At 64.2% G+C, this 111,190-nt stretch carries 112 protein-coding genes and 2 tRNA genes (2 of these 114 cut by a window edge); 52 read left to right on the top strand and 62 right to left on the bottom strand.

What is annotated here, in order from left to right:
- The 3 genes in view from ABFX23_RS13365 to ABFX23_RS13375 are tightly spaced (at most 49 nt apart) and all read right to left on the bottom strand, a layout consistent with a single transcriptional unit that may run on beyond the window.
- Positions 1-1,283, bottom strand: the 5' portion of a protein-coding gene (locus ABFX23_RS13365; RefSeq protein ID WP_346033505.1) for an O-acetylhomoserine aminocarboxypropyltransferase. Its footprint begins 7 nt before the window's first position; only the first 1,283 of its 1,290 coding nucleotides appear in the window; the start codon lies at positions 1,281-1,283; its stop codon lies off the left edge, out of view.
- 18 nt (positions 1,284-1,301) lie between these two features.
- Complete coding sequence (gene scpA, locus ABFX23_RS13370; RefSeq protein ID WP_346033506.1) at positions 1,302-3,548, bottom strand: methylmalonyl-CoA mutase; 2,247 nt, start codon at positions 3,546-3,548, stop codon at positions 1,302-1,304.
- A 49-nt stretch (positions 3,549-3,597) separates the two neighbouring features.
- Positions 3,598-4,914: a cytochrome b/b6 domain-containing protein gene (locus ABFX23_RS13375; protein ID WP_346033507.1), complete on the bottom strand. Its 1,317-nt coding sequence runs from the start codon at positions 4,912-4,914 to the stop codon at positions 3,598-3,600.
- A gap of 94 nt (positions 4,915-5,008) precedes the next feature.
- Between ABFX23_RS13375 and ABFX23_RS13380 the strand changes: the two genes are divergently transcribed.
- The 6 genes from ABFX23_RS13380 to ABFX23_RS13405 all read left to right on the top strand — a co-directional run bounded on the left by ABFX23_RS13380 (position 5,009) and on the right by ABFX23_RS13405 (position 10,872).
- Positions 5,009-5,422 (top strand): holin family protein, encoded by a 414-nt coding sequence (locus tag ABFX23_RS13380; RefSeq protein ID WP_346033508.1) that lies wholly within the window; start codon positions 5,009-5,011, stop codon positions 5,420-5,422.
- Between the two features lie 71 nt (positions 5,423-5,493).
- On the top strand, positions 5,494-5,928 hold the full coding sequence (gene aroQ / locus ABFX23_RS13385) for a type II 3-dehydroquinate dehydratase (protein WP_346033509.1): 435 nt from the start codon (positions 5,494-5,496) through the stop codon (positions 5,926-5,928).
- Between the two features lie 82 nt (positions 5,929-6,010).
- Positions 6,011-6,514 carry an acetyl-CoA carboxylase biotin carboxyl carrier protein gene (accB, locus tag ABFX23_RS13390; RefSeq protein WP_346033510.1) on the top strand — a complete coding sequence of 168 codons (504 nt, stop codon included), beginning with the start codon at positions 6,011-6,013 and terminating at the stop codon, positions 6,512-6,514.
- Between the two features lie 15 nt (positions 6,515-6,529).
- Positions 6,530-7,888, top strand: a complete 1,359-nt coding sequence (gene accC / locus ABFX23_RS13395) for an acetyl-CoA carboxylase biotin carboxylase subunit (RefSeq protein ID WP_346033511.1) — start codon at positions 6,530-6,532, stop codon at positions 7,886-7,888.
- A gap of 28 nt (positions 7,889-7,916) precedes the next feature.
- Positions 7,917-9,848: a S9 family peptidase gene (locus tag ABFX23_RS13400; protein WP_346033512.1), complete on the top strand. Its 1,932-nt coding sequence runs from the start codon at positions 7,917-7,919 to the stop codon at positions 9,846-9,848.
- A gap of 19 nt (positions 9,849-9,867) precedes the next feature.
- A complete protein-coding gene (locus tag ABFX23_RS13405; protein ID WP_346033513.1) occupies positions 9,868-10,872 on the top strand; it encodes a calcium/sodium antiporter in 1,005 nt (334 codons plus the stop codon).
- 77 nt (positions 10,873-10,949) lie between these two features.
- Here the strand turns inward: ABFX23_RS13405 and ABFX23_RS13410 are convergent, their stop codons facing one another.
- The gene (locus ABFX23_RS13410) at positions 10,950-11,417 is read right to left on the bottom strand and encodes an Lrp/AsnC family transcriptional regulator (protein WP_346033514.1); all 468 of its coding nucleotides are present in this window, start codon (positions 11,415-11,417) and stop codon (positions 10,950-10,952) included.
- 212 nt (positions 11,418-11,629) lie between these two features.
- Between ABFX23_RS13410 and ABFX23_RS13415 the strand changes: the two genes are divergently transcribed.
- Both ABFX23_RS13415 and ABFX23_RS13420 read left to right on the top strand, forming a co-directional pair.
- Positions 11,630-13,408, top strand: a complete 1,779-nt coding sequence (locus ABFX23_RS13415; RefSeq protein ID WP_346033515.1) for a sensor histidine kinase — start codon at positions 11,630-11,632, stop codon at positions 13,406-13,408.
- A 32-nt stretch (positions 13,409-13,440) separates the two neighbouring features.
- Positions 13,441-14,433 carry a polysaccharide deacetylase family protein gene (locus ABFX23_RS13420; RefSeq protein ID WP_428831671.1) on the top strand — a complete coding sequence of 331 codons (993 nt, stop codon included), beginning with the start codon at positions 13,441-13,443 and terminating at the stop codon, positions 14,431-14,433.
- 89 nt (positions 14,434-14,522) lie between these two features.
- Here ABFX23_RS13420 and ABFX23_RS13425 read toward each other — a convergent pair.
- Positions 14,523-14,599: transfer RNA gene (locus ABFX23_RS13425), tRNA-Pro, on the bottom strand.
- Between the two features lie 197 nt (positions 14,600-14,796).
- Here ABFX23_RS13425 and ABFX23_RS13430 point away from each other — a divergent pair.
- Positions 14,797-15,183, top strand: coding sequence for a thermonuclease family protein (locus ABFX23_RS13430; RefSeq protein WP_346033517.1), 387 nt, complete (start codon positions 14,797-14,799; stop codon positions 15,181-15,183).
- A 14-nt stretch (positions 15,184-15,197) separates the two neighbouring features.
- Here ABFX23_RS13430 and ABFX23_RS13435 read toward each other — a convergent pair.
- The 7 genes from ABFX23_RS13435 to ABFX23_RS13465 form a co-directional block, all read right to left on the bottom strand.
- Positions 15,198-15,273: transfer RNA gene (locus tag ABFX23_RS13435), tRNA-Ile, on the bottom strand.
- Between the two features lie 65 nt (positions 15,274-15,338).
- Entirely contained in the window at positions 15,339-16,721 is a 1,383-nt protein-coding gene (locus ABFX23_RS13440; protein WP_346033518.1) for a M28 family peptidase, read from the bottom strand.
- Positions 16,722-16,760: 39 nt separating this feature from the next.
- The gene (locus ABFX23_RS13445) at positions 16,761-17,258 is read right to left on the bottom strand and encodes a DUF427 domain-containing protein (RefSeq protein ID WP_346033519.1); all 498 of its coding nucleotides are present in this window, start codon (positions 17,256-17,258) and stop codon (positions 16,761-16,763) included.
- Positions 17,255-17,617, bottom strand: a complete 363-nt coding sequence (locus ABFX23_RS13450) for a thiol-disulfide oxidoreductase DCC family protein (protein WP_346033520.1) — start codon at positions 17,615-17,617, stop codon at positions 17,255-17,257. The genes ABFX23_RS13445 and ABFX23_RS13450 overlap by 4 nt, the downstream gene beginning before the upstream one ends.
- Positions 17,610-18,545, bottom strand: coding sequence for an NAD(P)/FAD-dependent oxidoreductase (locus tag ABFX23_RS13455; RefSeq protein WP_346033521.1), 936 nt, complete (start codon positions 18,543-18,545; stop codon positions 17,610-17,612). The genes ABFX23_RS13450 and ABFX23_RS13455 overlap by 8 nt, the downstream gene beginning before the upstream one ends.
- Before the next feature lie 49 nt (positions 18,546-18,594).
- Entirely contained in the window at positions 18,595-19,818 is a 1,224-nt protein-coding gene (locus ABFX23_RS13460) for a GGDEF domain-containing protein (RefSeq protein ID WP_346033522.1), read from the bottom strand.
- Positions 19,819-19,911: 93 nt separating this feature from the next.
- Complete coding sequence (locus tag ABFX23_RS13465) at positions 19,912-20,883, bottom strand: L,D-transpeptidase family protein (protein ID WP_346033523.1); 972 nt, start codon at positions 20,881-20,883, stop codon at positions 19,912-19,914.
- Between the two features lie 119 nt (positions 20,884-21,002).
- Here ABFX23_RS13465 and ettA point away from each other — a divergent pair, with 119 nt between their 5' ends.
- Positions 21,003-22,676 carry an energy-dependent translational throttle protein EttA gene (ettA, locus tag ABFX23_RS13470; RefSeq protein ID WP_346033524.1) on the top strand — a complete coding sequence of 558 codons (1,674 nt, stop codon included), beginning with the start codon at positions 21,003-21,005 and terminating at the stop codon, positions 22,674-22,676.
- A gap of 9 nt (positions 22,677-22,685) precedes the next feature.
- On the top strand, positions 22,686-22,952 hold the full coding sequence (locus ABFX23_RS13475; protein WP_346033525.1) for an acylphosphatase: 267 nt from the start codon (positions 22,686-22,688) through the stop codon (positions 22,950-22,952).
- Positions 22,953-22,985: 33 nt separating this feature from the next.
- On the opposite strand, the gene ABFX23_RS13480 is transcribed toward ABFX23_RS13475, so the two are convergent.
- The 3 genes from ABFX23_RS13480 to ABFX23_RS13490 form a co-directional block, all read right to left on the bottom strand.
- Positions 22,986-23,186: a hypothetical protein gene (locus tag ABFX23_RS13480; RefSeq protein WP_346033526.1), complete on the bottom strand. Its 201-nt coding sequence runs from the start codon at positions 23,184-23,186 to the stop codon at positions 22,986-22,988.
- 114 nt (positions 23,187-23,300) lie between these two features.
- Entirely contained in the window at positions 23,301-23,798 is a 498-nt protein-coding gene (locus ABFX23_RS13485; RefSeq protein WP_346033527.1) for a TonB family protein, read from the bottom strand.
- 330 nt (positions 23,799-24,128) lie between these two features.
- Positions 24,129-24,761: a flavin-binding protein gene (locus ABFX23_RS13490; protein ID WP_346033528.1), complete on the bottom strand. Its 633-nt coding sequence runs from the start codon at positions 24,759-24,761 to the stop codon at positions 24,129-24,131.
- Between the two features lie 122 nt (positions 24,762-24,883).
- On the opposite strand from ABFX23_RS13490, the gene ABFX23_RS13495 reads away from it, so the two are divergent.
- On the top strand, positions 24,884-25,885 hold the full coding sequence (locus ABFX23_RS13495) for an RcnB family protein (protein ID WP_346033529.1): 1,002 nt from the start codon (positions 24,884-24,886) through the stop codon (positions 25,883-25,885).
- 138 nt (positions 25,886-26,023) lie between these two features.
- Positions 26,024-26,707 carry a prolyl hydroxylase family protein gene (locus ABFX23_RS13500; protein ID WP_346033530.1) on the top strand — a complete coding sequence of 228 codons (684 nt, stop codon included), beginning with the start codon at positions 26,024-26,026 and terminating at the stop codon, positions 26,705-26,707.
- 4 nt (positions 26,708-26,711) lie between these two features.
- Here ABFX23_RS13500 and ABFX23_RS13505 read toward each other — a convergent pair whose 3' ends face one another.
- Positions 26,712-28,340 carry a lysine--tRNA ligase gene (locus tag ABFX23_RS13505; protein ID WP_346033531.1) on the bottom strand — a complete coding sequence of 543 codons (1,629 nt, stop codon included), beginning with the start codon at positions 28,338-28,340 and terminating at the stop codon, positions 26,712-26,714.
- A gap of 111 nt (positions 28,341-28,451) precedes the next feature.
- Between ABFX23_RS13505 and ABFX23_RS13510 the strand changes: the two genes are divergently transcribed.
- Entirely contained in the window at positions 28,452-29,327 is an 876-nt protein-coding gene (locus ABFX23_RS13510; protein WP_346033532.1) for a mechanosensitive ion channel family protein, read from the top strand.
- 148 nt (positions 29,328-29,475) lie between these two features.
- Positions 29,476-30,981: a tannase/feruloyl esterase family alpha/beta hydrolase gene (locus ABFX23_RS13515; RefSeq protein WP_346033533.1), complete on the top strand. Its 1,506-nt coding sequence runs from the start codon at positions 29,476-29,478 to the stop codon at positions 30,979-30,981.
- On the opposite strand, the gene ABFX23_RS13520 is transcribed toward ABFX23_RS13515, so the two are convergent.
- Positions 30,978-31,916 carry a hypothetical protein gene (locus ABFX23_RS13520; protein ID WP_346033534.1) on the bottom strand — a complete coding sequence of 313 codons (939 nt, stop codon included), beginning with the start codon at positions 31,914-31,916 and terminating at the stop codon, positions 30,978-30,980. The genes ABFX23_RS13515 and ABFX23_RS13520 overlap by 4 nt on opposite strands.
- A gap of 111 nt (positions 31,917-32,027) precedes the next feature.
- Positions 32,028-32,450: an SgcJ/EcaC family oxidoreductase gene (locus tag ABFX23_RS13525; RefSeq protein WP_346033535.1), complete on the bottom strand. Its 423-nt coding sequence runs from the start codon at positions 32,448-32,450 to the stop codon at positions 32,028-32,030.
- A 198-nt stretch (positions 32,451-32,648) separates the two neighbouring features.
- Here ABFX23_RS13525 and ABFX23_RS13530 point away from each other — a divergent pair, with 198 nt between their 5' ends.
- Together ABFX23_RS13530 and ABFX23_RS13535 are read left to right on the top strand one after the other, a co-directional pair.
- Positions 32,649-35,396: an ATP-dependent DNA helicase gene (locus ABFX23_RS13530; RefSeq protein ID WP_346033536.1), complete on the top strand. Its 2,748-nt coding sequence runs from the start codon at positions 32,649-32,651 to the stop codon at positions 35,394-35,396.
- Positions 35,393-35,926, top strand: coding sequence for a SixA phosphatase family protein (locus ABFX23_RS13535; RefSeq protein ID WP_346033537.1), 534 nt, complete (start codon positions 35,393-35,395; stop codon positions 35,924-35,926). Before ABFX23_RS13530 ends, ABFX23_RS13535 begins: the two co-directional genes overlap by 4 nt.
- A gap of 33 nt (positions 35,927-35,959) precedes the next feature.
- On the opposite strand, the gene ABFX23_RS13540 is transcribed toward ABFX23_RS13535, so the two are convergent.
- The 5 genes from ABFX23_RS13540 to rpmF form a co-directional block, all read right to left on the bottom strand.
- Positions 35,960-36,376, bottom strand: coding sequence for a MerR family transcriptional regulator (locus ABFX23_RS13540; protein WP_346033538.1), 417 nt, complete (start codon positions 36,374-36,376; stop codon positions 35,960-35,962).
- Positions 36,373-36,672: an integration host factor subunit alpha gene (locus tag ABFX23_RS13545; protein WP_346033820.1), complete on the bottom strand. Its 300-nt coding sequence runs from the start codon at positions 36,670-36,672 to the stop codon at positions 36,373-36,375. Before ABFX23_RS13545 ends, ABFX23_RS13540 begins: the two co-directional genes overlap by 4 nt.
- Positions 36,673-36,775: 103 nt before the next feature.
- Positions 36,776-37,741 carry a beta-ketoacyl-ACP synthase III gene (locus ABFX23_RS13550; RefSeq protein ID WP_346033539.1) on the bottom strand — a complete coding sequence of 322 codons (966 nt, stop codon included), beginning with the start codon at positions 37,739-37,741 and terminating at the stop codon, positions 36,776-36,778.
- Entirely contained in the window at positions 37,738-38,808 is a 1,071-nt protein-coding gene (gene plsX / locus ABFX23_RS13555; protein WP_346033540.1) for a phosphate acyltransferase PlsX, read from the bottom strand. The genes ABFX23_RS13550 and plsX overlap by 4 nt, the downstream gene beginning before the upstream one ends.
- Positions 38,809-38,838: 30 nt before the next feature.
- Positions 38,839-39,021 carry a 50S ribosomal protein L32 gene (gene rpmF, locus ABFX23_RS13560; RefSeq protein WP_346033541.1) on the bottom strand — a complete coding sequence of 61 codons (183 nt, stop codon included), beginning with the start codon at positions 39,019-39,021 and terminating at the stop codon, positions 38,839-38,841.
- A gap of 195 nt (positions 39,022-39,216) precedes the next feature.
- Here rpmF and ABFX23_RS13565 point away from each other — a divergent pair, with 195 nt between their 5' ends.
- Positions 39,217-39,612, top strand: coding sequence for an MAPEG family protein (locus tag ABFX23_RS13565; RefSeq protein ID WP_346033542.1), 396 nt, complete (start codon positions 39,217-39,219; stop codon positions 39,610-39,612).
- Here the strand turns inward: ABFX23_RS13565 and ABFX23_RS13570 are convergent.
- On the bottom strand, positions 39,609-40,274 hold the full coding sequence (locus tag ABFX23_RS13570; protein ID WP_346033543.1) for an MBL fold metallo-hydrolase: 666 nt from the start codon (positions 40,272-40,274) through the stop codon (positions 39,609-39,611). The genes ABFX23_RS13565 and ABFX23_RS13570 overlap by 4 nt on opposite strands.
- Positions 40,275-40,326: 52 nt before the next feature.
- On the opposite strand from ABFX23_RS13570, the gene ABFX23_RS13575 reads away from it, so the two are divergent.
- Positions 40,327-40,788: a GNAT family N-acetyltransferase gene (locus ABFX23_RS13575; protein ID WP_346033544.1), complete on the top strand. Its 462-nt coding sequence runs from the start codon at positions 40,327-40,329 to the stop codon at positions 40,786-40,788.
- 3 nt (positions 40,789-40,791) lie between these two features.
- On the opposite strand, the gene ABFX23_RS13580 is transcribed toward ABFX23_RS13575, so the two are convergent.
- The gene (locus tag ABFX23_RS13580) at positions 40,792-41,424 is read right to left on the bottom strand and encodes a S24 family peptidase (protein WP_346033545.1); all 633 of its coding nucleotides are present in this window, start codon (positions 41,422-41,424) and stop codon (positions 40,792-40,794) included.
- A 143-nt stretch (positions 41,425-41,567) separates the two neighbouring features.
- Between ABFX23_RS13580 and ABFX23_RS13585 the strand changes: the two genes are divergently transcribed.
- Both ABFX23_RS13585 and ABFX23_RS13590 read left to right on the top strand, forming a co-directional pair.
- Complete coding sequence (locus ABFX23_RS13585; protein WP_120076595.1) at positions 41,568-41,756, top strand: hypothetical protein; 189 nt, start codon at positions 41,568-41,570, stop codon at positions 41,754-41,756.
- Positions 41,746-42,102, top strand: a complete 357-nt coding sequence (locus tag ABFX23_RS13590; RefSeq protein ID WP_346033546.1) for a hypothetical protein — start codon at positions 41,746-41,748, stop codon at positions 42,100-42,102. The genes ABFX23_RS13585 and ABFX23_RS13590 overlap by 11 nt, the downstream gene beginning before the upstream one ends.
- Here ABFX23_RS13590 and ABFX23_RS13595 read toward each other — a convergent pair.
- From ABFX23_RS13595 to ABFX23_RS13630, 8 genes are all read right to left on the bottom strand, one after another.
- Positions 42,099-43,538: an aldehyde dehydrogenase family protein gene (locus tag ABFX23_RS13595; protein ID WP_346033547.1), complete on the bottom strand. Its 1,440-nt coding sequence runs from the start codon at positions 43,536-43,538 to the stop codon at positions 42,099-42,101. The two genes, ABFX23_RS13590 and ABFX23_RS13595, sit on opposite strands and share 4 nt — an antisense overlap.
- Before the next feature lie 22 nt (positions 43,539-43,560).
- Entirely contained in the window at positions 43,561-45,216 is a 1,656-nt protein-coding gene (locus tag ABFX23_RS13600; protein WP_346033548.1) for an acetolactate synthase large subunit, read from the bottom strand.
- A 127-nt stretch (positions 45,217-45,343) separates the two neighbouring features.
- Positions 45,344-46,282 carry a D-2-hydroxyacid dehydrogenase gene (locus ABFX23_RS13605; RefSeq protein ID WP_346033549.1) on the bottom strand — a complete coding sequence of 313 codons (939 nt, stop codon included), beginning with the start codon at positions 46,280-46,282 and terminating at the stop codon, positions 45,344-45,346.
- A complete protein-coding gene (gene cysS / locus ABFX23_RS13610) occupies positions 46,279-47,742 on the bottom strand; it encodes a cysteine--tRNA ligase (protein ID WP_346033550.1) in 1,464 nt (487 codons plus the stop codon). The genes ABFX23_RS13605 and cysS overlap by 4 nt, the downstream gene beginning before the upstream one ends.
- A 293-nt stretch (positions 47,743-48,035) precedes the next feature.
- Entirely contained in the window at positions 48,036-48,533 is a 498-nt protein-coding gene (locus tag ABFX23_RS13615) for a DUF2939 domain-containing protein (protein WP_346033551.1), read from the bottom strand.
- Between the two features lie 6 nt (positions 48,534-48,539).
- On the bottom strand, positions 48,540-48,887 hold the full coding sequence (locus ABFX23_RS13620) for a DUF2513 domain-containing protein (RefSeq protein ID WP_346033552.1): 348 nt from the start codon (positions 48,885-48,887) through the stop codon (positions 48,540-48,542).
- Between the two features lie 5 nt (positions 48,888-48,892).
- Positions 48,893-50,716 carry a cobaltochelatase subunit CobT gene (gene cobT / locus ABFX23_RS13625; protein WP_346033553.1) on the bottom strand — a complete coding sequence of 608 codons (1,824 nt, stop codon included), beginning with the start codon at positions 50,714-50,716 and terminating at the stop codon, positions 48,893-48,895.
- A 55-nt stretch (positions 50,717-50,771) separates the two neighbouring features.
- Positions 50,772-51,479, bottom strand: a complete 708-nt coding sequence (locus ABFX23_RS13630; RefSeq protein WP_346033554.1) for a DUF4197 domain-containing protein — start codon at positions 51,477-51,479, stop codon at positions 50,772-50,774.
- A 53-nt stretch (positions 51,480-51,532) separates the two neighbouring features.
- Between ABFX23_RS13630 and ABFX23_RS13635 the strand changes: the two genes are divergently transcribed.
- From ABFX23_RS13635 to ABFX23_RS13650, 4 genes are all read left to right on the top strand, one after another.
- Positions 51,533-53,704, top strand: coding sequence for a primosomal protein N' (locus ABFX23_RS13635; protein ID WP_346033555.1), 2,172 nt, complete (start codon positions 51,533-51,535; stop codon positions 53,702-53,704).
- A 114-nt stretch (positions 53,705-53,818) separates the two neighbouring features.
- Entirely contained in the window at positions 53,819-54,907 is a 1,089-nt protein-coding gene (locus ABFX23_RS13640; protein ID WP_346033556.1) for a PAS domain-containing protein, read from the top strand.
- A 10-nt stretch (positions 54,908-54,917) separates the two neighbouring features.
- Positions 54,918-56,477, top strand: coding sequence for a cryptochrome/photolyase family protein (locus ABFX23_RS13645; RefSeq protein WP_346033557.1), 1,560 nt, complete (start codon positions 54,918-54,920; stop codon positions 56,475-56,477).
- A gap of 92 nt (positions 56,478-56,569) precedes the next feature.
- Positions 56,570-58,165: a tetratricopeptide repeat protein gene (locus tag ABFX23_RS13650; RefSeq protein WP_346033558.1), complete on the top strand. Its 1,596-nt coding sequence runs from the start codon at positions 56,570-56,572 to the stop codon at positions 58,163-58,165.
- A gap of 18 nt (positions 58,166-58,183) precedes the next feature.
- Here ABFX23_RS13650 and ABFX23_RS13655 read toward each other — a convergent pair whose 3' ends face one another.
- On the bottom strand, positions 58,184-59,218 hold the full coding sequence (locus ABFX23_RS13655; RefSeq protein ID WP_346033559.1) for a bifunctional transcriptional activator/DNA repair enzyme AdaA: 1,035 nt from the start codon (positions 59,216-59,218) through the stop codon (positions 58,184-58,186).
- 52 nt (positions 59,219-59,270) lie between these two features.
- On the opposite strand from ABFX23_RS13655, the gene ABFX23_RS13660 reads away from it, so the two are divergent.
- The 7 genes from ABFX23_RS13660 (at position 59,271) to ABFX23_RS13690 (ending at position 66,147) form a co-directional block, all read left to right on the top strand.
- Entirely contained in the window at positions 59,271-60,875 is a 1,605-nt protein-coding gene (locus ABFX23_RS13660) for a S1 family peptidase (protein WP_346033560.1), read from the top strand.
- Between the two features lie 131 nt (positions 60,876-61,006).
- Positions 61,007-61,564 carry a F0F1 ATP synthase subunit delta gene (locus tag ABFX23_RS13665; protein WP_346033561.1) on the top strand — a complete coding sequence of 186 codons (558 nt, stop codon included), beginning with the start codon at positions 61,007-61,009 and terminating at the stop codon, positions 61,562-61,564.
- A gap of 29 nt (positions 61,565-61,593) precedes the next feature.
- Complete coding sequence (gene atpA / locus ABFX23_RS13670) at positions 61,594-63,123, top strand: F0F1 ATP synthase subunit alpha (protein ID WP_346033562.1); 1,530 nt, start codon at positions 61,594-61,596, stop codon at positions 63,121-63,123.
- Between the two features lie 31 nt (positions 63,124-63,154).
- Positions 63,155-64,024: a F0F1 ATP synthase subunit gamma gene (locus tag ABFX23_RS13675; RefSeq protein ID WP_346033563.1), complete on the top strand. Its 870-nt coding sequence runs from the start codon at positions 63,155-63,157 to the stop codon at positions 64,022-64,024.
- Positions 64,025-64,040: 16 nt separating this feature from the next.
- A complete protein-coding gene (locus ABFX23_RS13680) occupies positions 64,041-64,379 on the top strand; it encodes a hypothetical protein (protein WP_346033564.1) in 339 nt (112 codons plus the stop codon).
- A 47-nt stretch (positions 64,380-64,426) separates the two neighbouring features.
- Positions 64,427-65,884 (top strand): F0F1 ATP synthase subunit beta, encoded by a 1,458-nt coding sequence (gene atpD / locus ABFX23_RS13685; protein ID WP_346033565.1) that lies wholly within the window; start codon positions 64,427-64,429, stop codon positions 65,882-65,884.
- 5 nt (positions 65,885-65,889) lie between these two features.
- Positions 65,890-66,147, top strand: coding sequence for an ATP synthase F1 subunit epsilon (locus tag ABFX23_RS13690; protein ID WP_119585092.1), 258 nt, complete (start codon positions 65,890-65,892; stop codon positions 66,145-66,147).
- A gap of 136 nt (positions 66,148-66,283) precedes the next feature.
- Here ABFX23_RS13690 and ABFX23_RS13695 read toward each other — a convergent pair whose 3' ends face one another.
- Positions 66,284-66,565, bottom strand: a complete 282-nt coding sequence (locus ABFX23_RS13695) for an HNH endonuclease (RefSeq protein WP_346033566.1) — start codon at positions 66,563-66,565, stop codon at positions 66,284-66,286.
- A 56-nt stretch (positions 66,566-66,621) separates the two neighbouring features.
- On the opposite strand from ABFX23_RS13695, the gene ABFX23_RS13700 reads away from it, so the two are divergent.
- The gene (locus ABFX23_RS13700; protein WP_346033567.1) at positions 66,622-68,139 is read left to right on the top strand and encodes a glycosyltransferase family 39 protein; all 1,518 of its coding nucleotides are present in this window, start codon (positions 66,622-66,624) and stop codon (positions 68,137-68,139) included.
- Here the strand turns inward: ABFX23_RS13700 and ABFX23_RS13705 are convergent.
- Both ABFX23_RS13705 and ABFX23_RS13710 read right to left on the bottom strand, forming a co-directional pair.
- Positions 68,069-68,974 (bottom strand): DMT family transporter, encoded by a 906-nt coding sequence (locus ABFX23_RS13705; protein ID WP_346033568.1) that lies wholly within the window; start codon positions 68,972-68,974, stop codon positions 68,069-68,071. The two genes, ABFX23_RS13700 and ABFX23_RS13705, sit on opposite strands and share 71 nt — an antisense overlap.
- A gap of 57 nt (positions 68,975-69,031) precedes the next feature.
- Entirely contained in the window at positions 69,032-69,937 is a 906-nt protein-coding gene (locus ABFX23_RS13710; protein ID WP_346033569.1) for a DMT family transporter, read from the bottom strand.
- Positions 69,938-70,100: 163 nt separating this feature from the next.
- Here ABFX23_RS13710 and ABFX23_RS13715 point away from each other — a divergent pair, with 163 nt between their 5' ends.
- Positions 70,101-71,114: a glycosyltransferase family 2 protein gene (locus ABFX23_RS13715; RefSeq protein WP_346033570.1), complete on the top strand. Its 1,014-nt coding sequence runs from the start codon at positions 70,101-70,103 to the stop codon at positions 71,112-71,114.
- Positions 71,111-72,766, top strand: a complete 1,656-nt coding sequence (locus tag ABFX23_RS13720; protein WP_346033571.1) for a hypothetical protein — start codon at positions 71,111-71,113, stop codon at positions 72,764-72,766. Before ABFX23_RS13715 ends, ABFX23_RS13720 begins: the two co-directional genes overlap by 4 nt.
- Here the strand turns inward: ABFX23_RS13720 and ABFX23_RS13725 are convergent.
- From ABFX23_RS13725 to ABFX23_RS13735, 3 genes are read right to left on the bottom strand one after another with little or no spacing between them, the layout of a single operon-like run.
- On the bottom strand, positions 72,763-73,791 hold the full coding sequence (locus tag ABFX23_RS13725) for a DUF354 domain-containing protein (protein ID WP_346033572.1): 1,029 nt from the start codon (positions 73,789-73,791) through the stop codon (positions 72,763-72,765). The genes ABFX23_RS13720 and ABFX23_RS13725 overlap by 4 nt on opposite strands.
- Positions 73,792-74,670 (bottom strand): hypothetical protein, encoded by an 879-nt coding sequence (locus tag ABFX23_RS13730; RefSeq protein WP_346033573.1) that lies wholly within the window; start codon positions 74,668-74,670, stop codon positions 73,792-73,794.
- Between the two features lie 32 nt (positions 74,671-74,702).
- Positions 74,703-74,876 (bottom strand): hypothetical protein, encoded by a 174-nt coding sequence (locus ABFX23_RS13735; protein WP_346033574.1) that lies wholly within the window; start codon positions 74,874-74,876, stop codon positions 74,703-74,705.
- 62 nt (positions 74,877-74,938) lie between these two features.
- Here ABFX23_RS13735 and ABFX23_RS13740 point away from each other — a divergent pair, with 62 nt between their 5' ends.
- The gene (locus ABFX23_RS13740) at positions 74,939-76,468 is read left to right on the top strand and encodes a TadA family conjugal transfer-associated ATPase (protein ID WP_346033575.1); all 1,530 of its coding nucleotides are present in this window, start codon (positions 74,939-74,941) and stop codon (positions 76,466-76,468) included.
- 134 nt (positions 76,469-76,602) lie between these two features.
- On the opposite strand, the gene ABFX23_RS13745 is transcribed toward ABFX23_RS13740, so the two are convergent.
- Entirely contained in the window at positions 76,603-76,836 is a 234-nt protein-coding gene (locus ABFX23_RS13745) for a hypothetical protein (RefSeq protein WP_120076622.1), read from the bottom strand.
- Positions 76,837-76,913: 77 nt separating this feature from the next.
- On the opposite strand from ABFX23_RS13745, the gene ABFX23_RS13750 reads away from it, so the two are divergent.
- Positions 76,914-77,843, top strand: a complete 930-nt coding sequence (locus tag ABFX23_RS13750; RefSeq protein WP_346033576.1) for a DMT family transporter — start codon at positions 76,914-76,916, stop codon at positions 77,841-77,843.
- Between the two features lie 64 nt (positions 77,844-77,907).
- The gene (locus tag ABFX23_RS13755) at positions 77,908-78,033 is read left to right on the top strand and encodes an entericidin A/B family lipoprotein (protein WP_120076624.1); all 126 of its coding nucleotides are present in this window, start codon (positions 77,908-77,910) and stop codon (positions 78,031-78,033) included.
- Positions 78,034-78,091: 58 nt separating this feature from the next.
- Here ABFX23_RS13755 and ABFX23_RS13760 read toward each other — a convergent pair whose 3' ends face one another.
- The 10 genes from ABFX23_RS13760 to ABFX23_RS13805 all read right to left on the bottom strand — a co-directional run bounded on the left by ABFX23_RS13760 (position 78,092) and on the right by ABFX23_RS13805 (position 86,030).
- A complete protein-coding gene (locus ABFX23_RS13760) occupies positions 78,092-78,691 on the bottom strand; it encodes a DUF938 domain-containing protein (RefSeq protein WP_346033577.1) in 600 nt (199 codons plus the stop codon).
- Positions 78,688-79,158, bottom strand: a complete 471-nt coding sequence (locus tag ABFX23_RS13765) for an ABA4-like family protein (RefSeq protein WP_346033578.1) — start codon at positions 79,156-79,158, stop codon at positions 78,688-78,690. Before ABFX23_RS13765 ends, ABFX23_RS13760 begins: the two co-directional genes overlap by 4 nt.
- Positions 79,148-80,134, bottom strand: coding sequence for a bile acid:sodium symporter family protein (locus ABFX23_RS13770; RefSeq protein ID WP_346033579.1), 987 nt, complete (start codon positions 80,132-80,134; stop codon positions 79,148-79,150). The genes ABFX23_RS13765 and ABFX23_RS13770 overlap by 11 nt, the downstream gene beginning before the upstream one ends.
- An 18-nt stretch (positions 80,135-80,152) precedes the next feature.
- The gene (locus ABFX23_RS13775; RefSeq protein ID WP_346033580.1) at positions 80,153-80,866 is read right to left on the bottom strand and encodes an NAD(P)H-binding protein; all 714 of its coding nucleotides are present in this window, start codon (positions 80,864-80,866) and stop codon (positions 80,153-80,155) included.
- A complete protein-coding gene (locus ABFX23_RS13780) occupies positions 80,859-82,019 on the bottom strand; it encodes a deoxyguanosinetriphosphate triphosphohydrolase (protein ID WP_346033821.1) in 1,161 nt (386 codons plus the stop codon). Before ABFX23_RS13780 ends, ABFX23_RS13775 begins: the two co-directional genes overlap by 8 nt.
- Positions 82,020-82,127: 108 nt before the next feature.
- Positions 82,128-82,820, bottom strand: coding sequence for an aspartate/glutamate racemase family protein (locus ABFX23_RS13785; protein WP_346033581.1), 693 nt, complete (start codon positions 82,818-82,820; stop codon positions 82,128-82,130).
- An 88-nt stretch (positions 82,821-82,908) separates the two neighbouring features.
- Entirely contained in the window at positions 82,909-84,360 is a 1,452-nt protein-coding gene (locus ABFX23_RS13790; RefSeq protein ID WP_346033582.1) for an NAD(P)(+) transhydrogenase (Re/Si-specific) subunit beta, read from the bottom strand.
- A gap of 2 nt (positions 84,361-84,362) precedes the next feature.
- Complete coding sequence (locus tag ABFX23_RS13795; protein ID WP_120076631.1) at positions 84,363-84,644, bottom strand: NAD(P) transhydrogenase subunit alpha part 2; 282 nt, start codon at positions 84,642-84,644, stop codon at positions 84,363-84,365.
- Between the two features lie 127 nt (positions 84,645-84,771).
- Positions 84,772-85,890 carry an NAD(P) transhydrogenase subunit alpha gene (locus tag ABFX23_RS13800; protein ID WP_346033583.1) on the bottom strand — a complete coding sequence of 373 codons (1,119 nt, stop codon included), beginning with the start codon at positions 85,888-85,890 and terminating at the stop codon, positions 84,772-84,774.
- Between the two features lie 17 nt (positions 85,891-85,907).
- Positions 85,908-86,030 (bottom strand): hypothetical protein, encoded by a 123-nt coding sequence (locus ABFX23_RS13805; protein ID WP_346033584.1) that lies wholly within the window; start codon positions 86,028-86,030, stop codon positions 85,908-85,910.
- A 169-nt stretch (positions 86,031-86,199) separates the two neighbouring features.
- Between ABFX23_RS13805 and ABFX23_RS13810 the strand changes: the two genes are divergently transcribed.
- Together ABFX23_RS13810 and ABFX23_RS13815 are read left to right on the top strand one after the other, a co-directional pair.
- The gene (locus tag ABFX23_RS13810) at positions 86,200-87,624 is read left to right on the top strand and encodes a sigma-54-dependent transcriptional regulator (RefSeq protein WP_346033585.1); all 1,425 of its coding nucleotides are present in this window, start codon (positions 86,200-86,202) and stop codon (positions 87,622-87,624) included.
- 63 nt (positions 87,625-87,687) lie between these two features.
- A complete protein-coding gene (locus ABFX23_RS13815; protein ID WP_346033586.1) occupies positions 87,688-88,329 on the top strand; it encodes a hypothetical protein in 642 nt (213 codons plus the stop codon).
- 6 nt (positions 88,330-88,335) lie between these two features.
- Here the strand turns inward: ABFX23_RS13815 and folP are convergent, their stop codons facing one another.
- The 3 genes from folP to ABFX23_RS13830 form a co-directional block, all read right to left on the bottom strand.
- Positions 88,336-89,448, bottom strand: a complete 1,113-nt coding sequence (folP, locus tag ABFX23_RS13820) for a dihydropteroate synthase (RefSeq protein ID WP_346033587.1) — start codon at positions 89,446-89,448, stop codon at positions 88,336-88,338.
- Positions 89,449-89,624: 176 nt separating this feature from the next.
- Positions 89,625-90,761, bottom strand: coding sequence for a site-specific DNA-methyltransferase (locus ABFX23_RS13825; RefSeq protein WP_346033822.1), 1,137 nt, complete (start codon positions 90,759-90,761; stop codon positions 89,625-89,627).
- A gap of 210 nt (positions 90,762-90,971) precedes the next feature.
- Positions 90,972-92,336: a sulfatase-like hydrolase/transferase gene (locus ABFX23_RS13830; protein ID WP_346033588.1), complete on the bottom strand. Its 1,365-nt coding sequence runs from the start codon at positions 92,334-92,336 to the stop codon at positions 90,972-90,974.
- Between the two features lie 134 nt (positions 92,337-92,470).
- Between ABFX23_RS13830 and ABFX23_RS13835 the strand changes: the two genes are divergently transcribed.
- Positions 92,471-93,163, top strand: a complete 693-nt coding sequence (locus ABFX23_RS13835) for a sulfotransferase family protein (protein ID WP_346033589.1) — start codon at positions 92,471-92,473, stop codon at positions 93,161-93,163.
- Positions 93,164-93,175: 12 nt separating this feature from the next.
- On the opposite strand, the gene ABFX23_RS13840 is transcribed toward ABFX23_RS13835, so the two are convergent.
- Both ABFX23_RS13840 and ABFX23_RS13845 read right to left on the bottom strand, forming a co-directional pair.
- Positions 93,176-94,087 carry an oxidoreductase gene (locus ABFX23_RS13840; RefSeq protein ID WP_346033590.1) on the bottom strand — a complete coding sequence of 304 codons (912 nt, stop codon included), beginning with the start codon at positions 94,085-94,087 and terminating at the stop codon, positions 93,176-93,178.
- The gene (locus tag ABFX23_RS13845; protein ID WP_346033591.1) at positions 94,087-94,722 is read right to left on the bottom strand and encodes a ribonuclease HII; all 636 of its coding nucleotides are present in this window, start codon (positions 94,720-94,722) and stop codon (positions 94,087-94,089) included. The genes ABFX23_RS13840 and ABFX23_RS13845 overlap by 1 nt, the downstream gene beginning before the upstream one ends.
- On the opposite strand from ABFX23_RS13845, the gene ABFX23_RS13850 reads away from it, so the two are divergent.
- From ABFX23_RS13850 to ABFX23_RS13875, 6 genes are all read left to right on the top strand, one after another.
- Positions 94,721-95,923 (top strand): PQQ-dependent sugar dehydrogenase, encoded by a 1,203-nt coding sequence (locus tag ABFX23_RS13850; RefSeq protein WP_346033592.1) that lies wholly within the window; start codon positions 94,721-94,723, stop codon positions 95,921-95,923. The genes ABFX23_RS13845 and ABFX23_RS13850 overlap by 2 nt on opposite strands.
- Positions 95,924-95,986: 63 nt before the next feature.
- Positions 95,987-96,505, top strand: coding sequence for a GNAT family N-acetyltransferase (locus ABFX23_RS13855; RefSeq protein ID WP_346033593.1), 519 nt, complete (start codon positions 95,987-95,989; stop codon positions 96,503-96,505).
- 25 nt (positions 96,506-96,530) lie between these two features.
- Complete coding sequence (locus ABFX23_RS13860; RefSeq protein WP_346033594.1) at positions 96,531-97,088, top strand: DUF1285 domain-containing protein; 558 nt, start codon at positions 96,531-96,533, stop codon at positions 97,086-97,088.
- Positions 97,085-97,687, top strand: a complete 603-nt coding sequence (locus ABFX23_RS13865) for a CoA pyrophosphatase (RefSeq protein ID WP_346033595.1) — start codon at positions 97,085-97,087, stop codon at positions 97,685-97,687. The genes ABFX23_RS13860 and ABFX23_RS13865 overlap by 4 nt, the downstream gene beginning before the upstream one ends.
- A gap of 27 nt (positions 97,688-97,714) precedes the next feature.
- Positions 97,715-98,896 (top strand): CCA tRNA nucleotidyltransferase, encoded by a 1,182-nt coding sequence (locus tag ABFX23_RS13870; RefSeq protein ID WP_346033596.1) that lies wholly within the window; start codon positions 97,715-97,717, stop codon positions 98,894-98,896.
- A gap of 248 nt (positions 98,897-99,144) precedes the next feature.
- Entirely contained in the window at positions 99,145-99,648 is a 504-nt protein-coding gene (locus ABFX23_RS13875) for a hypothetical protein (RefSeq protein WP_346033597.1), read from the top strand.
- Positions 99,649-99,753: 105 nt separating this feature from the next.
- On the opposite strand, the gene parC is transcribed toward ABFX23_RS13875, so the two are convergent.
- A complete protein-coding gene (gene parC, locus ABFX23_RS13880) occupies positions 99,754-102,051 on the bottom strand; it encodes a DNA topoisomerase IV subunit A (protein ID WP_346033598.1) in 2,298 nt (765 codons plus the stop codon).
- Between the two features lie 106 nt (positions 102,052-102,157).
- Here parC and ABFX23_RS13885 point away from each other — a divergent pair, with 106 nt between their 5' ends.
- Together ABFX23_RS13885 and ABFX23_RS13890 are read left to right on the top strand one after the other, a co-directional pair.
- Positions 102,158-102,709: a type 1 glutamine amidotransferase domain-containing protein gene (locus ABFX23_RS13885; protein WP_346033599.1), complete on the top strand. Its 552-nt coding sequence runs from the start codon at positions 102,158-102,160 to the stop codon at positions 102,707-102,709.
- 148 nt (positions 102,710-102,857) lie between these two features.
- Entirely contained in the window at positions 102,858-104,567 is a 1,710-nt protein-coding gene (locus ABFX23_RS13890) for a mechanosensitive ion channel family protein (RefSeq protein ID WP_346033600.1), read from the top strand.
- Between the two features lie 2 nt (positions 104,568-104,569).
- Here the strand turns inward: ABFX23_RS13890 and ABFX23_RS13895 are convergent, their stop codons facing one another.
- The 4 genes from ABFX23_RS13895 to ABFX23_RS13910 all read right to left on the bottom strand — a co-directional run bounded on the left by ABFX23_RS13895 (position 104,570) and on the right by ABFX23_RS13910 (position 108,419).
- The gene (locus ABFX23_RS13895; protein ID WP_346033601.1) at positions 104,570-105,859 is read right to left on the bottom strand and encodes a class I SAM-dependent methyltransferase; all 1,290 of its coding nucleotides are present in this window, start codon (positions 105,857-105,859) and stop codon (positions 104,570-104,572) included.
- Positions 105,860-105,961: 102 nt separating this feature from the next.
- On the bottom strand, positions 105,962-106,291 hold the full coding sequence (locus tag ABFX23_RS13900) for a 2Fe-2S iron-sulfur cluster-binding protein (protein ID WP_346033823.1): 330 nt from the start codon (positions 106,289-106,291) through the stop codon (positions 105,962-105,964).
- 5 nt (positions 106,292-106,296) lie between these two features.
- Positions 106,297-107,370 carry a cysteine desulfurase family protein gene (locus ABFX23_RS13905; protein WP_346033602.1) on the bottom strand — a complete coding sequence of 358 codons (1,074 nt, stop codon included), beginning with the start codon at positions 107,368-107,370 and terminating at the stop codon, positions 106,297-106,299.
- Positions 107,367-108,419, bottom strand: coding sequence for a cysteine desulfurase family protein (locus ABFX23_RS13910; RefSeq protein ID WP_346033824.1), 1,053 nt, complete (start codon positions 108,417-108,419; stop codon positions 107,367-107,369). The genes ABFX23_RS13905 and ABFX23_RS13910 overlap by 4 nt, the downstream gene beginning before the upstream one ends.
- Before the next feature lie 106 nt (positions 108,420-108,525).
- Here ABFX23_RS13910 and ABFX23_RS13915 point away from each other — a divergent pair, with 106 nt between their 5' ends.
- Both ABFX23_RS13915 and ABFX23_RS13920 read left to right on the top strand, forming a co-directional pair.
- Positions 108,526-109,182: an alpha/beta hydrolase gene (locus ABFX23_RS13915; protein ID WP_120076788.1), complete on the top strand. Its 657-nt coding sequence runs from the start codon at positions 108,526-108,528 to the stop codon at positions 109,180-109,182.
- Between the two features lie 152 nt (positions 109,183-109,334).
- Entirely contained in the window at positions 109,335-110,018 is a 684-nt protein-coding gene (locus tag ABFX23_RS13920; RefSeq protein ID WP_346033603.1) for a TonB family protein, read from the top strand.
- A 23-nt stretch (positions 110,019-110,041) separates the two neighbouring features.
- Here ABFX23_RS13920 and ABFX23_RS13925 read toward each other — a convergent pair whose 3' ends face one another.
- Positions 110,042-110,269 (bottom strand): hypothetical protein, encoded by a 228-nt coding sequence (locus tag ABFX23_RS13925; RefSeq protein WP_346033604.1) that lies wholly within the window; start codon positions 110,267-110,269, stop codon positions 110,042-110,044.
- An 83-nt stretch (positions 110,270-110,352) separates the two neighbouring features.
- Here ABFX23_RS13925 and ABFX23_RS13930 point away from each other — a divergent pair, with 83 nt between their 5' ends.
- Positions 110,353-111,190: the 5' end (the start) of a DUF885 domain-containing protein gene (locus tag ABFX23_RS13930; protein ID WP_346033605.1), read on the top strand. The gene runs 1,007 nt beyond the window's last position; the window shows 838 of its 1,845 coding nt (coding positions 1-838); it begins with the start codon at positions 110,353-110,355; its stop codon lies beyond the right edge, outside the window.

Raw genomic sequence — 111,190 nt, forward strand, 5'->3', positions numbered from 1 at the left:
TTGGCCAGGCCTTTCTCGAGATCGGCGATGATATCGTCGACATGCTCGATGCCGACAGAAATGCGAACCACGTCCGGGCCGGCGCCCGCCGCCACCAGCGCATCGCCTTCCAGCTGGCTGTGCGTCGTGCTGGCCGGGTGGATGATAAGCGAACGCGTGTCGCCGATGTTCGCGAGGTGGCTGAACAGTTCGACGCCCTGCACCAGCTTCACTCCCGCTTCGTAGCCGCCCTTTACGCCGAAGGTGAACACCGCCCCGCCCTTGCCGCCGAGGTATTTGTCGGCGAGCGGCTTGTACTTGTTATCGTCCAGCCCGGCGTAGCTGACCCAGTCGATCTTCTCGTGTGCCTGCAACCACTTGGCCACCGCCAGCGCGTTGTCGCAGTGCCGTTCCATCCGCAGGGCCAGCGTTTCCATGCCGGTCAGTGCCAGCCACGCGTTCTGCGGGGCCATCGCGGGGCCAAGATCGCGCAGGCCCAGCACGCGGCAGGCGATGATGAAGGCGATGGGGCCGATCGGCTCCAGCGCATCGACCAGCACCGCGCCGTGATAGGAGCCGTTCGGCTGGGTCAGGCTGGGGAACTTGTCGCCCTGCGCTTTCCAGTCGAACTTGCCGCTATCCACGATCACGCCGCCAATGGCATTGCCGTGGCCGTTCAGGAACTTGGTGGTGGAATGCGTCACGATATCCGCGCCGTGCTCGAACGGGCGGCAGAGCGCCGGACTGGCCATGGTGTTATCCACGATCAGCGGCACGCCGCCCTCGTGAGCGATATCGGCGATGGCCTGGATATCGGTGACGACGCCGCCCGGATTGGCGAGGCTTTCGATGAACACGCAGCGAGTCTTGTCGTCCATCGCCGCGCGAACGTTCTCGACATCGTCGGTATCGACAAAGCGGGTTTCCCAGCCGAACTTGCGGAAGCTCTCGCCCATCTGGTTGAGCGAGCCGCCGTAAAGCTTCTTCGCAGCCACGATGTTGCAGCCCGGCTCCATCAGCGTGTGGAAAGCGATCAACTGCGCTGCGTGGCCCGAAGCGACCCCTAGCGCCCCCACGCCGCCCTCGAGCGCGGCAATCTTCTGCTCCAGCGCATCATTGGTGGGATTCATGATGCGGCTGTAGATGTTGCCGAATTCTTTCAGCGCGAACAGGTTCGCCGCGTGTTCGGCATCGTTGAAGACGTAGCTCGCCGTCTGGTAGATCGGCGTGATCCGCGCATTGGTAGTCGGATCGGGCTGCTGCCCGGCGTGGATCGTAAGCGTTTCGATTCTTTTGTCGGTCATGTCCTCTCCCCTCGCGGCTTATTCGGCCGCCACCATTTCATCACCCGCAGGCGGCATGTTGTGGCCCAGCAGCCTTAGCAGGTCTGCAGCTGCTTCCACCACGTTAGTGCCGGGGCCATAGATGCCCTGCACGCCCGCTTTCTTCAGGAAGTCGTAGTCCGTCTGCGGGATCACGCCGCCTGCCACCACCTTGATATCGGCGCGGCCTGCATCCTTCAGGTGTTCGATCAGTTCGGGGATCAGCGTCTTGTGACCGGCCGCGAGCGATGATGCGCCCACGGCATCGACTTCGTTCTCCAGCGCCATCTTCGCCGTTTCCTCGGGCGTCTGGAAAAGCGGGCCGCTGATCACCTCGAACCCCATGTCGGCAAAGGCACTCGCGATCACGTTCGCCCCGCGATCGTGCCCGTCCTGGCCCATCTTGGCGACGAGGATACGAGGCTTGTGATCGAGGCGGCGGGCCACGGCCTCCACCCCTTCCACCACCTGCGCGTAACGTGCGTCTCCTTCGTAGGCGCTGGAATAGATGCCCTTCACCGGTGTGGGGATCGTGTCGTAGCGACCGAAGGCCTTCTCCATCGCGGCAGAGATTTCGCCCAGCGTCGCGTCTGCACGCGCAGCTTCCACGGCGAGTGCCAGCAGGTTCGTCTCGCTGTCGGCGGCCAGCTTCTCCAGCTGCGAGGGCGGCAGCGGCACGCCCTTTTCGTCGCGGCCATCCTTCAGCAGCGCCTCGTTCTCCACCCGGTTCACCCGCGCGCCGCGCGTAAGGTTGGCGAGCGCGACCTTCACCTGCTCCTCGTCGCGGTACTGCCGCACCTTCTCGATGCGGGCAACCTGCGATGCGCGGACCTTGTGGTTGTCGATATCGAGCGTATCGATCGGGTCTTCCTCGGCCTTGCGGTACTTGTTGACGCCGACGATCACCGTCTCGCCCTTGTCGACCTTGGCCTGCTTCTCGGCAGCGGCGGATTCGATGGCCGCCTTGGGCGCGCCACTGGCAACGTAGGCGGTCATGCCGCCAGCATCGTCCACCTCGGCCAGCAGTTCGCGGGCCTTGTCGGCGATCTCCTTCGTCAGAGCCTCGATATAGTAGCTGCCGCCCAGCGGATCGGCGACGTTGCAGATGCCCGTCTCCTCCTGGATCACCAGCTGCGTGTTGCGGGCGATGCGGGCGGAAAAGTCTGTCGGCAGCGCGATGGCCTCGTCCAGCGCATTGGTGTGCAGCGACTGCGTGCCGCCCAGCACGGCAGACAGCGCCTCCAGCGTGGTGCGGATGACGTTGTTGTAGGGGTCCTGCTCCTGCAACGACACGCCAGACGTCTGGCAATGCGTGCGCAGCATCTTGGACTTTGCGTTCTTCGCGCCAAGCTCGGTCATCACCTCGTGCCACAGCAGGCGCGCGGCGCGCATCTTGGCGATCTCCATGAAGAAGTTCATGCCGATGCCCCAGAAGAACGACAGGCGCGGCGCGAAGGCATCGATATCGAGGCCCGTTTCCATCGCGCGCTTGGCGTATTCCTTGCCGTCGGCAATGGTGAAAGCGAGTTCCTGCACCGCCGTCGCGCCCGCCTCGTGCATGTGATAGCCGCTGATCGAGATCGAGTTGAAGCGCGGCATGTGCTGGCTGGTGTAGGCGATGATGTCCGACACGATCCGCATCGAGGGCGCAGGCGGGTAGATGTAGGTGTTGCGGACCATGAACTCCTTCAGGATGTCGTTCTGGATGGTGCCGCTGAGCTTTTCCTGGCTCACGCCCTGCCGCTCTGCCGCCACGATGTAGAACGCCATCACCGGGATCACCGCCCCGTTCATGGTCATCGAGACGCTCATCTCGTCCAAGGGAATCTGGTCGAACAGGATTTCCATGTCACGCACGGTGTCGATGGCCACGCCCGCCTTGCCCACGTCGCCGCGGACGCGCGGGTGGTCCGAATCGTAGCCGCGATGCGTGGCAAGGTCGAAAGCGACCGACAGGCCTTTCTGACCCATCGCCAGGTTGCGACGGTAGAACGCGTTCGATTCCTCCGCTGTCGAGAAGCCCGCATACTGCCGGATCGTCCACGGGCGGCCCGTATACATGCTGGCATAGGGCCCGCGCGTGTAGGGGGCGAAGCCGGGCAGGCCTGGATCGATGCCTTCCGCGTCCTGCGCGGTGTACAGTGGCTGCACCGCAATGCCCTCCGGCGTGTGCCACGTCAGGTCACGGCCTTTGACTTCCTTGTCGGCCTTTGCTTGCCAGTCGGCTTTGGAAATATCGTCACTCATGAAACCAGTCTCATACAGACGCGGGGCGTTGTTTCAACGCAACGCGGCATCAAGAAGTTGCATCGAACGCGAAACTGACCTCGACAGCCCCTGCAAGACCTTCCGCGCTGGAGCCGGTACCGACCGAGAATGCGTTGCGATCGATGGTCGCGCTGCCCTGCACGGAACGGCGGTTGCCGCTGCCCTGAAGCGTGAAGGTGATACGCTGCGAACGACTGACACCCTTCAGGGACAAGGTGCCGTCAGCCTCGTAGCGATTGCCCGACACCCGGCGCACGGCCGTGCTGCGCCACACGGCCTGCGGGAATGACGCGGTATCGAAGAAATCGCCGCCGCGCAGCATGTTGTCCTGCGTCGCATCGCCGAGGGTCGCGCTGGCGAGGTCGACGCGGATGGTAATCTCCGCGCTTTGCGGTGCCTCGGGGTCCATCGCGATATCGCCGGACCAGTTGGCAAAACTGCCGTTCAGCGCCGCGCCCGAATTCGTCGCGGTGAATCGCAGCGAACCGCCTGGCTGGATGGCCCAGCTTGAGGGTTCTGCCGCCGCGGTCTCCGGTTCCGCCTCTGCCTCATCGACATCTTCCGTCGGCGTCGCCTCCTCTTCGACCGGAGTTTCGACTTCGCTCTCATCATCCTTCACGTCGCCAGACGCTTCCCCCACGACTCGGGCATCGGCCAGCGCCACTTCGGCCTGCTCCGGTCGGGTGGATTCCTCGGGCGCATCCCCGCCGACCGAAAACAGAGTGATCAGGCCCACGGCAACAATAGCGCCGCCCGCGCCCAGCGCCCGGCCCGCCTTGCCGTCGAACGTCATGCGCGCGAGCAAGTTATCGTTAAGCAGGAAATGATGGCGCAAGGCCCCTGCCACATGCAGCACGAACAGCGCCACACCGCCCCAGGCGAGCCATTCGTGCGCGTTCTTCGCCAAGTTGTTCAATCCCTCGCCCAGCGGCAGATGCGGCAGGGGCACCACGCCATACAGAATGGTGGGCACGTCCAGCGGATCGGTCGATACCAGTGCCCAGCCCGTCAGCGGCATGGCGATCATGAATACATAGAAACCCAAATGGACCGCGCCCGCGAGAACGCCGGTCGCGCCGCCCTCAAGTGAGGCAGGCCGGGGATGGGTCACGCGCCAGCCAAGGCGCACCAGACTGAGCGCGAGGATGGTGATGCCGATGCTCTTGTGCAGCTGGTATTCGGCAAAGCCGCTAGCGTCTTTCGGCATGGCAAAACCAAGCGCGATCTCTCCCGCAAGGAGCAAGGCAATCAACCAGTGCAAGATGATCGCACCGGTAGAATATCGTTCAACAGCCTGCACTACAGTCTCCCATCTTGGCCGTCGCACTGTTGCCGATCCGGGCATCGCGATCAATCCACCGCAAAAGGAAGTCCTTTCCTACGCAGTTCGGAAGGGAGCAGGCCCACCTGCGACTCAAACAGCCAACGGGATCAGACACATGGCCATACTCGAATCGCTCATCGGCCCCATCGCCTCTATCATCGACAAGGTGATCCCCGACAAGGAAGCGCGCGAGCGCGCCAAGATTGAACTCATCAAGCTCGAAGGCACGCATGAAATGCAGCAGATCGAGGCGCGCCTTTCCGCCATCGTGGCAGAGGCCAGTTCCAGCGACCCGTGGACAAGCCGCGCCCGGCCGAGCTTTCTTTACGTCATGTACATCCTGCTGCTTACCGCCCTGCCGATGGGCGTGCTTTCGGCTTTCTCCCCCATCACAGCTCGGGAGATCGCGCAGGGCATGAACGCCTATCTCGGCGGTCTGCCCGAACCGCTCTATGCGCTCTTCGGCACCGGCTATCTCGGCTACACCGCCGCCCGTCAGTGGGGCAAGGTGAAAGGCGTGGAGAACTAGACCGGCTTTCCTGCCGCTTTCGTGCAATCAGCCCTTGGCCCGTCCCCGTCCTAACGTTTAAGGGCTGATGCATGACTGATACCATTTACGTACTCAACGGACCGAACCTCAATCTTCTCGGCGTGCGCGAGCCCGACATCTACGGGGCCGAAACGCTGGACGATATCGCCTCCCGCCTCGAAGATCGCGCCAAGCCGCTGGGCATCGAGATCGACATGCGCCAGTCCAACCACGAAGGCCACCTGTGCGATTGGATGCAGGAAGCCCAGACCGAAGGCGCGAAGGCCATCATCCTGAATGCAGGCGCTCTCACCCACACTTCCCTGGCGATCTACGACACGATCAAGGGCATCAAGACCCCGGTGATCGAGGTTCATATCTCCAATCCCGCCGCGCGCGAGGCCTATCGCCACAAGAGCTACGTCGGCATGGCCGCACTCGGCTCCATCGCGGGCTTCGGCGCCTATGGATACGAGCTGGCGCTGGACGCCGCTTCCAAGCTTTAACAATTCTGTCAGACTTGCCTTGCGGCGCGACTAGGGTTAGCGCCGTGGCAATCCAGACAACGGTCGCAGAAACGGGGATTACATGCCTGAACGCAAGGGCGACGCCGCCCGCAAGGGTGGACTTAACGTAGACACCGCGCTGGTGCGCGAACTGGCCGATATCCTGGCCGAAACCGGCCTTACAGAGATCGAGGTGGAAGACGACGATCGCAAGATTCGCGTCTCGCGCGCGGCAGCCGCGGCTCCCGCAGTGGCCGCACCCGCGCCGGTATCTGTTGCGGCACCCGCCCCGGCTCCTGCGGAACAACCCGAACTTGGTGCAGCTTCGGCAGAAGCCGCTCCCGTCGACATGGCCAATGCCGTGAAATCGCCGATGGTGGGCACCGCTTACCTCGCGCCCGATCCCGGCTCGGCCAATTTTGTCAGCGTCGGCGACAGCGTGAAGAAGGGCGATACCCTGCTGATCGTGGAAGCCATGAAAGTGATGAACCCGATCACCGCGCCCAAGGATGGCACGGTGAAGGACATGATGATCGGCAACGGCGAACCGGTGGAATTCGACCAGCCGCTCGTCATCGTTGCATAAGAGGGACGCTGGGCAATGGGCATTTCCCGCATCCTGATCGCCAACCGGGGCGAAATCGCGCTTCGCATCCACCGCGCTGCGCACGAAATGGGTATCGAGACAGTTGCGGTGCACTCCACTGCCGATGCCGACGCCATGCATGTGCGGCTGGCCGACCATGCCGTGTGCATCGGTCCGCCTTCCGCAACCGAAAGCTACCTCAACCACGCCGCGATCATTTCCGCCGCCGAGATCACCGGGGCGGACGCAATCCACCCCGGCTATGGATTCCTCTCCGAAAATGCCAAGTTCGCCGATATCGTCGAAGCGCATGACATCGCGTGGATTGGCCCCAAGCCCGAACATATTCGGACGATGGGCGACAAGGTGCAGGCCAAGAAAACCGCCGGAGCCCTGGGTCTGCCGCTGGTTCCCGGCAGCGATGGTGCCGTCTCCGATTTCGACGAGATGCGGCGGGTTGCCAAGGAGATCGGCTATCCCGTGCTGGCCAAGGCTGCCGCCGGTGGCGGTGGCCGCGGCATGAAGGTCGTGCCGAGCGAGGACCAGCTCGAAGGTCTGGTGAAACAGGCCATGAACGAGGCGAAGGCCGCGTTCGGCGACGATACCATGTACCTCGAGAAGTACCTCGGCAATCCGCGTCACATCGAATTCCAGGTGTTCGGCGATGGACGCGGGAATGCCATCCATCTGGGAGAGCGCGACTGCAGCCTGCAGCGCCGCCACCAGAAAGTGTTCGAGGAAGCCCCCTCCCCCGTCATCACGCAGGAAGAGCGGATGCGCATGGGCGGCATCGTTGCCAATGCCATGGCCGAAATGGGCTACCGCGGTGCAGGCACGATCGAGTTCCTGTGGGAGAACGGCGAGTTCTACTTCATCGAGATGAACACCCGCCTTCAGGTGGAGCATCCCGTCACTGAAGCGATCACGGGTGTTGACCTCGTGCGAGAGCAGATTCGCATTGCCGACGGCAAGGATCTCTCGGTAAAACAGGAAGATATCGCTTTCACCGGCCACGCGATCGAATGTCGTATCAATGCCGAGGACCCGTTCACCTTCGCGCCCAGCCCCGGCAAGATCGACTATTACCACCAGGCCGGGGGCATGCATGTGCGCGTCGATAGCGGCCTGTATGCCGGGTACACGATACCGCCCTACTACGATTCCATGATCGCCAAGTTGATCGTTTACGGTCGCACACGTGAAGGCTGTCTCATGCGCCTGCGCCGTGCGCTTGAGGAGATGGTCATCTCCGGCGTGAAAACCTCGATTCCGCTACACCAGGAACTGGTAAAGCAGCCGGACGTCATCAGCGGCGACTACACCATCAAGTGGCTCGAGGAATGGCTGGCCGAACGAGAGGCCGCCGCCGAATAGAATTGCCCTGTAAACCGGAGTGCTACTCATGCGTTGGATTTCCATTCCGCTCGCCCTTTTCACGCTCTCCGGTCCTGCGCTGGCGCAAGACGATGCAGAACAGGCGGTGGAAAAACCCGCAGCCATCATGGCTGACGGAATTCCCGCGATCCCGCAGTCGCTGGCGGACGCGACGCGTCCCTATTTCGAATATCGTACCGCCGGTTTCAGCGGATGGAATGCGTCCGATCGCTCCATGATCGTGCAGACACGCTTCGCCGACACGGCGCAGGTCCACCGTGTCGCATCGCCGGGTGCCGCACGAATGCAGATGACCTTCGAAGAAGAACCTGTCGGCGGCGCCAGCTATTCCCCCGATGGCAGCGTCCTGCTGATATCCAAGGATATCGGCGGCAATGAATTCGACCAGATTTTCCGCTACGAGGACGGGCGTCTCGTACTGCTGACCGACGGCACGAGCCGCAATGGCCTTGGTGCCTGGAGCAACGACGGATCGCTCGTCAGTTTCAGTTCCACCCGGCGTAACGGGCGCGACACCGACCTTTACGTGATGGACCCGCGCGATCCCTCGACGACGCGGATGCTGGCGGAGCGGCAGGGCGGCGGCTGGTTCGCGGTTGATTTCACGCCGGACGACAGCGCCGTTCTGGTGATCAACTACATCTCCGTGCAGAACATGGAACTGTACCTGATCGACCTTGCCACCGGCGAAGAGACCCGCATCACCGATCCCGACAATCCGATTGCCTTCAGCGGGATGCAGTATGCGCCCGATGGCCGCCTCTGGGTCTCGACGGACCAGGGCTCGGATTTCAAACGACTGGGCACACTCGATCCCGTCACCGGCGCCTTCACGCCGGTGATCGAGGAGGAGTGGGACGTTGCCGGTTTCGACATTTCCGAGGACGGCAGCTTCATAGCCTACGAGGTGAATGCGGCAGGGCGCTCGCAGATGAAAATCTACAACGTGGCGAGCGGCGAGACGCGCACCGCCGATCTCCCGCCCGGCGTTATCGGCGGGTTTGAGATCGCGCCGTGGGGCGAGATCGGCTTTACCTTCAGCTCGAATCAGGCATCTTCCGATGCCTACAGCCTCGACCCCGAAACGCTCGAACTGACCCGCTGGACAACCAGCGAAACCGGCGGGCTCGATCCCACCGAGAATGTGCTGCCCGAATTGGTCGAGATAGAAAGTTTTGATGGAGAGCCGATGTCCGGCTTTCTCTACCGCCCAGACCCTGAGCGTTTCCCCGGCCCGCGCCCGCTGATCGTCGATATTCACGGCGGCCCCGAGGGCCAGTCGACCGCCAGCTTCCAGGGCCGCGCGAATTATCTCATTAACGAGTGGGGTGTGGCCATCTTCGAGCCGAACGTGCGCGGCTCCACCGGTTACGGAAAGCGCTTCGTCAGCCTCGACAACGGCCCATTCCAGCGCGAGGATTCGGTGCTGGATATCGGCGCTTTCCTTGACGTGCTGGAAGCAGACCCTGCCATCGATGAAGCCCGCATGATGGTGACCGGTGGCAGCTACGGCGGTTACATGTGCTACGCCAGCGCGCTACGCTACGGCGACCGTTTCGATGCGGCCGCCTGCGTGGTGGCTATCTCCAGCTTCGTCACTTTCCTGGAAAATACCGAGGATTACCGGCGCGATCTGCGCCGCGTTGAGTACGGTGACGAGCGCGATCCGGAGCAGCGCGCCAAGCTGATCGAGATCAGCCCGCTCACCCGGATCGACGAACTCGACATCCCGCTGCTGGTGGCAACAGGTGCCAACGATCCGCGTGTGCCCGCCTCGGAAGCCGACCAGGTTATCGAGGCCGTTCGGGCCAACGGGCGGGAAGCATGGCACTTTTTGGCCGAAAACGAAGGCCACGGCTTTGCGCGCAAGGAAAACGCCGATTACTATTACTGGACGTTCCTCACTTTCGTGCGCGAAAATCTTCTCGGCGAAGACTAAGCTAATCTAGAAAGTCCTGATGCCCGACATTACCGATATCGGAATCCTGCTCGCAGGCCTCGTCCTGCTGATGATCGGCGGCGACGTCATGGTACGCGGGGCAGTCGGCATTGCCGAGCGCTTGCGCCTCTCGCCCATGCTGATCGGTCTCGTCGTCGTGGGGCTTGGCACGTCCAGCCCGGAACTGGCTGCCAGTGTCCAGGCTGCGCTTGCCGGATCTCCGGGCCTTGCGATCGGCAATATCGTCGGCTCCAACCTCGCCAACCTGCTGCTGGTGCTGGGTGCCGCTGCATTGATCGCACCGATGGCGGTAGACAGGTCCGCCCTGTGGCGTGACGGAGGCGTAGGACTTGCCGCGTCTTTTGCGCTGGTGGCTGCCGGCTTTACGCTGGGGCTGGACCGGATCGCAGCCTTCGCCTTCCTTATCGGGCTAACCGCCTACATCTGGTATGCATACCAGCAGGAGAGGCTCGCGCCGGTAGACCAGCCCTACGATCACACGGCCGCGTTCGACAGGGCCGCGGCTTCGGAGGGGTTTGACCCCGCCCTGCACCCGCACGACGAACCTGCGCAGAGCCTCGGCAAGGCGCTGGCTTTCTTCATCGTCGGCCTCGGCCTGATCGTGGGCGGCGGCACCCTGCTGGTGAACGGCGCGGTGTCCATCGCGTCGGCCATGGGTGTGAGCGAGGAAGTGATCGGCCTTACCATCGTCGCCATCGGCACCTCCGCGCCGGAGCTGGTGACGTCGGTCATCGCGGCATTTCGCGGGCAAAGCGATATTGCGCTGGGCAACGTTCTCGGCTCGAATATCTACAACATCTTGTTTATCGGCGGTGTGACGGGGCTGGTCGCACCCGGCCCGATCCCTGCAAAGATCATCGAATTCGACTTGCCCCTCGCGACGCTGGCAGCGTTCGTGGTGATGGTGTTCGCCTATACCGGCGGGCGCCTTTCCCGACGCGAGGGCGGCCTCTTGCTGGCGGCCTACATCGCCTACACCGTTTTTACGGCCGACCTGATCTAGGCAGGCGGAGAGCCCCGGCGCAACCGGGGGGGCATCGGCACCACCGACGAGACGACCGGCTGGCGAGTGCCGCCGCGTCAGTCTTCCAGCGGAACGCCCGGCATGTGCTTGGACGTACGGATCGTCAACGAGGTCTTGACGCTGGCCACGTTGGGAGCGGGCGTCAGCTTGCTGGTGAGGAATTCCTGGAAGCTCTGCAGGTCCCGGCTAACGATCTTCAGGATGAAATCGATCTCGCCGTTCAGCATGTGGCATTCGCGCACTTCGTCCAGCTTGGCGATGTGATCCTCGAATGCCTTGAGGTCCTCTTCCGCCTGGCTACGCAGAGAAACCATTGCAAACACGGTGATCGCGAAGCCGAGCTTCGAAGCGTCGAGATCGGCGTGGTACCCACGGATGACTCCCTCTTCTTCGAGGGTGCGTACGCGGCGCAGGCAAGGCGGCGCAGTCAAACCGACGCGGCGCGCGAGGTCGACATTCGTGACGCGTCCCTCTGCCTGCAATTCCGCCAGCAGGCGGCGGTCGATCTTGTCGAGTGTGGACATCCAAAAGCCCCCTAGCCCTCTTCCGCAATCTCTAGTGCGGAACGCGCAACATCTACCACGCCGAAACGCATCCCTGCAAAATAAAGTTCCTTATGGTGGCAATTGTCCCCTTTTGCAACGCATCGGTCCTTAACCATGCTCGCCTCTCGGGACGGCGCTATTGCGAAACTTGATGATTTCTTAACCTCGTTTCCAAAGCGGAGCCCGCCAAAGTGTTCGATGACCGCCTAGCAACCGTGCTGCGCATGCGCGCCGGCAACGAGGCGGGATTGCGCACGCAATTCAGGCAATTGCTCGACCTGCTGGGCACGCGTGAAATGGCAATATCCGGGAAAGCCATGGCGCGGCTCGCCCGGTCAGCGAATGCGCTCTCTCCCTCTGAATTGAACCGCATCTTGATCCGCCCGGCACTGGCAATCGGCGACATGAGGCTGGCCACGATTGCCGGTTTCGTCCGGCTGCACCAGTTGCAGGCGTCGATTCCACAGGAAGACCAGTCCGCTATCCTGCGTGAGCCGGGCCTGCGCCTGCGCAATCCCGAGTTCGTCGCATTCCTTGCCGAAGGAGAGCCGAAGCCCGCCGCTGCAGCCGTCGCCACGGCCCGCCTAACCGAAGACGAATGGCTGGCTCTTATTCCGCGCCTGCCGGTAACGGCACGCGGTTTCCTGAGGCACCGACGCGATCTCACTCCCGCGGTCAAGCAAATGCTCGAGCGGCTCGGTGTGCAGGACCTCGTGCTGCCGACCAGCCAGATCGCACGCAGGGAAGAAGCGGCAGCACCGCTCGCCGGGCCTGCCGCGAATGAACCCGCGCCGGGCGTCAAGCCCTCTGGTCCGCCCCCTCCCCTGGAAGGCATCGGCGAACTGCGGCGCAGGATCACCGCTTTCCAGGAGGGGCGCCGGCAGGGACGTGCCTCGCCTCGACTGCCGCTGGGCGATCGCGCTTCCCAGGAAGACCACATCTCGCGCGGCGTGATCGATCTGGTCACCGATGCCAGCGGCACCGTCGTGCGCGCAGATGGCATGGTGGGCCCGATGCTGGCGGGTTTAAAATTGGCCGCGCCCGTGCCTGGCGAACTGGTCGATTTCGGAGATGATGTCGCCGCCACCTTGCGCCGGCGGTTGCCTGTGCGGGGTGCATTGATCACCATCGCTGCTGCGCCCGAAGTGAGCGGAGAGTGGCGCATGCACGGCGCACCTTTATTTGCGCACCATACCGGTAATTTCGACGGCTATTCGCTGCGCCTCTACCGGCCCAACCGTCCACCGATCGAGGAGCAAGTGGATACGCCCGGCGACGCTATGCGGCAGGTATTGCATGAACTCCGGACACCCGTGAACGCGATCCAGGGTTTCGCCGAGATCATTCAGCAACAGATATTCGGCCCGGCGCCGCACGAATACCGCGCCCACGCCGCCAGCATCGCAGGCGACGCAGCCACGCTGCTGGCCGGGTTCGACGAGGTTGATCGGTTGGTCAAACTCGAGAGCGGGGCAATGAAACTCGAGGAAGGCGCGACCGATCTGCGCGAGGCACTTACGGACACGGTAGAGCGACTGGACCGCGTGCTGCGCGCTCGCAGCGCCGGGTTCTCGCTCAGGGTATCGGGCTCTCCATTCCACGTGGCGATGGATCGGAGCGAGGCCATGGCGCTGTGCTGGCGGCTGCTGGCAACCGCGGCGGGCGCGCTCGGACCTGGCGAGGAGGCGCAGCTAGAGCTTAACGGCGACGGCGAAAACGTTCATCTCAGCCTCGGCATCCCGGAAAGCCTGCGCAGCGCCGCTCCGGACACCTCTCGCGACAGTCAGCGCCGCCGCGCGATCAGCGCCGGAATGTTCGGACCGCGCTTCACCTTCCGTCTCGCGGAGGTAGAGGCGCGCGCAGCAGGGGGATCTCTGGAATGCGAGGAGGACCGGGTAACCCTGCACCTTCCTGCCTTGACCTCGACAGGCGCCCCCCATAGCAGCAGCGGCTACGGGACCGGGGGCTAGCTGGCCCGCAAACAGGAGAAACCAGAGTGGCGATGGGCAACCTGCTCGACCCGCCAACCGCAAGCTCCAAGGCGCGCTTTGCGGACGATGCACCGCGTTTCATCCTGACAGTCGATACCGAGGAGGACTTCGACTGGGACCAGCCTCTTTCGCGCGACAGCCATGATACTCGGCATGTCCCCAAACTGCGAAAATTCCAGCAGTTCTGCGAAAACGAAGGTGTTGTCCCGATTTACCTGGTCGACTGGCCCATCGCCACGTCGCGCACCGCGCGCGAAATCTTGCGCGAACCGGTACTGGCCGGGCGTGCGGAGATCGGTGTGCAATTGCACCCCTGGGTCAATCCGCCGTTCCAGGAAGAGGTGACGCAGCACAATTCCTTCGCCGGAAACCTTCCTCCGGAACTCGAGGAGGAAAAGCTGGTGGCACTACGCGATGCGATCGAGGAGAACTTCGGCATCGCACCCCTCATATACCGCGCGGGCCGCTACGGCCTTGGCCCGAATACGGCGCAGTTGCTGGCGATCCACGGCATCGCCATCGACACCTCGGTGCGGCCGCTGTTCGACTATTCCAGCGCGGGCGGCCCCGATTACCGCGGCCATCCGCTCCACCCGTATTGGGTGGACGAGGATAGGACGCTGCTGGAACTGCCGCTGACGAGCACGTTCTGGGGCATGCTGCGCCGACAGGGCGATCTGATCTACCCGCGCTTGTGGCGCATGCCCGCCATGCGCGGTGTCTTGGCGCGCCTGGGGCTGCTGGAACGTGTGCCCCTTACACCTGAGGGCGTCAGCGTGGAGGAAGCCATTCGCGGAATCGACATGGCCCTGGACGACGGTTTGCCGATGCTGGTGCTGTCATTCCACAGCCCTTCGCTGCGGCCCGGCTCCACGCCCTACGTGCGCGACGATGACGACCTCGATGCCCTTTACGACTGGTGGCGGCGGATCTTCGCCTATCTGGAGCAGCGCGGTGTGAAGCCCAGTTGCGTGCGCGACGTGATGGCCTCGGTGAAGAGATAGCGCCGAGGACGTTGCGGCCAAAATGGTTGGAGAGACAGGAGTGGCTTCGCCGATCCATCTCGACATTCAGAAGACTTGCTTTGCAAGAATGGTCGGGGAGACAGGATTCGAACCTGCGACCCTCTGTTCCCAAAACAGATGCGCTACCAGGCTGCGCCACTCCCCGGACCGCGAACGCCCTTAGGTTTTGCGCGGAAACGGTGCAAGCGCGAATGCGTTTGGCGGGCATGAAAAAGCGATAATGACCGAGGGTGATTGCGTCAGCTGCCTTGTTTGGTCTGCGTAATATCACCTATTCTTACGCCTCCAGAACCGAGGCGGTACAGCGAGAAACGGGGCGAAGATGCGCCCTAGGCAAGCCGAATGCTTGCACTTACGACCGCCATTGCCCTCACCCTTACCTGCTCTGTCACCGATGGGGATACCATCCGCTGCGGCGACGAGCGCATCCGCATCACCGGGATCGACGCGCCGGAAACGCGCGCCTGCAGACAAGGGCGCCAATGCGTCCCCGGCGACGGCCAGGCTTCCACACGCACTATGGAGGCGGTTGTCGAGGGCCGGGAGCTCACAATCGTCAGGCTCGGGCGGGATCGATATGGCCGAACGCTGGGCGTGGTCTATGCCGATGGCGAAAACGTTGCCTGCGCCCAGCTAGCCGCTGGCCAGGCCTATTATGTCGAGCGCTGGGACAACGTTGGCCTCGTCGCCACAGACTGTCCCGACCTCGCCGCGCGGCGCACTGTTTAGGAAAACACGCAAGGTGGTGGGCCCGGCAGGATTCGAACCCGCGACCTAGCCGTTATGAGCGGCCAGCTCTAACCGCTGAGCTACAGGCCCACATTGCCTTGCGTGCAGACGCGCCACTAACCGCCTACCCACCATCGGGCAAGCGGATAGAGAGCCTACTCGCCGGTCTGGATATCAGCGGCCTCGTTGGCGAGGATGCCCACCACCTGCGTCCACACGGCTACGTTCTGGCGCAGTTGTACCGGGTCCACCTTGTCCAGCGTATCGTCCGGCGTGTGGTGCAGTTCGAAATAGCGGGTGCCATCCTGCTGCAGGTCGATGATCGCCCCACCCTGGTCGCGCGAGATGTTGATGTCCGCGCCGCCGCTGGCGACAATGGCGGAATTGGCAACACCGAAGCGCACGACGGACTGCGCCAGACGCGCGTGAAGAGCGGGGTTGCTCTCGCGGAAATTGCTTTCGAAGCGCCACACCCTATCGGCACCGAAATCGCTTTCCAGGCCGACGGCAATCGGCTCGTCGATGTGCGCGGCGCTGAAGGCCTCGCTGCCCCAGAGACCGGTCTCTTCGGCACCTGCCATCAGCACGCGGATCGTGCGCAGCGGCTGGCCAGCTTCCGCCACGTTGAGCGCGGCGGAAGCGACGATACCGCAACCTGCTGCATCGTCGATAGCGCCCGTGCCGAGGTCCCAGCTATCGAGGTGGCAGGCCACCAGCACCGGCGGCAGCGAAGGATCGCGCCCCACGATCTCGCCCACCACGTTGCCGCTCGTGGTCTCACCCAGGAATTGCGGCGTCAGCGTCAGGTGCATCATGATCGGCTGGCCATCGGCGCGCGTGAACATGCGCTCCAGGTTGTCGGCATCGGGATTGGACAATGCGCCTGCCGGTGTCGGCTCCACGCCCTCCGGGAAGCTTGTGCCACCGGTGTGCGGCGTGCGGTGGTTCTCCGTGCCGATGGAGCGGATAACGGTCGCGACAGCGCCCTTGCCTGCGGCCACCCCCGGCCCGGTCCAGCGGGCAGGCCCGGCGAAGCCGTAGCCCGAGCCATCCTGCGTCGGGCGCATGTCGTGGCTGATGAAAGCGATCTTGCCGTCGAGGCTGCCTTCCGGCGCAGCGACCAGGTCGGCGTAACTGGGGAAGTAGACGACTTCTGCCGTGATCCCCTCAGGCCCAGTGGAGGCCGTGTTGCCCAAGGCGGTGATGTGCATCGGCTGTGCGAACGGAGCGGTGATGCGCGCCTCCTCCTCGCCGCGCACCCAGGTCTGCATGGCAAACGGTTCGTCCGCCACGTTGGCAAAGCCGCGCTCGGTCAACCAGTCCATCGCCCATGCGCGCCCGCGCGCCTCGGCCTCGGTGCCCGGCTGGCGCGGACCGACTTCGGTGGTGATACCCTCCAGGAAATTCCACGCCGCCGTATCATGCTCCAGCGCGTGATCGGCCTGCGATGCGACGGTGTTCTGGTGGTGGTCCGCCTGCGCAGCAGCGGGCAGGACAAGCGATACGGCGGCAACCGCCGCAAGGTAATGTTTTTGCATGGCAGCCGAGCTAACGCCGCGCGCGCCGCTTGCCAAGTTTTACCAGAAACGACTTCCAGGAATGCCCTTGAACGGCCCGGCCACCTTGCTGGTGATCCAGCCACCGTAGAACTCGCCGGGCTGTGGAATCACTTCCTCGCCGTCGACAAGGCAGCGATCGAACGGCGCCGCATAGAAGGCGATGAAATTGGCAAGCATCGCAAAGCCGGGCGTCGGGCTGGGATAGGACCAGCCGACGCGTTCCAGAACGTCGTCGTCCACCACCACGTCCCAATAGCGGGCCGCGCCCTTCCACTCGCAGAAGGATGTGCCGCCCGCGCGCCGCAACACGCCTTCGGCAATATCATCGGGCGGGATATAGTAGTTCGGCGGGTGGCTCGTCTCCAGCACGCGCACGGCATTGCGGGTATCGGAAATCACCCGGCCACCGTGTTCGATCACGATATGGGCACCGGTCGGTTCGGCGATGGCAGGGCGCGGATAGTCCCACACGCTTTCCTGGCCGGGCTTCACCGGATCGGGCTGGGGGTGTCTCATGCGGCATCCTTTCGGGCGAAATGACTTTGCAGGCGCGGGCGAATGCGCAGGAATCGGCGGTAGAGCCGCTCCAGCAGCCAGAGCAGCGGCGGGAAGCGCGCGGCCTCGCCCAGCGGTCTCAGCAACGGGATGGCGCGCCACATGGCGGCAAAGGCCGCGGCACCGCTGAGAGTGCGGCCATTCTCCCGCGCGTGAAACCGCGCCAGCAGTTCCTCCTGCGAAAGCGGGCAGTTTTCTGGCGCACCTTCGCTTACGTCCACGAATTCGATGGCCCCGCGCCTGTCGAGTTTGCGCATTCCGGAAATCTCGCGCCGGCACAAGGGGCAGGCACCATCGTACCAGACGACGAGATCAGGCACTATCGAGCACCCGCTGCGCCAGTTCCCAGCCGGAGAGGTAGGCGTTCTCCACGCGCGGGCCGTGCAGCCAGTCTCCGCAAGCCCCGATGTGGCGTGACGCGTCCCATAGCGCCCCCTCCCCCGCATCGCCGCACATGGCGTATCGCCAGCGGTGGGCGTCGCTATGGAGCAGTTCGGGCAAGGTTCCACCGGCGTGCTGTTTCAGTTGCTCGAGAAGCAACGTAGCCACCGCCTCTCGCTCCTCTTCCAAGTTGGTGCGAGACCATTCGGGTGAGCCCTGCACCACCCAGCACTCCGCCTCGCCACGACCCGGCTTGGAAGCGTTGCGCGCCGCCCAGCCGATTGCCCCTGCATTGCGCAGGGTATCGGGCAGGTCAGGCCGCTCGGCGAAAACCGCCATGACGGTCCAGCACGGGTCCGACACGGTTTGCTTGGCCAGAGTGGCCATTTCCGGGGCGCTGGCGGCCAGCAGGGCGGGAACCTGTTCGGCCGGGATCGCGGAGATCACGGCATCGAAGATCTCGCGCGGCGCGTCAGGTCCGCACAGCTTCCACCCGGTCCCGACAGCGCGGATACCCTCGATGCGCGCGCCGAAGGTCACATTCGCGCGCTCCGCCATCGCCTTGACGGGCGCGTTCATGGCCGGAGTGCCGACCCAGGCGCCTTCCCTTGCCGCTGGCCAAGGGGCAACGATGCCGTCCGCCTCCCATGCCTCTACCTGGCGCAGGAAGCGCTCGTCGCGGGCGGTGAAATACTGCGCGCCGTGATCGAACTGCACGGCCTTGCCGCCCAGCTCGGCGCGGCGCGACGACATGCGTCCTCCGGGACCTCGGCCCTTGTCGAAGAGGCGCACACCGTGGCCTGCGGCACTCAGCCGCTGGCCGCAGGCAAGACCGGCCATGCCGGCACCAATAATCGCGAATTCCATCAGATGCATGTGGCGACTCGTGCTTGCCGCTCCAATACCGGATTTCGGCCTATGCGTTGGCAGCCTTTTGCCCGCGCGGCAGGGGCGTGACGACTTGGTCCGCCTGCTGGGGCCGGTCCGGCTGACCTGCGGCGTCTTCGCCGGCTACGCGGTTTCGTCCGCCGTTCTTGGCGCGATAGAGCTCTGCATCGGCCCGAGCGAACATGCCATGGTAGCTTTCGCGCGCAGTACGCTCGACCACGCCGAAACTGGCGGTAAGGCAAATGCCGTCACCCAGTGCGGGATGTACGGTCAGCGAGAAGGCTACGCGAATCCGCTCTGCCAGCCGTGCAGCGGCATCACCGTGACAGTCCCATACGAAAATGCAGAACTCCTCGCCGCCCACGCGACCCGCCAAGTCATTTTCGCGGATCATGCTGCCAAGCAGCTTCCCGAATGCGGCAATTGCTTCGTCACCTGCCTGGTGCCCCCACAGGTCGTTGACCTGCTTGAAGTGATCGATATCGGCCACGACCATGCTGACAGGCAGGTTGTCTCGCGCAGCGATCGTCAGCCGGGCATTCACCTCGCGCTCGAACGCGTGGCGCATCCTGAGGCCGGTCATCGCGTCGAAGTTGCCACGGTCACGCACGTTGTTGACGAGATCCACGAAGCAGGCCCCGATCAGCACCATGGCGACGCCCAGCGCTTTCACCGTCAGGATGAGATTGATTACCGAGTAATAGATGGACTCGCGGTATTCGGCTACCGGGATCGCGCCCTCTGCCAGCAGGGTCAGGCTGGGACGCAGCAGGAAATCAGCCGCATTGATCGCCAGCGCCGCAATGATGAAGCGATCGATCCACTCCCGCTTCGCAGAACCGAGCAGCGTCACCGTCCCGATCACGAACATTACGCCGTAGCCGGTGTTGACGATCACCAGCCGCGGCCCGGCATCGCTGGACAAGAGCACCGCGACCACAAGCGCCAGAGCAGCTCCGACATAGGTCATGACGAGAGCGGGAAGACTCAACTGCACATCCGCGCGGTCGCAAACACCCCAGATCAGGCAACCGGAAGCCAGTGCATAGAATAGCTGCGAGGTGTGGAACAGGAGAGGCGAATCGGTCGGCAACAGGTGCGTGACGCCAAAGCCGAGTGCGAAGAAGCCGTATCCCACGGCAAAGGCCAGCACGTGTCGGCCCATCCGCCCGCGCTGCCACATGATCAGCAATGTCGCCATGAAGACGACCGCCGTCAGCGGCGTGATCAGCCCGAGAATCTGTTCGCGCATGTAATAAAGCCTGCTCCCTTGTGCGGGCACTAGGGAGCAAAGGTAAATGCACCGCTAAGCGGTTGCACGATCAGGCGGATTTGTTGACGAGCGCTAGACGAATACCACTTCGACACCCTGGGATACGGCGTCTGCCAATGCCTGCGCATCCCAGTTCGTCAGGCGGACGCAGCCGTGGCTGGCGGTCTTGCCGATCAGTTGCGGATCGGGGGAGCCGTGAATGCCGTAGCCGTCCTTGCCAAGGTCGATCCAGATGCCGCCGACCGGGTTGTTAGGGCCGGGCGGGATGATGAATGTCTTGTCCGGCCCCCAGCGCTGGTCTTCGGGATCGAACGTGTAATTCGCTTCCGGCGCCACCGCGCTCACGGTCATGCTGCCACTGGGGCTAGGAAATTCGCTGCTGCCGATCGTGGCAGGAAACGTCGCCAGTTCCGCCCCGGACGCGTCCAGCGCGGCAACCTCACCGCGCTCCTTGCGCACTTCGATCCGGGCAACCTCGCCCGCCAGGTTCCGCCGTCCGCGCGCAACGATGACAATCTGCTCGCCCGCGCGCGAGAAATCCGCATCGGGATTGAGCGCGGCGAGGAAGCCCTGGTCCATGTGAAAACGTTCGGCCAGCAATTCACGCGGCGTTTCGTATCCCACGCGCGCCATGTCGGCCTGCTCTGCGAAATCAGACGGGACATCGTAGAATGGTCCGTCAACGTCCTCCTGCGAAATGGTGTAGGTGCGGAACATCTCGCCCGTTTCCTGCTTCAGCAGGGCTCGCAGGAACTCGGTGTCGATCCCGCCGTCCTCGCTCATGCCATGGTTGCGGCGAAAGGCCGCGACAGCGCGCTGCGTGTTGCCGCCGTTGAAGCCGTCGATAACGCCGGGCGAATGGTTCGAACGGTCCAGCATGATCTGCACAGCCAGCACCTCCATGTCGCGCTCCCCCAGCTGGGCCTTGCTGATGCTTTCGGGCAGCGTCACCGACAGTCCCGGCCCGCCTTGTGCCACGGCAGGCACGCCCGCGCTCAGCAAGGGAAAGGAGAGGATGGCGGCAAGGATCGGGCGTTTGGTCATACCCCTGTAAACCGCTGGCGGAGCCGCACGTTCCTCTGGGTGCTTGCCCAGCGCAGGCCAAACCCCTATCTGCGCCCCAAATCCAATCCATATCCAGATTCCCGCGACAAGGACCGAAAATGGCCGCCCAATACGCATATGTCATGAAGAACATGACGAAGACCTTCCCCGGTGCGCAGAAGCCGGTGCTCTCCAACATCAACCTGCAGTTCTATCGCGGGGCGAAGATCGGCATCGTCGGGCCCAACGGCGCGGGCAAGTCCACGCTGATGAAGATCATGGCCGGCATTGATACCGACATCACCGGCGAGGCATGGCCGGGCGAGAACATCACTGTCGGCTACCTGCCGCAGGAACCGCAGCTCGACGAGAGGAAGACCGTCCTCGAAAACGTCAAGGACGGCGCCCGCGCCACGGCGGACAAGGTGGACGAATACAACGCCATCGCCGCGCAAATGGCGGAACCCGATGCCGATTTCGAGGCGCTGGGCGACAAGATGGCCGCCCTTCAGGCAGAGATCGACGCTGTCGACGGCTGGACGCTCGACAACCAGCTCGAGATCGCGATGGAAGCCCTGCGCTGCCCGCCCTCCGATGCCGAGGTGAGCAACCTTTCCGGCGGTGAGAAGCGCCGCGTCGCCCTCACCCGCCTGCTGATCCAGAAGCCGGACATCCTGCTGCTGGACGAGCCGACCAACCACCTCGACGCAGAGTCGGTGCAGTGGCTTGAAACGCACCTGAAGGAATACGCGGGCGCCGTGCTGATGATCACCCACGACCGCTACTTCCTCGATAACGTCGTGGGCTGGATTCTCGAACTCGACCGTGGTTCGTACTATCCCTACGAAGGCAACTACTCGACCTATCTCGAGAAGAAGGCCAAGCGCCTGGAGCAGGAAAGCCGCGAGGAATCGGGCAAGCAGAAGGCCCTGCAACGCGAACTGGAGTGGATTCGTCAGACCCCCGCCGCCCGCCAGACCAAGAGCAAGGCGCGTATCCGCAAGTTCGACCAGCTGCAGGACGAGATGGGCAACCGCAAGCCCGGCAAGGCGCAGATCGTCATCCAGGTGCCCGAACGTCTTGGCGGCAAGGTGATCGAGGCGAAGAACATCTCCAAGGCCTATGGCGACAAGCTGCTCTTCGAAGACCTGTCCTTCATGCTGCCGCCGGGCGGCATCGTGGGCGTGATCGGTCCGAACGGCGCGGGCAAGTCCACCTTGTTCAAGATCATCACCGGGCAGGAAGAGCCCGACAGCGGCACCATCGAGATCGGCGAGACCGTGCACCTCGGTTATGTCGATCAGAGCCGCGATGATCTCGATCCCAAGAATAACGTCTGGGAGGAAATCTCCGACGGGCTCGACTACATGAAGGTGAACGGCCACGACACCAGCACCCGTGCCTATGTCGGCGCATTCAACTTCAAGGGACAGGACCAGCAGAAGAACGTCGGCAAGCTGTCGGGCGGTGAACGCAACCGCGTCCACATGGCCAAGATGCTGAAGGAGGGCGGCAACGTGCTGCTGCTGGACGAACCGACCAACGACCTCGACGTGGAAACGCTGGGCGCGCTGGAAGAAGCCATCGAGAACTTCGCCGGCTGCGCCGTGGTGATCTCGCACGACCGCTTCTTCCTGGATCGCCTCGCCACGCACATCCTCGCTTTCGAGGGCGATAGCCACGTGGAATGGTTCGAAGGCAACTTCGAGGCTTACGAGGAAGACAAGCGTCGGCGCCTTGGCGATGCGGCTGACCGGCCTACGCGGGTGCAGTACAAGAAGCTGACGCGGTAACGCTCGGGCGTGACCGCCACCCACCTCATCATCCACGGCCGTGTGCAGGGCGTGTTCTACCGCGACTGGACCGTTTCCACTGCGCGCGAGCTTGGCGTGAATGGCTGGGTGCGCAACCTGCCCGATGGGACGGTCGAGGCGCATCTCGAGGGCGCGTCCCATGCGGTCGAGGCCATGATCGGGAAGATGCACGACGGTCCGCTCGCCGCACGCGTGGACCGGATCGAGCAAAGCGAGGCCGAAGCGCCGGGGTTCGAAGGGTTCGAGCGGCGCTGATACCGAGTGACGTGCAGCAGGCCCGCTTTGCCATCAGTTGTGATCCGCTTTCAGTTCGGACCAGTCGAAATAGGCGCTGGGATGGGAATGGATCTCGTCCAGCGCCGTGTTCATCAACTCGGCGGCGCGCTTGCAATGGCGATCGGCCTGGCACGGATCGGAGGACGCAAGAGCGCGCAGCACTTCCTTGCGCGCCTGCCTCATCTGTAGCGGGGCCTGCAGGTTTTGTATCATCACGTTCGATCCCAAAGCTTTTCGTCTGATTTCCCATAGACTTCGGCGTCACCGCCGACTGCCCGCAGCGCAGCCGGAGGGTGACGCCGAAGAACCGGTTCTTCGAATTCGAGGTCAGGATGGCGCAGATGGCGCAACCATCACCGCCAGCGTCCGCGAAGCCAGCCTCCCGGATGCTATGAGTTCCATGTTCTCCTCTGCCGCGCGGGTTCCGAGACGGTCGGCAACGCGCTGGTTGGGGGCGAAAACGATACTGAGCAACACCGGTTGATCGCCGCCCTGCGCTGCCAGGTTGTCGAGCCTGCTCACGGCATAGATGGCCGCCCTGTCCATCTGCCGCCGACCCGATCCCTCGAACAGGCTGACCTGTTCCGCACGGCCATCACCGTTGGCGACGAAATAGACTTTCACGACGCCCGATGCCCGGTTGTCCCTGGTGTCGGCGGGAAAGGGAATGCGATAGAGTTCGCGGCTGATTTCACGTTCGAGGGTCGATATCAGGTTCAGCCGCTCCGGCTGCACGACGATAGTATCACCCTGAAGGTGCTGCTTGGCGGTAACCGGTGTCCCGATTAACGCGAGACCGATAGCGGCGAAGACGAGATTTTTCATGTGATCATCCTTTCAAAAAGATGATCGGCCACAGTGTGTGCGCGCCCTACGCAACCCGAAAACTGGGCGTGTTAGACCGAAGGTCGATCAGGTTTCGGATGGCGCCTGCGGAACGCCTCCAATGCGGGAGGTCTCTTATTCAAATATGGCGGATATGGAGCAGTTGCGACATTCAATCAGATGTTGCCGGTCTTGCTTCACGACTTGCCCCTTCGGACAATCTTCCACAATCCACGCTGGGGGACAGGCAAGGCGAACTATACGGAAGAAACGCGCGCTTCTGGCCGCGAGTTGCGACTCGCCCCCCTGACCGTCAAGCAAGGTTGCAGGTCAAGGCGATACCCAGCGCCCCTCGCCGCTCGCTAGATGAATGATCGCGCGGCGGTGGCCGGTGTGGGCGAGGCTGAACCAGTCGGCCTCCTCCAGTTCCACCAGCAGCACCGCGAAGTTCTCCCGCGCCGGAACCAGTTCCTCGTCCGATGGCTCCGTCCCCTCAAACTGCGAAGGCAGGCCCGAGGTCGGCGTATCCGAAACGGCGCCCGGACCTTCGCCCAGGTAACAGCGGCGCGCGAAGTTGGTGCTCTTCGCCCAGGCTTCGTCCACCAGAGGCGTATCGCGCTCGATCCAGCCGCGACCACGACAGCGCACCTGCACCTTCGCCTCCCGATCATAGAACAGCACACCCACCGGCGCGCCGTCCCCGATCACATCGACCTTGGGAGAGCGGGCGTCAGTGTGAAACCGCAGCCGCCAGCCGACCCGGTCAAACTGGCGCAGCACCATCACCCGCGCGTCGGCATCATCCGTGACGACGACGGGCGTGTGCATAGCCGACTTGCGACGGGTTGCGCCCTCGTTCAGGCGGAATGCGATATCGTCGCGAATGTTATCAAGGGTTTCGATGGCTGCGTCCTTCTCGATGCGGCGTTCAGGAAAGAGATCGTTAACATGAACGTTAAGCAAACAAGGTGGTTCAGTTAACGCTCATGACGACTCGTTACAACTTGCGACATCGAATGAAACGTAATGACTTTTGCAGCCGCAGCACTCGGGCGGCAGTGGTCCAGTCCAAGGGAGATGTTGCGATGCAACTCACAGACCTTTTCAAATCCGTTGGCCTTGCTGCCCTCGCCGTCGCCATGGCGGTGCCGATGCTGCCCGATACCGCCGAGGCATCCGAGGAAGCACAGCGCTTCAATGATGGCCAGCAGCGCGGTGAACGCGGCAATCGTGGCGAGGCGCGGCAGGAACGTCGAGAAGCGCGCCAGGAAAGGCGCGGCAACCGTGGCGAGGCACGCACCGCTCGCCGCGAAAACAATCGCCAGTACAACCGCTCCGAAATGCGGCAGGCCCGTGAACGACGGGAAAACGTGCAGCGCCAGGCCCGCCAGGTCGACCGTCGCAGCGAGCGCCGTGCGGACCGCGTGGAACGCCGCGGAGACCGCGCCGCTGAGCAGGCGCGCCGCAACGGCGATTATCGTGCCGCGCGCCGGATAGACCGCCGCAGCGAGAACCGCGCCGACCGGATCGAGCGTCGCGGCGATCGCCGGGCGGATAACATCCGCAACGGCGACCGCTATGTAACCTCGCGCAACACGAGCTACCGCGACCGGGATCGCAATCGCAGCTACCGCGACCGTGACCAGCGCCGCTATCGCGATCGTGACCAGCGCCGCGACTATCGCGATCAGCGTCGTTACCGGGATCAGCGCAACTATCGCTACGACCGCGGCGATTATCGCCGGGACCGCCGCGAAGCGCGTCGCGACTATCGCCGCTGGAACCGTAACGCCTGGCGTAATGACCGTCGGTATAACTGGAGCCATTACCGCTCGAACAACCGCCGCCTCTATCGCCTGGGCCGCTACTACAGCCCCTATCGCAACTACAGCTACCGTCGCCTGAGCATCGGCTTCTATCTCGACAGCCTGTTCTTCGGCAGCCGCTACTGGATCAACGACCCCTGGCAGTATCGCCTGCCGGAAGTCTACGGACCCTATCGCTGGGTTCGCTATTACGACGATGTGATCCTGGTGGATGTCTACACCGGCGAAGTGGTGGACGTGATTTACGACTTCTTCTGGTAAGCCAGAACCAAGGATTGCCGGAGCGAGTGGCCGGCAATGGACCCCCCGCCCTCCCTGTGGGCGGGGGGTTTTCCATGTCCGCGATCCGACACTCCGGCCTTGCCTAAGGTGCCGAGGAATGGAAAAGCATAGGCCATCATGGCAAGCGAGACGACAAGCAAGTTCCCCCCCAACGCCGATCAGGCCCGACTTAAGTCACTCGGGGAGAAGGTGCGCAACCGGCTGGAGGCCAATCCCGCGATCTACAAGGTTCCGTCCGACGATGTGGAACTGTTCGCGCTGGGTGAATTCATGTCGCCTGCCGAATGCGGCAAGATGATGGAACTGATCGACGCGACGGCAAAACCCAGCAAGGTTTTCGACCTGAGCTACGAATCCGGATACCGCACCAGCTACTCGGGCGATGTCGATCCACAAGATCCGTTCGTGAAGAAGATCGGCCGCCGGATCGACGACCTGCTGGGCATCGAGCCGCTGTGGGGAGAGACCATTCAGGGCCAGCGGTACATGCCGGGCCAGGAATTTCAGCCGCACCACGACTGGTTCCATCCGGGAACCAGTTACTGGGATTTCGAGATGAGCCGTGGTGGGCAGCGCAGCTTCACCACCATGGTATTTCTGAACGAAGTGGAAGCGGGCGGCACAACCGATTTCGTGGACCTGGGCATATCACTGGAACCAAAGCCCGGCGTGCTCCTGATCTGGAACAACGCCAAGCCCGACGGCACGACCAACCCGATGACCATTCACGCAGGCCGCCCCGTCCAGGCGGGCGCGAAATACATCATCACGAAGTGGTATCGCACCCGGCAATGGAACTAGGCCCTCAGCGCGCCAACGCCTCGGCAATCAGTTTCCGCGTGTTCTCCACGCCGTAAAGCGCGATAAAGCTGCCCATGCGCGGGCCTTGCGACGAACCGAGCAGAGTCTCGTACAGCGCCTTGAACCAGTCGCGCAGGTTCTCGAAGCCGAAAGCCTCGTCCTTGCCGATCTCGTAGACGATCGTCTGCAGGTCTTCGGCGGCCATGTCGGCCGGCACCTCGGCCAGCTTCGCGTCCAGCGCCTTCAGCGCCTCAGCCTCGTTGGCTTCGGGCGCGCGCTTCACGAGAGTGGGGGCGATGAAATCGCGGTTGTAGGCCAACGCCTTCTCGACCAGCCGGAACAGGTCGGGATGATCGTCGGGGTCCATGTCGTGCATGTAATTGCCGAGATAGGCCCAGACCTGCTGGTGCGTCGCCTCGGCCCCTAGCACGCCGACAAGGTTCAGCAGCAGGCCATAGGTAACAGGCAGGCTGTCGCCCGCGCCGATCGGCGGCTGCGACCCGCTGGAATCCTTCACCCGCAGCAGGTTCCACGCAGGGTTGCCCAACTGCTTGTCGAGATCCTGTTCGGGGATACGTTCGCGGAACTGCCAGTAATCGTCCACCGCGCGCGGGATCACGCCGACGTGGAGCTGCTTGGCACTCTTGGGATTGGGGAAGATGTAGAAACCGAGGCTCTCTTCGGAACCATAAGTCAGCCATTCCTCAATCGTCAGGCCGTTGCCCTTCGACTTGGAAATCTTCTCGCCCTTCTCGTCCAGGAACAGCTCGTAGATCAGCCCTTCCGGCTTCTGCCCGCCCAATACGCGGGCGATCTTGCCGCTTTGCACGCCGGTATCGGTCAGATCCTTGCCGTACATCTCGTAATCGACGCCCAGCGCGACCCAGCGCATGGCGAAATCGACCTTCCATTGCAGCTTGGCCATGCCACTCAGCGCGCTCTGCTCGATCACCTCTCCGTCACTGTCGGTGAAGCGCACGATGCCCTCGTCCGCATCCACCACTTCGACAGGTACCTGCAGCACGTGGCCGGTCTTGGGCGAGATCGGCATGATCGGCGAGTAGGTCGCCGCGCGTTCAGCGCGCAACGTGGGCAGCATGATGTCGAGTATCGCCTGGTTGTTGCGCAAAACGCCGCGCAGCGCATCGTCAAATGCACCGGAGTTGTACTTGTCCGAGGCGGCGATGAACTCGTACTCGAAGTCGAAGCGGTCGAGGAATTCGCGCAGCATCGCGTTGTTGTGCGCGGCAAAGCTCTCGTACTTCTCGAACGGGTCGGGAATGCGGCTCAGCGGCTTGTGCAGGTTCTCTTCCAGCAGCGCCTTGTTGGGCACGTTGTCCGGCACCTTGCGCAGACCGTCCATGTCATCCGAGAAGGCGACCAGCCGCGTGGCTGCGGGCGTGCCGTCGTCCGACGCTGCCACGATCTCGTACGCCTTGCGCACCAGCGTGGTACGCAGCACTTCCTGAAAGGTGCCGATGTGCGGCAGGCCCGAGGGGCCGTAACCGGTTTCGAACAGCACGGGCTTTCCGCCGGGTTTACCCTGCGGGTAACGCTTTGCTAGGCGCTGGGCTTCCTGAAAGGGCCATGCCTTGGACTTGCGGGCGGCTGCGATAAGATCGGTGCTGAACATGGGCTGCGCCCATTGCCCATGCCGAGAGGTTTCGCAAGCGCGAAGTCTTCACCGGAACCTGAACGGCAACGCAACATTTGATAACGAAAGAACGAAAAACCGGGGGTTCATTTGAACTATATCGAGATTTTGCAGAACCAGGTGCTGGGCATGTGGACGGGCTTCATCGCCATCCTGCCCAACCTGGCCATTGCCCTTGTTGTCCTGATCCTGACCTGGATCGTGGCCAAATTCGCCGTGCGCGTCGCCAACAAGGCCACCGGCAAGTCCAGCATGCGCGAAGACCTGCGGCAGCTGGTGGAAACCGTGGTGCGACTGGCTATCTGGATCGCCGGCGTCATCCTCGCTCTGATCGTCGCCATTCCGGGTTTCACGCCCGCAGGACTGATCGCGGGCCTCGGCATCGGTGCCCTTGCCATCGGCTTTGCCTTCCAGGACATCTTCGAAAATTTCCTCGCAGGCGTACTCATCATGCTGCGCGAAAAGATGCGCATCGGCGACCTGATCGAGGTCGAGGGCGTTCTGGGCAAGGTTGAAAAGATCACCCTTCGCGAAACCTACGTGCGCCAGCTTTCCAACGAGCTGACGATCATGCCCAACTCGATGCTGTTCAAGAACGCGGTACAGATCCTCACAGACGACACCGTGCGCCGTAACGAGATCGTGGTGGGCGTCTCCTACGATGCGGACCTCGAGGAAGCGCAGCGGGTGATCGAGGAAGCGATGAAGACAGTCGATGCCATCGTCGAGGATCGCCCGGTCATCGTCTACGCGCAGGAATTCGGCGGTAGCTCGATCGATTTCCTAGTCCAGTGGTATGCCCAGTCCGCCGCGCGAGACCTGCGCCAGACCAAGAGCGAGGCGATCAAGGCGATCAAGAAGGGCCTCGATGCAGCGGGCATAGGCATCCCCTTCCCGATCCAGACCAACTATTTCGCAGAGCCGCTGCGGATCGAACAGGTCGGGGCCGAAAAAACGGCAGACTAAGTCAACGAAAGCAATTGGCGCGGGGCGCCTGCTGTGCCATCCTTGCCCGCAAAGGAGAGGGAAGGATGGTCATCGGCAGGCGCGCCGTCGCGCATTGTCCCGAGACCGCGCACGCTCTCCGGAGGATAAACACTTGGGGGATCAGCCTATGCGCGCTCTAGCCGTCACCACCAGCCTTGCCGTTCTTGCCGCCTGCACAACCGCCGAGACGGACGTTCCTGAAAACCCGCGCGGCGTTGCGCTTTCGGCCAACCAGTGCGAATTCCTGGCGACCGAGGAGGCAGGCGATCTTGCGCTTTCCACCATCTGGGTGCCGGGCGCCGATGGCCTGCCTTCCTACTGCGAAGTCACGGCCACGCTGAACCCTGTCGAGGGATCGAACATCGGCGTCGTCTACCGACTGCCGGAAGACTGGAACGGCAACGTGCTGGGCATCGGAGGCGGTGCCTGGCTAGGCAACACCTCGCTCGATGCGGCGCGCGACGGCCTGCTGAAGGGCTATGCCGTGATGCAGACCAACGGCGGGCACACCAGCACCAATCCCTGGGGCAACGAATGGGTTATCAACCCGGTGCAGGCCGCCGACTTCAGCTACCGCGCCATTCACGAGATGACGCAGGCGGGCAAGAACGTTGCCCAACGTTTCTACGGCCGGGCGCATGATACCGCCGTCTATTCCGGCTGCTCCACCGGGGGACGCATGGGCCTGATGGAAGCGCAGCGTTACCCGGCCGATTATGACGCCGTGATTGTCGGCGCGCCAGTCTACACGCTGCAGGTGCAGACCAGCGCGGTGTTCCGCAACCAGACCTTTGCCCAGCCGCAGGCTGCTTTCACCATGCCCGAACTCCAGATGGTGCAGGACGCCGCTATTGCCGCCTGCGATGCTAACGACGGGCTGGAAGATGGCCTCATCAACAATCCGCGAAGCTGTTCATGGCAACCGCGCACGCTGCAATGTTCGCCGGGTGAAAGCGAGGGCTGCCTCAGCCCGCAGCAGGTCGATGCGCTGAACACACTGTACAACGGTCGCAAGGCCGCTGACGGCAGCTGGATGATGCACCCGATGAGCCGCGGGGGAGAGGCCGCATGGGGCTTTTTCAACCGCGCCGACGGCAGCGGCCAGAACGCTGATCCCACGCGCGGCGGCGGACTGATGGGGCTGCAACCGGTGATCTTCGGCGCGAGGCCCGTGGACTGGGAGAACTTCTCCGAAGCCGACTACATGACCGTTCGGGGTTCGGACTTTGCCGAGATGTACGAAGCGAAGAACCCCGACCTCTCGGCCTTCTTCGAACGCGGCGGCAAGCTGATGCTGTGGCATGGCGAGAACGACGCAGGGCCGAGCCCGGTCCTCTCCAACGACTATGCCCGCGCGGTGAACGCGAAGAACCCCGAGGCCGCCAGCCAGTTCAGCTATTACCTCGTCCCCGGCATGGGCCACTGCGCCGGCGGGCCGGGGGCCGACCGGATCGACTACTTGGGCGCAATGGAAGACTGGCTGGAAAGTGGCTCCGCGCCCGATCGCCTCATCGGCACCAAGGCCGACAGCGACCTCGTGCGACCGCACTGTGCCTGGCCCGAGGTCGCCCGCTACGACGGCGCTGGCGATGCCGACGATCCGTCGAACTGGACCTGCGTGCCGCGAAGCTAGTCCCCCTCGCGGCGGTTTGGCGAGAGCGAGGTCACGATACGACCGTCAGGCGAGGTGTAGCGGCGCGGTGCCTGGGACGCCTGCGCAGGTTGGGGCTGTCGCGGCCGGGTGGAGATAGTGCTCGTCACGAATCCACCCGTGTTTGCTGGCGAGGCTGGCCGGCTTGCGTGAACGAGGCCAGGTGGATTGGGCGTTGCAGGCCGCGTCGGCGCGGTGGGCGTCCGTGCGGGTTCCGGACGCGATTGCGCAGGCTCGGGAGCAGGAGGAACCTCGGGCGGCCGGTAAGGCTCGATCTTCTCGACCGTGAAGCCGACCTCTCCCTTCCGGCGCAGCCACCACAATGCGCTCGCCGCCAATGCGGCAATCGTCAGCACACCTGCCAGAAGCCAGGCGAGCCAACCCCAGGATGGTTCAGCACTGTCTTGCGCCAAGGTCGCGGGCGCTTGAGACGGGACCGAAGCGTTCGGTAATGCGCGCTCCTCCGCGATATCCGAACCCGTCGCGACGGAAGTTTCGGGCTCTTCCAGCGGTGCCTGCTCCTCCACCGGTTCGTTCGAACGCTGCGCTGGCGAAGCTGCCTGCGGCGACGCTTCTTCCACCTGCTGCGCGGGAAGCGCGATTCGTGGCGAAGGCGTGGCAGCCGGAGTCGCCAATGTCGGCGACGGCGACGGCGTCGGGGTCGGCGCAACTTGCCGGGGAGCCGCGCTTGGTTGCGGCAGTGGCTGGATTGTCGGTTCGGTCCGGTTGCGGCGAACGGTATCGGCCTGCGGCTGCAGGGTGAAATCGTCGGGCACGCCCTGGACGCGCTCGATCGGCTGCGATGTCGGTGTGGGCGTTGGCGCGGGCGCCGCCTGCCCGCCGCCATCCTGCGCCTGCACGAAGGCAGGAGCCAGCAACAGCACGGCCGAGGTAGCAAGGAACGGTATGCGAGCCATGATCCTGAACGCCTAGGCAAAGATCACGTTTCGCTGCGCTGAACGAAGGCGAGCGGATGCGTTATTGCGGCAACACCTGCGGCGAGGTGCGCGCCACGATGCGACGGTCGCTCAGCCGGTGATGCCGCCGGTATCCACCAGGATACGGCTTATCCGGCCATCTTCCACCCAGATCGCAGTAACCGTGCAGCATATTTCCGTGCCGTCATCGAAGACATAGGATTCGCGCTGCACGATCCCTCCGCCCGAGGCCCGGCCCTGCCGCTCTATTCGCGCCCGCGGTGCGCCGGGGCCGAAATTGGGTGCATAGCTGGCGGCAATGGCCTCCCTGCCGCGGTACTCGTGTCCTTCGACGATCACGACCGCGTCCTCTGCGAAAGTTGCCAGGAACCGGTCGAAATCGCCTGCCGTGTAGGCGGCGTTGTGCTGGCGGACGACGTCCTGGCTTTCCTCGCCGAACGGTTCGGCGGAAAGCGGCATGGCTGTCATCGCGACGGCTCCGCAGGCGGCGACGACACTGATGGTCTTGCGCATGGTCGGTCTCCTTCGTCTCTCGACGTTCCAGCTTTACCCGAGCCCCTCTGAGGACGCCTTACGGCTTATACCTAAGGCCGGATTTACCCTCGTCCGCCCACGTAAATGAGAGCCGACTTCGCATTGGCCACGCTCTTCCACGGGTTCCACGCGCCCTATCCGTTTACATTTCGTTCTCATGGGCGGTAGTGGAAGGAAATGGCCGCCCCCGCCCTCCCCATCGAAGACGTGCCGCTTCCGGCCCTGCATGCCAGCCATGCGGGCAGCTGGCTGTGCGGCCCCGAGGGAGCCGTGAAGGCCGCGTCGAAGGGCGAGGCCGTGATGGCCGCGGCCGATACGCCGCACCTCATCCTCAACGCCCCGCTCGTCGCAACGCGGCTGGGCTATCCCGATCTTTCCGGCCTCGACCTGCTGGAGCTTTTTGCCTTCGTGCATCCGGCCCGGTTCTGCGTGCCGACTCCCAAGGGACTGGCACACGCGCTGGACCTGCCGGAGCCGGAGGACGGCGCCGAGGTTCCCGAAATGTTGCGCAAGGCCGCCGCGCACCTGCTGGCCAACTGCGAGAGCGAAGACTGGGCTGCGCGCGAAGGAGCGTGGAGCGCGCTGCAATCGCTGTCCCGCCTGCGCTGGCCGTGGGCGGCGGTCCTCTCTCCCCACGTGGCGCGCCCGGAAAGGGCCGAGAAGTGGCTGTTCTCCCGGCTTCCGGAGTGGGAGGATGCGGGCGAGCGACCGCAGCCCGGACAGGTCCTGCTTGGCGAAACCGCGATCCACGGCCAGCTCGAACGGCTGACAGGCGAAGGCGCGGAACAGCGCGAGGGCCAGCGCGCCTATGCAGGTCAGGTCGGAAACATCTTCGCCCCGCGCGAAAAGCGGGACAAGCCGCACGTGCTGTTGGCGCAGGCAGGCACCGGCATCGGCAAGACGTTGGGCTACCTCGCCCCCGCCTCGCTCTGGGCAGAGAAGTCGGGCGGCACCGTGTGGGTGTCCACCTATACCAAGAACCTGCAGCGGCAGCTCCGCAGCGAGGCAAGCCGCGCATGGCCCGAGCGCCGCCCCGATGGCTCACGCCCGGTGGTGGTGCGCAAGGGGCGCGAGAACTACCTTTGCCTGCTCAACCTGGAGGACGCACTGCAAGGCGGCTTCGGCGGGCGCGCGGCAGTGCTGGCGCAGCTGGTAGCGCGGTGGGCGGCCTATTCGCAGGACGGGGACATGATCGGCGGCGACCTGCCCGGCTGGCTGGGCACGTTGTTCCGCCAGCGCGCCATCCGCAGCCTGACCGACCAGCGCGGCGAATGCATCTACGCGGGGTGTCCCCACTACCGCAAATGCTTCATCGAACGCGCCGCGAGAGCCAGCGCGCAGGCAGACCTCGTGATCGCCAACCACGCGCTGGTGATGGTCAATGCCGCGCGCGGGCGCGACCATGCGCAGCGCCCCACCCGCATCGTGTTCGACGAGGGCCACCATGTTTTCGATGCCGCCGACTCCACCTTCGCCGCGGCTCTGACCGGGCAGGAGGCGATCGAACTCAAGCGCTGGATCCTCGGCCCCGAACGCGGCTCCAAGGGACGCCGCCGGGGCCTCGCCGCCCGCCTGGCGGACGTTGCCAGCTATGACGAGGCTGGCGGTGCGGCCATCGATGCAGCCTGCGAGGCGGCGCAGGCCCTGCCCGGAGAAGGCTGGATCGGGCGCCTCGCCGAAAACGAACCATCGGGCGAGATCGAGCGTCTGCTCGCCGCCGTGCGCGCCGTCACATACGCCCGCGACGAAAGCGGCGCGCTGGATGCTGGCTACGGAATCGAGACAGAGGCCGCGGGGCTGGATGGCGACTTCGTCGAGCGGGCGCAGATGGCCGCGCAGGCCTTGGCCGAAATTCGCATGCCACTCATCAAGCTTGGCGTCCGCCTGGAAGCCATGCTGGAAGACCCGCCAGACTGGCTGGATGGCCAGGGGCGTGCGCGGATCGAAGGCGCGCGCTTCTCGCTCAGCTGGCGGATCGACACCCTGGCGGCCTGGGAAGCTCTGCTGGGGCGGCTCGGCGGCCCGGCAGACCCGGAATTCGTCGACTGGATGTCAGTCGAGCGCAACGACTCCCGCGAGTTCGACATCGGCCTCCACCGCCGCTTCCTCGACCCGATGAAACCCTTCGCCCGCGTCGTGCTGGAACCGGCGCATGGCGTGATGCTGACCAGCGCTACGCTGACGGACCGGCTCGATGACGGGCCGGACTGGCCAGCTGCCGTCGCAAAATCCGGCGCGCCGCATATCGAGGTGCAGCCAAGGCTGGCCGATGCCATCAGTCCGTTCGACTATGCCGCGCGCGCGGAAGTGCTGATCGTCACCGACGTGAAAAAGGGCGACCTGGCAGGCCTTGCCGGAGCCTACGCCCGCATCATCGAGGCCAGTGGCGGCGGCGTGCTGGGCCTCTTCACCGCGATCAGGCGCCTGCGAGCAGTGCACGGCCGCATTGCAGACCGGCTTGCGCGCGAGGGCCTGGCGCTGTTCGCCCAGCATGTCGATCCGATCGACACCGGCACCCTGGTAGACATTTTCCGCGATGATCCGCGCGCCAGTCTGCTGGGCACCGACGCCCTGCGGGACGGAGTGGACGTTCCCGGCCATTCGCTGCGCTGCGTGGTGATGGAGCAGGTTCCCTGGCCCAAGCCCAGCATCCTGCACCGCGCCCGCCGTGCTGCGGGGGGCGGCAGCGCCTACGATGATTCGATCATCCGCGGACGCCTCGCCCAGGCGTTCGGGCGATTGATTCGCAGCCGGGAGGATTCGGGCCACTTCATCGTTCTGTCTCCTGCATTTCCGTCCCGCCTGCTATCCGCCTTCCCTCCCGGCGTACCCGTTACGCGATTGACACTGGACGAGGCTTTACAACGCGTCGCGGCAGGTGTTTCGTGCCCCGACACCACATTGAAAGAGGACGCGCGCGAGTGAAACGCCTGGGCCTGTTGCGCCACGCCAAGTCAGACTGGGACGATATGAGCCTGCGCGACTTCGACCGTGGGCTCAACGATCGTGGGCGCAAGGGTGCGCGACTGATGGGCGATCATATCCGTCAGCAAGGCGGCGCGTGGGACATGGTTCTCGCCAGCCCGGCAGAGCGGGTGAAGCTGACACTTGAAGCCAGCGGGCTCGATATGCCGGTCCGGTACGAAGAAAGCGCCTACCTGGCCGACAGCCCTACGCTGATGCAGCTACTGAGCACCTGTGACGACGATGCCGAGGCGGTCCTGCTGATGGGTCACAATCCCGGCCTTCAGGAGCTGGCGCTCGATCTCGTCGCACCCGATGCGGAGAATGACCTGTTCTCGGAAGTCATGCAGAAGTATCCCACGGCAGCCTACGCCGTTCTGGAACTTGGTATCGATAGCTGGGCCGATCTTCGTCAGGGATGCGGCAAGCTAGTCCATTTTGCACGCCCGAGAGACCTCGATCCCGATCTTGGCCCGGTCCGCGTCGGCTAAACGGCTTCTGCCAATGCCTTCTCTCGCAAGGATTTATTCCGAGAGCGCGCTGGCAAGCCGGTTGCGGATCGATTGCAGCCCCGCCAGCGCTTCGGAACGGCTTTCATCGCGTTCGAAAAGGGTTTGCTTAGGCAATACACCCTCGCGTGCGGTGGTTGTGCCAGCCTCGGCTCGCCCGCCTTCCTGCAACGCCTTTTTCGCACCTTTCAGCGTGTACCCCTGCTGGTTCACCAACTGGTCGATACGCTCGATCAGCGAGATATCCTCCGGGCGGTAAAGCCGCCGTCCCCCACTGCGTTTCAGCGGCTTGAGCATCGGGAACTGCTGTTCCCAATAACGCAGGACATGCGGCTTGATGCGAAAGGCAGCGGACACTTCGCCGATGGTGCGCATCGCGTCCGGTGCCTTGCCATCGTCAAAGCGCGCGTTGCTGCGCGGCTCGTCGCTCATGAAGCGTTCGCAATTCGCTCTTTCAGTTTCTGGCTTGCCCGGAAAGTCATCACCCGGCGCGGCGTGATCGGCACCTCGACACCCGTTTTCGGGTTACGGCCGATGCGTTCCTTCTTGTCACGCAGCACGAAGCTGCCGAAGCCGGAAATCTTCACATTCTCGCCGTCCGACATCGCATCGCACATCTTTGCGAGAATGGATTCGACCATGTCGAGACTTTCGGCGCGCGAGAAACCCATCTTGTGGTTGATAGTCTCAGCAAGATCGGCGCGCGTGAGCGTGCCGACGGATCGCATAACATTCATGCGTCCAACTCCTCCAATGCTTTCGACCCGGATAGTTTTATGTAGGAAATCAATCGGGAACGCAAGGTCGACCTGACCGAGCAGGGGAAAATTCCTATGCCCGCAGCAGGCTGGCGCCCCAGGTGAAGCCGCCGCCCATGGCTTCCAGCATCACGAGATCGCCTTTCTTGATGCGCCCGTCTTTCCGGGCAACGTCATAAGCCAGCGGGACCGACGCGGCCGACGTGTTGGCGTGCTGGTCGACGGTGACGACAACCTTCTCCATCGGCAGGCCGAGCTTGCGGGCCGTGGCATCGAGAATGCGGAGATTGGCCTGGTGCGGCACCACCCAGTCAACATCACCGGGAGCCTGGCCCGCCTCCTCCAAGACCTCTTTCAGCACACTGGAAAGGTTCGCCACGGCATGACGGAACACTTCGCGCCCCTTCATCCGCAGCTTGCCGACTTCGCCCGTCGTCGAAGGACCGCCGTCGACATAGAGCATTTCGCCATGCTCCCCGTCTGCGTGAAGGCGAGAGGCGATGATTCCCGCCCCGTCTTCCGCAACGTCCTGCGCCTCGATTACAAATGCGCCAGCGCCGTCGCCGAACAGCACGCAGGTGGTGCGGTCTTCCCAGTCGAGGATGCGGCTGAAGGTCTCCGCCCCGATAACGATCGCGCGTTTTGCCATGCCGGAACGCAGCATCGCGTCTGCCGTCGTCAATGCATAAAGGAAACCGGAACACACGGCACCCACATCGAAGGCCGGGAAACCCTTGCCGCCAAGTCGCATCTGCACCTGCGTGGCGGTGGCCGGGAACGTGTTGTCCGGCGTGGCGGTCGCCAACACGATCAGATCGATATCCTCGATGGTGAGGCCGGCATCGTCGAGCGCAGCCTGCGCAGCCGCGGCGCCGAGCGAGCCGGTGGTTTCGCCCTCTGCGGCAATATAACGCTGCGTGATGCCTGTCCGCTCGCGAATCCATTCGTCGCTGGTATCGACACGCGTCGCCAGCTCTTCATTGCTCACGCAGGCCTTCGGCAGGGCTGAGCCGGTGCCCAGAAGTACGGAACGGATCACTTGGAACTCACCGTCTCTGCCGATGTTGCGCCATTTCCGCTCAATGCTTCTTCACCCATCTTGCCGAGGTCGGCAGCGATACGGTCGGTCAGATCGTCCTCCAGCAGGCGCGCGGTAACGGCGACGGCGTTGGCGACGCCCTGCGCGTTCGCGCTGCCGTGCGATTTCACGATGACGCCGTTCAGGCCGAGGAAGACCCCGCCATTGTGATTGTTCGGATCAAGATGGTGCTTCAGCAACTCGGTCGCGGGACGCGAGACAAGGAAACCGATTTTCGAGCGCAGAGAACTGGTGAAGGCGGACTTCAGGAGATCGGTCACGAACCGTGCCGACCCCTCAATGGCCTTCAGTGCGATGTTGCCGGAAAAACCGTCCGTTACCACCACGTCAACCTCGCCGCGATTGATCTTGTCGGCCTCTACATAGCCGTCGAACCGCATGTCGAGGCTGTCGGCATCCTTCAGCAACTGCGCAGCGCGTTGCAGGTCGTCGGTGCCCTTGATGCTCTCGGTACCGATGTTCAGCAGGCGAACACGCGGGGTGCGGCCCTTGTTGACGATGCGGGAATAGGCGGCGCCCATGATGGCGAACTGCACAAGGTTGCGGGCGTCGCAATCGGTGTTCGCGCCGAGATCGAGCATGATCACGTCATGCTCCTCCAGCGTGGGAAGAAGGGCGGCGAGCGCGGGCCGGTCGATCCCCGGCATCGTGCGCAGGGCCAGCTTGCTCATGGCCATCAGCGCGCCGGTATTACCCGCGCTCACGGCAGCGCCGCAGGAGCCATCCTTCACTGCCTGGATAGCCAGGCCCATGCTGGTGGTCTTCGCACGACGAAGCGCGCGGCTGGGTTTCTCGTCGCCCGATACCACGTCGTCGCAATGCAGGATTTCGGATGCCTCGCGCATGCCGGGATGATCTTCGAGCGCCTTCTTGATGCGCTCCTCATCACCTACCAGCAGGAACTTGAACTTGTCGTGCTGGCGCCTTGCCAGCGCCGCGCCGGACACCATGACGCGCACGCCATGATCTCCGCCCATCGCATCAACCGCGATACGGGGCAGGCTCATGTGCGTACGCTCCTTGGTCCGGTTTGGACTTTAAAGGCCCTTGGGCTCGATCACCTGGCGACCGTTGTAGTGGCCGCAGGCGGTGCAAAGCATGTGCGGGCGCTTCAGCTCGCCGCAGTTGGAGCATTCGTGGAAGGCTTCCACCTTCAGCGAATCGTGCGACCGGCGATTGCCCCGGCGATGCGGTGATACTTTTCTCTTAGGGACAGCCATGGCGGCACCTGTTCCTTGAATTCGTTCAAAATCTGTGTCGGAGCCGCCCTAGGCCAAGCCAGTCCGCTGCGCAAGCGCGCCGGAAAGACCCATTCGAGGATGCGGCGAAGGCGCGCTCTTTAGCGATTTCTCGCGCAGTTGCAAGCGCCCCCCGCTCGTTATAGCGATAAGTTGGGACGAACGGGGGCTTTATAAATGCTGGAACATCATATCGGGCTGCTCAGCGTGGCCATAGCCGGACTGATCAACCTTTGGCTTTCTTGGCGCTGCGGCGCGGCGCGCGGTAAAGCGAAGGTGTTGCACGGCGACGGCGGCGATACCGCCTTGCAGCGCCATATGCGCGCCCATGCCAATTTCACGGAATACACGCCGATCGCTTTGCTGATGATCCTGGTGCTGGACTATTCCGACCAGAATCCCTGGCTCCTTGCCATCACGGCAGCGGTATTCCTGGCAGGCCGCGTACTTCACGCCGTCGGGATGCAGGCGGACAAGCCCAGCATCCCGCGCATGGTGGGTATGCTGACGACGCTGGTGCCCTACCTGATCTGGATCGTCTGGGTCGTGCTGGTGGTGTTCCAGGTCGTCTAGCCGCGCGCCATTGCAGCATCGCTGACATAGGGGTTCGTCTTCCGCTCCTGCCCGAAAGTGCTGGTAGGCCCATGACCGGGCACGAAAGTGACGTTATCGCCCAGCGGCCACAGCTTCTGGGTGATGGCGTCCAGCAGGTCCTGATGATTGCCCATGGGAAAATCGGTGCGTCCGATGCTTCCCTGGAACAGCACGTCACCCACGAAGGCGAAGCCGGTGGGGCGATGGAAGAACACCACGTGTCCCGGCGTGTGCCCGGGGCAATGCAGCACTTCCATCGTAACTTCGCCGAAGCTGACGGTGTCGCCGTCGTTGAGCCAGCGATCGGGCTCGAATATCTCGCAGGTCATCTGGAAACGCGGACCGTCGTCCTCCAGCCTGCTGATCCAGAACCGGTCGTCCTCGTGCGGTCCTTCGATGGGGAGACCAAGCTCCTTCGCCAGCATCCCGGCCTGCCCGCAGTGGTCGGCATGGCCATGTGTGAGCAGGATTTTCTCCAGCGTCACTCCGGCGCGCTGCACCGCGTCCTTCAGCTTGTCGAGATCACCCCCAGGATCGACCAGCACGCCGCGCATGGTCTTCGAACACCACACCAGCGAGCAGTTTTGCTGGAAGGCGGTAACGGGGATAATGGCGGCACGGATTGGAGCTTCTTGTGTCATGCCACGCTAGTTGGCGGTGACGCGGAGCCCTTGCAAGCCTAGACAGTACGGCATGACCGCCCTCACCTATCGCGATGCCAAGCCCGCAGACCTGCCCTTCATCGCATCCCTCGGCGATTCCGACGAGGTTGCCGCCGCTCGCGATCCGGCACGCGAAGGCATCGCAGAAGAGCAGCGCAAGGCGCTCGCGGCAATCACTGCAGATCCGAACCACCGCCTGCTTGTGGTGGAACGCGGCGGAAAGCCGGTAGGCAGCTTCCAGCTCAGTTTCATTCCCGGTGTATCGCGGCAGGGCGCGTGGCGGGGACAGATCGAGAGCGTGAGGGTGGCAAGCGCCATGCGCGGGAAAGGCGTCGGCGAAGAAATGATGCGCTGGGCGATCGATCGCTGCGCGGAAAAAGGCTGCGGCGTGGTGCAACTGACCAGCGACCGTCAGCGCGATGCTGCGCACAGGTTCTATGAGCGGCTGGGCTTCAAACCGACGCATACCGGCTTCAAGATGAAGTTGCTCTAGCGGCTAGACCCGCCCGCTCTTCCACACCACGCGCCCGATGATGGCGAACTCGTCGGCGCTCACGTCAATGGGAGGATAAGCGAGGTTCTGGCTGAGCAGCGAGAAGCGCCCGCCACCCTTGCTCGCCACGCGCTTTACCAGCAGCGACTCGTCAAGCCGAACGACGTGCACGCCGTCACGAAACGGCTGATCGCGCCGGTCGACAAGCACTTCGTCCCCTTCGCGAAGAAGCGGTTCCATCGAATCGCCAACGACCCGGATGGCGGAAAGCTTTGCGCCCTCGAGGCCCTGCTCGGTCAACCATCGTTTGGAGAACCGAAAGGCATCGAACACCCGATCCTGCGCATCCGCCGCTCCCGGACCGGCGGAAGCATCGACTTCGAGGCGAGGCGCTTCGACCCACTTGTCATCATCGCGGCGCTCGTAGGATTTATCCTTGGGCCCGCCGAGTTCCGATTCCTCCACGCCGAAAAATTGTGCGAGGATCCCTCGATCTTCTTCTTCCAGCTTCTTCGGGCTGCCTTTGGTGATATATTGCTGAAGATAGGTAGGATTACGGGAGAGCATGCGCGAAAGTGATGCGAGGCTGGTGCCCCGCTCTTTCGCCAAATCTGCCAGTTTCTCACGAGGATCCATGCTGCGCTTCCTATACTGTGATGCAAATTCCTCCTACACGATGTATTTTTCCTAGACAAGTAGGATTTCGGCGGCGACACAAGCTTCAACGAGTCGCACAAGTGGCTCGGAAAACGAGGGAAACTGGAAGAGGGGTTCGCACCATGCTCATCCGCAAAATCGAAGTATTTCTGCGCCATACGCGCATGCCGCCCACGAAGTTCGGACGCCTGGCGACACGCGATCCGCGATTCGTCCTGGACCTGCGCAATGGCCGCACTCCGCGTGCATCAACGGAAAAACGGGTGGAACATTTCATGAACAAATATCGGGAGACTACCGGTGCATACTGATCAGATCACCCCTCCTCCGGCAAAGCGCCGGGGCCAGCGTGGCCCGCGCGAACAGCTGGCCGATGCCCTGCGCGCTCTCGCAGACGGCAAGGGCCGGATTACGCGGCACTCGGAAAAAGGCTGGGCCAGCATAACCTTCGCCGGGGCGCGTCACCGGGTGGAGATGGTTTTCGAAGGCGAGGACGCAGTCAATGCAGGAGAGTGCTTCATCGCCTTCCTGCCCGAGCATGAGTTTGCCATTCGCGGCCAACTTGTCGCCGATGCCGCCGTGGTGGAGGCAAGCAGCACCACCCAGCCGCCCAAACTGTCGGTAACCTGCGAAGTGCTGCTGCTGGAGGAAAGCTAGATCCGCCGGATCACAAGGTTCCGGATCTCGGTCATGTCTTCCATGGCAAAGCGGATGCCCTCGCGGCCGAGACCGGAATCCTTCACGCCGCCATATGGCATGTTGTCCACGCGGTAGCTGGACACGTCGTTCACCACCACACCGCCGACATCCAGCGTGTCCCACGCATCCAGCACCTGGTGGATATCGCGCGTGAAGATGCCCGCCTGGAGGCCGAACTTGCTGTCGTTTACCTGGTCTAGAGCTTCGTAGAAGTCGGAGAACTTCGACAGGTTCGCCAGCGGACCGAAGGCCTCTTCCTTGCTGGCGTTGCAACCGCGCGGGACGTTTTCCAGCAGGGTCGCTTCCAGCATGTTGCCGTTCGACAATCCGCCGCCACAAAGCAGTTTTGCGCCAGCTTCTATGGCCTCGTCGATCCAGCCCTTCAGTCGCCCGGCTTCCTTGTCGGAGATCATCGGCCCGATGAAAGTGTCCCGATCCTTGGGATCGCCCGCCACGAGGGTCTTGGTCTTCGCCACCAACATATCCTTGAACTCGTCGTAGATATCCTCGTGAATGATGATGCGCTGCACGCCAATGCAGCTCTGGCCGCTCTGGTAGAAGGCACCGAAGATGATGCGTTCCAGCGCATGATCGAGGTCCGCATCCTTGTCGACCACCACGGCCGCATTGCCCCCGAGTTCTAGGATGACGGGCTTCTTGCCCGCCTTCGCTTTCAGGTCCCAGCCCACGCCGGGCGAGCCCGTGAAGCTGAGCAGCTTGAGGCGTTCGTCTTCGGTAAAAAGGTCCGCCCCGTCGCGACTGGCGGGAAGGACGGAGAACGCCCCTTCGGGCAGGATATCGCATTCGGCCAGCACCTCGCCCATGATGATGGTGCCCAGCGGCGTCTTCGATGCAGGTTTGATGATGAATGGGCATCCGACCGCGATGGCGGGCGCGATCTTGTGCGCGGCAAGGTTCAGCGGGAAATTGAACGGGCTGATGAAGCTGCACGGCCCGATCGGCACCCGCTTCCACATACCCATGTAGCCCTTGGCGCGCGCGGAGATGTCCAACGGCTGCACCTCGCCGTAGTTGCGCGTCGATTCCTCGGCGGCGATGCGGAAAGTGTCGATCAGCCGGTCGACTTCGCCCTCGGCATCCTTGATCGGCTTGCCCGCCTCCACGCACAGCGAATAGGCGAGCTCGTCGTAACGTTCGCGGAATTGCTCGACACAGTGTTGCAGCACGGCCTGCTTCTCATAGCTGGCGAGCTTCGCCATCGACTCCGTCGCCCGCACCGTTCCTGCAATCGCCTCCTCGATGATATCGGGCGTGGCCAGCGCGGTGCGAAAGGCGACCTCGCCCGTGTACTTGTCGGTCACTTCGAGGTCGGTGTTGGGCTGCACCGCCTTGTTGTTCAGGTAGAGCGGATAAACGTCCTTGAGTTCGGCCATGATGTCCTCCTGACGATACCACTCAGAGCTTGGCACTCAGTTCCTTGATGTCGTGATTTAGTATCTGGTCGTTCTCGGAATAATCCACCGGGCAATCGATCAGGTGCACGCCATCGGTCGACAGGCAGTGGTCCAGCACTTCCTTCAGGTGATCGGCGCTTTCAACGCGGTGACCCTTGGCGCCGTAGCTTTGCGCATATTGCACGAAATCGGGGTTGCCGTAGGTCAGGCCCCAGTCCTTGAAGCCCATGTTCGCCTGTTTCCAGCGGATCATGCCATAGGCATCGTCGCGCAGGATCAGCACGGTCATGTTGAGGCCGAGGCGGACCGCGGTTTCCATCTCCTGGCTGTTCATCATGAACCCGCCATCGCCGCAGATCGCCATCACCTTGCGGCCGGGATAGACCATCGCGCTCATCATGGCAGACGGCAGCCCCGCCCCCATGGTAGCAAGCGCATTGTCGAGCAGCACGGTGTTGGGCAGGTATGCGGTGTAATTACGTGCGAACCAGATCTTGTAGACGCCGTTGTCGAGGCAGATGATCCCGTCTTCGGGCATGGCATGGCGGATCTGCTGCACGAGATGTGGCGGGAAGATCGGGAACCGCGCATCGTCCGCCAGCGGGGCGGTATGCTCCTTCTCGGCAGTGCGATAGGCCAGGATGTGGTCGAAGTTCCACTTGCCCTGCGGCACCACGTCTTCCTTGATCTGCCAGATGGCATTGGCGATATCGCCGATCACCTCGATCTGCGGGAAGTAGACCGGGTCCACTTCGGCGGTCTTGGTGGAGACGTGGATGACCGTCGGCCCGCCCGGTTTCATGAAGAACGGCGGCTTCTCGATCACGTCGTGCCCGATGTTCACGATACAGTCCGAATCCTCGATTGCGCGGTGGACAAAGTCCCCGGCAGACAGCGCCGCGCAGCCGAGGAACAGCGGATGCCGCTCGTCGATCACGCCCTTGCCCATCTGGGTGGTGACAAAGGGGATGCCGGTCTTCTCGATGAACTGGTGCAGCATCCGTCCGGTCATCTTGCGATTGGCACCCGCGCCGATCACCAGCACCGGCGACTTCGCTTCCTCCAGCGCCTGCACCGCCATTCGTACGGCTTTCGGCTCGGCCGAGGGGCGACGCGCTACCGAGCGTGGGATGGGGCGGCTGTCGGTCAGTTCCTCGGCGATGTCTTCGGGGAACTCGAGGTGCACCGCGCCGGGCTTCTCCTCTTCGGCCAGGCGGAATGCCTCGCGTACGCGGCTGGGGATGTTGTCGCCCGCGGCCAGCTGGTGTGCGAACTTGGTGATCGGGCCCATCATGTCGACCACGTCGAGGATCTGGAAGCGGCCCTGCTTCGATTTCTTGATCGGCTTCTGCCCGGTGATCATCAGCATCGGCATTCCGCCAAGCTGGGCATAGGCCCCGGCGGTCACGAAGTTTGTCGCCCCCGGCCCCAGTGTGGCGACGCACACGCCGGTCTTGCCGGTGTGCCGTCCATAGGTCGCGGCCATGAAGCCCGCACCCTGTTCATGCCGGGTGAGGACGAGCTTGATCTTGTCGGAGTTCGAAAGGCTCTCGAGGAAATCGAGGTTTTCCTCCCCCGGAACCCCGAAGATGTATTCGACGCCTTCTTCCTCGAGGCACTCGATGAAAAGGTCGGATGCTTTCTGCTTGTCGGACATGGTCGCTGTTCCCCCGGTTGCAGCGAATGCTTCCCACAGCATCCGCCAATCCCTCACTCGCGACCCGCCGACCCTTGCCGGGCCTGACCGCACAAGGCGTATCAGACCTGCGAAAGCCTGTCAGTTCCTAATATCCGCGCGCCAGATCGACTTCTCCCTCCAGAGGCTCCCCGGCCCGGAACCGCTCGCAGTTGTCGAGGAAGCGCCTCGCCGCCCGTTCGCGGCTGGCTTCGTTGGGAATGCCGCAAAGGTGCATCGTGATCTGCACGTTCTCGAGATCCCACAACCTGTGCTCCGGCGGTAGCGGTTCGGGCAGGGTGAGATCGAGAATGGCACCGCCGATACTTTCGGCTTCCAGCGCTGCGATCAGCGCATCCTGGTCCACCACTTCGGCGCGGCCGTAGTTCACCAGCACTGCGTCCTGCTTCATCGCGGCGAACTCGTCCGCACCGAGCATCCCCGTGGTTTCCGGCGTGTGCGGCAGCGACAGGACGATCCAGTCGAACTCACCGAGTTGCCCGCGCCATTCGTCGGGGCCGAGCACGCCGTCGCCCGGCGAACTGCGCACCGGGACGCATTCGACATCGAACCCGGCCAGCATCCGCGCGATGGCCTGCCCGATGGAACCGTACCCCAAGATCAGCGCCCGGCTCCCCGCCATCTCGCGCATGGAGGGCGGGCGCGACAGCCAGTCATGGCGGTCCGCCGCACGGATGATTTCCGGGTAGCCGCGCGCGAAGCTGAGCATCGACATGACGGCGAATTCCGCCACCTGTCCCGCCGCCAGCCCGGCCCCGCACGAAAGCCTGACACCGCGCTGCTGCAAGTCATCGAGCGGCATCCAGTCGACCCCAGCATAGGCGGAGTTGAGCCATTCCAGCTTGCGCGCCTTTGCCATGGCTTCCAGCGCAGGCGGCTTCACGTGCAGGTCGAACCAGCCGATCTCTGCCTCGGGTGCCAGCGCAAGCAGCTGCGCCTCGTCTTCCCACCACGCGGCATCGACCCAGTCCGGCAGCCGGCTTTCCAGCCGCTTGCGCATCCATGAGGGCAGGACGGCGCGGGTCACAGCTTCCACTCCCAGCCGAGCGGGTCGCCATCCATCACCTCGACCCCCTTCGCCGCGAGTTCATCGCGCAGGGCATCGGACGCGGCAAAGTCCTTCTCCGCCCGCGCAGCCTTGCGGCGTTCCAGCGCGTCATCGATCTCCGCCTCCGTAATCGTCGCGGACTTGGGGCGCAGGCGAAGGTCGGTGCGAGATAGGTCCATCAGGCCGAGGCCCAGCACCGCGTCCATCCGCTCCACCACTGCGCGCTTCACGCCGGTATCGACCTTCTTCATCGCCAGCGCATCTTCCAGGGCAGTGAGCGCGATGGCGGTGTTAAGATCGTCGCTGATGGCGGCGTCGAACTTCTCCAGCAGCGGCGCGAATTTCGGATGGTCCGGCTCGCCAGCCTCGGCATCCTTCAGCCGTTCCGCCTGCATCACCATGCGCTTCAGCCTCGTCAGTGCAGCACCCAGCCCTTCCCAGCTGAATTCCAGCTCGCTGCGGTAGTGTGCCTGCAGGCACATCATCCTGTAGGCAAGCGGGTGATAGCCCTTGTCGATCAGCAGTTGCAGCCGCAGGAACTCGCCCGACGACTTGCTCATCTTTCCGGAACGCTCGACGAGGAAGTTGTTGTGCATCCACACCTTCGCGCCGGAGTTCACGGCATCGGACAGCCCGCCACAGCCGCAGAAGGCCTGGTTCTGCGCGATCTCGTTGGGATGGTGGATTTCGCGGTGGTCGATGCCGCCGGTGTGGATGTCGAACGGGAAGCCGAGCAGCTTGCCGCCCATCACGCTGCACTCCAGGTGCCAGCCGGGCGCGCCCTTGCCCCAGGGGCTGTCCCATTCCATCTGCCGCGTCTCGCCTGCCGGGGTCTTGCGCCAGATGGCGAAGTCGGCGGCGTTGCGCTTGCCTTCCACCGTCTCGATACGCCCCTCACCCTCCTCGGTCACGGCGCGGGCGAGCCTGCCGTAGTCCTCGACGGTCGAGACATCGAAGTAGAGCCCGCTTTCCAGTTCGTAGCAGTGCTTGTCCGCGATGGCTTTCGCGAAGTCGATCATCTCCTCGATGTAGTCCGTGGCGACGGACCAGTGCGCGGCCTCGGGCTTGCCCGCTTTCATCGGCCCCCGGATATTGAGCGCCTTCACGTCGGCCCAGTAGGCTTCGGTATAGTGCTTCGCGATGTCCCAGATCGACTGCGCCTTTTCCGCCGCCATCTTCTCCATCTTGTCCTCACCCGCGTCGCCATCGTCGGTGAGATGGCCCACGTCGGTGATGTTGATGACGTGGGTGAGCTTGTTGCCCTTGAAGGTCAGCGTGCGGCCCAGCACGTCGGCGAACACATAGGCGCGCATGTTGCCGATGTGCGGGTAGTTGTAGACCGTCGGGCCGCAGGTGTAGACGCGCGCCTCCCCGGGGTGGACGGGCACGAACGGCTCCTGCCGCCGCGTGAGGGAGTTGAAGAGTTCAAGGTCAGCCATTGCGCGCCTCGCTTAGTGCGCGCGGCCCCGCCCGACAAGCGGCGAGGCTGGCGAATGTGGAACACATGGAACAGTGTCCAAGGGCAAAAAGCGGTGTTCCGTCACTGTCGGGGCCGGAAAGTGTCACCTTGCGCCGCGAAGTGTCACCTTGGCGGCGATGGGTGTGGCCTTGGGACAGCCGCAGCGTCACCCAATGGCGCAAAGTGTCACGCGAGAAAGAATGTGTGGGGCAAGATGCAGCGTAGACCATGCCAGCGGCCCAAGCACACGGATGTTGCTGTAGGACACCTGTCTCAGGGCAGTTCGAACCCCGTCAGCACCCAGCCGAAACCGTCGCGCTCGAAGATCAGGTCTGGCGCCTCGGTGCCATCGGCCAGCGTGCCGACCGCGCGGAAGTGATCCAGCCCCTCGCGCTCGATATCGAATTCCAGCGGCGGTCCTTGCAGCGCTTCGGGCACCAGATCGGTCGCGAGGCTTTCGGACAGCAGGATATCGACCATCTCGTTCGGCGTCGGCACTGACTCGCCATCGCTACGCCGCAACACTTCGCCAGCCAGATCGCGCAAGTCCCGGATGCTCACGCCCTGCTCGATCCGGCGACGGGCAAGCTCGGTCAGCTGGTCGGCGGCAGAAGCGCGCAAAGCGGGGAAATCGACGCGCCGCTCTATCTCCGCCCGGTCGCCGCTGCGCACGGCCTCCTGCAACCCGTTCAGCGCGAGATAGGGCGAAGCGAAATACCACCCGCCGAACGCAAGACCGACGAGGAGCAGGAGAGCGAGGAGTTTTTTCATCACAGCTTACGAAAGCGGGAGGCCAAGTTCCGCTGCCTTTAACTTGATATAGCCGGTCGCGAGCTCTCCGAGCAGTTTCACGCTCCATGACTCCATCTTGTTGGCTCCCTCTTTGGTTTTTCGCCAAATCTCTTCATCTCGGACCTTGTCGAGAAATTCGTGACCTTCCCACGACATACGGAGAACGCCTTTCTGAGACTCATACAAGAAGCCGGCTGACTTGAGCATCAGCACATGACCGATGGTGTCCTCGTGTCGACCGAAATCAGGAATGTGAATGAAGAAGAAAGCGTCATCGTCTTGATTTTCCATCCAAAGGAGAATTTCCCGAATGAGATCCATGTCGCGTTTCAAGTCATTCACTCCACCTCGAACAGGTCGGCAAGCTGTTCGATAATCGTGCCGCCCAGTTGCTCCGCATCCATGATCGTCACGGCGCGCTTGTAATAGCGGGTCACGTCGTGGCCGATGCCGATGGCGACGAGCTGCACCGGCGAGACTTTCTCGATCCACTCGATCACCTTGCGCAGGTGCGCTTCGAGGTATCCGGCGCTGTTCACCGACAGGGTGGAATCGTCCACCGGTGCACCGTCGGAAATCACCATCAGGATGCGACGGTCTTCGGGGCGGGCGAGCAGGCGTTCGTGCGCCCACAGCAGCGCCTCGCCGTCGATGTTTTCCTTCAGCAGCCCCTCTCGCATCATCAGGCCGAGGCTGCGGCGCGCGCGGCGCATGGGTTCGTCCGCCTTCTTGTAGATGATGTGGCGAATGTCGTTCAGGCGGCCGGGGTTTTCCGGGCGACCGTCGGCCAGCCATTTCTCGCGGCTTTGCCCGCCTTTCCACGCGCGGGTGGTGAAGCCGAGAATCTCAACCTTCACCCCGCAGCGTTCCAGCGTGCGAGCAAGAATGTCCGCGCTGATCGCGGCGATGGAAATGGGGCGACCGCGCATCGAGCCGGAATTGTCGATCAGCAGGGTGACGACGGTATCCTTGAAGTCCTGCTCCTGCTCCTGCTTGTAGCTGAGCGAGGAACCGGGGCTGACGATGACGCGGGCAAGACGGGCTGCATCCAGCAGGCCCTCCTCCTGGTCGAAATCCCAGCTGCGGTTCTGCTGCGCCATCAGGCGGCGTTGCAGACGGTTGGCAAGCCGCGTGACCACGCCCGCAAGGCCCGCAAGCTGGCTGTCGAGGTAGGCGCGAAGGCGGTCGAGTTCCTCGAAATCGCATAGTTCGGTGGCTTCGACGACTTCGTCGAAAGCTTCGGTATAGGGCTTGTAATCGAAGGTGTTCGGGATGTCCTGCCATGGCGCGTTCTTGCGCTGGGGCAGCTGCATTTCCTCGCCGTCGGCGCCGGGATCGCCCTCGGCCAGTTCGTCCTCGCCGGGGGTCTGCTCGCCTTCCTCCCCCTCGCCTTCCTCACCCTCGGCACCTTCGGCGCGGGTTTCCGGCTGGTCGGTCTGGTCGGCGCCGTCCTCGTCCTGCTCGTCTTTTTCCTGCTCGTCCTGTCCGTCTTCGGAATCGTCGTCGTCGAAGCCGTCGTCCTCGTTCTCCGGCTCCATCGGCACCATGTCGAGGTGGCGCAGCATGTCGAGGCCCAGCTTCTGGAAGGCGGACTGGTCGTGCAGCGCATCGGTCAATTGCTCGAAATCGTCGCCGGTGCGGCTTTCCACGAATTCGCGCACCATCTCCACCCCTTCCCGCGCGGCTGCGGGAATCGGCTGGCCGGTCAGCTGCTCGCGCAGCATCAGGCCCAGCGCGGTGTGCAGCGGCACGTCGTCGGCGGACTGGGCGGTGGTGATGGGATCGCCCGCCAGCCGCTTCTCCTGCATGACCTCCATGTTGGCGCGCATGCCGGAATATTCGCTCTCGCCGATGGCTTCGTAGCGGGCGCGCTCGATGGCATCGAAACAGGCGCTGGCGGCGGCATCGCCGGGGCGCATCTTCGAATGCAGGGCGGGATTGTGATAGCGCAGGCGCAGCGCGAAACTGTCGGCAAAGCCACGCGCCTCGCGGGCCTGCTCTGCCGTCACGTCGCGGCCCGGCATGGGCACGCGCGCCATCTTGCCCTGCTGATTCGGCTGGTCCGCCGTCCAGCCGATCTCCGCCTCCTTGTCATGCGCAATGGCGCGCGCCGCGCCGGTCAGCGCGGTCTTGAAACGGTCTAGGGGGGATTCTTCGGACATCAGCAGCTTTCTCTAGCGCGCTGCCTAGAGACAGTCCGGCCCGTTACGCAAGGGACTAAAGGGCACCCTGCGCGCCGAACACCCCGATCAGCACCGGATCGTTGGTGGAGCGAGGATTGCGGCGAATCTCGCTTTCCTCGAAGCCCATCTCGGTCCAAATCGCCTCGTCGATGGTACCGGCGAAGTTGCGGGCCACGCCGCCAACGTCGATGCCGGTCAGGCCCGCCAGCAACTCGCCCACCAGCGGCTCGTTCGCCAGCCGCATGGCATCGCCGAGTTCGGGCACCATCGCTTCGATCAGCGTCTCGCCCATGCTGCCGCGCAGGAACTGCGTTGCTGCGGTAGGGCCGCCGTTCACCAGCGCCAGCGCGTTGGAAATGCCGATCACCCGCACCGCATCGGCAACGATGGGCGCGGCGCGTTCCGCCCCTTCGATGGCGATATCGGCGAAGGCATCCTCCAGCCTGTTCTTGAACAAAGTGGAGGTCAGGATATTCGCCAGCACGCCGCCGCGCGAACCGATCACGTTATCGAGGCCCAGTTGCGCCACCTGCTCGTCCCAGAAGCCGCCAGGCTGGGTCAGGCGCAGGAAGGCGCGCTCGCTGGAAACGTAGAGCAACTGCCGGATCGCGTCGGTCAGGCTCCATCCGCCAAGGCTTTGGCAAGCAGGCAGCAGCAGCGCGCCAGAGGCAAGCGCCCCGCCCATGAAGCGGCGGCGCCCCATGATGGCGGTCTTGCTGGCAGATGTGGTCAATTCGGTCATAAGGCACTTCCTCTTCTTGCAGCCGGGCCGTTGCACCGCCCATATGGCTGGCAATGCCCGCAACCCGCGTCCGCCTCCTCGTCATGAACGCCGCTCTCGGTCCGCTCGACTACCGGGTGCCCGAAGGCATGGCGGTCGAGCACGGCTCCGTCGTCGTCGCGCCGCTGGGGCCGCGTCAGGTGACAGGCATAGTCTGGGAAGATGAACGCCTGCCGACCAATCCTGTGCCCGAGGAAAAATTGCGCCCGCTGCTGGGCGTGCTGGACGTGCCGCCGATCCTTGCGCCGCTGCGGCGGCTGATCGAATGGACGGCGGACTACTACGTCGCCCCGCTGGCGGCAGTGGCGCGCATGGTGATCGCCAGCGGCGGCGCGCTGCGCGGCCCGGCCACCATGACCGAATACCGGCTGACCGGGGGCACGCCCGAGCGCATGACCCCGCAGCGCGCCGCGGCGATAGAGGCGCTGGACGGCGAGCAGGCGACGATCCGCGAGCTGGCCGGCATCGCTGGCGTATCCGAAGGCGTGCTGCGCGGCCTCGTGAACCAGGGCGTGCTTGAACCGGTGGAAGTGGACGTCGACCGCCCCTACCCCCGCGCTGCCGCCGACCACCATCTGCCCGGCCTTTCCGATGATCAGCGCGAAGTGGCGGATCGGCTGGTGGAACTGGTCGAGGCGCGGGAATTCGCCCCCGTCCTGCTCGACGGCGTAACCGGCTCCGGCAAGACCGAGACCTATTTCGAAGCCATCGGCGCGGCTATCGCTCAGGATCGGCAAGTGCTGGTCATGCTGCCCGAGATCGCGCTGACCGAGGCGTTCCTGTCGCGGTTCGAGGAGCGGTTCGGCGCTGCCCCCGTCGTCTGGCACTCCTCGCTGAAGAGCGCCGAGCGCCGCCGCGCCTGGCGCGCCATCGCCAGCGGGGAAGCGCAGGTTGTGGTCGGCGCGCGCTCCGCCCTGTTCCTGCCCTATGCCAACCTCGGCCTGATCGTGGTCGACGAGGCGCACGAGATCAGTTTCAAGCAGGACGACGGCGTGCGCTACAACGCCCGCGACGTGGCCGTGATGCGCGCCCGGTTCGAGAAATTCCCGGTGATTCTCGCCAGCGCCACGCCCGCGCTGGAGAGCCTGCACATGGCAGACACCGGCATTTACGAGAAACTGGTGCTGCCCAGCCGTTTCGGCGGGGCGCAACTGCCGGAAATCCACCTTGTCGACCTGACCGAGGAGAAGCCCGGCTCCGGCCAGTGGATCGCCCCGCCGCTGCGCCGCGCGCTGTTCGACCGGCTGGAGAAGGGCGAGCAGTCGCTGCTGTTCCTCAACCGGCGCGGCTATGCCCCGCTGACGCTGTGTCGCCATTGCGGCTTCCGCTTTCAGTGCCCCAATTGCAGTGCCTGGCTGGTGGAGCATCGCCTGAGCAAGCGCCTTGCTTGCCACCACTGCGGCCACGAGACCGCGCCGCCCGAAAAATGCCCCGAATGCGGCGAGCCCGACTGCCTCGTCGCCTGCGGCCCCGGCGTGGAACGGATCGCCGACGAGGTGGCCGAGATGTTGCCTGAGGCGCGGGTGGCGGTCGTCACCTCCGACACCCTCAATTCGCCTGAAAAGGCCGCCGAATTCGTCGCCATGGCAGAGGCCAGGGCCATCGACGTGATCGTTGGCACGCAGCTTGTTACAAAAGGCTTTCACTTCCCCGAATTGACGCTGGTAGGCGTGATTGACGCCGACCTTGGCCTCGAAGGCGGAGACCTGCGCGCCGCCGAGCGGACATACCAGCAGGTGGCGCAGGTCGCGGGCCGTGCAGGGCGCGGCGCGAAGCCGGGCGAAGTGCTGATCCAGACGCGCCACCCCGAAGCCGCCGTGATCGCCGCGCTGGAAGCGGGTGATCGCGACGCCTTCTACGAGGCGGAGACCGAAGCGCGCCGCTATGCCCAGGCCCCGCCCTTTGGGCGCTGGGCCGCGATCATCATTTCCAGCGAGGACGAAAAGGAAGCGCGCGAGGCGGCGCAGCGGCTGGGCGACACCCGCCCGATCCTGGACGATGTGCAGGTTCTCGGCCCCGCCCCTGCCCCAATGGCCCTGTTGCGCGGGCGTTACCGGTATCGCCTATTGCTGAATGCACGTCGAAGCGCGGAACTACAGCAAGTGATCCGCGTTTGGCTTGCAGGGATCGATCATCCGCCGGGAATCCGGATCGGAGTGGACATCGACCCTTACAGCTTTGTCTGAGCGTCCCCGTCTTTCCTGACAGAGGTTGCCAAATATCATAGCTGGAAGTCGGTTTGTTGCTTAGTTGGGCAACGGACGAACGGGGTTGAACAACTTGCAGGAATACGAAAGACGATGAACAAGTCGCTCAGTGAACAGAAGCTTCACCCGGCAATCGACCCCAAGAATCCACCCGCCTTCCCCGAAGGCATTTCCCGCGAAACGATGGAAGACCTGCCCTTCGCGCTGGTCATCGCGGACGCGCAGCTCGAAGACATGCCGCTCATCTACGTCAACAACGCGTTCGAGCGGATTACCGGATACGATCGCAGCGCCGTGATCGGGCGCAATTGCCGCTTCCTCCAGGGCGAGAGAACCGATCCCAAGGACGCGCAGGATATTCGCGAAGCGCTGGAAGACGGGCGCGAGATCACCGTCGATATCCTCAACTACCGCTCGACTGGCGAGGAATTCATCAACCGCCTGCTCATCTCTCCGATGAAGCAGAACGGCACGATTACGCATTTTTTGGGCATTCAGTCCGAACAGCCGAAGGACCGCGCCGTGGCCGCCCGCGCGGCGAAACTGGACGAGCAGCTGCGCGAAGTGCAGCACAGGGTGAAGAACCACCTCGCTCTTCTGCTTTCCATGATCCGCATGGAATCGCGGAAATCGACCGATACCGGCAGTTCGCTCAAGGTGCTGGCGAACCGGGTCGAGGCGCTCAACATGCTCTACGACGAGTTCTCGCGCGCCGGGAGTTCGGCGGCTGACTCAATCGCGCTGGGCGCCTACGTCTCGCGCGTGTGCAGCGCGCTCAACATGCTGGACGGCAAGCGCGAGGTGCGCATGAACCTCGACATGGAGGAAACCCGCGCCTCGCTCGATGCCGCATCACAGGTCGGCCTGCTGGTCTCCGAATTGCTCACCAACGCGCTGCAACACGCTTTCGAAGCGCAGCACGAAGGCGTGGTCAACGTGCGCCTGTGGCGCGGCGATGCAGACCAGAACGTGTGCCTCGTTGTGGAGGATAACGGCAACGGTATTCCCGGCGATGTCGACTGGCCCAATGAAGGCAGCCTTGGCGCGCGCATCGTGCGCGAGCTAGTGAACCGCCTCGACGGAAAGCTCGACGTCGACACTGGCAGCGCCGGCACCGTGGTGACGATCACCCTGCCGCTGGCCACCCTGACTGCCGACCTGGACGAAGAGGCCGAGGGCTAGCGCCCGCGCAATGGCCCGCCCCGTTCTCGTCCCGGTGCTGGGAGACCAGCTGACCCGCAACCTTGCCTCGATCAGGGGGCGCACCAAGGACGATACCGTCATCCTCATGATGGAGGTGTGGGACGAGGCGACCTACGTGCGCCATCACAAGCAGAAGATTGCCCTGATCTTCTCCGCCATGCGCCACTTCGCCGCCGTACTGCGCGATGCGGGCTGGCTAGTCGATTACGTGCGGCTGGACGACGAAGGCAATTCCGGCAGCTTCACCGGCGAAGTCGCCCGCGCCGTGGAGCGCCACGATCCGTGTGCGATCCACGTGGTGGAGGCAGGCGAATGGCGCGTGCAGCAGGCCATCGAGGAATGGCCCGACAAGTTCGACTGCGAGGTGGAAATCCTCCCCGACGATCGCTTCATCGCCTCCATCGCCGAATTCCGCGAATGGGCGGAAGGCCGCGACACGTTTCGGATGGAGTTCTTCTATCGCGAGATGCGCCGGAAAACGGGTCTTTTGATGGACAGCGACAAGCCCGAGGGCGGCGAGTGGAACCTCGACAAGCAGAACCGCGAATCTCCCGACGACGAGATGGACCCGCCAGAGCGCGCCAAGTTCGAACCGGATGAAATGACGTGCGACGTGGTCTCGCTGGTGAAAGACAAGTTCGGCGACCATTTCGGCAGTCTCGAAACCTTCAACTGGCCAGTCACCCGCGAAGAGGCGGAGGAAGCCGCCGACCGCTTCTTTGCCGAGCGGATCGAGAAGTTCGGCCCCTACCAGGACGCGATGGTCCACGGGCAGGACGACCTCTATCACTCGATGCTGTCGACCAGCATCAACCTGGGCCTGCTCGATCCGCTGGATCTGTGCCAGCGCGCGGAGAAAGCCTACCGCGACGGCAAGGCGCCGCTGAACAGCGTGGAGGGCTTCATCCGCCAGCTGATCGGCTGGCGCGAATACGTGCGCGGGTTCTACTGGTATTTCATGCCGGGGCTGGAGAGCGACAACAAGCTGAACGCCCAGCGCGGCCTGCCGGAGTTCTACTGGACGGGGGAGACCGACATGCGCTGCATGGCCGATTGCATCCGCTCCACCCGTGAGAACGCCCATGCCCACCATATCCAGCGGCTGATGGTGCTGGGCAATTTCGCCCTGCTGGCGGGTATCAACCCGCGCGAGGTGCAGGACTGGTATCTTGTGGTCTACGCCGATGCCTACGAATGGGTGGAACTGCCCAACGTCGCGGCGATGATCCTCTACGCCGATGGCGGCAAGCTGGCATCCAAGCCCTATGCGGCGAGCGGGAATTACATCAACAAGATGTCCGACTATTGCCGCGAATGCCGCTATTCGCCCTCGAAGAAGACCGGCGAGGATGCCTGCCCCTTCAACCCGCTCTACTGGCATTTCATGGACAGGCACCGCGAGCTGCTGGAACAGAACCACCGCATCGGCCGCATCTATTCCACCTGGGACCGGATGGACGAGGCCAGGCGGCAGGACTACCTCGACAGCGCGGAGGCCTTTCTCGACACGCTGACACCCGCCGCGAAAACCTGGGCCCGCAACGAATAGTGCGGAAAGCTGCGAAAGTTCAGGTTTCAATCGAAATCGGTCTGTCTAAGGTAGCAACTCCATCGAATCGCTGACTTTTGGGGACTACTGTCATGCGGCTGCTGCTTACCGCCTTTGCTTTCCTGTTCGTGTCGAGTCCGGCGGCTGCCGAATGGTGGCGGGCGGAAACGAACAATTTCGTCATCATTTCCGAAGATGACGAGGACGAAGTGCGCCGCTTCGCTGCCGAACTGGAGCGGTTCGACATGGCCCTGCGCTACCTCCAGAACATGCCGATCGGGGAGGAGCAGCCCACAGATGCCACCAAGCTGACCGTCTACCGCTTCGGCGATGTGGGCGATATCGGCCGCATGGCGGGGTCTTCGGGCGTGGCGGGCTTCTATATCCCGCGCGCAGGCGATTCGGTCGCGTTCAGCCCCGCGCGCGAGGAACGCCGCCGCTCCATGACCGTGGTGGACGTGGATCGCAGCCGCAACCGCGTCGCGCGGCTGGATGCCGTCAGCGTGTTGCAGCACGAATACGTCCACTACTTCATGATGCAGCATTTCCCCGCCGCCTATCCCGCCTGGTACGTGGAAGGCTATGCGGAACTGCTCGCCACGATCCGCTTCAACGAGGACGGCACGTTCCACGTCGGCGATCCGCCGCAGTACCGCGCCGCACAGATCTTCCAGCTGCGCCAGTTCCCGATCGAGGACATGCTGGACCAGGAGCACGAGCTTTCGGGCTACGAAGGCTATCAGTTCTACGGCACCGGCTGGCTGCTGGCGCACTACCTCAACTTCGATCCCACCCGCCTTGCGCAGCTGAACGAATACCTCGTCGCCATCGGCCAGGGCGAGGACAGCCTGACGGCCGCACGCCGCATCTTCGGCGATCTCGACCAGATCGACCGCGAACTGCGCGAATACCGCGATGGTGCCTTCCCCGGCTACGACGTGACCACACCCGGCTATGTCGAGCCGCAACCGCAAATGCGCCGCCTGACCGAAATCGAGGAAGACCTGATCCGCGAGGAAATGGAACTGCGCCGCGGCGTGGGCAAGGACGATGCCGCCAAGATCGCCCGCGACATCATCCGCAAGGCGGGCGGTGGCTCCATGCCCAGCCAGTCACACGCGCTCGGCCTGCTGGCCCGCGCCTATTACGCGGCGGAGGACTACGACAACGCGCTTGCCGTGGGCGAGAGGCTGATGGAGGTGGACGACACGAACATCCTCGGCCCGCTCGTCGCCAGCTGGGTCGCCGCCGAACGCTCCGACGACGATCCCGCATGGCAGGAACGCGCAGTCCAATATGCCGCCGATGCGCTGATGATCGACGAGCACGATCCGCGCACCCGCATCGCCTATTATTACAGCTTCCTCGCCGCCGACATGGAAGTGCCCGAAAACGCGGTGATCGCGCTGGAACAGGCCTTCGACACCGCCGGCAGTGACCCGACCTATCGCGTCTTCCTGGCGCGTCAGCTGCTTTTCGAAGACCGTCTGGGAGACGCGAAGGCCGTGCTCCAGCCCATCGCCTTCCGCGGCCACAACCAGGGGCCGAGCGACAACGACGAAGAGCGCGACCCCACCAAGCGTCCGCCGAATCTCGACGAGATCATGGCCGAGATCAACGAGGGCGACCGCGATGCGGCGCTGGCGATGATGGACGAACTGATCGACTGGGAGCCGGAGGACGCCTGAGGGGCGCCTCGCTTCCGGCTACTCTTTCTCGCGCTCGCGCCGCAGCAGTTCGGCCTTGATGGTCGTGCCATAGGCATAGCCGCCCAGCCCCCCGTCCGCCGCGATCACGCGGTGGCACGGGATCAGCACCGCAACGTTGTTGGCGCCGTTCGCTCCGCCCACGGCGCGGCTGGCCTTGGGTGAGCCCAGCGCGGCCGCAAGTTCGCCGTAGCTGCGCGTCTCGCCAGGAGGGATGCGACGCAACTCGTCCCAGACACGCTGCTGGAAGGCGGTGCCCTGCACGTCCAGCGGAATGTCCTGCCCCGTGCCGGGTTTCTCGACCGCTGCCGCCACTTGCTCGAACAGCGCGGCGAACGATTCGTCGCCTTCGAACAGTTCCGCATTGGGAAAGCGCGCCCTGAGGTCCTTCTCGGTCTCGTTGAACGACAGGCGACACACCCCTTTCTCGGTCGCGGCCACCAGCATCGGCCCCAGCGTCGTCTTGATCACGGCGAAGTGGACACGCTGCCCCTTGCCCGGGTCCCGGCGCTCGCTCGCTGCCATGCCCTGTCCTTTCATGTCCTCGTAGAACCGCGAGGGGCCTGAATAGCCCGCCGCGTATATGGCATCGCTCACCCGTGCCCCGCCGATCAGCGCCTCCCCCGCCCGCTCTCGCCGCAAGGCGCGGGCATAGGCGGCGGGAGACAGGCCGACCGCGCGGGTGAACACCCGTTGCAGGTGCGTGGGAGAATAGCCGGTCGCCGCGCCCAGTTTTTCCAGCGAGACCGGCCCATCGCCATCGCGCAGGATCTCCAGCACCCGCAAGACGGCTGCCTCATCGCGCGATTGCTGGTCCGGCGCGCACCGTTTACAAGGGCGCAGGCCCGCCGCCTCGGCCTCCAGCGGCGTGGCGTAGAACCGCACGTTTTCCCGCTTCGGCGCTCGGGCCGGGCAGGACGGGCGACAATAGATGCCGGTCGAATGGACGCCCGTCACGAATGCACCGTCGAAACGGCGATCCTTCGCCAGCGCGATGCGCCAGCGGTCTTCATCGGAAAGGTCGTGGTCGGTCATGCCATCTATATGTCAGCTTGCCGCAGGCTGCGCGTCCCGAAGCTTGCGGTCAATGCACACTACTATAGAAGCGCGGCATTATATGCATCGCATCCTTGCCCTTTTCGCCCTGTTGTTCGTCGCATTCACGCTAAGTCCTGCGCCTGCCTCCGCCGATCCGGCGGATATCGACGCGGCGGCGCGCGGCGTGGTGCGCGTAATCGTGATCGGGCACGACGGGGAGGAAATCTTCCCGGTCTCGCACGGCACCGGCTTTGCCGTGGGCGGCGCGCGCGTCGTCACCAATGCCCACGTGGTGCAGGAAGCGATGGACGACGATCGCCTGGATATCGGCGTCGTGCCCGCAGAGGGCGACCAGGCCGTTTATGCCCGCGTCGTCTCGGTCAGCCCGCGCAACGATCTTGCCCTGCTGGAACTGACAGAGCCGCTGGGCCTGCCGCCGCTCACCATCGCGGGCAACCCGCCGCAGTCGGGCGCGGTCACGGCGGTGGGCTACCCGCTCAACGTGGACCGGGCGCAGGGCCTCGGCCAGTCCGACATCTTCCGCGCGCAGCCGCCCGTTACCGCCACCGGGTTCCTTTCCGGCCGCCGCCCCAGCCGCGAGTTCGATACCATCCTGCACACAGCGCCCATCGCGCGCGGCAATTCTGGCGGACCTTTGCTGGACGATTGCGGCCGCGTGATCGGGGTCAACAGCTTCGGCACGGAGAGCGCAGGCTCCGATGCGGAGTTCTTCTTCGCCATCAGCACGCGCGAGCTGCTGCCCTTCCTGCGCGCCAACGACGTGCAGCCGCGCATCAACTCGCTCACCTGCCGCAGCCTGGCCGACCTCGAGGAAGAAGAAATCGCCCGCGCCGAGGCACAGGCCCGCGCCGAGGCCGACCGTGCAGAGCGCGAGGCGGAGGCGCTGGCCCAGCAGACGGCGGAAGCACGCCGCACCATTACATACGAGGTACTGGATTCGCGCACCAACGGCATGGCGCTGTCGCTCTTTATGCTGATCGTCGCTCTTGGTGCTGGCGGCGTTGCGGCGTTCGGGCACATGCAGCGCGACATGCGCCTGCGCGCCATCGGCGGTGCAGCGGCGCTCGTGGCGATCCTTTGCGCGCTTATCGCGTGGGTCTCGCGCCCCGCATTTGCCGAGATCGACGAGCGGGTGCAGGAAGCCCTGCGCGAAGGCGCGGTGGACGAAGGCCCCAGCGGCACGATCGCCACGCCGGAGCCGACGGCCTCGGCCGCTGCCAGCCTCACCTGCGTGCTGGATACCGATCGCAGCCGCGTGGTGGGCGACCCTGCCGAAGACCTCGATATAGAATGGTCGGGCGATGGCTGCATCAACGGGCGCACACAGTATGGCCTTACCAGCGGGCGCTGGACCCGCGTGTTCGTGCCCGCCAACGAAGCCGCCGTCTCGGTCAACCGGTTCGATCCCGAAGCGGGCGAGCTGGTGATGGAGCGCTACCTGCTGGACCTTGCTGCCATGCGCCAGGCGCGCGCCGCCCGCGGCCAGTTCGTCGCCCCCGAATGCGGCGCGGACGAAGCGGCCTCGCTCGATCTCGCCAGCAACCAGGGCGCTATCATCAACGCCCTGCCCCAGCGCCCGAACGAACGGCTGGTCTATCGCTGCGGCCCTGCGATGGGTGCGGGGGAGGAATAGTTCCTCCCCACCGGGTTGCATGAATCAAACCTCGGTGCTAGGCGCGCGCCAGCCTTAAGGGACGGTTTTGCTGCGCCCGCTAACAAGGCATCCAGTTTTTCCGTTTCTCGGACCTTGAAGGACACTCGCGCGTGGAGCTTTCCGCCGGTATTCAGGCCAGCCTGGCAGGGCGTTATGCCTCGGCCCTATTCGATCTCGCCAGTGAAGCTGGCACGGTAACCGCAGTCGAGTCCGATCTCGACACGCTCGATTCCGCCCTGCGCGAATCGGCAGATCTTTCTGCGGTCATCACCAATCCCGAAATCAGCCGTTCGCAGCTGTCCGCCATCATGGCGGGCGTTGCCGATCACCTCGGCCTTTCGGCATTGACGAAGAACTTCCTCGGCGTGCTGGCGGAAAACCGCCGCGTGTCGAAACTGCCGGGCATGATCCGCGCCTTCCACACCATCGCCGCTGCACAGCGCGGCGAGGTGCAGGCCGAAGTCGCCTCCGCCCATGCCCTCACCGATGCCCAGTTGCAGGAATTGGAAAGCAAGCTGCGCGCCCGCGAAGGCCGCACGGTGAAATTGAAATCGCGCGTCGATCCCGAACTTCTGGGCGGGCTCGTCGTCACCATCGGTTCGAAGCGCATCGACAGCTCGATCCGTACCCGTCTCAACTCCCTCGCCCAGGCCATGAAGACCGCCTGAGTAGCCATATCTGAAGAAGGCTGATTGCAATGGATATCCGCGCCGCAGAAATCTCCAAGGTCATCAAGGACCAGATCGCCAATTTCGGCACCGAAGCCGAAGTGAGCGAAGTCGGCTCCGTTCTCTCGGTGGGTGACGGCATCGCCCGCATCCACGGCCTCGACAAGGTGCAGGCCGGCGAGATGGTGGCCTTCTCCAACGGCATCCAGGGCATGGCCCTGAACCTCGAAGCCGACAACGTCGGCGTCGTGATCTTCGGCTCGGACGCCGAAATCAAGGAAGGCGACAGCGTCAAGCGCACCGGCACCATCGTGGACGTTCCGGTCGGCAAGGGCCTGTTGGGCCGCGTGGTTGACGCGCTGGGCAATCCCATCGACGGCAAGGGCCCCATCACCGACGTGACGCGCGAGCGCGTGGAGCAGAAGGCTCCGGGCATCATCCCGCGCCAGTCCGTGAACGAGCCGGTGCAGTCGGGCCTCAAGGCCATCGACGCCCTCGTGCCGGTCGGTCGTGGCCAGCGCGAACTGATCATCGGTGACCGCCAGACCGGCAAGAGCGCCGTGGCGATCGACACCTTCATCAACCAGAAGGACGCGCACGCCGGCGACGACGAGAAGAAGAAGCTCTACTGCATCTACGTTGCCGTGGGCCAGAAGCGCTCCACCGTCGCGCAGATCGTGAAGAGCCTCGAGGAAAACGGCGCGATGGATTACACCATCGTGATCGCCGCCACCGCTTCGGAGCCCGCCCCGCTGCAGTACCTCGCGCCCTACACCGGCGCCGCGATGGGCGAATTCTTCCGCGACAACGGCATGCACGCCGTGATCGTTTACGACGACCTTTCCAAGCAGGCCGTGGCCTATCGCCAGATGTCGCTGCTGCTGCGTCGTCCTCCGGGCCGCGAAGCTTACCCCGGTGACGTGTTCTACCTGCACTCCCGCCTGCTGGAACGCGCCGCGAAGATGAACGACGAGAACGGCGGCGGCTCGCTGACCGCGCTGCCGATCATCGAAACGCAGGCTGGCGACGTGTCTGCCTACATCCCGACCAACGTGATCTCGATCACCGACGGCCAGATCTTCCTCGAAACGGACCTGTTCTACCAGGGCATCCGTCCCGCCATCAACGTCGGCCTCTCGGTGTCCCGCGTGGGCGGTGCCGCCCAGACTAAGGCGATGAAGAAGGTGGCAGGCTCGATCAAGCTGGAGCTGGCGCAGTACCGCGAAATGGCGGCCTTCGCCCAGTTCGGCTCGGACCTCGATCCCTCCACGCAGAAGCTGCTGAACCGCGGCGCGCGCCTGACCGAGCTGCTGAAGCAGCCGCAGTTCTCGCCGATGCCGATGGAAGAGCAGGTCGTGTCGATCTTCGCTGGCACCAACGGCTACATCGACTCCGTTCCGGTGGACCGCGTGACCGAATACGAAGCCGCGATGCTCAGCTACATGCGCAACGAACACGCCGACGTCCTGAAGACGATTGCCGACACCGGCAAGTTCGAGGACGACACCCGTGAAAAGGTGAAGAGCGCGCTCGACACTTTCGCCAAGCAGTTCGCCTGAACCGGTAACTCGAGAACGATAGGGAGCCGAAATGGCTAGCCTCAAGGAACTCAAGGACCGGATCAAGTCGGTCAAGTCCACGCAGAAGATCACCAAGGCGAAGCAGATGGTCGCCGCGGCGAAGCTGCGCAAGGCGCAGGCCGCCGCCGAAGCCGCCCGTCCCTATGCGGAGCGGCTGGCCGGCGTCATGGGTTCGCTCGCCAGCAAGGTGAGCGGCGACAGCGCCCCGCTGCTGCTGCGCGGCACCGGCTCCACCCAGCGTCACCTGCTGGTGGTAGTCAACACCGACAAGGGCCTGTGCGGCGGTCTCAACGCGAACATCGTGAAAGAGGCCAAGAAGCAGGCGCGCGCGCTGATTGCCGATGGCAAGGACGTGAGCTTCTACCTCGTCGGCAAGAAGGGCCGCGCCCCGATCAAGCGCGACTACGCCGACAAGATCGATCACCACTTCGACACCAGCGAAATGCGCAATCCCGACTTCGAGGAAGCGGAAAAGATTGCCGACGACCTGGTTGCGCGGTTCGAGAAGGGCGAATTCGACGTCGCCCACCTCGTCTACCCGATCTTCAAGAGCGCGCTGGCGCAGGATCCGACCACGGTCCAGCTCCTGCCCGTACCCGCTCCTGAAGATGCGCCCGCGTCCGACGCTGCCGTGGAATACGAACCGGACGAGGAGGAAATCCTCGAAGACCTGCTGCCGCGCTACATCAAGACACAGCTGTTCGGTGCCCTGCTGGAACGCGAGGCCTCCGAACAGGGTGCCTCGATGACCGCCATGGACAACGCCACCCGCAACGCCGGTGAACTGATCGACAAGCTGACGATCCAGTACAACCGCAGCCGCCAGGCCGCGATCACCACCGAACTCATTGAAATCATCGCGGGCGCCGAAGCCCTTTAACACTGGAAAATATCTCGTGAAAAAGCTCATCCTCGCTCTCCCGATCATCGCTCTTGCCGCCTGCGGCGAAGAACCCGCGCCCAAGCCCGCGCCCACCGAAGTGGTGGCTCCGGAACCGACCCCCTCGGCACCCGCACCCGACCAGGAGCTGTTCGCCGAGCTTTACGCCGCAGCATGCCCCGACAACGAGGCCGTCAACGAATCCATCTGCAAGCGCGCAATGGGTGCCGACACGGTTTCGTGCGAGTTCAGCCTCGGCGACGATGAATACATGCGCAACGATGCGACGCTCGAACTCGACGAATCCGGGGAAGCCTGGGCCATCGCCGACGTCGAAGCCGTCTGCACCCAGTAACTTGAACCCGAACCAGACATACATCTGAACGCCACAGGACACCCATCATGGCTACCGCACCTGCACTCAACCAGACCACCAACGGCTCCATCGCCCAGGTCATCGGCGCTGTCGTCGACGTGACCTTCGAAGGCGAGCTGCCCGCCATCCTTTCCGCACTGGAAACGAAGAACGGCGACTCCACGCTCGTTCTCGAAGTGGCGCAGCACCTTGGTGAGAACACCGTCCGTACCATCGCCATGGACGGCACCGACGGCCTCGTGCGCGGCCAGGAAGTGATTGCCACCGGCGCGCAGATCTCCGTGCCCGTCGGCCCCAAGACGCTGGGCCGCATCATGAACGTGGTCGGCGAGCCGATCGACGAGCGCGGCCCCATCGGCGCCGAGATGACCGCTCCGATCCATGCGGAGGCACCGGAATTCGTCGACCAGTCGACCGAAGCCGACATTCTCGTTACCGGCATCAAGGTGATCGACCTGCTCGCACCTTACGCGAAGGGCGGCAAGATCGGCCTGTTCGGCGGCGCTGGCGTTGGCAAGACCGTGCTGATCCAGGAACTCATCAACAACATCGCGAAGGGCCACGGCGGCGTGTCCGTGTTCGCCGGGGTTGGTGAGCGTACCCGTGAAGGTAACGACCTTTACCACGAATTTCTCGACGCGGGCGTTATCGCCAAGGACGAGGAAGGCAACGCCGTGTCCGAAGGGTCCAAGGTGGCGCTCGTGTTCGGCCAGATGAACGAGCCTCCCGGCGCGCGTGCCCGCGTGGCCCTGTCCGGTCTGACCATGGCGGAATACTTCCGCGACCAGGAAGGCCAGGACGTGCTGTTCTTCGTGGACAACATCTTCCGCTTCACGCAGGCGGGTTCGGAAGTGTCCGCCCTGCTCGGCCGTATCCCCTCGGCCGTGGGCTACCAGCCGACGCTGTCGACCGACATGGGCAACCTGCAGGAACGCATTACATCCACCAACAAGGGCTCGATCACCTCGGTGCAGGCCATCTACGTTCCCGCGGACGACCTGACCGACCCTGCCCCTGCAACCTCGTTCGCTCACCTTGACGCGACCACCACGCTGAACCGCGCCATTTCCGAACTCGGCATCTATCCCGCGGTGGACCCGCTGGACTCGACCAGCCGCGTTCTGGAGCCGCGCGTCGTGGGCCAAGAGCACTACGAAACCGCTCGCCGCGTCCAGGAAATCCTGCAGAAGTACAAGAGCCTGCAGGACATCATCGCCATTCTCGGCATGGACGAACTGTCGGAAGAAGATAAGCTCACCGTGCAGCGCGCCCGCAAGATCCAGCGCTTCCTCTCCCAGCCGTTCCACGTGGCCGAGGTGTTCACCAACATCCCCGGCAAGTTCGTGCAGCTGGAAGACACCGTGCGCTCATTCAAGGCGGTTGTGGACGGCGAGTACGACCACCTGCCGGAAGCTGCCTTCTACATGGTCGGCGGCATCGACGAAGCCGTTGAAAAGGCCCAGAAGCTGGCCGAGGAAGCCTAAGCATCATGGCATTGCACTTCGAACTGGTCACGCCGAGCAAGCTGGTCCGCTCCGAGGACGTCCACATGGTGGTAGTACCCGGCGCGGAAGGCGAATTCGGCGTGCTGGAGGGCCACGCGCCCTTCATGTCGACCGTGCGTGACGGCACGGTACAGGTCTACAAGACCGAAGGCGCCGCGCCCGAGAATATCGAAGTGCGCGGCGGTTTTGCCGAAGTGGGCGACAAGGGCCTGACGGTCCTGGCGGAGCACGTCGAGGACTGATCGTTCACGCAGCGAATTAAGAAGGGCGCCCGTTGCGGCGCCCTTTTTTGTGCGGGACATCCTCCGACATTTGGTTGTGCCCAAGGGAAATTTCGCGCTGCGCCAGCAAGCTTTTGCGAAAGGCCGTCACTACACCCTAGCGTTTCCGCCTCGTCGGTGCGTGGAAATCCGGCGGCTTGTCGGCAATCCATTCCAGGAACTTCGCGATCTCCGGATTTGCCAGCAAAGTCTCGCGCGCGCTATCGATGCGCGCCAGTTCGGCATTGGTAAAATGAAGGTGGATGGTGCGGTGGCAGATCGGATGGACCGGCACGGTATCGCGACCCTTCTTCGCCTTGGGCACCGTATGGTGCCATTGAACCCGGCGTTCCAGCGGCCTTTCGCAGAGCCAGCACCTGTCCGGTTTTTCCGCAGTCATAAGCGGTTCTTAACCATGTTTGCGCAAGGCTGGCCACCATGTCCGGCGATGCGCCCTTGACCGCTGCCCAGAAGACCCGCGCGGCGCCCGCCTGGCTGCACGCAGACGCGGTATGCCTGCTTTTGCTGGCCGTATTCACCTTCGCCCACCGCGCCGTCTGGTTCGGCGATCCGGTGGCCGATTTCGACGAGCAGCTCTACAGCTTCATCGGCTGGCGGATGCAATTCGGCGAATTGCCCTTCGTCGACTGGTGGGACCGCAAGCCGTTCGGCCTGTTTGCGATCTTCGGGCTGATCCATGCACTGCTTGGGCCGAGCGCGCTTGCCTATCAACTGGCGGCGGCCGCAGTCACCTCTGTCAGCGCCTGGCTGACCTTCCTCCTGGCGCGCCGCTGCGTCGACCGGGTCACGGCGACTTTCACCGCTGCCATCGCGGTGATGCTGATTGCTGCCTACGCTAATTATTCGGCCAACAGCGAGGTGTTCTTTACCCCGCTGATGCTGGGCATGGCGGTGCTGCTGGTAGATGGGGACCATCCGCGGTTCGCACGGCGCGCGATGCTGGCCATGCTGCTGGGCGGGCTGGCCCTGCAGGTGAAATACACGGTGCTGCCGCAGTGCCTGTTCTTCGGCTGCTGGGCCCTGTGGGTTGAATACCGGCGTGGCCGGTCCCTAGTCTTGCTCGCAGGTCTTGCCGCGATCATCGCGCTGCTGGGCCTTTTGCCGACCCTGGGCGTGGCGCTGTTCTACGCTGTGATCGGAGAGTTCGAGGCCTTCTGGTTCGCCAACTTTGCCAGCTTCTTCGAGCGCGCCGCCGCCCCGCAGGGGCGCTGGACGTCCAGCTTCTATGTCGGGGTGTCCCCGCTGGTGGTCCTGAGCGTGGGAGGCATATACGCCGCGTTCCGAATGAAACGGCCCGCGCCTTTCGGCGGATGGGCCTTTTTCGCTGCGTGGGCCCTGTCGGCGCTGGCCAGTGTGTTGCTGCCGAGCACTGTCTATCTCTACTACTACGCCGCTCTGGCGGCCCCCGTGGCGCTTGTGGCGTTGCCACTGCTGGACCGCACTGGTCCCTTGCGGATTGCACCTGCCATCCTTCTCTCAGCCGTGCTCCTCTACCTGCTTTCGCTGCCGGCCCGCTACGAAGAGTCGTTGGACCAACGAGAAGCGGCGCACCAACTTGCCGCCGCCATAGCCCCCCATGTCGATGACAAAGACAATTGCCTGTGGATCTGGGACGGTCCGACCGCGCTCTATCGCCTGTCGGAGAGCTGTGTGCCGACCCGATATGTTTACCCCGACCACCTGAACAATGCGCTGGAAGCGAATGCGCTCGAGGTTGACCAACTTGCTGAGGTCCGGCGTGTGCTGGCAACGCGCCCCGGCGCTATCGTTACGGCGGCCAGGGGCGTGACGATACGCAACCCCGAGGCAATGGAAATTGTGGAAGCGACCCTGCGACGCGACTACGAACCACGCCTGACCGTCAACATGCATGAGCGCGAAATCACCGCCTGGGTACGGGCTCCTGCGTCCGCACCCGCGTCTGCCACCACAGGAACAACCCCGCGCCGATGATGATCGCTGCGCCCAGCAGCGCCACGGCATCGGGGAAATCGCCGAAGAAGATCGCGCCCAGCGCCACGGCCATCAGCAACTGGCCGTAGGTCATCGGCGCAATCGTGCCCGCGCCCGCCCTCGCCGTGCCCATGTAGATCAGCCATTGCGCCAGCGTGGCGGAGCAGCCGATGAAGGCGCAGCGCGCGATGATGGTCCAGTCCGGCCAGTGCATGGTGAAGCCTTCCACCCCGCTGTAATGCCCGGCCGCGGTGGCAAGGATCAGGAAGACCATCGCCGTCACCGACATCCAGTACTGCATGGAGAGCACGCTGGCGCGCCCGTGAACCTTGCGGTTGAGGATGATGGCCACGGACATGCCGGTTGCCCCCACCAGCGGCAGAAGCACGCCCCAGCCCGCCGTCTCGAACGTGGGCCGCAGCACGATGAACACGCCGATGCTGGCCGCCAGCGTTGCCAGCCAGGTGCCCAGCTTCGCCCGCTCCCCCAGGAACAGCATGGCCAGCACCGCGGTGATGATCGGCTGGGTGAAGAAGATGGACGTCGCTTCCGACAGCGGCATGACCCACACCGCCAGGAACATGCCTACGGCCGAACAGCTGATGGCAATGCCGCGCATCCATTGCAGGCCGGACCTGGGCGGCTTCAAAGAGGAAAGCCCGTGATGCCGCACCATCAGCACCGCCAGCACGAACGTGCCGACGACATAGCGCGTGGCCGCCATGGCCGGGGCCGGCCACTCGCCCGCCATCCCCTTGATGATCGCATCGCCGATGGAGAGGGTGCAAAACCCTGCAAGGGCAAACAGCAAACCCGCCCTGTCCGATTCCTGCATTCCGCGCCTCTCCATCCTGCGACGACGTCGCTTAGGGGTGCAAGCACTCGCTTGCAATCATCCCCGGTCCTTTGCGATCCGCTGCACGCGGCCATCCCGCCACAGCCACAGGCCAGCCGCGATGATCAGGGCCGCACCCAGCATGGCGATCAGGTCCGGCACCTCGGCGAAGAACAGGTAGCCCACCAGCGAGGCCGCGATCAGCTGGCCGTAAGTCATGGGCGCAACGCGCGCGGCGCCCGCCCTCTCCGTGCCCATGTAGATCAGCCAGTGCGCGGTGCTGGCAGTAATGGCGATGATCATGATGCGTGCAGGGACGTGCCATTCCGGCCACTCCAGCCTCAGGTCGGCCATGCCGCTGAAATGGCCCAGCACCATCGCCGCCACCAAGATCACGCTGGCGAAGATGGCGACATAGGCCTGCATGGCCAGCGCCGATCCGGTGCCCGCCACCGCACGGTTGGCGGTGACCAGGATCGACATGCCGAACCCCGCGCCCAGCGGCAGCAGCGCGGCCAGCCCGATCTCCGCAAAGTTGGGCCTCAGAACGATCAGCACGCCGACAAAGGCTACCAGCGTTGCCACCACGGTCTGCCAGCGAAGTTTCTCTTCCAGGAATACGGCGGCGAGGATGGCGGTGAACATCGGCTGGGTGAAGACTAGGGCAATCGCCTCTGTCAGCGGCATCAGCCAGACGCCCGCGAAAAAGCAGATCGTGGCAACCCCTACCCCTGCACCGCGCAGCCACTGAACCCCCGGACGGGGAATGGCGAACAGGGCGCGCGGCCCTTCACGCCAGACCAGCAACAGCGATAGGCCCAGCGCGCCGAGGCAATAGCGCAATGCCGCGATGGCCGTGGGTGCCCAGGCCCCGTCGATGCCCTTCACTATGCTGTCGCCGATGGTGAGCGTGCAGAATCCGGCCAGCGCGAACAGCAGCCCTGCCCGATCGGATTGTTGCATTGCGACCTGTCCTTCGTTGTCGAAAAGGCCGCTTAGTGCTCGCAGGCAGGCCGGGCAATCGCTTTCCCGTACCGTCCTGCCCCCGAATTTTACGAAGCGTTAAACGGTCATGCTTAACAAAGCCCTATGGCGTGCCCTCGCGGGCACCGAAGCCGGGGGCCCAATGACCAAGCTGATTATCCAGATTCCCTGTCTGAACGAAGCAGAGACCCTGCCGGCAACGCTGGCCGCCTTGCCGCGCCGCGTGGCGGGCGTGGACGTGGTGGAGTTCCTCGTGATCGACGACGGCAGCGACGATGGCACCGCGCAGGTCGCGCGCCAGTGGGGCGTGCATCACGTCGTCACCCACCGCCGCAACCGCGGCCTTGCCGCCGCTTTCCGCAGCGGCGTGGACCGCGCGCTGGCGGAAGGCGCCGATATCATCGTCAACACCGATGGCGACGGGCAGTACGAAGGAGGCGACATAGAAGCGCTGGTGACGCCCATCCTGCGCGGGACAGCCGATATCGTGATCGGCGATCGCGGCGTTTCCGACAACGCGCATTTTTCGCCCGTCAAACGCATGATGCAACGCGTGGGCAGCGGCGTGGTGCAGCATCTTGCCGGCACCAGGGTTTCCGATGCCGTCAGCGGGTTTCGCGCGATCAGCCGCGATGCGGCGCAGCGCATCAACATCACCACCGAGTTCAGCTACACCACCGACATGCTGATCCAGGCCGGGCGCAAGCGCATGGCCATTGCCACGGTTCCCGTGCGCACCCACGCCGCCGCGCGCCCCAGCCGTCTGTTCAAGTCCGTCCCGCGCTTCGTGATGCAGACCGGCATCACGATGGCGCGCAGTTTCACCGCCTACAAGCCGCTACGCGCTTTCGTGGGCACCGGATCGATCATCGCCTTCATCGGCATGCTGCCCATCGTGCGCTTCCTTTGGTTCTGGAGCCAGGGCGACGGCAGCGGACACGTGCAATCGCTGGTGATCGGCGGCGCGCTGCTGGTGCTGGGCACGCTGGTCGCGATCATGGGCATGGTGGCAGACCTGATCGCTGCGAACCGCAAGCTGATGGAAGAGAACCTCGCCCGCACGCGCAAGCTGGAGGACATGGTGGCCGAACTTCAGGCAAGCAGTGCCGCCGCGAGCACGCCTGACGCCTTCCCGCGACGTAAGAGTGCCTCATGACGACCGCGACCCTCGCAGAGCCTGCTCCGCACCGTACCGGACACCGCGTCACAGAACGAAGCACCGTCATGTTCCTGACGGCGCTCGCCATCGTCGCCCTGCTCCAGGTCGCGCTCGTCTTTACCAAGAGCATCAATTGGGACGAGTTCTTCCATTTCAGCGAAATTCATGCCCGGCGCGCTGGCGAACCGGTCGACTGGCTGCAGACGCCTTATAGCTACTTGTTCGGTTTCGTGACCCGGTTGCCCGGTTCGGTGATCGACCATATCCAATACACAAGGCTGCTGATCATGCCCTTCGAGGCGCTGCTAGTGGCATCGGTAGTGGTGGCGGCACGGCGGTTCGTCGACTGGGGGCCGGCGCTGGCTGCTGGATTGATCTATCTTTCGGCGGGCTATGTTTTTACCCAGGCTCTCTCGCTGCGCGCGGATATTATTGCCGCGTCGCTGGTCATGGCAGCGGTCGCCATCGGGCTTCATCAACCACTTCGCCCGCTAACGCTTTGTGTCATTGCGTTGCTTTGCGCGCTCGCCTTTGTCTCGACGATCAAGATCCTGCTCTACCTGCCGGTTGTGCTTGGTGTGCTCGTCGTTCGGCGCGATTCCGTGCTCGTGGCGTGGCCAGTAATTTCGGGGCTAGCCCTTGCATCTGCGGCGCTAGCGGTGTTCGTCGCTATGGCCTATCCCGAAGCTCCGGCCTATCTCGTCGACAAGCTGGGGCGGTCGGCGGCACGTATGTTCGGTGGAGATTTGCTGCCACAGGGTCGTTACGCCGTCCGGCAAATTGCAATGGCCATTCCCTTCGCGCTCGTGCTGGTAGCTTTTATTCCGTGGCTGGTACGCGCCTCGGCGACGCGCGCGGACAGGGCAGCGCTGGCGCTGTTCGTGCTGCCGGCCCTCTGGCCGCTCGTCTACTTCAACGCCTACCCTTATTTCTACGCCTTCATGCTTCCCCCGGTCGCGGTTGGTCTTGCCCCGGTCGTGGCTACCGTCATCCAGCGATATGGCGCAATGTCAGTTGCGATCGCCTGCGCGCTGAGCGCGATACTCCTGTTCGCGCTGGAGCCACGGGACCAGTTGGGCGTGCAAAGAGCATTCGATGCCGAGGTGCGCGAGATATTCCCTCGGCCCGTTCGTTACATTGACGACAGCGGGATGATCGGGGACTACCCCCGTGCAGTTCCGCATTATGCTTCGGGTTGGGCACTGGCAAAATATCGACGGGCGGAAGTGGCCGAATATCGCGCGAGCGTGCTGGAGCGACCTGTTCCTCTGCTGATCGCAAATTCCCAGTCGCTGGCATTGGTGTTCGATTTGACCGGCACGCCAAATTTGTTGCTGGCAGAAGACGCCGAATTCCTCCGTGCCAACTATCTGCCTCATGGGGGGATGATCTACGTCGCCGGCAAGCGCCTCGCTCCAAAAGAGCGACTGACTGGTGAATTACTGCCTACGCCCGGCACGTACCGCGTTGAAGGCGGGCCGATGAGTATCGACGACCGTGTACTATCGCCCGGAGCGATAGTGACGCTTTCACAGGGACGGTATGATTTTGCAAACCTGTCGGATACACCGGCCGCACTGCGCTGGGCCGAGGCGGGAGAACCGAGAAACACGGACATCGCCTTGCGCGACATGTTCACTGATTTCTAGCGCGCGTGTCGCTCGATAGCGGCAACGATATAGGTCGCGAGGTTGCCCTTTCCGGCCAGATACCCTTCGCGCTTTGCTTCGAAACTCTCCTGCTCGGAAGGCTCCAGCAAACGTTCCACTTCAGTCAGCAGCGCATCCTCGCCGGGCTGGCGCAGCGCCGTCACAAGACCATTGGCCGCGAGATCACGGGTCGTGCCCGGGTGGTCTGCCCCATCATAGATCGCCGGCGTGCCCAATAGCGCCGCCTCGTGCGCCATCGTCGCGCTCTCACCCACATACAATGCACATTTCGCCATCAAATGGTGCAGGTCCTTTGCCTCCCCCTGGTAGAGGTAAGGCTTCAAGTCGCCAGACAATTCTCTTTCGGTAGAAAGGATGACCTTTCCGCGCGCAGAGAGAAATTCCACCAGCGCTGCTAGCGTTCCATCACTCCACCCGGTCTTGCCGATGTCGTGGTTGGCCCCCCAGGCCACCGTGCGGATGAGGAAGCAATCCTGTCCGGGTTGCCAACCGGCCCGCCGCGCCCTCTCTTCATCGACCGTGAAATTGTCGGGGTGGAAGTAGGACAGTTCCTTGATGCCCGGAAACCGCGTGGTGCGGCCTTCGGGCGTTTGTCCCTGATAGACCTCGGGCACGTAGAGATGGGTGATGAATGGCCATGTCAGCCGGGTCTGCAGCTTGGCCGTGTCGGCCGCATAGAACGCGATGGAAGGGCGCCCCGTCAGCCAGCCCGCATGGGCAATCGCAACGCCGCCAAGGCCGATCATGACATCGGGCCGGAAACGCCGCACTTCGCGCCACATGCCGAAATCGCGCTGCACCAGTTCGCGGGCCAGCCCCATCGTGCCGGTTCCCTTGGCAGAGATCGTGCGGTGCGCGATGCCGAGTTCATCGAGCAATCGGCATGCAACGTCCTTCTCGCGCGACAGCACGAGCACCTCGTCCCCCCGCTCCCGCAGGCGCATGATGGGGTGATAGAACAGCAGCACGTCGGCAGGATGAACTATGTCGAACAGCACGCGCATTCAGGCGGTCTCCCTTGGCTTCATGCCCGCCGCGGCTACGACCGCCGAGGCCGTGACAAGGCCGACGAGGCGATTGACGGAAAGCGCCAGGAAAGCATTTGCAGGCGATGCTTCGATCAGAAGCGCCAGGACGGCGCCCGTCGCTTCGGTGACGCCAAGGCCCGCAGGCACGATACCCACCAGCGTCCCCACCACGGACACGCCCGAATAGGCAGCCGCCTGAGGCCAGTTGCCTGGCAGCCCGATCGCCAGGAAAATGATGTAGATGCGCAGGATGGTCAGCCCGATCAATGCCAGGCGGATCATGGTCAGGCGCAGAGCGAAGGGGGCCGGTCCTAACCGCGCGAGCCATGCAAGGCTGAACGCCGCGCCGCCCAGCGCCGCTGCCAGCGGCAAGGCAGCGAGCGGCCAGGGGAGGACGGCCGCCAGTGTGACCGCTACGGCAAGCGAAGCCCACAGGGCCCCGCCGGCAAGGATTGCCTGACTGCTTCTTGCCGCCCCTATTCCCAGCGAAGAAAGCTTGGCCCCTCGCAGGATCGCTCCGCCAGGCAGGGGCAGGAGGTTTGCCAGCATTGCCCAGCAGGTCACCTGCATTGCGCTGCCAAGGGGCATATCGCGCTCCAGCATCCGCGCGGTCACCTGCAACTCCACTGCGTTCAGTAAAAGCGCAGGAAGGATCAAGGGGATCAGGGCAAGCATCCAGCGCCAGTCGATCGCGGCAAGGGAGACCTGCGTCTCGCCAAGCGCCCACACGATCCCGGCAGCGAACAGCGCCAGAGCGGCCAGCGTCGCGATACGGCGGTGCCGAGCCAGCTTCTCCCGCGCGTCCACGATTCGTTGCAAACGAAGGGGGAAGGACCGCTCGGCCTTGTTTTGCATTGCTTGTGCCCCTTCCCTCATTTCGATCCCCTTCATAGCGTGATGATCGCATCTGTCGCGATGCGGCCCCGGAACGGGATCATCATTTTCGATGATGAAACGAAGCTCCGCATCCACTGGCGGTCGAAAGTCACGACCGCACGCGAATGCGACCTTAGCGACACAAACTTAACCAGTTCTTCACCTAAATTCGCAAGAAGCTGCATTCAGGAAATCCGCCGAAATCTTCGCGAAGACGGCCAGACTGGAACTTAGGGGGTTTGCGAGAATGAGCGCATTCGGACGCAAGAGTGGTGCAGGCGGCATGGCCAAGGGTGCCCGCCCCAGCTTTGGCGTGGCAAAGCCCATGCGCGGCGGAAGCAGCCAGCCGACCGGCAAGGCCTCCGAAGACCAGGGCGCACCCGTACCCGGTGGCGACCAGTTTCCGCCCATGCCTGCCGAAGGCGCACCGGTAGACGCCAAGCAAGGCGACGCGATGAGCCGGCTGGCCGATCGCTCCAACGCCGTTCACGACAACACCAGCGAGCTGGGCGGATTCGAGGCCAGCGTCCACAAGATCAAGGAACAGGTGCTCCCGCGCTTGCTGGAACGCGTCGATCCCGAGGCAGCGGCGACGCTGACCAAGGAAGAACTTTCCGAGGAATTCCGCCCGATCATCATGGAAGTGCTGGCCGAGCTGAAGGTCACGCTGAACCGCCGCGAACAGTTCGCGCTGGAAAAGGTGCTGATCGACGAGCTGCTCGGCTTCGGTCCGCTCGAAGAACTGCTCGGCGATCCGGACGTGTCCGATATCATGGTGAACGGGCCGGACCAGACCTACATCGAGAAAGGCGGCAAGCTGCAGCTCGCCCCGATCAAGTTCCGCGACGAGAACCACCTGTTCCAGATCGCCCAGCGCATCGTGAACCAGGTCGGCCGCCGCGTGGACCAGACGACGCCGCTGGCCGACGCCCGCCTGAAGGACGGTTCGCGTGTTAACGTGATCGTGCCGCCGCTTTCGCTGCGCGGCACCGCAATTTCCATTCGTAAGTTCTCCGAAAAGCCCGTTACCCTCGACAATCTCAAGGGCTGGGGCTCGATGAACGACAAGATGTGCACCGCGCTCAAGATCGCCGGTGCCTGCCGCATGAACATCGTCATCTCGGGCGGTACGGGTTCGGGTAAGACGACCATGCTCAACGCCCTGTCCAAGATGATTGACCCGGGCGAGCGCGTGCTGACGATCGAGGACGCGGCCGAACTTCGTTTGCAGCAGCCCCACTGGCTGCCGCTGGAAACGCGCCCGCCGAACCTCGAAGGCCAGGGTGCCATCACCATCGGCGACCTTGTAAAGAACGCCCTGCGTATGCGTCCTGACCGCATTATCCTCGGCGAAATTCGTGGCGCGGAATGTTTCGACCTTCTCGCCGCCATGAACACCGGTCACGATGGCTCCATGTGCACGCTTCACGCCAACTCGCCGCGCGAGTGCCTGGGCCGTATGGAGAACATGATCCTGATGGGTGACATCAAGATCCCGAAGGAAGCCATCAGCCGCCAGATCGCAGAATCGGTCGACCTGATCGTGCAGGTGAAGCGCCTTCGCGACGGTTCGCGCCGCACTACCAACGTCACCGAGGTAATCGGCATGGAAGGCGACGTGATCGTGACGCAGGAGCTGTTCAGTTTCGAGTATCTGGACGAAGGCGACGACGGCAAGATCATCGGCGAACACCGTTCGTCCGGCCTGCGTCCCTACACGCTGGAAAAGGCCCGCCAGTTCGGTTTCGACCAGGCCTATCTGGAAGCCTGCTTGTAGTTTGATTGCGAAGCCGCCTCCGCGGCTTCGTCCTCGCTAGACGCGCTTCGCTTCGCTGCGCGCCCGCTGCGGGCGGGCGTTCGCCCTTGCGGTCGGCCTCTGGCTGACCGTCCTCACTACAGACTTGTCCGTCATCAGGCTCCGCCGATCCAGCCGACACCGGCAAAGGCCATCAGGGCAAGTCCAGCGAAGCCTGTAAGCGCACCGATATCGCGCCACGGCATGATGCCGACGCGGTCGATGTCCTTGCGCCCTCGCCGCCTGTGCTCTCGCCACGAGGCGAAGGCGGATATCGCCAGCAGGGCCCCGCCCCACATTCCGTAGATCGTCGCTTCACTGGCGAACAGGATGAAATCAGGGAGGTGCATCGGTCGCGCGGATATGGGAAACCCGCCTTGCGCTGACAACGCTTGATCGCATCAGGCCAGGGCCTATGGCGCGAGGCATGACTTCCACCGCAAGAGACGACTCCAGCGACCGGCCCATGCTGGCGCTGCTGATGCGGCTGGCGGGCGTTGCAGGCTTCGCGCTGATGGCGGCATTTATCAAGCTCGCCTCGGAAACCGGCATCCACATCGCCGAACTGCTGTTCTGGCGGCAACTCGTTTCCATTCCCATCCTGCTCGGCTGGGCCGTGCTGGCCGGTGGCATCGTGCAGCAGCTTTCCACCAGCAGGCCCAAGGCGCACGGGGTTCGCGCCCTCTACGGCATCGTCGGCATGGTGCTCAATTTCGGCGGGGTAATCCTGCTGCCTCTGGCGGAAGCGACGACGCTGGGCTTCACCGCGCCGATGTTCGCGGTGATCCTGTCCATCGTCCTGCTGCGCGAGAGCGTGGGCGTCTGGCGCTGGTCCGCCGTGGCGGCGGGCTTCGTCGGGATCGTGATCATTGCCCAGCCGGGTGGCGGGCACCTGCCGCTTTACGGGGCTGCCGTGGCCCTTGGCGGGGCCTTCATGATCGCCCTCATATCCATCCAGATCCGCGACCTCTCCCGCACCGAGACGCCGCTGGTGATCGTGTTCTGGTTCGCCGCCGCGTCCGTCGTCGCGACATTTCCTTTCATGCTGTTCGTGCACGAACCGCTATCCGCCCACCAGTGGATGCTGGTGATCGGCATCGGACTTGCGGGCACATGGGGACAGGTGATGATCACCAGTGCGCTGCGGTTCGGAAAGGTCTCCAGCGTGATCGTGATGGACTATTCCAGCATCATCTGGGCAACCATTTACGGTTGGCTGTTCTTCGGCAACCTGCCGCCCCTGACCACCTGGATTGGCGCCCCGCTGGTGATCCTGGCCGGCCTGATCATCAGCTGGCGCGAACACGTGCTTGCCCGCCGCGCATTCGTGGATCAGCGACAAGCCACCGGAACCTGATGCAATCTGGGCGGTTGATAGGCGCAGTGACCTGACAGACTGGTCCGCAAAAGGAGAAGCCCCAATGCGCAAAACGCTGACCGCCGTAGTGGCTGCCGTTTTCGTCCTCTCGACCGCCGCCTGCAACACCGTGCGCGGTGCCGGTGAAGACCTCGAATCCGCCGCCGACGCCGTCGACGAGGAAACCTGATTTTAAAGAGCCCTTTTGAGGGTCGCAGGCGCCCGCCGGCTGTTTGTCGGCGGGCGTTTTACGTCTTGCGATAGACCAGCGTGAGATTGTTGGCGGGCATCGCGTGGCGCGCCGTGCGGTGCAGCCCGCTCGCTTCGGCAAGAGCGTCTATCCAAGCGAGATCGCGCAGGCCCCATTGCGGATCGCGCGCTTTCAGGCTGGCATCGAAATCGAGGTTCGACTGGGTCGTCTCGACATCGGCTTCCAGGAACGGGCCGTAAATCAGCAGCGGTGCGCCTTTGCCGAGGAGGCGGGCAGCAGCAGCAAACAGACCTTGCGTCGCCGCGCGCGGGCTGATGTGGGTCATGTTGACGCATAGCATGGCATCGGCCCGCTCTACCGGCCACTCAGGCGCGGACGCATCGAGTTGGATGGGCGCTAGGAGGTTTGCGCCCCCTTGTTCGTCCCGCCAGGCCGCGATCGAGGCAATCGCTTCGGGATCGGGGTCGGTCGGCTGCCATTGCCACTGCGGAAATGCGTTCGAGAGGTAGACCGCGTGTTCGCCCGTCCCTGCGGCGATTTCCAGCAGTATTCCGCCGCCCTCGGGCAGTTCCGTTTCCAGCACTTGCCGGATGGGTTCGCGGTTACGCTCTGTTGCCGGCGCGTATTTCTTGCTCATGTCCTGATTCGTGCTCCCTTGCGCCCGTTCTTGCGGGCCCGCCTCTCGCGGATGATGAACCACAGCAGCAGGCCCGCAGGTCCGGCAACGAAAGTCAGCAGCAGGACAGGGGCCTGCACCCAGCGTGAGAACCTTTTCTGGTCGGCATCCTTGGCGATCCAGAGCCCGGCGAACAGGTCCAGCGCGAGATAGTGGATCCAGCCCACCGTCACGCCGCCATCGGACATGAAGATGCTGCGCACGCCCTCTATAGTGGTGAAATTCGCGCCGCCACCGCCCTCCACGGGGTTCGCATCGACGAAGCCCCCCGTTATCAGCACCAGCAGGACCGCGTAAGCGAGGCATAGCAGCCCCACACCGGCGTAGAATACCGCGCTCTGCACGAAGGCGCCGCGCGGCAGCAGGATCAGCGCGGCCCAGCAGGCCATCACCCACAGGTTCGCTAGTCCGAAAAGGCTATCCCACATCGTCTTCGCCACTCCCTTGCCGCGCCCAAATACCGGCGAGGATAGAGCCTATCACCACATGATAGACCGATGAAATGGCCGATGGCACCGGGGCGAGCGCCGCCTGCATCGGGTTGGCGAACTGACCGGCGAAGCTGGGGGCAGACGCCAGGCTGGCCCCGAGGCCGGAATTCTGCATCCCTACCTCAATGCTGAGCGTGCGACACTCCGGCGCGGCAAAGCCCATGAGCCGTGGCACCAGGTAGCCGAGCGAGAAGCCCACGGCATGCAAGGCGAAGACGGCCAGCAACAGGACGCCGAAATGCGCTTCGATAAGCGGTTTCGATGCCCCGACGATGCCGCCCACGATCAGCACGACGACGATCACGGAAACCAGCGGCGAGACCTTTGCGACATCTCGCGTAACGCCCGGCAGCAAGCGCCGCATGGCCACGCCCAGCACGACCGGCACGAGCACGATCGCCACCATCTGCTGGAACAGCGCCCAGCGGTCTATCGCGATGAACACGCCGCCCAGCCAGCCTGTCAGCAGCGGCGTCATCACGATGGCCACCAGTGTGGAGGCCATGGTCATCGTCACCGAAAGCGCAAGGTTCGCGCGCGCGAGGTAGGCGACCACGTTGCTGGCCGTGCCGCCCGGGCAGCACGATACCAGGATCAGGCCCACCGCAAGGCCCGTTTCCAGACCGCTGGCAAGCGCCAGCGCCACGCCCGCCAGAGGCATGACGGTGAATTGCAGCACCACGCCTGCCGCGACCCCTCTCGGCATTTTCAGGACGCGGGCGAAGTCTTCCACCGTCAGCGTCAGCCCCATGCCCAGCATGATGACGCCGAGCAGCACGCTGATCAGCGATTGCCCAACCACCTGCGTGGTAGTGATCCACGTGAAGTGCGCAGGGACGATCCATGCCCAGCCAACGCCCAGCACGGTCCAGACGGCAAACAGCGCCGTGGCGCGCTCGACAAGTCGTTGCATCCCCTCCCCCGTCAGCGCCTAGCCCGACTGGGCCTCGGCTTTATCCGCCAGCGCCCGTCTGAAGTCCCGGATAAGCCGCATCATCGAATCATGTTCGTGCACGAACTGCCCACCTGCCTTCTGCACGGCACAGGCAAGTGCCGCATCTGCCACGTCGATCGCTTTCATCGAACGGTACTTCGTCCTCGAGCCCTGAAGGAAGAAATCGCCCAGCGGCGCGGCAACCTGCCCGAGCTTTTCCAGCGGGCGAGGGTCATCCTTCCGCTGGCCGCGCAGCAGGCCCGGTCGAAGGATATCCAGCCGCCGCAGCTTCAGAGCGCGCAAATCCTTTTCTGCCTCGCCCTTCACTTTCAGGTAGGCGTTGCGGGAAAAGGGATCGGCCCCGACGGAGGAAACCTGCACGAAGTTCTTGACGCCCGCGGCCTTGGCAGCCTTGCCCACTTCCAGCACGAGATCGTGATCGACCTCGCGAAAGGCCTCGTCGCTTCCCGCTTTCTTGCGCGTCGTGCCCAGCGCGCTGATGATGGCGTCGGGCTCAAGCTGGGTGATGATGCCCGGCCATTCATCGCTGCTCGCCAGCACCAGTTCCATGCGCACACCCGGCGGAAAGGGAATCTCGCGCCGCGCCAGCCCTTGCAGGCTGACATCGACGATATCGGGCGAGCGCGCGATGATGGTGCGGCCGATCAGGCCGGTCGCACCCACCAACAGGATGCGCCGCGCCTCAGACATTGGACAGCCCTTCCGGCCGCTCACCGTAGATGCGGGAATACTGGTTCATGGCAAAGCGGTCCGTCATGCCGGCGATGAAATCGGCGATGTGCCGCGCCCGCTCCGGCTGCGCGTCGGGCAGCGTTTCGCTCCAGCCCGAGTTCATAAGGGCCGGCTCCTGGTCGTATGCGACGTAGAGCTTGGCGATCACGCTGCGGGCAGCCTGCGCGGCGCGCTTTTGCGCCTCGTGGTGATAGAGATTGGCGTACATGAAAGTCTTCAGCGTACGTTCCTGCTTCGCCATGTCGGGCGAGAAGGTGGCGAGCGCGCAGCCTGCGCCGCGCACCTGCTCGACGCTGTCGATACCTTTGAGGTTGGCCCGTGTCGTTTCCAGCAGATCGTTCACCATCACTCCAATCTGCGAACGCACCATTTCGCGCAATTGCTCATCGCGGCGGGCATTGGGGAAGCGCTTTTCGACGTCGCGCCACAGGTCGGCGATGAAATCCAGTTCCAGCAGCTGGTCGAGTTCCAGAAACCCCGCGCGCAGGCCATCGTCGATGTCGTGGTTGTCGTAGGCAATGTCGTCCGCCAGAGCCGCCACCTGCCCTTCCAGCGAAGACCATTGCGACAGCTCCAGCGGGAAAGCCGCGTTCAGTTCCGTCAGCGCCCAGCCGGGCTGCGCGACCGGGCCGTTGTGCTTGGCCAGCCCCTCCAGCGTTTCCCATGTCAGGTTGAGGCCGGGACAATCACAGTAAGGCGCGTCCAGTCGCATGACGGTGCGCAGCGCATGTTCGTTGTGGTCGAACCCGCCGTGCCTTTGCAGCGCTTCATCCAGCGCGTTCTCGCCCGGATGCCCGAAGGGCGGGTGGCCAAGATCGTGGCTGAGGCACAGGGCTTCGGTCAGGTCTTCGTCCAGCCCCAGCGCGCGGGCGATCACCCGGCCGATCTGCGCCACTTCCAGGCTGTGCGTCAGGCGAACGCGATAGTGGTCTCCATCGGGCGCGACGAAGACCTGCGTCTTGCCCGCCAGGCGGCGGAAGGCGATCGAATGGATGATCCGGTCCCGGTCGCGCTGGAACGCGCTGCGCGGCCCACGTGCACCGTGGCCCGGCTGGTCGAATTCACGCCCGCGCGTTTTCGCGGGATCGGCGGCGTAGGGCGCACGGGACATGGCAGGAGGCAGCATGGCTGCTGGCTAGGTGAGCGCAGGCAGGCAGGCAACGGGAACAGCGCGCGAACGCCGCGAAATAGCGGCTATTCGCTGTCGATTATCCGCTGATTATTCGCCGATGATCCACTGGGCCGCCGCATCGGCATGGATCGCGGTGCAATCGTAGATCGGCAGGATGTTGGCATCCACGTCCACCACCAGCTCCAGCTCGGTACAAGCCAGGATCACCGCCTGCGCACCGTCCTTCTCCAGGTTAGTGAACATGGAGCGCAGGGACCGCTGGGCATCGCGCGTGGCGCGGCCCACCATCAGTTCCTCGTAAATGATGCGGTCCAGTTCCTCGACGTAGTTCATGTCCGGCGGCAGCAGGTCCACGCCGTGCGACACCAGCCGGCGGCGATAGAAGCTCTCGGTCATCACGTTGCGCGTGCCGACCAGGGCGGCGCGCTCGATCCCGTCGGCCTTCATCTTTTCGCCCACGCACTCGGCGATATGCATGATGGGGGTGGAAACGCGCGCTTCAACGTTGCGGTAAACCTTGTGCATGGAATTCGCGCCGATCACGATCATTTCCGCGCCTGCATCGGTCAGACGCTGCGCGCTTTCGGCGATCACATCGGTCGCGTGGTCCCAGTCTTCCTTGCTCTGCGCCCGGTAGACGCGCGCAAAATCGAGGCTCTCGATCAGCATGGGGGCAGAAGAGGTCGCGCCCACCTGCCGCTGCACGAAGCGATTGATGCGTTCGTAATAGGTGCGGGTCGAAACCCAGCTCATGCCGCCGATCAGGCCAAGTTTGCGCAAGGTCAGGATGCCCCCGTCTGGTTATTACTTTGGCCGGATTGGCCTGCGCCGTTCCCCGAACGTGTCACCCGCATGACTTGTTCCGGCGTCAGTCCAGCGCCTTGACGATTTCCTCGACCATCTTCTTGGCATCGGACAGCAGCATCATGGTCTGGTCCATGTAGAACACGTCGTTGTCGACGCCTGCATAGCCAACGCCGCCCATCGAACGCTTGATGAAGAACACCTGCTTGGCCTTGTCCACGTCGAACACGGGCATGCCGTAGATGGGGCTGGACTTGTCGGTCTTCGCCGCCGGGTTCACCACGTCGTTCGCGCCGATGATGAAGGCAACATCGGCCTGCGCGAATTCGGAGTTGATGTCTTCAAGTTCGAACACCTTGTCGTATTCGACGGATGCCTCGGCCAGCAGCACGTTCATGTGCCCCGGCATGCGGCCTGCGACGGGGTGAATGGCGTATTTCACTTCCACGCCGCGCTCTTCCAGCAGGTCCGCCATTTCGCGAAGGGCGTGCTGCGCCTGCGCCACGGCCATGCCGTAGCCGGGGATGATGATGACCTTCTCAGCCTGCTCCAGCATGTATGCCGCGTCCGCCGCGCTGCCCTGCTTGTAAGGGCGCTGCTCGCGCGGCTCTCCGCTGCCGCCGCCGCTGTCATCCGCACCGAAGCCGCCCGCGATCACGGAGATGAAGCTGCGGTTCATGGCCCGGCACATGATGTAGCTGAGGATCGCGCCCGAGGAGCCGACGAGCGCGCCGGTGATGATCATGGCGGTATTGCCAAGCGTGAAGCCCATCGCCGCCGCGGCCCACCCGGAATAGGAGTTCAGCATGGAAACCACGACCGGCATGTCCGCCCCGCCGATAGGGATGATCAGCAGGAAGCCAATCAGGAAGGCCAGCACCGTCACCGCCACGATCAGCGGCAGGGTGTCGGCAGGCCCGGCAAGGGCAAACAGCGCGGTCAGCACGATGATCGCGCCCAGCACGCCCAGGTTGATGACATGGCGACCGGGCAGCAGGATCGGCGATCCGCTCATCTTGCCCGAAAGCTTGGCAAAGGCGATGACGGAGCCGGAAAAGGTGATGGCACCGATGGCAATGCCGAGGCCCATTTCCACCTTGCTGACGGCGGAGATGCCGTCGCCCGCGAGCAGCCCGAAAGCGCCGGGGTTAAGGTAGGCCGCCCACCCCACCAGCACGGCGGCAAGACCCACCAGCGAGTGGAAACCCGCCACCAGTTCGGGCATTGCCGTCATGGCGATCTTGCGCGCAATTGTGACGCCTACGATGCCGCCCAGGAAAATGGCGATGCCGATCTCGACAATGTTGGCGATATCGTGCGTTACCAGCGTCGTGATGACGGCGATTGCCATGCCGATCATGCCGTTGCGGTTGCCCGCGCGGCTCGTCGCCGGGCTGGAAAGCCCGCGCAAGGCAAGGATGAAGAACACGCCGGCGACAAGGTAAGCAAGCGCCACCCACGGGTTTACCGGGCCGTGCGCGGCCACATCGGCGGCAGGAGCGAGGAAGGACAGCATGCTCACTTGTCCTTCTTCTTGTACATAGCGAGCATCCGCTCGGTAACGGCGAAGCCGCCGAAGATATTGACGCTGGCGAGCACCACGGCCGCCAGCCCCAGCCACTTGGCAACGTCGCTGCCGGCTTCCGCCGAGGCGATCAGGCCGCCGACGATGATCACCGAGGAAATCGCGTTCGTCACCGCCATCAGCGGGGTGTGCAGCGCGGGCGTGACCGACCAGACGACGTAGTAGCCGACGAAGCACGCCAGCACGAAGATCGAGAGGATTGATATGAAGTCCATTGTCAGGCGCCCCCTTCCGCGCTCTCGGTCGTAGTCATCCAGCGCCCCAGGTTCTGGCCGCCGATATAGGCAATGATTGCCACCAGGATGAGCACGATGATGAAGATCACCATGATGCCCTTACCCTTCACGAGGCTGCCCGTAGACGCGGGTTCACCACCTCGCCGCCGCGTGTGAGCCGGATGGCATCGCCGATTTCCTCGTCCAGCACGGGTTTGCCCGCGTCCTTGTCCCAGAAGGCGTTGAGGAAATTGAACAGGTTGCGGCTGAACAGCGCGCTGGCATCGGCGGGCAGGTGGGCGGGCGTGTTGGAAAAGCCCATGATGGTTACGCCGTGCTTCTCGACCAGCTGATCGGGCACGGAGCCTTCCACGTTGCCGCCCTGCGCCACGGCGAGATCGAAGATGACGCTGCCCTGCTTCATGCTGGCGATCTGCGCGTCGGAAACGAGGCGCGGCGCGGCGCGTCCGGGGATCAGCGCCGTGGTGATGACGATGTCCTGCTTGGCGATGTGTTTCGTCACCAAGTCGGCCTGCGCGGCCTTTTGCTCGTCTGTCAGTTCGGCTGCGTAGCCACCCTCGCCAGATGCTTCGAGACCCTCTGCGAACACTGGCTTCCCGCCGAGGCTCTTGATCTGCTCTGCCGTTTCGGGCCGCACGTCCGTGGCCGAAACCTGTGCCCCCAAACGCTTCGTCGTGGCGATGGCTTGCAGGCCGGCAACGCCCACGCCCATCACGAAGACCTTGGCAGCCGAGATCGTGCCTGCCGCCGTCATCATCATCGGGAAGGCGCGGCCGTACTGGTCCGCCGCCGCGATCACGGCCTTGTATCCGGCAAGGTTGGACTGGCTGGAGAGCACGTCCATCGACTGCGCGCGGGTGATGCGCGGCATGAATTCCAGCGACAGCGCCTCCAACCCGGCCTTGGCATAGGCTTCCACGCGCTCCCGCTGGCCGAAGGGATCGAATGTCGCCGCAACCCACGCGCCAGACTTCGCGCCGGACAGCGCGGCAACGTCGGGCGCCTGCACGCCCATCACCATGTCGGCATCTGCAACCACCTTTGCCACCGGGCCTACTTCGGCTCCGGCTTCGGCATAGGCGGCATCGGGGATGGCAGCGGCCTCGCCAGCGCCCTCCTCCACCGCAAGGCTCGCGCCCAGGGCAGCGAGCTTCTTGACCGTTTCGGGCGTGGCAGCGACGCGGGTTTCGCCCGCAGCGCGCTCTTTCAGGACCGCAATTTTCATCCCCCCCATGCGGCGCCTCAGGCGATCAGGATGATGACGAACAAGGCGATGGCGCTGATCAGCGGCACCGACCACTTGAGGGTGCCGATAAAGCTCTCGTAAGTGCCCTTGGCCGCCTTCATGTCGTGCGGGTTGCTCATGGTATGTCTTCCCTTTGGGGTTTGAACTGTTGCCCAATGTCCTATCGCTGCTTTCCTGCCTGCTCAAGTGCACAAAAGCGAAAGAACTGCCTTAATCGGCTCTTTACCCCCTCCTGCTAGGTCACAGGTGCGACATTCCGCACTCGGCGGACCAAGGGGATAGACGCGCATGGTAGAGCCCGAACAGCGACTGCTGATGCTGATCGACAAGGATCCGGCGCAATGCCGCCTCGTCGGCGCGCTTGCAGGCCGTGAAGGCTGGCGCATGATGTCGGTGCAGGACAGCGAGACGGCGATCGCGACGCTGGGCACCCGTCAGGGGATGCAGCTTTCCGCGGTCATCCTCGACCAGGGCGTACCCGGCGACCGCGCCTGCGAACTGATCGCGGAACTCAAGTCGCGCCGCCCCGCCCTGCCGATCCTGATGCTGACCGGCAGCACCAGCCCGCAGCTGGCCGTGGAGGCCATGCGGGCAGGCGCGACCGATTACCTTGTGAAGCCCGTCTCGCCGGACCGGCTGATGCAGGCCCTGCGCAACGCGACCACGCGGGAGGCACCGGGCGACGAACTTATCCCGATGTCGGAAAAGATGTCCTCGCAACTGGACTTCGACACGATGGTGGGCACCGCGCCCGCCTTCCGCGATGCGCTGGCCAAGGCAGCCAAGGCGGCGCGCGGGCATGGCCATGTGCTGATCGAAGGCGAGAGCGGCACCGGCAAAGAGATGCTGGTGCGCGCCATGCACGCGGCCAGTCCGCGGGCGAAGACGGCGTTCCGCATGATCAACATCGCATGCGTTTCCGCCAACAGCCTCGAATCGCACCTTTTCGGCCATGAGAAGGGCGCTTTCGCTGGCGCTTTCGACAGGCAGGACGGTGCTTTCCAGCACTGCGACGGCGGCACTCTCGTGCTCGACGAGATCGACCGGCTTTCGCTGGAGATGCAGGACCGGCTCATCACAGTGCTAGAAAGCGGCAGCGTGAAGCCGCTTGGCGCGCAATACGGGTTCAAGGTCGATGTCCGCGTGATCGCCGCCAGCAACCTTCCGCTGGCGGACATGGTGGCTGCCGGACATTTCCGCGCCGAGCTGCTGGCCCTGCTTTCGCGCACCCACATCGTGCTGCCGCCGCTGCGCGAGCGCGACCGCGATCTTGGCGCACTGGCGCGCTATTTCCTCCACCAGATCGGCCAGCAGCCGGGCCTGCGCCCGCTTGGCATCACCGGAGATGCGCTGCGCCTGCTGGGCGCCTTCGAATGGCCGGGCAATGTGCGCCAGCTTCAGGCCGTGCTTTTCCGCGCCGCCGTTTTCTGCGACGGCGACGCGCTGACCGCGGAAGACTTTCCGCAACTGCGCGAACTTATCGGAGAGACCGAACAGCCGGTGCGCAACGGCCCCATTCGCGAAAGCGCGGGGGTGCAGCTCTACACCGAAGACGGCAACCTGCGTCCGCTGGAAGATATCGAGGCCGACGTAATCCGTCTCGCCATCGGCCATTACCGGGGCCGGATGACCGAAGTTGCGCGTCGTCTCGGCATTGGCCGGTCGACGCTGTATCGCAAGCTGAGCGATCTCGGCATCGACAACGCCGCATAGACAAATATCATAAAAGTCGCGAAATCGTGCGGAACTCAAGCGAACGTGGCGCGCTTTCACAACATGGTTCAACTTCGATACGCACTGGCAATCGCCGCAGCTTCGCTCGCCGTTGCGTCTTGTGGTGATAGCCGGCCCGACACGGGCGACGAGGCGCCCGACACAGCCGCAACGCAGCCCACTGCCGCTATGCAGACAGCGACGCTGGGCCCATTCACCTACGAGTTCGACCAGGATGCCCTGACCGCGGCGGATATCGAGCTGCGGATCCCGCCGACCTATGAAGAGTCCATGCCGGTCACCAAGCTGATCCCCGAAGCCCGCGCGCAGCAATTGGGCGAACAGGCCTGCCGGTATGGCGAGTCCGGTGAAGTCAGCGAATGCAATGCGAGGCAGGAGATCGGGCTTGCCCTGGCATTGCTGCCCCGCCCCATCGACGAATACCGCGCGGCTTTCGCGGACGAGGACATCGGCAGCACCGACCTGTCGCCGGTCAGCCTGGACGGTGCCGATGGCTTCGCCTTTACCGCCGAGGCCGAGGGAGGCGGGACCGATTACCGCTTCTACAGCATCGAAAACCGCACCATACTCCTCGCTAGGCGGTTCGACGGGTCGGCCGATGACGCGGAAACGGACGAGGCGATGGACGACGTCATGCGCAGCCTCGCGCGCTCGTTCGAGGAACAGCTCGAAGAGGCGGGTTGAGCCCGGTCAGTCGCCGAGCATCGCGAAGTTTGTCAGTGCCGCATCGCGCAAGCCGCGCCACACGTTGCGCGCCTGCACTGTCTCCGCCACGTCGTGCACCCGCAGCAGTTGCACACCTGCATCCATCCCCACCTGCGCAATCGTCAGCGACCCGCCCAGCCGCTTGTGTGCCGGTGCCTCGTTCGAGAGCGCGCCGATCATGCGCTTGCGGCTGGCACCCAGCAACAGCGGCTGGCCGAGAGCGTGGAACAGCGGCAGGGCGTTGAGCAGCGCGAGGTTGTCGCTCAGGGACTTGCCGAAGCCGATGCCGGGATCGAGCACGATCTTCTCGCGCGCGATGCCTGCACCGATGGCCCGGTCGCGGGCGTCCTTGAGGAAGTCGAACACGTCGAACACCACGCCGGTATAGTCCGGGTCCGCGTGCAGGTCCGTGCCCGTCCCCGGCGCGTGCATCAGCACGACGGGAGCGCCCGAGGATGCGGCGAATTCCAGGCTGCGCGGGTCGTAGCGCAGGGCCGAGACATCGTTGATGATGTGCGCGCCCGCTTCCAGCGCGACCTCCATCACCGCCGGGCGGCGCGTGTCCACACTGACGGCCGCGCCCATGCCCACGCACTGGCGGATGGCGGGCTCGACGCGCTTGATCTCCTCGCCTTCCCAAACCTCTTTCGCGCCGGGCCGCGTGCTTTCGCCGCCGATGTCGATGATCGCCGCGCCAGCCTCGTGCATGGCGGCGGCCTGCGCCTGCATGGCATCGGGATTGTCCATGAACTCCCCGCCGTCGGAGAAGCTGTCGGGCGTGACGTTGAGGATGCCCATCACCTGCGGCTGGTCGAGCCGGATCGTTCGCGCGCCAAGCTCCAGCGGGGTGTGCGCCATGCGCAGGTTGGACCACTGCGCCTCGCCTTCCGCGCCGACCTCTTCGGGCATGGCAGCCAGCACGTCGTCGATGGTGGACCGTGTGGCGATATGGCGCTCTATCACCTGCCCGTCGCGCCGCAGCATCACCGCGAACTCGCGGGCGTAGACCATGCCGCCCGCCAGCCGCACGGCCTCACCCTCCACGGTCTGCGGTCCGGGCACGAAGGTCAGCGGCTGGATGTAGATCTGGTCGGCCATTCAGGGTCTCTCGGTCATTTTCCAACTAATGTGGAACACATGGAACAGTGTCCTGGAGCAAGAAAGCCCCCTCGTGTCACTGTCCGCACCCAAAGTGTTACCTTGCGCCGGGAACTGGCATTGAGTGGGACTGCTCATCCCGCCCCCAATGGGCACGCGCCACCGGGTAGGAAACCTCAGTCCTCCGTCGCCAGCAGGTAGAGCCCGCGCGCGGCATCGATGGGTTTCACTTCGCCGCCTGCCTCGTAATGCCAGAAGGTCCAACCGTTGCAGCTGGGCGCATCCTGCAAGGTCTTGCCCACGTGGTGGATGGAGCCGCTTTCCTTGCCGCACTCGATGGAGCCATCGGCGCGCACGGTCGCCTTCCAGCGCCGCTTCTTGTCGAAGATCTCGGTGCCCGGTTTCAACAATCCTGCTTCCACCACCGCGCCAAAGGCGACGCGCGGCTGCGTCTTGCGGCTCTGCATCGTGGTGAGTGCGCTTTCGTCCAGCGGCAGTTCCTTGTCGATGCGGGCGCGCGCGACCTTGCGATAGCTTTCTTCCCGCTCGCAGCCGATCCATTCGCGGCCAAGCCGCTTGGCAATCGCGCCCGTCGTGCCGGTGCCGAAGAACGGATCGAGCACGACGTCGCCCGCTTCCGTCGTCGCCAGCAGCACGCGGTAGAGCAGCGCCTCGGGCTTCTGCGTCGGGTGGGCCTTGTGGCCGGTATCGTCCTTCAGCCGCTCCCCGCCGGAGCAGATCGGGAAAGTCCAGTCGCTGCGCATCTGCAGCTCGTCGTTCAGCGTTTTCATCGCGCGGTAGTTGAACTGGTAGCGTGCCTTTTCCCCCTGGCTCGCCCAGATCAGCGTCTCGTGCGCGTTGGTGAAGCGGGTGCCGCGGAAATTGGGCATCGGATTGGTCTTGCGCCACACGATGTCGTTCAAGATCCAGAACCCCAGATCCTGCAACACCGCGCCCACGCGGTAGATGTTGTGGTAGCTGCCGATCACCCAAAGCGCGCCGTCGGGTTTCAGCACGCGCCGGCACTCGGCCAGCCATGCACGGGTGAAGGCATCGTATGCGCCAAAGCTGTCGAACCGGTCCCACTCGTCGGTCACGGCATCGACATGGCTGCCGTCGGGGCGGTTGAGATCGCCGCCCAATTGCAGGTTGTAAGGCGGATCTGCGAAGACCAGGTCCACGCTGTTATCAGGCAATCGCCGCATCGCCGCCACGCAGTCGCCATCGAGGATCTGCCCCAGTGGCAGGTCCGCCTTGTCGACTGCGGGAGCCTTCGCCTTGCGCACGACCCTTGCCGTGCGAACCTTCGTCATTTCGCCCATGAACAGTATTTCCCTCACTTATCCACAGGGGTGTGAGTCCTTCGAGTCCGCGGGTCAAGGTGCAATTTGGCCGCACCTGTCCAGCCTTCGTAGGGAACGAAAAGAGTCCGCCACAAGATATTGAGTCCCCTGCCCTTTGCAGGACTCGACATTATGTGGTGTGGCCGGGAGGACTCGCACCTCCGGAAACACCGAAAAAAGTCAGCTTTCCGCTTCTGGATCGTCGGCTCCGGCGATGACGGTGGGGCTCCTGTCCCGGCTGGAAAGGAACAGCCACGGCACCACGCCGGGCTGGAAACGGCTGCGGTCGTTTCGATCGAAGAACGGCGGGAAATGGTCGCCCACCACCAGCACGTCCGTTGGCGGCAGGTCGGGGTCCATCGCCATCGCGTCCAGCGCGTCGGCAAGCTGGCCCTGCAGCAGGAACAGGCGGCAAAGCTGCGGGTTCGCGCTGGCCCATGCGTGCCCGCCGAGGCGGCAGTCGTCGGTGCCCAGCGCCGGATCGTCCTTGATCGGCAAGTGCGTGTTGAGCGTGAGGAAATAGACCAGTTGCGGCGCGTCGGCGTGTTTCAGGCGCTGCGTTATCAGCGCGGGCACTTCGCGGTCGCAGGCTCCGGCGAACACGCCGTCGCAGTGCGAGACGCCCCGCCCCGCCAGGTCGTCACGGAACGCGAATTCGTCGAAGCCTATCTGGGGATACCATTGTTCGCGCGAGAAGAAATTGCGCGAGAAGCCGTGGTAGGCGGAGGTTTCGTAGCCCGCCTTGCGATAGCGTGCGGGCAGGCAGTCTTCGGCGAACTGGCCGACATGCGAATAGGCGGCATAACGCCCGCACAATTCTCGCAATTCGCCGCTGGTGGTGGAGCCGTAGAAGGGCACGGCGCCATGCGTCACCTCGTAGCGGTCTCGCCACTCGGGGCGGTTCCAGGCCCGCTGGAAGATGGCTTCCTCCGTCTCTCCCACGGGCACGCCCCAGCCTTCCACCATCACGATAACGAGGTGACGTCCGCTTTCATCAGGTCGCATGATACTGGCGAGCGTGCTAGCGGACGTGAACTGCGCGCCTTCGGGCGGCACGCGGCTGTAGGTGCTGCGGGTGTCCTTCGTGGCGATGTAGTCCGCGGTGAGCAGGCCCATGGTGCCCAGCACGGCGAGGCAATAGGACATGGGCGAGGCAAAGCGGCGCACGTGCGGCGCCTTGGCCAGCGCCAGCCCGGCGGTGGCGACGAAGACGGCGAAGGCGACGATATACTCCGGCGAACGGAACGGCTGGATTTCCAGCAGGAACGGCAGCAGGGAATCGAACTTGCCGATGTCGAGATTGAACAATACGCACACGTAATAGAACGCCGCATAGCAGATCAGCCCTGCCAGTATCAGCCGCTTGGGCCAGGTCCACGGCAGTTGCGCGGCGACAATCGCGATCACCGCCCACAGTGCGAACACCGGCACCATGGGCGGGCCGCCCACGAACCACATCAGCATGAAGGCCGCGTTCGGGATTACCAGCCAGAACAGGAACCAGCGCGCCGGAAAATCTCTCAGGATCGCTGAATTCGCGGGCAAGATGCTTCCTCCGTTGGCGGCCCGCAAGCTGTAGGAAATCTTGGTGAACAGCCGGTAAAGATAGCGCTTGTCGAAGAGCGTTGCCGCGCGGCCCTGCTTGGGGCACACTGGCGCAATACTGGGGGGTATTGCTCATGGCACTGGAAGTGATCGCCGCCGGACTTGGCCGCAACGCCACGTTCTCGATGAAGTTCGCACTGGAACGCCTCGGCTTCGGACCGTGTCACCACATGAGCGAAGTCTTCGCCGATGGTCGACGGCAGGTGCCGCCGTGGATCGAGGCATCGCGCGGTAATCCTGACTGGGACGCGATCTTCGCGAACTTCCGCTCGTCCAGCGACTATCCTTCGGCCAGCTACTGGCGCGAACTGGCGGAGTATTATCCCGATGCGAAGGTGGTGCTCACCACCCGCGATCCGGATAGCTGGTTCGATTCCGTCAACGAAACGATCTTCTCGCCGCGCATGATGGATTCACTTAAAGGCTCACCCGTCGAAGCGATGATGAACGGGGTCATCTTCGACCATTTCGACGGCGACATTACCGACCGCGCTTTCATGACCGACTGGTACGTGAAGCGGAACAGGCAAGTGGTCGACACCCTGCCGCCCGAGCGGCTGCTGCAATTCCACCCGAAGATGGGCTGGCAGCCGCTGTGCGATTTCCTGGGGGTGGAGGTGCCGGACGTGCCCTTCCCCCGCGTCAACAGCCGCGACGAACTCGGCGCGGCAAGTGACGAGATGGGCGGCATTCCGGCAGACCCGGACGAGGCTGAACGCTTCGGCCGCGAATACATCCAGCAATTGCGGGCAAAGGCCTTCGGCTAGGCCAGATAGAACCTAAGCAGGCGCGAGGCCGGGGTCGATCCCGGTCAGTTCCACCGACTTGTCCCACAGGCGCGCGGCGAGCTGTTCGTCCTGCGCGCACTTGCTTTGCACTGCACGGCCGGAGGTATTGCCGCGCGTTTCCTTGAAGCCGTAGGGGCCGTAGTAGCCGCCGCCCTCCGCCGCAGGATCGGTGGCCGCCTGCAGCGCGGGCAAGGCGCCTTCTTCCGACGTGTTGAGCACCGTGCCGACGATGGAAGAAAAGACCTTGCCCCCCTTGATGTGGCGCGTCAGTTCACTCGCCGCGATGCCGGGGTGGCTGGCCAATGCCTGCGCTTTCGACCCGGACTTGCGCAGGCGGCGGTCCAGTTCGTTGGCGAACAGCAGGTTTGCCAGCTTGCTCTGACCGTAGAACTTCGTCTTGTCGTAGCCCTTGCTGCCGTCGAGATTGTCGAAATCGATATCCGCATTGCGGTGGGCGATGCTGGATTGCATCCCCACGCGGCCACCCTCTTCGGCCAGCTTGTCCAGCAGCAGGGAGGTGAAGGCGAAATGGCCAAGGTGGTTCACGGCGAACTGCAATTCGCAGCCGGCCGTCGCGGTGGAGAACGGGGGCATCATCACGCCCGCGTTGTTCACCAGCATGTCGATCCGTTCTTCCTTCGCGGCGGTCTCCGCGGCCTCGCGCACGCTGGCGAGATTGGCAAGGTCGAGGTGCAGGTACTCGGTCTCCCCGCCCTGCTCGCGTCCGCCGTCGATGCGGGCAATGGCGTCCGCCGCCTTGTCGCCATCGCGGCAGGCCAGCAGCACGCGCGCGCCCTTAGCGGCCAGCGCGCGGGCGATCTCGAACCCGATGCCGGTGTTGGCGCCGGTGACGATAGCCGTGCGGCCCTGCTGGATCGGAATATCTCCGAAAGTGAAACTCATCAGAACATCTCCATTTGCGCGACCGGAGCGAAGCTGCGGCGGTGCAGCGGCGTCGGTCCATGTGTTCGCAATGCTTCGAGATGCTCTTTCGATCCGTAACCCTTGTTCCGCTCCCACCCGTAATGCGGGTGCGACCGCGCGGCCTCGGCCATCATCCGGTCGCGATATTCCTTGGCGAGAATGCTGGCAGCGCCGATGCAGGCCTCCTTCCCGTCGCCGCCCACGATCGCGCGGGCGGGCCAGCGCCATTCGGCGCAGCGACCGGCGGGCGTGAGGTTGCCATCGATCAGCGCCTCCAGTCGATCCTCGCGCAGCACTTCGCACAGGTTCCGCATGGCAAGGCTCATCGCCAGCATCGTCGCCCCGAAGATGTTGAGCCGGTCGATCGCTTCCACGTCCACCACGCCGATGCCGAAGGCGCAGCGGCGGCGGATCGCCACTTCCGCCTCGGCCCGCGCCTTCGCGGTCAGCTTTTTCGAATCGCCTACGCCCTTTGGTCGGGGCTTGCACAGCAGCACCGCCGCCGCCACAACCGGTCCGGCAAGCGGCCCGCGGCCCGCCTCGTCCACCCCTGCAACCAGGGGGCCGGGGCCAAGCGAGGCACAAAATTCGTTCGAGGGAGTTCCGGAAAGCATGCGTAACAAAGTCCTGACCGCCATCATATTCCCCACCGTCGCTCTCGCAAGCTGCAACAGCGCCGCAACCGGGGATACCGCCCCGTCCGCCAGCGCCACCGAAGAAGCCGTTGCCGCCGTTGCCGGTGGCGAGCCGGTGGAACTGCAGTCCACCTCTCCCTTCGACGCAGCAAGCTACGGCGCCTTCGACGAGCCCTGGGCGCTGGCATTCGAGCCCGGCACGGGCGTGATCTTCATCACCGAAAAGCCCGGCACGATGAAGTTCTACGATCCCGCAAGCGGCCGCATGGGCACGGTTACGGGAATGCCGTCCGTCGCCTATCGCGGACAGGGCGGGCTCGGCGCGCTCGCCTTTGCGCCGGACTATGAAACCAGCGATACGATCTACCTGTCGTGGGCAAAGGAGTCGGGCGAAGGCACCAAGGCCGCTGTCGGGCGCGGCACGCTGATATGCGACGCAGCCGATGCCTGCCGCGTTGATGGCCTCACCGAAATCTGGGAGCAGAGCCGCGCGGGCGAGCGTCCCGGCCACTATTCCCACCGCCTCGCGTTCTCGCCCGATGGCCAGTACCTGTTCGTCTCCAGCGGAGACCGGCAGGAGCAGGACCCCGCGCAGAACCTGGAAAACAACCTCGGCACCGTGGTGCGCCTGAACCTCGACGGCACGCCCGCCGCCGGCAACCCTTTTGCCGACCGCGGCAGCCCGGCCGACCAGATCTGGTCCTACGGCCAGCGCAACATGCTGGGGCTGGAATTCGATCCCGCCGGCAACCTGTGGGCTTTGGAGCACGGCCCGGCTGGGGGTGACGAGCTGAACCTTGTCGAGCCCGGCAACAATTACGGCTGGCCCACCCGCTCCAACGGCGACAACTACTCCGGCAGCGATATTCCCGATCACACGGCGGACGATCCTTTCGTGAAGCCCGCAATCAGCTGGAACCCGGTGATCGCACCGGGCGGCATGACCTTCTACACAGGGGACATGTTCGCCGACTGGCAAGGCCAGCTGCTGATCGCCAACCTGCGCACCCAGTCGATCAGCCGCGTCACCGTGAATGCCGCGGCCAACTCGGCGGATGAAGCCGCGCGCTACGAATTCCCGCGCCGCCTGCGCGATATCGCCCAAGCTCCGGACGGGGCGCTCTGGGTGATCGAAGACGGCGCTGAGGGCCGCCTCATCCGCCTCACGCCGAAGGGTTAGACGAAAAGGTAACGCGCGAAACAGTTGCGCCTGTGGGCGCGCCGCCCTATCGGCGCGCCCCCTATGACCGACGTTACCGCCACCCTGATTCCGCTAGCCGAAGTGGACCCCGCCATGGTCGAGGAGTTGCTCGACCGTGCCTTCGGGGAAGACCGTCATTCGCGCACCGCATACAAGGTGCGCGAGGGGACGGACTGGCTGCCTGCATTGAGCTTCGCCGTGGTGGACGAGAATCGCTATCTCGTCGGCACCATCCAGGCATGGCCCGTCGCGCTCACGGACGATCAGGGCCGCCGCCACCCGATGCTCATGGTCGGCCCCGTCGCCGTGGTGCCCGAACGGCACAACCAGGGTTTCGGGCAGGCGCTGTTTGCCGCCATGTTCGACGCGATGGACCCGGCCGCGCCGCTGCCGCAGGTGCTGATCGGCGATCCGGAATACTACGGCCGCTTCGGTTTTCACGGCGCGCCGACGCAGAACTGGCAGTTGCCCGGCCCGTTCGAACGGCATCGCCTGCTGGTTCGCACGGACAATCCCGGCGTTTTGCCCGACCACGGCACTTTGGGCCCTTGGCTTGGCTGACATCAATGGCCATCTGGTGTGAACCATGGCCTACGATATCCCGCCCGACCTTGCCGGAATGAACCTGCTGGAAATTGCCGAGCAGGTCGAGGCGCGCAAGCTGCCTCCCGTCGACACCTGGAAGCCGGAAGCGACCAGCGACAGCAACATGCGCATCGCAGCGGACGGCACCTGGTATCATGACGGCAGCCCGATCACCCGCCCCGCGATGGTACGCGCCTTCGCCAGCCTGCTGTGGCGCGATCCGGAGGACGGGCAGCACTACCTCGTCACCCCGCACTACCGGCAGACGATCGAGGTGGAGGACGCCGCCTTCATTGCCACCGACATGCGCGATGATGGCGATGCACTGGCGTTCCGGCTGAACACCGATGAACTGGTGATCGCCGGGCCGGACAATCCCCTGCGTGCTGCGGGCGATGCCGATGCGCCGTCGATCTATCTCGCCGTGCGCCACGGGTGCGAGGCGAAGCTGGACCGTTCCACCTGGATGCAACTGGCACAACTTGCGCTGGACAAGGGGCACGAGCCGCTTGCCGTCACCAGTCAGGGTGAAACCTTTTCCCTGGTGCCTGCTGCATGAGCCTGCTGTTCGACCGTCTGCATCGCCACTTTGCCGACACGCAGCACGTCGGCATGGCGGGCATTCGGGACGACAGCGAATTCGTGGTGGGGCAGGAACTGCGCGATGCCGCCGTCCTGATTGCGGTCACGGAGCGGGCCGAACCCGGCGTGCTCCTCACCCACCGGCCCCTCACCATGCCCAGCCATCCCGGACAGGTCTCTTTCCCCGGCGGCAAGCTGGAAGCGGGGGAGAGCGTGATCGAGGCCGCCCTTCGCGAAGCGGAGGAGGAACTCGCGATCGATCCCGCCCGCGTGCGCGTGGTGGGAGAGGCAACCACCTTCGCCACCGGTAGCGGCTACCGCCTCACGCCGGTCCTGGGCGTCATCCCCTCCGATATCGAGATCCGGCCCGACCCCCGCGAGGTTGCCGACTGGTTCGAAGCGCCGCTGCGCCACCTGCTCGACCAGTCCAACCACAAGCCCAAGATCGGCATGTTCAACGGCAACGAGCGGCCCTACGTCGAGATCGACTGGCAGGGCCATCGCATCTGGGGCATCACGGCGGGCATCATCGCCCACCTCTCGCACCGCCTGTCGGTGGACGATCTGGTTGAATAGCGAGGCGCTTCGTGCTCAAGGCGAAGCGTGACGAAAGCCACTCTCTCCCAAGCCGAATGGACGCAGCGCGCAGACCTCGCGCAGCTTGTTGCCGCGCTTGACGCGGATAACCTGCGCTGGGTGGGCGGCGCGGTGCGCGATACGCTGCTGGGGCTTGCGGTAAAGGATATCGATGCTGCCACGCTGCTGCATCCCGAAGAGGTGATGACGCGGCTGAAGGAGGCAGGCATCAAGGTCGTGCCAACGGGCCTCGATCACGGCACCGTCACCGCCGTGGTGGATGGCGGCCCGGTTGAAGTTACTACCCTGCGCAAGGACGTCGCCACCGATGGCAGGCGCGCCACCGTGGCCTTTGCCGACAACTGGCAGGACGATGCCGCACGGCGCGATTTCACCATCAACGCGCTCTACGCCCATCCCGTAACGCTGGAAATCAGCGACTATTTCGGCGGGCTGGACGATCTGGACGCACGCCGCGTGCGCTTCATCGGCGACGCGCGCGAGCGCATCCGCGAGGATCACCTGCGCATCCTTCGCTACTACCGCTTCCAGGCGCGGTTCGGCTCCGTGCTGGATGACGAGGGCGAGGACGCCTGCGCCGCACTGGCACCCACGTTGAAGGGCCTCAGCCGAGAACGCGTGGCGATGGAACTGCTCGGCCTGCTGGACCTTGCCGATCCGGTGCCCACCGTGCGCCGGATGTTCGATCGCGGCGTGCTGCCGGTGATCCTGCCCGAGGTGGAGGAGGACGGCCTTGCCCGCCTCTTGACGCTGACGCGTACGGAAGCCGCGCAGGGTGCGGCACCCGACGCGATCCGCCGCCTCGCCGCCATGTTGCCCGCAGAACCGAAGACCGCCGAACAGGTTGCGGCGCGCCTGCGCCTTTCGAACGCGCACAAGAAGCGCCTCGCCCGCCTTGCCGCCCGCGCCCGCAGGCCCGGCGATGCCCGCGTGCTCGCCTACCGCGAAGGAATGGACGTGGCGCGCGACCTGCTGCTTCTGGCAGAGCAATCGACGGCGGCGCTGGACAGGTGGGAAATCCCGCAGTTCCCCTTGAAAGGCGGCGAAATTGTCGCACGCGGGGTGGGTGCCGGACCGGAAGTTGCGCGCGTATTGCGAGCGGTCGAAAACCGCTGGCTGGAAGAAGGTTTCCCCGATCGAAGCCGTATCGATCAATTGCTGCGCGAAGAATTGCCCGCCGACAATTAGTACGCATCGCTTACAATTTCTCCTTGAAATAGGCTGCCGGGCTGGTGCAGGTAGTGTTCAGAAGCCGTCTGCTAGAAGGCTTTTTAACGGGATCGGCGCTGTGTTTGCGCCGTCTGTGTCTGCCCCGGCAAGTGGCCGGGTGCTTGCCGCCCGTGTGCCATTTCCGGCGCCATTCCTGGCCATGTCGGACGAATTAGAACTCCCGGACCCGCACATGCGAAGGGTCTGGATGGAAGGGGATTATTTGCATGAAGAAGATCGCACTCACCGCCGCCGCAGCCGTTGCTGCCCTCGCCGCCAACCCTGCCATGGCGCAGGACGTGGGCGACACCGTGATGGGTAACGACGGCAACGCCATCGGCACCGTGGCCCAGACCAACGAACAGGCCGTGTTGCTGTCGGTCGACGAATACCAGATCGCCCTGCCCGCCAACCTGTTCGGCGAAGGCGAAACCGGCCCGACCCTGAACGTCACCAAGGCGCAGCTGGTGCAGATGCACGAACAGCAGCTGGCCGAAGCCGAAGCCGCGCTTGCCGCTGCCCTCGTCGAAGGCGCCGCCGTCGTCACCGCCGATCCGCAGCCGCTGGGCACCATCGACACCATCGACGAAGCCAACGTCGTGATCGTGCGCGAAGACGAAAGCAAGGTCACGCTGCCGAAGGAAATGTTCGCAGTCGACCAGAACGGCGCGCTCGTCGCCCGTATCATGATGGCCGACCTCGAAGCTGCCCTGGCCGCACAGGCCGGCTAAGCTTCCAGCTTACCAAGATCACCAAGGAACCCGGCAGGAGCGATCCTGCCGGGTTTTTCTTGGATGTTCTGTTTTTCGAAGCCGCGGAGGCGGCCTCGCAATATCCTAGAACCTGTTATCCTTTGGGAAGCCCTGCGGCGGTAATCGGCCCGCAGCGCCGCGCGCGACTTTCCACATGCCGATCTCGTTCTCCGTCCGCGTGCGGTCGCCCTTGCCGCCCATCTGCCAGCTGAGGCCTTCTTCCAGCGTGAAGGTGGTGGCATCGGAAAGGCCGCCGTCGCGGTAGCGTTGCAGGGTAACGCCCTGCCCGCGGGTCATCACCGGCATTTCCTCCAGCGCGAAGACCACGAGCTTGCGGTTCTCGCCCACCACGGCGACGTGGTCGTGCGCAGGCGCCACTTCGCGTGCCACCGTCAGCTTCGCATCGCCTTTCAGGTTCACCACCTGCCGGCCCTTGCGGGTCTCGGCCAGCAATTCGTCCGTGATCGCCACGAAGCCCTTGCCCACAGTGGAGGCGAGCAGCACCTGCTTGTCCTTCTCGTGGACCACAACAGCGATGATCTGCGTCGCGGCATCGATATCGAGCGTGTTGCGAACTGGCTCGCCAAAGCCGCGTGCGCTGGGCAGCTTGTCCGCGCCAAGCGTGAAGAAGCGCCCGTCCGCCCCCGCCAGCAAGAGCTTGTCGGTCGTCTGGCAATGGACGGCAAAGGCCGGGCCGTCGCCTTCCTTGTACTTGAAATCGCCGCAGCCGTCCTCGCCAAGGTCCACGTGGCCCTTCGCCGCGCGGACCCAGCCCTTGGCCGAGAGGATCACCGTCACCGGCTCCTTCTCGATCATGGCATCTGGGTTGAATTCCACTGTCGGCGCGGCTTCGGCAATCGTGGTGCGCCGCGCGCCGATGGCGGTATCTTCGCCGTATTCCTTGCGCAGGGCCGCCATGTCGCGCTTCAGCCGGGTGCGCTGGCGCGCCGGGCTTTCGAGCAGCTTGGTCAGCTCGTCCTGCTCCTTCAGCAGCTCGTCCTTCTCGGTGCGAAGCTGCATCTCCTCCAGCTTGCGCAAGCTGCGCAGCCGCATGTTCAGGATGGCCTCGGTCTGCCTGTCGGTAAGGCCGAATTCCTCCATCATCACCGGCTTCGGCTCGTCCTCTGTACGGATGATCTCGATCACCCGGTCGAGGTTGAGGAACGCAATGATGTAGCCTTCCAGCAGTTCCAGCCGGTCCGCGATCTTGGCGAGGCGATGCGCCGTGCGGCGTTGCAGGATCTCGATCTGGTGCGTGACCCAGTTCTGCAGCAGCTCCTTCAGCCCCATCACCATCGGCGTGCGGGTGTGATCCAGCACGTTGAGGTTGAGACTGAAGCGCGTTTCCAGGTCCGTCAGCTTGTAGACGCTTTCCTTCAGCAGTTCGGGATCGACGTTGCGGCTGCGCGGCACCAGCACGACGCGCACCTGCTCGTCGCTCTCGTCGCGTACGTCTTCCAGGATCGGCAGCTTCTTGTCGCCGATGGCCGCCGCGATCTGCTCGATCAGCTTGCCCTTGGGCACCTGGTAGGGGATTTCGGAGATGACGAGCTGGTATCCGCCGCCCTTCTGCCGCTCGATCCCCGCCTCGCGGTCTGCTTCGCTCTCGGCTTCGGCGGCAAAGAACCGTCCGCGCACGCGGAAGGAGCCGCGACCCGTTTCGTAGGCATTGGAAATCGCCTCCGGGCTGTCGACCACAAGGCCGCCGGTGGCGAAATCCGGCCCCTTGAACACACTCATCAGCTCTTCGTGGGTAACGTCCTTGTTGAACATCACCATCTCGGCGGCATCCAGCACTTCGGCCACGTTGTGGCTGGGGATAGAGGTCGCCATGCCCACCGCGATGCCGCTGGCTCCGTTCGCCAGCAGGTTGGGGAAGAGGCCGGGCATGATGACCGGTTCTTCTTCCTCGTTGTTGTAGGTGGGAATGAACTCGACCGTGCCTTCGTCCAGCCCGTCCATCAACTGCATCGCGGTGCGCGTCAGCTTGCATTCGGTGTAGCGATAGGCGGCGGCGTTATCGCCGTCGATATTGCCGAAGTTGCCCTGCCCCTCCACCAGCGGGTAGCGCAGCGTGAACGGCTGGGCGAGGCGCACCATCGCATCGTAGACCGCCACGTCCCCGTGCGGGTGATACTTGCCGATCACGTCGCCCACCACGCGGGCCGATTTCTTGAACGTGCTGTCGGGCGACAGGCGCAATTGCCGCATCGTCCACAGCAGGCGGCGGTGGACCGGCTTCAGACCATCGCGCAGGCCCGGCAGCGAACGCGCCGTGATCGTTGACAGGGCATAGACGAGGTAACGCTCCGAAAGCGCGCTTTCGAACGGTTCGCGGGTGATGCCCGCGCCGGAATCACTGGGTTCTTCAACGGTTGCCATGCGGCTTGCCCTATCACCGTCTCCATTCGCCGGACAGCGCGGAACGTGGGCCTTTCCCCACCCGTTGCAGGGTCAAACACCAAATCGCGAAACAGGAGCACACATCATGGCACAACGCGTAATGATCCTTGCCACCAACGGCTTTGAACAGTCGGAACTGGAAAAGCCCAAGGCGAACCTAGAAGACGCCGGTTACGAGACCGTCGTGGTCAGCCTGGAAGACGGCCAGATCAAGGGCTGGGACAAGGACGACTGGGGCAGCCCCGTCGATGTCGACCTGACGCTGGACGAAGCAACCGAAGCCGAATTCGATGCGCTCGTCCTCCCCGGTGGCCAGATCAATCCGGACCTGCTGCGCGTGGAAGACAAGGCCGTGCAGATGGTCAAGGATTTCAACACTGCGGGCAAGCCGATCGCCGCAATCTGCCACGCCCCGTGGCTGCTGATCGAGGCGGGCCTTCTGAACGGACGTGGTGCCACCAGTTACAAATCGATCCGCACCGACCTCGCCAATGCGGGTGCAAATGTGCTGGACAAGGAAGTGGTGGTCGACGGCAATCTCATCACCAGCCGCAATCCCGATGACATTCCCGCGTTCTCCAACGCCATCATCGAAGCGCTGAAGCGGGAAAGCGCGAAGTTTACCGAAGCCGCCTGATCCCCGGAAACGACCCGTCCCCCCAATCCCTTCCGGGGATATCGGACTTCGACAAGGCCCCGTCGTGCTGGACAAGCGCGGCGGGGCTTTCCTGTGCGTGCCGAACCTATCCCGTCGCCCGCGCATTGGATTTCCCATGGGGAAGACAATGCTTGATATCGTCCGCCTGAAAGCAGGCGCGCTTCTGCTCTCGTTGATGCTGGCCTTCGTATCTGCCGCGCAGGCGCAGGACGGACGCTCCGTCGCCGCCGGTTCGGAGCCATACGTCTACCAGGTCGAGCAACTGCAGAACGGCGGTGGCTCCGGAACCCCGCTGGAACTCGACACGCCAATGGGCATGATCGAGACGTTCATGGCGGCAGGGGCGCAAGGCGACTGGCAGGCGGCCTCCGCGGCGATGGATTTTGCCAATGTCGATGCCGATGCGGCCACGCAGCAAAGGCTTGCCGCACAGCTTTACGACCTTGTCCACCGCTCCATCTCGATAGACTGGGTCGACCTGCCCGACCGGCCCGACGCCGTCGATATCATCGCCAGCGACAAGAACCCCATGGCAGGCATCGCGCGCCGCTCGCTGCGGCTGGCGACGCTGGACATGGACGGGCGCACCGTCCCCGTCCGCCTGGCCCGCGTGCAGGAACCGGGCGGAGAGCCGGTCTGGGTGTTCAGTCGCCAGACGGTGGCCAACGTGCCGCAGCTCTATGCCATTTACGGTCCGACGAAGTTCGAGCAGTCCCTTCCGCCGATGCTGCGCAAGCAGGCGTTCTGGACGCTCGCGTGGTGGGAAGTGATCGCCCTGCCGCTGATCCTGCTGCTGGGCGCGCTGGCCGCTGCGCTCACCTACCGCGCCATCGGGCATTTCCGTGATCGGACGGACGAGGACGGCAAGCTGTTCGGCGTTTTGCAGGCTGTCCATCTTCCCGTCACGCTGCTGGCCTTTGCCGGGACTTTCGCCCTCATCCGCGGCACCTTCTTCCGCCTGTCCGGTCCCGTCGCCGACTTGCTCAATCCGCTGCAGCTGCTGCTGATCATCGCGGCGGTCATCGGCATCCTGCTGTCCGCGCTGGATTTCCTGTTCGATTTCGCCACCACGCGCCGCACCAGCAAGCTGGAGGCGCCCGACAACAACGAGGACCGCAACTTCTACACCAAGATGAGCGCCATCCGCCGCATCCTCACAGCCGTGCTGCTGCTGGCGGGAATCGGCTTCCTGCTGGTGGCCAGCAACATGTCGAACACGCTGGGCTTCTCCATCATCGCTTCTGCCGGGGTGCTGGGCCTGGTGCTGGTGTTCGCCGCGCGCAAGGTGTTGGGCGATATCATGGCCAGCGTGCAGATCGCTTTCGCCCGCACCGCAAGGATCGGCGATGCCGTCTATTACGATGGCCAGTGGTGTTATGTGGAGAAGATTGGCTTCACCCACTTGCGCCTGCGCAGCTGGGACGAACGCCGCGTGATTGCGCCCGTCAGCGCTTTCACCAGCGAAAGCTTCGAGAACTGGACCAAGCAGGACCCGACCATCATGATGCATGTCGAGCTGGAGCTGGACCACCGCGCCGATGTCGACGCGCTGCGCGGGCCCTTCCGCGAATTTATCGAGAACGACGAGGACGTGATCGATCCCCAGGACGCCGCCTGCCAGGTCGTCGGCCACAGGGCGAACGCCATGATCGTGCGCTTCATGGCACGCGCGCAGGACCCGAAGGTCGGCTGGAAGATGCACTGTCGCCTGCGCGAACACATGCTCGCCGCCGCTGCCCGGCTGGATGCCGGCGAAGGCAACGAACCCGGCCCCGCCTTCCTGCCCCGCGAACGCGAAGTGCGGATGGACCTGGCGGTGGAGGAGGAAGTGGGCTGAGGTCAGCTACCGGCGGCAATGTCCGACGCGAGCGCGAGAACGCGGTCCGATCCGACTTCCCCTGTCAGCGCGTAGGCGAAGGGACCGCTTTCCCAATATGCCAGCGAACGGCCTTCCCGCTTTTCGAGCAGGGGCAATTTCTCCGCCGGCGTTTCCTCCCTCGTGGCGAACATCGACACGCTCTCGCCAGTTGCGGTTTCCATCACCAGCGCCACGGCCGGGCCGTGATCGGACGGATAGACCTGCACGTCCTGCAGCGTCCATTCGGCGGGAATGGCAGGCAGGTCGATACCCGTGGCGCTGGCGATCTCGCGCCGGTCCAGCAACGGCGATTCCAGTTGCGAGGCCATGCGCAGGCGCGCTTGCGAGGCATCGTAGGAGGCATCGGCCTCTTCGATGAATGATGCCGCGCTTGCCGGTTGCTCGCCGACAGTGGCGTTGACGATCCAGCCCCCGGCGAAAGCCAGCGCCAGCATCGCCGCCCGCTGCCAGCCGGCCGATCGTGCAGGCACAGGCCGTTGCGGGAAGGCGATCACCTCCGCGCTGCGACGCTTGCGACCGACCAGCGTGCCCTTGGTGCTGCCCGAGACGCGCTCGAAATCGATCTGCGGCCAGCGTTCGCGCCAGCGGCGCGCAACGATCCGCTCTCCCGGACGTGCGCCGTCGTCCAGCAGCACGATGGCGCCGGGGGAGAGACGGTCGAACAGGCAATCCGCCGCGCCGCGAACGAAGGGATGGACGGACCACGGCGGCCCGTCGATGATGAGCAGGTCGATCGTCTCGGGCAGGTTCGACAAGTCGTACCACCGGCCCGGCCATCCCTGCACGCTGGCGGTCAGCGGGGCGTGAGCCATCCGCGCTTCGGCACCTTCCTCGGCCAGCCATTCTCTCGTTGCCTCGACGAAGCCCGCATGCTGGTCATAGCTGTGCAGGGTGCCGCCGCCGTTCTGCTCCAGCGCCTTCGCGCATACGAGCGAGGTTGCCCCGGCTCCTAGCTCGACAACATTGGCGGGGCACAGTTCCTCCACCGCGTCGACGATCCGGTGCAGGAAGCCGGTGTCGGCCTTCCAGCTTCCCAGGTTCGGCAAGGCATCCTCGCGCAGGCCCACGCGTTCCAGCAGGCGGCGCTTTTCTGCCTTGCGCCCGCCCCACAGGCTGAACAACAGCCACGGCCATCCGATTGCGCCGAACGCGAGGCGATAGGCCATGTCGGATACCGGAGTGCCGGAAGTCCTTGCCTCGTCACCGTCGGTGGGGAGGGAGAAGAGCGGAGTGGTGTTGCGAGAGGTCATCGGTAAGGCTCCGAAGCAGCTTGGCGGCGCTGGTAGAATCGAACGAGCCTGTTAGCCAACGGATTCTCGCCCAGTCATGAATGGCCGGCCCTGAACGGCCGGTCAGAACCCCTGCGCGTCGTTGCTGTCGCTGGGGATGCGCACTTCGAGGCCGTCGAGGTCCTCGGTCAGCAGGATTTGGCAGGACAGGCGGCTGGTGGCGTGAACGTCGGCGGCAAGGTCGAGCATGTCCTCCTCGTCCTCCACAGCCTCGGGCAATTTGCCGAACCATTCGCGTGCCACGATCACGTGGCAGGTGGAGCATGCCATCTGCCCCTCGCACGTCCCTTCCAGCGGCATGCCTGCGGCCTGGCCGACTTCCAGAAGCCGGTCGCCGGGAGAAGCTTCGGCTTCAACCCTTTCGCCCTTGCGTGTAATGAAGGTGACTTTGATGGCGTCTATCCTTGCTGCGATGCAGCATTGATAAGCTTTTCGGCGGCCAGTTCAAGCTGCTCCATGCTGGTGTAGCGCCCGAAGCCCAGCCGGATCGAGCTTTTCGCCTTCTTCGCGCTCAGTCCGATGGCCTGAAGCACGTGGCTGGGCCTGCCCGATCCGCTGGCGCAGGCCGAGCCTGCCGAGAACATGACGTCGCGGCAGTCCGACATCAGGCGCGCCACGTCCAATCCCTTGCGGCGGATATTGAGATTGCCGTGCCAGCGCGCCTCCGCACTTCCGTTCAGGTCCCAATCCGAGAACAGTTCGCGCGCACGGTGCCACAGCGCCTCGACGTGCGCGGCATCGTCCTCCATCCGCTCCTTCGCCACCATCGCCGCCGCGCCGAAGCCCGCGCACAGTGCGGGGCTGAGCGTGCCGGAACGGATATTCGCCTCCTGCCCGCCGCCGGTCTGTTGCGGTTCGAGTTCGATGCCGTTCCTCACCCACAGCGCGCCGATGCCTTTCGGCCCGTGAATCTTGTGCGCGGAAACGGCGATAATGTCCGCGCCCGCCAGCGGCATCTTGCCGTAGGCCTGCACCGCATCGCACAGGTAGAGCGCGCCTGATTCCTTCGCCTTGCGGTGGAATTCCACCGTCGGCTGGATCACGCCGATCTCGTTGTTCACCTGCATCACGCAGACGAGCTTGGTGTCGTTCGGGATGTCCTGCTTCACGTTGCACTGCCCGTCCTTGGCAACGTTCAGTTCGTGCGCCTTGCCGATGGCATATGCGGTATCGAGCACGGCGGCGTGTTCGATGGCAGACACGCTGATCGCGCCCTTGCCGGGGCACCCGCGCATGGCGAGGTTGATCGCCTCGGTCGCGCCCGAGGTGAAGATCACCTGTCCGTTGGGCGGAAACAGCGCGGCCACGCGCTCTCGCGCTAGGTCCACCGCCGCTGCCGCCATGCGGCCCATGCGGTGCGGTGAGTGCGGATTGCCGAAGGCGGTGCCGTCCGGCGTATCGAGCCATTGCAGCATGGCATCGCGCGCTTCGGGCGCGAGGGGGGTGGTGGCCTGGTAGTCGAGATAGATCATGTCAGTGACTTCCAAGCCTTGGCAAAGCCATCGAGTTCCTCAGCCGTGGTGTTCCATCCCAGCGAGACGCGGATCGTGCGGTCCGCCAGTTCCTTGTCCGCCGCAATTGCCTGCATGACGTGGCTGGTCTTCATCGTGCCGCTGGAACAGGCGCTGCCTTGCGATACGGCGAACCCTGCCATGTCGAAGCGCATGACCTGCGCCGTGGCGGACATGGCAGGCATGGCAACGGCATTCACGAATGGCGTAGGATCGGAAAGGCGATCCGCCCACCACGTACCGCCTGCCGAGCGCACAGTTTCGGCCAGCCGATCACGTGCCGGCAGCACATCGTCAGGAAGGTAGGATCCCTCCACGGTCAAGGCTGCCGCCATGCCCATCGCGCCGGGGAGGTTCTCCGTCCCGCGCCGGTAACCGCGCTCGTGTCCGCCCACGGGTTCGAGCATGGCATAGTTTCGAACCAGCAGCGCCCCGATACCGATGGGACCGCCGAACTTGTGCGCGCTGATGATCGCCATGTCGCACGGCGGCAAAGCCATCTTGCCCGCCCCTTGCGCACAATCGGCAAGCAACAATCCGCCAGCTTCGCGCACGATCTCGAAAATCGTGGCCAAGTCCTGACAGTTGCCCGTTTCCGAATTCACCTGCTGCACCGCCACCAGCGGCTTTTCCCGCTGCACCGCCTCGCGCAGCAACTCGAGATCGAGCGCACCGTCCGCCCGCACCGGCAGTCGTTCCGCCTCTTTCGCCGTGCCGAGAATGCAGTCATGCTCAACCGCGCTCACCAGCCGCGCACCGGCCTTGGCGTGGTGCAGAACCAGCGCCGCCGCCTCGCTCGCGCCCGAGGTGAAGATCAGTTCGCCGTCCCAGCCAAGCGCCGCCTTGCAGCGCGCCCGCGCGTCCTCCAGCGCGGCCTTGGCCTTGCGCCCTTCGGCGTGAGGAGACGACGGGTTGGCCCAGATGGCAAAGCCCTCCTCCATCGCCGCCTTCGCTTCGGGGCGCAGCGGAGTCGTGGCGGCGTGATCGAGATAGATGCGCTGGTCTGGCACGGCGCTCACGTAACAATTGCGAAAATCGGCATAATCCCTATATAGCCGCCACCTTGCGCCGCGCTACCCGCAGGCGCCCAACATTCCAGCAGAGCAACAAACGCCCATGCCTCACGTTATCTTCCCCGGCCCGGAGGGTCGTCTCGAAGGCCGTTTCTCCCCCGCCCCGCGCCCCCGCGCACCTGTCGCCATGATCCTGCACCCGCACAGCCAGGGCGGCGGCACGATGAACGACCGGATCGTGCAGCAACTGTACAAGAACTTCGTCGGACGCGGCTTTGCCACCCTGCGGTTCAATTTCCGCGGTGTCGGCAAGAGCCAGGGCAGCTTCGACAACGGTATCGGTGAACTGTCCGATGCAGCCAGCGCACTCGACTGGGTGCAGCAGATCCACCCCGAAGCGCAGACCACCTGGGTCGCCGGCGTATCCTTCGGCGCTCTGATCGGCATGCAATTGCTGATGCGTCGCCCCGAAATCCGCGGCTTCATCTCCATCGCGCCGCCTGCGAACATGTACGACTTCTCTTTCCTCGCGCCCTGCCCCGCCTCGGGCATCTTCATCCAGGGCACGGCGGACACCGTGGTGCAGCCGCAATCGGTGCAGAAGCTTGTCGACAAGCTGCGCACGCAAAAGCACATCACGATCCACCACGACGAGATCCCGCGGGCCAATCACTTCTTCGAGAACGAGCAGGAAGAACTGATGAAGTCGGTCGACAACTACCTCGACTTCCGCCTCGATCCTAGCTGCCCGATCACCTGATCTGGCGCTTGTTCAAAGGCTTGCATCACGCGCGTCGGAGCTTCGGTTCCGGCGCGCGTTTTCGTTGGGCCTTGCAATTCCTCGCCCGGTATGTGACAGTATAACATGACTCGCTCGATTGATGAGTGAGCATCGGGAAGAGGAAGAGCAACATGTCCTATGCCAATGCCACAGTCAGCCCTGCGGCCCGCCTGCGCGCGGCAACAGGGGTTATCGCCATCCATGCGCTTGTCGGTTTCGGTGTCATCGCCGGCCTCACCATCGGCGGCGTGATCGAGCCGCCCGGACCGGTCGTCGGCACCTATGATATCAAGGACCCGCCACCTCCGCCGCCGCCCGAGGAAGTGACGCCGCAGCCGCCCGAGCAGAGCTTCGCGCCTGTCACCGCGCCGCAGCCGCCCATCGAGCTCGATCGCACCGCGCCGGTCGAGGTAGAGCCGGTGACGCCGAATCTCTCCGACCAGGTGGTGTTGAAACCCACGCCCCACCTGATCGAGATACCCGGCCCCGTGGTGACGCCCAGCGTCGCGCCTGCCATCGAGCCGGTGCCCGCCCGCCCGCGCAACGGCCCCGCAGGCTGGATCACCACCAACGACTATTCCCGCAGCGACCTGACCCGCGAGCGTGAAGGCACGGCAAGCTATCGTCTTGTAATCGGCAGCGACGGGCGCGTGGATGCCTGCGAAATCACCCGCAGCAGCGGCCATTCCACCCTTGATCGCAACACCTGTCGCCTGCTGGAAAGCCGCGCCCGCTTCGATGCGGCGACGAACAACCAGGGTGAGCGGACGGTCGGCACCTACTCCGGCTCCGTCACCTGGCAGATTCCGGACTGATCACACCCGAGAGAGAGGCCGGGTTACTCCTGCCCGGCCTCTTCCTCGGCCACGGCACTGTCCGCTGCCTCTATCGGCGTCTGGCCGCCATCCATCGGCACCAGCCAGATCGCCACGTTTACGAACATGACAAAGGCCAGAACGGCCATCAGCAGCGCCTGCTTCGTGATCCCCTTGCGCCATAGGACGAAAGCCCCTGCCGCAAGGGCGATGGCAGCGAGGACGATGATCGAGATGACGAGATCGAACATGCTCCTCCCCTAGCCGCCAGCCTTGCTGCTCGCCAGCGCTATCGTGCTTGACTGATACGGTTGCATCGGCAACCACCTGTTCCATGCAGAAAATCATCGAAACCTCGCTTTCCCGACGCTCCTTCATCGGAGCGCTGGGCGCTTCCACCGCGCTTACCGTACTGCCCGGCTGCGTCACCGCGCCTGCCGCCACCGGCAGCAATTCTGCGGCACAGGCTCTGCTGGACGATGTCGCGTGGAACCTGCTGCGGCACGAGCCCACGCGCGCCACCTCGCTCGGGGTCGATACCGGCGCACATGCCTCGCTGCGTCGCCAGCTTGGCGCGGCCGGGCCGGAGGCGCAGGACGCCAAGGCCGCCACCCTGCGCGCCGATCTGGCGAGGGTGCGCGCTTTCCCGACAGAAGGGCTGGACCCTGCGACCCGCACCAGTTTCGAAGTCGTGGAAAGCGCCTATGCCACCGCGATCGATGGGATGGAGCTTCCTTACGGCGATATCCCCGTCGGCTCCTGGCGCACCGCGCCCTACGCGGTGATCCAGAACGTTGGCGCTTATATCGACCTGCCGCGCTTTCTCGATTCCGACCACCCCGTTACCGATGAAGGTGATGCCGAGGCCTATATCGCCCGGCTGGAGGAAATGCCCGGTGTGCTGGCGGGCGAACTGGAGAAGATCAGCGAGGCCCGCGCGCTGGGCGTCGTGCCGCCCGACTTCCTGCTCGACCGCGCGCTCGACCAGATGGAGCGGCAGGTGGCGGACGCGCGGCAGGGCGGCGCGCTGGTCGAATCGCTCGTCCGCCGCACCCGCGAGGAAGGGATTGCCGGAAACTGGGGAGCGCGCGCGACCGAGATCGTGACCGGGCAAATCGCACCCGCGCTCGAAGCGCAACTGGCCGAATTGCAGCGCGAACGCGCCCTCGCCA

Origin of the sequence: Erythrobacter westpacificensis, assembly GCF_039542285.1 — a bacterium.
In the GTDB taxonomy this organism is placed as follows: Bacteria; Pseudomonadota; Alphaproteobacteria; order Sphingomonadales; family Sphingomonadaceae; genus Alteraurantiacibacter; species Alteraurantiacibacter westpacificensis.

Bases quoted from the DNA above. Each gene is read 5' to 3' on its own strand.
- ABFX23_RS13795 (WP_120076631.1), bottom strand. From the start codon at position 84,644: ATGGACTTCATATCAATCCTCTCGATCTTCGTGCTGGCGTGCTTCGTC.
- ABFX23_RS13645 (WP_346033557.1), top strand. From the start codon at position 54,918: ATGGCCCGCCCCGTTCTCGTCCCGGTGCTGGGAGACCAGCTGACCCGC.
- ABFX23_RS13800 (WP_346033583.1), bottom strand. From the start codon at position 85,890: ATGAAAATTGCGGTCCTGAAAGAGCGCGCTGCGGGCGAAACCCGCGTC.
- ABFX23_RS13440 (WP_346033518.1), bottom strand. From the start codon at position 16,721: ATGCAAAAACATTACCTTGCGGCGGTTGCCGCCGTATCGCTTGTCCTG.
- ABFX23_RS13725 (WP_346033572.1), bottom strand. From the start codon at position 73,791: ATGCGCGTGCTGTTCGACATAGTTCATCCTGCCGACGTGCTGCTGTTC.
- ABFX23_RS13465 (WP_346033523.1), bottom strand. From the start codon at position 20,883: ATGACCAAACGCCCGATCCTTGCCGCCATCCTCTCCTTTCCCTTGCTG.
- cysS (WP_346033550.1), bottom strand. From the start codon at position 47,742: ATGGCTGACCTTGAACTCTTCAACTCCCTCACGCGGCGGCAGGAGCCG.
- ABFX23_RS13770 (WP_346033579.1), bottom strand. From the start codon at position 80,134: ATGCAACGACTTGTCGAGCGCGCCACGGCGCTGTTTGCCGTCTGGACC.
- ABFX23_RS13690 (WP_119585092.1), top strand. From the start codon at position 65,890: ATGGCATTGCACTTCGAACTGGTCACGCCGAGCAAGCTGGTCCGCTCC.
- ABFX23_RS13890 (WP_346033600.1), top strand. From the start codon at position 102,858: ATGCTTGATATCGTCCGCCTGAAAGCAGGCGCGCTTCTGCTCTCGTTG.
- ABFX23_RS13545 (WP_346033820.1), bottom strand. From the start codon at position 36,672: ATGCGATCCGTCGGCACGCTCACGCGCGCCGATCTTGCTGAGACTATC.
- ABFX23_RS13640 (WP_346033556.1), top strand. From the start codon at position 53,819: ATGAACAAGTCGCTCAGTGAACAGAAGCTTCACCCGGCAATCGACCCC.
- cobT (WP_346033553.1), bottom strand. From the start codon at position 50,716: ATGTCCGAAGAATCCCCCCTAGACCGTTTCAAGACCGCGCTGACCGGC.
- ABFX23_RS13805 (WP_346033584.1), bottom strand. From the start codon at position 86,030: ATGAGCAACCCGCACGACATGAAGGCGGCCAAGGGCACTTACGAGAGC.
- ABFX23_RS13810 (WP_346033585.1), top strand. From the start codon at position 86,200: ATGGTAGAGCCCGAACAGCGACTGCTGATGCTGATCGACAAGGATCCG.
- ABFX23_RS13575 (WP_346033544.1), top strand. From the start codon at position 40,327: ATGACCGCCCTCACCTATCGCGATGCCAAGCCCGCAGACCTGCCCTTC.
- ABFX23_RS13835 (WP_346033589.1), top strand. From the start codon at position 92,471: ATGGCACTGGAAGTGATCGCCGCCGGACTTGGCCGCAACGCCACGTTC.
- ABFX23_RS13715 (WP_346033570.1), top strand. From the start codon at position 70,101: ATGACCAAGCTGATTATCCAGATTCCCTGTCTGAACGAAGCAGAGACC.
- ABFX23_RS13865 (WP_346033595.1), top strand. From the start codon at position 97,085: ATGAGCCTGCTGTTCGACCGTCTGCATCGCCACTTTGCCGACACGCAG.
- ABFX23_RS13765 (WP_346033578.1), bottom strand. From the start codon at position 79,158: ATGTGGGATAGCCTTTTCGGACTAGCGAACCTGTGGGTGATGGCCTGC.
- ABFX23_RS13695 (WP_346033566.1), bottom strand. From the start codon at position 66,565: ATGACTGCGGAAAAACCGGACAGGTGCTGGCTCTGCGAAAGGCCGCTG.
- accC (WP_346033511.1), top strand. From the start codon at position 6,530: ATGGGCATTTCCCGCATCCTGATCGCCAACCGGGGCGAAATCGCGCTT.
- ABFX23_RS13520 (WP_346033534.1), bottom strand. From the start codon at position 31,916: ATGGCTCGCATACCGTTCCTTGCTACCTCGGCCGTGCTGTTGCTGGCT.
- scpA (WP_346033506.1), bottom strand. From the start codon at position 3,548: ATGAGTGACGATATTTCCAAAGCCGACTGGCAAGCAAAGGCCGACAAG.
- ABFX23_RS13580 (WP_346033545.1), bottom strand. From the start codon at position 41,424: ATGGATCCTCGTGAGAAACTGGCAGATTTGGCGAAAGAGCGGGGCACC.
- ABFX23_RS13600 (WP_346033548.1), bottom strand. From the start codon at position 45,216: ATGTCCGACAAGCAGAAAGCATCCGACCTTTTCATCGAGTGCCTCGAG.
- ABFX23_RS13850 (WP_346033592.1), top strand. From the start codon at position 94,721: ATGCGTAACAAAGTCCTGACCGCCATCATATTCCCCACCGTCGCTCTC.
- ABFX23_RS13780 (WP_346033821.1), bottom strand. From the start codon at position 82,019: ATGTCCCGTGCGCCCTACGCCGCCGATCCCGCGAAAACGCGCGGGCGT.
- ABFX23_RS13565 (WP_346033542.1), top strand. From the start codon at position 39,217: ATGCTGGAACATCATATCGGGCTGCTCAGCGTGGCCATAGCCGGACTG.
- ABFX23_RS13655 (WP_346033559.1), bottom strand. From the start codon at position 59,218: ATGACCGACCACGACCTTTCCGATGAAGACCGCTGGCGCATCGCGCTG.
- accB (WP_346033510.1), top strand. From the start codon at position 6,011: ATGCCTGAACGCAAGGGCGACGCCGCCCGCAAGGGTGGACTTAACGTA.
- ABFX23_RS13530 (WP_346033536.1), top strand. From the start codon at position 32,649: ATGGCCGCCCCCGCCCTCCCCATCGAAGACGTGCCGCTTCCGGCCCTG.
- ABFX23_RS13505 (WP_346033531.1), bottom strand. From the start codon at position 28,340: ATGTTCAGCACCGATCTTATCGCAGCCGCCCGCAAGTCCAAGGCATGG.
- ettA (WP_346033524.1), top strand. From the start codon at position 21,003: ATGGCCGCCCAATACGCATATGTCATGAAGAACATGACGAAGACCTTC.
- aroQ (WP_346033509.1), top strand. From the start codon at position 5,494: ATGACTGATACCATTTACGTACTCAACGGACCGAACCTCAATCTTCTC.
- ABFX23_RS13905 (WP_346033602.1), bottom strand. From the start codon at position 107,370: ATGATCTATCTCGACTACCAGGCCACCACCCCCCTCGCGCCCGAAGCG.
- ABFX23_RS13660 (WP_346033560.1), top strand. From the start codon at position 59,271: ATGCACACTACTATAGAAGCGCGGCATTATATGCATCGCATCCTTGCC.
- ABFX23_RS13650 (WP_346033558.1), top strand. From the start codon at position 56,570: ATGCGGCTGCTGCTTACCGCCTTTGCTTTCCTGTTCGTGTCGAGTCCG.
- ABFX23_RS13925 (WP_346033604.1), bottom strand. From the start codon at position 110,269: ATGTTCGATCTCGTCATCTCGATCATCGTCCTCGCTGCCATCGCCCTT.
- ABFX23_RS13675 (WP_346033563.1), top strand. From the start codon at position 63,155: ATGGCTAGCCTCAAGGAACTCAAGGACCGGATCAAGTCGGTCAAGTCC.
- ABFX23_RS13735 (WP_346033574.1), bottom strand. From the start codon at position 74,876: ATGCAGCTTCTTGCGAATTTAGGTGAAGAACTGGTTAAGTTTGTGTCG.
- ABFX23_RS13445 (WP_346033519.1), bottom strand. From the start codon at position 17,258: ATGAGACACCCCCAGCCCGATCCGGTGAAGCCCGGCCAGGAAAGCGTG.
- ABFX23_RS13885 (WP_346033599.1), top strand. From the start codon at position 102,158: ATGGCACAACGCGTAATGATCCTTGCCACCAACGGCTTTGAACAGTCG.
- ABFX23_RS13705 (WP_346033568.1), bottom strand. From the start codon at position 68,974: ATGCAGGAATCGGACAGGGCGGGTTTGCTGTTTGCCCTTGCAGGGTTT.
- ABFX23_RS13500 (WP_346033530.1), top strand. From the start codon at position 26,024: ATGGCAAGCGAGACGACAAGCAAGTTCCCCCCCAACGCCGATCAGGCC.
- ABFX23_RS13480 (WP_346033526.1), bottom strand. From the start codon at position 23,186: ATGATACAAAACCTGCAGGCCCCGCTACAGATGAGGCAGGCGCGCAAG.
- rpmF (WP_346033541.1), bottom strand. From the start codon at position 39,021: ATGGCTGTCCCTAAGAGAAAAGTATCACCGCATCGCCGGGGCAATCGC.
- ABFX23_RS13485 (WP_346033527.1), bottom strand. From the start codon at position 23,798: ATGAAAAATCTCGTCTTCGCCGCTATCGGTCTCGCGTTAATCGGGACA.
- ABFX23_RS13430 (WP_346033517.1), top strand. From the start codon at position 14,797: ATGCTTGCACTTACGACCGCCATTGCCCTCACCCTTACCTGCTCTGTC.
- ABFX23_RS13375 (WP_346033507.1), bottom strand. From the start codon at position 4,914: ATGCCCGGATCGGCAACAGTGCGACGGCCAAGATGGGAGACTGTAGTG.
- ABFX23_RS13410 (WP_346033514.1), bottom strand. From the start codon at position 11,417: ATGTCCACACTCGACAAGATCGACCGCCGCCTGCTGGCGGAATTGCAG.
- ABFX23_RS13710 (WP_346033569.1), bottom strand. From the start codon at position 69,937: ATGCAACAATCCGATCGGGCAGGGCTGCTGTTCGCGCTGGCCGGATTC.
- folP (WP_346033587.1), bottom strand. From the start codon at position 89,448: ATGGCCGACCAGATCTACATCCAGCCGCTGACCTTCGTGCCCGGACCG.
- ABFX23_RS13920 (WP_346033603.1), top strand. From the start codon at position 109,335: ATGTCCTATGCCAATGCCACAGTCAGCCCTGCGGCCCGCCTGCGCGCG.
- ABFX23_RS13760 (WP_346033577.1), bottom strand. From the start codon at position 78,691: ATGAGCAAGAAATACGCGCCGGCAACAGAGCGTAACCGCGAACCCATC.
- ABFX23_RS13515 (WP_346033533.1), top strand. From the start codon at position 29,476: ATGCGCGCTCTAGCCGTCACCACCAGCCTTGCCGTTCTTGCCGCCTGC.
- ABFX23_RS13895 (WP_346033601.1), bottom strand. From the start codon at position 105,859: ATGACCTCTCGCAACACCACTCCGCTCTTCTCCCTCCCCACCGACGGT.
- parC (WP_346033598.1), bottom strand. From the start codon at position 102,051: ATGGCAACCGTTGAAGAACCCAGTGATTCCGGCGCGGGCATCACCCGC.
- ABFX23_RS13585 (WP_120076595.1), top strand. From the start codon at position 41,568: ATGCTCATCCGCAAAATCGAAGTATTTCTGCGCCATACGCGCATGCCG.
- ABFX23_RS13790 (WP_346033582.1), bottom strand. From the start codon at position 84,360: ATGCTGTCCTTCCTCGCTCCTGCCGCCGATGTGGCCGCGCACGGCCCG.
- atpA (WP_346033562.1), top strand. From the start codon at position 61,594: ATGGATATCCGCGCCGCAGAAATCTCCAAGGTCATCAAGGACCAGATC.
- ABFX23_RS13860 (WP_346033594.1), top strand. From the start codon at position 96,531: ATGGCCTACGATATCCCGCCCGACCTTGCCGGAATGAACCTGCTGGAA.
- ABFX23_RS13855 (WP_346033593.1), top strand. From the start codon at position 95,987: ATGACCGACGTTACCGCCACCCTGATTCCGCTAGCCGAAGTGGACCCC.
- ABFX23_RS13540 (WP_346033538.1), bottom strand. From the start codon at position 36,376: ATGAGCGACGAGCCGCGCAGCAACGCGCGCTTTGACGATGGCAAGGCA.
- ABFX23_RS13615 (WP_346033551.1), bottom strand. From the start codon at position 48,533: ATGAAAAAACTCCTCGCTCTCCTGCTCCTCGTCGGTCTTGCGTTCGGC.
- ABFX23_RS13755 (WP_120076624.1), top strand. From the start codon at position 77,908: ATGCGCAAAACGCTGACCGCCGTAGTGGCTGCCGTTTTCGTCCTCTCG.
- ABFX23_RS13740 (WP_346033575.1), top strand. From the start codon at position 74,939: ATGAGCGCATTCGGACGCAAGAGTGGTGCAGGCGGCATGGCCAAGGGT.
- ABFX23_RS13595 (WP_346033547.1), bottom strand. From the start codon at position 43,538: ATGGCCGAACTCAAGGACGTTTATCCGCTCTACCTGAACAACAAGGCG.
- ABFX23_RS13635 (WP_346033555.1), top strand. From the start codon at position 51,533: ATGCCCGCAACCCGCGTCCGCCTCCTCGTCATGAACGCCGCTCTCGGT.
- ABFX23_RS13405 (WP_346033513.1), top strand. From the start codon at position 9,868: ATGCCCGACATTACCGATATCGGAATCCTGCTCGCAGGCCTCGTCCTG.
- ABFX23_RS13745 (WP_120076622.1), bottom strand. From the start codon at position 76,836: ATGCACCTCCCTGATTTCATCCTGTTCGCCAGTGAAGCGACGATCTAC.
- ABFX23_RS13455 (WP_346033521.1), bottom strand. From the start codon at position 18,545: ATGGAATTCGCGATTATTGGTGCCGGCATGGCCGGTCTTGCCTGCGGC.
- ABFX23_RS13525 (WP_346033535.1), bottom strand. From the start codon at position 32,450: ATGCGCAAGACCATCAGTGTCGTCGCCGCCTGCGGAGCCGTCGCGATG.
- ABFX23_RS13730 (WP_346033573.1), bottom strand. From the start codon at position 74,670: ATGCAAAACAAGGCCGAGCGGTCCTTCCCCCTTCGTTTGCAACGAATC.
- ABFX23_RS13420 (WP_428831671.1), top strand. From the start codon at position 13,441: ATGGGCAACCTGCTCGACCCGCCAACCGCAAGCTCCAAGGCGCGCTTT.
- ABFX23_RS13495 (WP_346033529.1), top strand. From the start codon at position 24,884: ATGCAACTCACAGACCTTTTCAAATCCGTTGGCCTTGCTGCCCTCGCC.
- ABFX23_RS13845 (WP_346033591.1), bottom strand. From the start codon at position 94,722: ATGCTTTCCGGAACTCCCTCGAACGAATTTTGTGCCTCGCTTGGCCCC.
- ABFX23_RS13630 (WP_346033554.1), bottom strand. From the start codon at position 51,479: ATGACCGAATTGACCACATCTGCCAGCAAGACCGCCATCATGGGGCGC.
- ABFX23_RS13775 (WP_346033580.1), bottom strand. From the start codon at position 80,866: ATGTCTGAGGCGCGGCGCATCCTGTTGGTGGGTGCGACCGGCCTGATC.
- plsX (WP_346033540.1), bottom strand. From the start codon at position 38,808: ATGAGCCTGCCCCGTATCGCGGTTGATGCGATGGGCGGAGATCATGGC.
- ABFX23_RS13840 (WP_346033590.1), bottom strand. From the start codon at position 94,087: ATGAGTTTCACTTTCGGAGATATTCCGATCCAGCAGGGCCGCACGGCT.
- ABFX23_RS13720 (WP_346033571.1), top strand. From the start codon at position 71,111: ATGACGACCGCGACCCTCGCAGAGCCTGCTCCGCACCGTACCGGACAC.
- ABFX23_RS13915 (WP_120076788.1), top strand. From the start codon at position 108,526: ATGCCTCACGTTATCTTCCCCGGCCCGGAGGGTCGTCTCGAAGGCCGT.
- ABFX23_RS13750 (WP_346033576.1), top strand. From the start codon at position 76,914: ATGACTTCCACCGCAAGAGACGACTCCAGCGACCGGCCCATGCTGGCG.
- ABFX23_RS13460 (WP_346033522.1), bottom strand. From the start codon at position 19,818: ATGCGCGAACAGATTCTCGGGCTGATCACGCCGCTGACGGCGGTCGTC.
- ABFX23_RS13400 (WP_346033512.1), top strand. From the start codon at position 7,917: ATGCGTTGGATTTCCATTCCGCTCGCCCTTTTCACGCTCTCCGGTCCT.
- atpD (WP_346033565.1), top strand. From the start codon at position 64,427: ATGGCTACCGCACCTGCACTCAACCAGACCACCAACGGCTCCATCGCC.
- ABFX23_RS13875 (WP_346033597.1), top strand. From the start codon at position 99,145: ATGAAGAAGATCGCACTCACCGCCGCCGCAGCCGTTGCTGCCCTCGCC.
- ABFX23_RS13815 (WP_346033586.1), top strand. From the start codon at position 87,688: ATGGTTCAACTTCGATACGCACTGGCAATCGCCGCAGCTTCGCTCGCC.
- ABFX23_RS13570 (WP_346033543.1), bottom strand. From the start codon at position 40,274: ATGACACAAGAAGCTCCAATCCGTGCCGCCATTATCCCCGTTACCGCC.
- ABFX23_RS13825 (WP_346033822.1), bottom strand. From the start codon at position 90,761: ATGACGAAGGTTCGCACGGCAAGGGTCGTGCGCAAGGCGAAGGCTCCC.
- ABFX23_RS13380 (WP_346033508.1), top strand. From the start codon at position 5,009: ATGGCCATACTCGAATCGCTCATCGGCCCCATCGCCTCTATCATCGAC.